Source organism: Pseudomonas sp. ok272 (assembly GCF_900109995.1).
Classification (GTDB): domain Bacteria; phylum Pseudomonadota; class Gammaproteobacteria; order Pseudomonadales; family Pseudomonadaceae; genus Aquipseudomonas.
The window spans coordinates 7,133-120,961 of the sequence record NZ_FOCB01000011.1; the positions used below are offsets into that span (position 1 = coordinate 7,133).

General features: G+C 61.3%; 109 protein-coding genes and 1 pseudogene (1 of these 110 running past the window's edge). 37 read left to right on the forward strand and 73 right to left on the reverse strand.

Features of this window, described 5'->3' with window-relative positions:
* Positions 1 to 87: 87 nt before the first annotated feature.
* From BMW74_RS16285 to BMW74_RS16295, 3 genes are all read right to left on the reverse strand, one after another.
* Complete coding sequence (locus BMW74_RS16285) at positions 88 to 267, reverse strand: hypothetical protein (RefSeq protein WP_093423275.1); 180 nt, start codon at positions 265 to 267, stop codon at positions 88 to 90.
* A gap of 156 nt (positions 268 to 423) precedes the next feature.
* Positions 424 to 1,599 carry a lactonase family protein gene (locus BMW74_RS16290; RefSeq protein WP_093423278.1) on the reverse strand — a complete coding sequence of 392 codons (1,176 nt, stop codon included), beginning with the start codon at positions 1,597 to 1,599 and terminating at the stop codon, positions 424 to 426.
* Positions 1,586 to 1,885: a DUF5629 family protein gene (locus BMW74_RS16295; RefSeq protein ID WP_093423281.1), complete on the reverse strand. Its 300-nt coding sequence runs from the start codon at positions 1,883 to 1,885 to the stop codon at positions 1,586 to 1,588. Before BMW74_RS16295 ends, BMW74_RS16290 begins: the two co-directional genes overlap by 14 nt.
* Positions 1,886 to 2,162: 277 nt before the next feature.
* Here BMW74_RS16295 and BMW74_RS16300 point away from each other — a divergent pair, with 277 nt between their 5' ends.
* Complete coding sequence (locus BMW74_RS16300) at positions 2,163 to 6,827, forward strand: dermonecrotic toxin domain-containing protein (protein WP_093423285.1); 4,665 nt, start codon at positions 2,163 to 2,165, stop codon at positions 6,825 to 6,827.
* Positions 6,828 to 6,946: 119 nt separating this feature from the next.
* On the opposite strand, the gene BMW74_RS16305 is transcribed toward BMW74_RS16300, so the two are convergent.
* The 8 genes from BMW74_RS16305 to BMW74_RS16340 all read right to left on the reverse strand — a co-directional run bounded on the left by BMW74_RS16305 (position 6,947) and on the right by BMW74_RS16340 (position 17,838).
* Positions 6,947 to 9,322 (reverse strand): efflux RND transporter permease subunit, encoded by a 2,376-nt coding sequence (locus tag BMW74_RS16305; RefSeq protein ID WP_093423289.1) that lies wholly within the window; start codon positions 9,320 to 9,322, stop codon positions 6,947 to 6,949.
* 37 nt (positions 9,323 to 9,359) lie between these two features.
* Complete coding sequence (locus BMW74_RS16310; protein WP_093423292.1) at positions 9,360 to 10,415, reverse strand: WD40/YVTN/BNR-like repeat-containing protein; 1,056 nt, start codon at positions 10,413 to 10,415, stop codon at positions 9,360 to 9,362.
* A gap of 887 nt (positions 10,416 to 11,302) precedes the next feature.
* Positions 11,303 to 13,960 (reverse strand): aminopeptidase N, encoded by a 2,658-nt coding sequence (gene pepN, locus BMW74_RS16315; protein ID WP_093423295.1) that lies wholly within the window; start codon positions 13,958 to 13,960, stop codon positions 11,303 to 11,305.
* 17 nt (positions 13,961 to 13,977) lie between these two features.
* Positions 13,978 to 14,808, reverse strand: coding sequence for a DUF2797 domain-containing protein (locus tag BMW74_RS16320; RefSeq protein ID WP_093423298.1), 831 nt, complete (start codon positions 14,806 to 14,808; stop codon positions 13,978 to 13,980).
* The gene (locus BMW74_RS16325) at positions 14,805 to 15,065 is read right to left on the reverse strand and encodes a YeaC family protein (protein WP_093423301.1); all 261 of its coding nucleotides are present in this window, start codon (positions 15,063 to 15,065) and stop codon (positions 14,805 to 14,807) included. Before BMW74_RS16325 ends, BMW74_RS16320 begins: the two co-directional genes overlap by 4 nt.
* A gap of 42 nt (positions 15,066 to 15,107) precedes the next feature.
* Positions 15,108 to 15,980, reverse strand: a complete 873-nt coding sequence (locus tag BMW74_RS16330; RefSeq protein WP_093423304.1) for a rhomboid family intramembrane serine protease — start codon at positions 15,978 to 15,980, stop codon at positions 15,108 to 15,110.
* Positions 15,977 to 16,948 (reverse strand): metallophosphoesterase, encoded by a 972-nt coding sequence (locus BMW74_RS16335; RefSeq protein ID WP_093423308.1) that lies wholly within the window; start codon positions 16,946 to 16,948, stop codon positions 15,977 to 15,979. The genes BMW74_RS16330 and BMW74_RS16335 overlap by 4 nt, the downstream gene beginning before the upstream one ends.
* Positions 16,948 to 17,838 (reverse strand): NAD(+) kinase, encoded by an 891-nt coding sequence (locus BMW74_RS16340; protein WP_019690613.1) that lies wholly within the window; start codon positions 17,836 to 17,838, stop codon positions 16,948 to 16,950. The genes BMW74_RS16335 and BMW74_RS16340 overlap by 1 nt, the downstream gene beginning before the upstream one ends.
* A 106-nt stretch (positions 17,839 to 17,944) precedes the next feature.
* On the opposite strand from BMW74_RS16340, the gene BMW74_RS16345 reads away from it, so the two are divergent.
* Positions 17,945 to 18,946 (forward strand): DUF1853 family protein, encoded by a 1,002-nt coding sequence (locus BMW74_RS16345; RefSeq protein ID WP_093423312.1) that lies wholly within the window; start codon positions 17,945 to 17,947, stop codon positions 18,944 to 18,946.
* Positions 18,947 to 19,418: 472 nt separating this feature from the next.
* Here the strand turns inward: BMW74_RS16345 and BMW74_RS16355 are convergent, their stop codons facing one another.
* Positions 19,419 to 19,976: an NADPH-dependent FMN reductase gene (locus BMW74_RS16355; RefSeq protein WP_093423316.1), complete on the reverse strand. Its 558-nt coding sequence runs from the start codon at positions 19,974 to 19,976 to the stop codon at positions 19,419 to 19,421.
* A gap of 183 nt (positions 19,977 to 20,159) precedes the next feature.
* Here BMW74_RS16355 and BMW74_RS16360 point away from each other — a divergent pair, with 183 nt between their 5' ends.
* Positions 20,160 to 20,396, forward strand: coding sequence for a hypothetical protein (locus tag BMW74_RS16360; RefSeq protein ID WP_093423321.1), 237 nt, complete (start codon positions 20,160 to 20,162; stop codon positions 20,394 to 20,396).
* A gap of 87 nt (positions 20,397 to 20,483) precedes the next feature.
* Positions 20,484 to 21,377 (forward strand): LysR substrate-binding domain-containing protein, encoded by an 894-nt coding sequence (locus BMW74_RS16365; RefSeq protein ID WP_093423325.1) that lies wholly within the window; start codon positions 20,484 to 20,486, stop codon positions 21,375 to 21,377.
* Here BMW74_RS16365 and BMW74_RS16370 read toward each other — a convergent pair.
* From BMW74_RS16370 to BMW74_RS16420, 11 genes are all read right to left on the reverse strand, one after another.
* Positions 21,370 to 21,933, reverse strand: coding sequence for a GNAT family N-acetyltransferase (locus tag BMW74_RS16370; RefSeq protein ID WP_093424001.1), 564 nt, complete (start codon positions 21,931 to 21,933; stop codon positions 21,370 to 21,372). The genes BMW74_RS16365 and BMW74_RS16370 overlap by 8 nt on opposite strands.
* Positions 21,934 to 21,947: 14 nt before the next feature.
* Positions 21,948 to 24,203, reverse strand: coding sequence for an Orn/Lys/Arg family decarboxylase (locus BMW74_RS16375; RefSeq protein WP_093423329.1), 2,256 nt, complete (start codon positions 24,201 to 24,203; stop codon positions 21,948 to 21,950).
* Positions 24,204 to 24,400: 197 nt separating this feature from the next.
* A complete protein-coding gene (dnaQ, locus tag BMW74_RS16380; protein WP_093423333.1) occupies positions 24,401 to 25,159 on the reverse strand; it encodes a DNA polymerase III subunit epsilon in 759 nt (252 codons plus the stop codon).
* Positions 25,160 to 25,519: 360 nt separating this feature from the next.
* The gene (locus BMW74_RS16385) at positions 25,520 to 26,293 is read right to left on the reverse strand and encodes a 1,6-dihydroxycyclohexa-2,4-diene-1-carboxylate dehydrogenase (protein ID WP_093423338.1); all 774 of its coding nucleotides are present in this window, start codon (positions 26,291 to 26,293) and stop codon (positions 25,520 to 25,522) included.
* Positions 26,294 to 26,459: 166 nt separating this feature from the next.
* Positions 26,460 to 27,473 (reverse strand): benzoate 1,2-dioxygenase electron transfer component BenC, encoded by a 1,014-nt coding sequence (gene benC, locus BMW74_RS16390; protein WP_093424005.1) that lies wholly within the window; start codon positions 27,471 to 27,473, stop codon positions 26,460 to 26,462.
* Positions 27,474 to 27,483: 10 nt separating this feature from the next.
* Positions 27,484 to 27,972: a benzoate 1,2-dioxygenase small subunit gene (gene benB / locus BMW74_RS16395; RefSeq protein WP_093423342.1), complete on the reverse strand. Its 489-nt coding sequence runs from the start codon at positions 27,970 to 27,972 to the stop codon at positions 27,484 to 27,486.
* Positions 27,969 to 29,333 (reverse strand): benzoate 1,2-dioxygenase large subunit, encoded by a 1,365-nt coding sequence (gene benA / locus BMW74_RS16400; RefSeq protein WP_093424009.1) that lies wholly within the window; start codon positions 29,331 to 29,333, stop codon positions 27,969 to 27,971. Before benA ends, benB begins: the two co-directional genes overlap by 4 nt.
* 242 nt (positions 29,334 to 29,575) lie before the next feature.
* Entirely contained in the window at positions 29,576 to 30,532 is a 957-nt protein-coding gene (locus BMW74_RS16405; protein ID WP_093423346.1) for an AraC family transcriptional regulator, read from the reverse strand.
* Positions 30,533 to 30,674: 142 nt separating this feature from the next.
* Positions 30,675 to 31,604: a catechol 1,2-dioxygenase gene (gene catA / locus BMW74_RS16410; protein ID WP_093423349.1), complete on the reverse strand. Its 930-nt coding sequence runs from the start codon at positions 31,602 to 31,604 to the stop codon at positions 30,675 to 30,677.
* Positions 31,605 to 31,655: 51 nt separating this feature from the next.
* A complete protein-coding gene (catC, locus tag BMW74_RS16415; protein ID WP_093423353.1) occupies positions 31,656 to 31,946 on the reverse strand; it encodes a muconolactone Delta-isomerase in 291 nt (96 codons plus the stop codon).
* A 10-nt stretch (positions 31,947 to 31,956) separates the two neighbouring features.
* Positions 31,957 to 33,105, reverse strand: coding sequence for a muconate cycloisomerase family protein (locus BMW74_RS16420; protein WP_175479242.1), 1,149 nt, complete (start codon positions 33,103 to 33,105; stop codon positions 31,957 to 31,959).
* Between the two features lie 127 nt (positions 33,106 to 33,232).
* Between BMW74_RS16420 and BMW74_RS16425 the strand changes: the two genes are divergently transcribed.
* A complete protein-coding gene (locus tag BMW74_RS16425) occupies positions 33,233 to 34,114 on the forward strand; it encodes a LysR family transcriptional regulator (protein ID WP_093423362.1) in 882 nt (293 codons plus the stop codon).
* Here BMW74_RS16425 and BMW74_RS16430 read toward each other — a convergent pair.
* From BMW74_RS16430 to BMW74_RS16440, 3 genes are all read right to left on the reverse strand, one after another.
* Positions 34,111 to 34,350: a hypothetical protein gene (locus tag BMW74_RS16430; protein ID WP_093423367.1), complete on the reverse strand. Its 240-nt coding sequence runs from the start codon at positions 34,348 to 34,350 to the stop codon at positions 34,111 to 34,113. The genes BMW74_RS16425 and BMW74_RS16430 overlap by 4 nt on opposite strands.
* Positions 34,347 to 34,799: a ribonuclease HI gene (rnhA, locus tag BMW74_RS16435; RefSeq protein ID WP_093423370.1), complete on the reverse strand. Its 453-nt coding sequence runs from the start codon at positions 34,797 to 34,799 to the stop codon at positions 34,347 to 34,349. The genes BMW74_RS16430 and rnhA overlap by 4 nt, the downstream gene beginning before the upstream one ends.
* 88 nt (positions 34,800 to 34,887) lie before the next feature.
* Positions 34,888 to 35,646 carry a class I SAM-dependent methyltransferase gene (locus BMW74_RS16440; protein WP_093423377.1) on the reverse strand — a complete coding sequence of 253 codons (759 nt, stop codon included), beginning with the start codon at positions 35,644 to 35,646 and terminating at the stop codon, positions 34,888 to 34,890.
* Between the two features lie 65 nt (positions 35,647 to 35,711).
* On the opposite strand from BMW74_RS16440, the gene gloB reads away from it, so the two are divergent.
* The 7 genes from gloB (at position 35,712) to BMW74_RS16475 (ending at position 45,624) form a co-directional block, all read left to right on the forward strand.
* On the forward strand, positions 35,712 to 36,479 hold the full coding sequence (gloB, locus tag BMW74_RS16445; RefSeq protein WP_093423383.1) for a hydroxyacylglutathione hydrolase: 768 nt from the start codon (positions 35,712 to 35,714) through the stop codon (positions 36,477 to 36,479).
* 99 nt (positions 36,480 to 36,578) lie between these two features.
* On the forward strand, positions 36,579 to 38,006 hold the full coding sequence (locus BMW74_RS16450; RefSeq protein WP_093423386.1) for a lytic transglycosylase domain-containing protein: 1,428 nt from the start codon (positions 36,579 to 36,581) through the stop codon (positions 38,004 to 38,006).
* A gap of 248 nt (positions 38,007 to 38,254) precedes the next feature.
* Positions 38,255 to 40,081 carry an extracellular solute-binding protein gene (locus BMW74_RS16455; protein WP_093423389.1) on the forward strand — a complete coding sequence of 609 codons (1,827 nt, stop codon included), beginning with the start codon at positions 38,255 to 38,257 and terminating at the stop codon, positions 40,079 to 40,081.
* On the forward strand, positions 40,078 to 41,916 hold the full coding sequence (locus BMW74_RS16460) for an extracellular solute-binding protein (protein WP_093423393.1): 1,839 nt from the start codon (positions 40,078 to 40,080) through the stop codon (positions 41,914 to 41,916). The genes BMW74_RS16455 and BMW74_RS16460 overlap by 4 nt, the downstream gene beginning before the upstream one ends.
* Before the next feature lies 1 nt (position 41,917).
* Entirely contained in the window at positions 41,918 to 42,991 is a 1,074-nt protein-coding gene (locus BMW74_RS16465) for a microcin C ABC transporter permease YejB (protein WP_093423397.1), read from the forward strand.
* Between the two features lies 1 nt (position 42,992).
* Complete coding sequence (locus BMW74_RS16470; protein WP_093423402.1) at positions 42,993 to 44,012, forward strand: ABC transporter permease; 1,020 nt, start codon at positions 42,993 to 42,995, stop codon at positions 44,010 to 44,012.
* A gap of 1 nt (position 44,013) precedes the next feature.
* Positions 44,014 to 45,624 (forward strand): ABC transporter ATP-binding protein, encoded by a 1,611-nt coding sequence (locus BMW74_RS16475; RefSeq protein WP_093423407.1) that lies wholly within the window; start codon positions 44,014 to 44,016, stop codon positions 45,622 to 45,624.
* A gap of 431 nt (positions 45,625 to 46,055) precedes the next feature.
* Here the strand turns inward: BMW74_RS16475 and BMW74_RS16480 are convergent, their stop codons facing one another.
* Together BMW74_RS16480 and BMW74_RS16485 are read right to left on the reverse strand one after the other, a co-directional pair.
* Positions 46,056 to 48,224, reverse strand: coding sequence for a xanthine dehydrogenase family protein molybdopterin-binding subunit (locus tag BMW74_RS16480; RefSeq protein ID WP_093423410.1), 2,169 nt, complete (start codon positions 48,222 to 48,224; stop codon positions 46,056 to 46,058).
* 2 nt (positions 48,225 to 48,226) lie between these two features.
* Positions 48,227 to 48,688, reverse strand: a complete 462-nt coding sequence (locus tag BMW74_RS16485; RefSeq protein WP_093423415.1) for a (2Fe-2S)-binding protein — start codon at positions 48,686 to 48,688, stop codon at positions 48,227 to 48,229.
* A 436-nt stretch (positions 48,689 to 49,124) separates the two neighbouring features.
* Between BMW74_RS16485 and BMW74_RS16490 the strand changes: the two genes are divergently transcribed.
* On the forward strand, positions 49,125 to 49,958 hold the full coding sequence (locus BMW74_RS16490) for an AraC family transcriptional regulator (protein WP_093423419.1): 834 nt from the start codon (positions 49,125 to 49,127) through the stop codon (positions 49,956 to 49,958).
* On the opposite strand, the gene BMW74_RS16495 is transcribed toward BMW74_RS16490, so the two are convergent.
* Entirely contained in the window at positions 49,959 to 50,546 is a 588-nt protein-coding gene (locus BMW74_RS16495; RefSeq protein WP_093423423.1) for a LysE family translocator, read from the reverse strand.
* 218 nt (positions 50,547 to 50,764) lie between these two features.
* On the opposite strand from BMW74_RS16495, the gene BMW74_RS16500 reads away from it, so the two are divergent.
* Both BMW74_RS16500 and yghX read left to right on the forward strand, forming a co-directional pair.
* On the forward strand, positions 50,765 to 51,049 hold the full coding sequence (locus BMW74_RS16500; RefSeq protein WP_093423428.1) for a hypothetical protein: 285 nt from the start codon (positions 50,765 to 50,767) through the stop codon (positions 51,047 to 51,049).
* 151 nt (positions 51,050 to 51,200) lie between these two features.
* The gene (gene yghX, locus BMW74_RS16505; protein WP_093423432.1) at positions 51,201 to 52,088 is read left to right on the forward strand and encodes a YghX family hydrolase; all 888 of its coding nucleotides are present in this window, start codon (positions 51,201 to 51,203) and stop codon (positions 52,086 to 52,088) included.
* 309 nt (positions 52,089 to 52,397) lie between these two features.
* Here the strand turns inward: yghX and BMW74_RS16510 are convergent, their stop codons facing one another.
* Together BMW74_RS16510 and BMW74_RS16515 are read right to left on the reverse strand one after the other, a co-directional pair.
* A complete protein-coding gene (locus BMW74_RS16510; RefSeq protein WP_093423436.1) occupies positions 52,398 to 53,486 on the reverse strand; it encodes a polyamine ABC transporter substrate-binding protein in 1,089 nt (362 codons plus the stop codon).
* Between the two features lie 46 nt (positions 53,487 to 53,532).
* Positions 53,533 to 54,837 carry an NAD(P)/FAD-dependent oxidoreductase gene (locus tag BMW74_RS16515; RefSeq protein WP_093423441.1) on the reverse strand — a complete coding sequence of 435 codons (1,305 nt, stop codon included), beginning with the start codon at positions 54,835 to 54,837 and terminating at the stop codon, positions 53,533 to 53,535.
* 146 nt (positions 54,838 to 54,983) lie between these two features.
* On the opposite strand from BMW74_RS16515, the gene BMW74_RS16520 reads away from it, so the two are divergent.
* On the forward strand, positions 54,984 to 55,898 hold the full coding sequence (locus BMW74_RS16520; RefSeq protein ID WP_093423445.1) for a LysR substrate-binding domain-containing protein: 915 nt from the start codon (positions 54,984 to 54,986) through the stop codon (positions 55,896 to 55,898).
* 45 nt (positions 55,899 to 55,943) lie between these two features.
* Here BMW74_RS16520 and ahpF read toward each other — a convergent pair whose 3' ends face one another.
* From ahpF to BMW74_RS16535, 3 genes are all read right to left on the reverse strand, one after another.
* On the reverse strand, positions 55,944 to 57,506 hold the full coding sequence (gene ahpF, locus BMW74_RS16525; RefSeq protein ID WP_093423449.1) for an alkyl hydroperoxide reductase subunit F: 1,563 nt from the start codon (positions 57,504 to 57,506) through the stop codon (positions 55,944 to 55,946).
* A 122-nt stretch (positions 57,507 to 57,628) separates the two neighbouring features.
* On the reverse strand, positions 57,629 to 58,192 hold the full coding sequence (gene ahpC, locus BMW74_RS16530) for an alkyl hydroperoxide reductase subunit C (protein WP_093423454.1): 564 nt from the start codon (positions 58,190 to 58,192) through the stop codon (positions 57,629 to 57,631).
* A 137-nt stretch (positions 58,193 to 58,329) separates the two neighbouring features.
* Entirely contained in the window at positions 58,330 to 59,268 is a 939-nt protein-coding gene (locus BMW74_RS16535; protein WP_093423459.1) for a site-specific integrase, read from the reverse strand.
* 178 nt (positions 59,269 to 59,446) lie between these two features.
* Between BMW74_RS16535 and BMW74_RS16540 the strand changes: the two genes are divergently transcribed.
* Positions 59,447 to 60,469, forward strand: coding sequence for a DNA-binding protein (locus tag BMW74_RS16540; RefSeq protein WP_093423464.1), 1,023 nt, complete (start codon positions 59,447 to 59,449; stop codon positions 60,467 to 60,469).
* On the opposite strand, the gene gorA is transcribed toward BMW74_RS16540, so the two are convergent.
* From gorA to galU, 4 genes are all read right to left on the reverse strand, one after another.
* Positions 60,466 to 61,824, reverse strand: coding sequence for a glutathione-disulfide reductase (gene gorA, locus BMW74_RS16545; protein WP_093423469.1), 1,359 nt, complete (start codon positions 61,822 to 61,824; stop codon positions 60,466 to 60,468). The two genes, BMW74_RS16540 and gorA, sit on opposite strands and share 4 nt — an antisense overlap.
* A gap of 106 nt (positions 61,825 to 61,930) precedes the next feature.
* Complete coding sequence (locus BMW74_RS16550; protein ID WP_093423472.1) at positions 61,931 to 63,460, reverse strand: MFS transporter; 1,530 nt, start codon at positions 63,458 to 63,460, stop codon at positions 61,931 to 61,933.
* 44 nt (positions 63,461 to 63,504) lie between these two features.
* Complete coding sequence (locus BMW74_RS16555) at positions 63,505 to 64,677, reverse strand: NAD(P)/FAD-dependent oxidoreductase (protein WP_256562583.1); 1,173 nt, start codon at positions 64,675 to 64,677, stop codon at positions 63,505 to 63,507.
* Positions 64,678 to 65,191: 514 nt separating this feature from the next.
* A complete protein-coding gene (gene galU / locus BMW74_RS16560) occupies positions 65,192 to 66,031 on the reverse strand; it encodes a UTP--glucose-1-phosphate uridylyltransferase GalU (RefSeq protein ID WP_093423477.1) in 840 nt (279 codons plus the stop codon).
* Between the two features lie 238 nt (positions 66,032 to 66,269).
* Between galU and BMW74_RS16565 the strand changes: the two genes are divergently transcribed.
* Positions 66,270 to 66,458, forward strand: a complete 189-nt coding sequence (locus BMW74_RS16565; RefSeq protein ID WP_093423481.1) for a hypothetical protein — start codon at positions 66,270 to 66,272, stop codon at positions 66,456 to 66,458.
* A gap of 71 nt (positions 66,459 to 66,529) precedes the next feature.
* On the opposite strand, the gene BMW74_RS16570 is transcribed toward BMW74_RS16565, so the two are convergent.
* The 4 genes from BMW74_RS16570 to BMW74_RS16585 form a co-directional block, all read right to left on the reverse strand.
* Complete coding sequence (locus BMW74_RS16570) at positions 66,530 to 66,760, reverse strand: hypothetical protein (RefSeq protein ID WP_093423485.1); 231 nt, start codon at positions 66,758 to 66,760, stop codon at positions 66,530 to 66,532.
* Between the two features lie 65 nt (positions 66,761 to 66,825).
* The gene (locus BMW74_RS16575; RefSeq protein ID WP_093423490.1) at positions 66,826 to 67,746 is read right to left on the reverse strand and encodes a c-type cytochrome; all 921 of its coding nucleotides are present in this window, start codon (positions 67,744 to 67,746) and stop codon (positions 66,826 to 66,828) included.
* Entirely contained in the window at positions 67,743 to 68,390 is a 648-nt protein-coding gene (locus BMW74_RS16580; protein WP_371911762.1) for a c-type cytochrome, read from the reverse strand. The genes BMW74_RS16575 and BMW74_RS16580 overlap by 4 nt, the downstream gene beginning before the upstream one ends.
* 193 nt (positions 68,391 to 68,583) lie before the next feature.
* Entirely contained in the window at positions 68,584 to 68,934 is a 351-nt protein-coding gene (locus BMW74_RS16585) for a hypothetical protein (RefSeq protein WP_093423493.1), read from the reverse strand.
* 194 nt (positions 68,935 to 69,128) lie between these two features.
* Between BMW74_RS16585 and BMW74_RS16590 the strand changes: the two genes are divergently transcribed.
* From BMW74_RS16590 to BMW74_RS16635, 10 genes are all read left to right on the forward strand, one after another.
* Positions 69,129 to 69,431: a DUF1883 domain-containing protein gene (locus tag BMW74_RS16590; RefSeq protein ID WP_093423496.1), complete on the forward strand. Its 303-nt coding sequence runs from the start codon at positions 69,129 to 69,131 to the stop codon at positions 69,429 to 69,431.
* Between the two features lie 30 nt (positions 69,432 to 69,461).
* Positions 69,462 to 69,632 (forward strand): hypothetical protein, encoded by a 171-nt coding sequence (locus tag BMW74_RS25250; protein WP_093423499.1) that lies wholly within the window; start codon positions 69,462 to 69,464, stop codon positions 69,630 to 69,632.
* A gap of 5 nt (positions 69,633 to 69,637) precedes the next feature.
* A complete protein-coding gene (gene alkB, locus BMW74_RS16600; RefSeq protein ID WP_093423503.1) occupies positions 69,638 to 70,315 on the forward strand; it encodes a DNA oxidative demethylase AlkB in 678 nt (225 codons plus the stop codon).
* An 84-nt stretch (positions 70,316 to 70,399) separates the two neighbouring features.
* Complete coding sequence (gene ada / locus BMW74_RS16605; protein ID WP_093423508.1) at positions 70,400 to 71,461, forward strand: bifunctional DNA-binding transcriptional regulator/O6-methylguanine-DNA methyltransferase Ada; 1,062 nt, start codon at positions 70,400 to 70,402, stop codon at positions 71,459 to 71,461.
* A gap of 232 nt (positions 71,462 to 71,693) precedes the next feature.
* Positions 71,694 to 74,159, forward strand: coding sequence for an autotransporter (locus BMW74_RS16610; protein WP_093423511.1), 2,466 nt, complete (start codon positions 71,694 to 71,696; stop codon positions 74,157 to 74,159).
* Positions 74,160 to 74,323: 164 nt separating this feature from the next.
* Positions 74,324 to 75,091 carry a molybdate ABC transporter substrate-binding protein gene (gene modA / locus BMW74_RS16615; protein WP_093423514.1) on the forward strand — a complete coding sequence of 256 codons (768 nt, stop codon included), beginning with the start codon at positions 74,324 to 74,326 and terminating at the stop codon, positions 75,089 to 75,091.
* Positions 75,092 to 75,772, forward strand: coding sequence for a molybdate ABC transporter permease subunit (gene modB, locus BMW74_RS16620; protein ID WP_093423517.1), 681 nt, complete (start codon positions 75,092 to 75,094; stop codon positions 75,770 to 75,772).
* A 3-nt stretch (positions 75,773 to 75,775) separates the two neighbouring features.
* Complete coding sequence (modC, locus tag BMW74_RS16625) at positions 75,776 to 76,864, forward strand: molybdenum ABC transporter ATP-binding protein (RefSeq protein ID WP_093423521.1); 1,089 nt, start codon at positions 75,776 to 75,778, stop codon at positions 76,862 to 76,864.
* Positions 76,865 to 76,973: 109 nt separating this feature from the next.
* Positions 76,974 to 77,198 (forward strand): hypothetical protein, encoded by a 225-nt coding sequence (locus tag BMW74_RS16630; protein ID WP_093424015.1) that lies wholly within the window; start codon positions 76,974 to 76,976, stop codon positions 77,196 to 77,198.
* A 150-nt stretch (positions 77,199 to 77,348) separates the two neighbouring features.
* On the forward strand, positions 77,349 to 77,579 hold the full coding sequence (locus tag BMW74_RS16635; protein WP_093423524.1) for a hypothetical protein: 231 nt from the start codon (positions 77,349 to 77,351) through the stop codon (positions 77,577 to 77,579).
* A gap of 24 nt (positions 77,580 to 77,603) precedes the next feature.
* Here BMW74_RS16635 and BMW74_RS16640 read toward each other — a convergent pair whose 3' ends face one another.
* The gene (locus BMW74_RS16640) at positions 77,604 to 78,905 is read right to left on the reverse strand and encodes an OprD family porin (RefSeq protein WP_093423527.1); all 1,302 of its coding nucleotides are present in this window, start codon (positions 78,903 to 78,905) and stop codon (positions 77,604 to 77,606) included.
* 301 nt (positions 78,906 to 79,206) lie between these two features.
* Here BMW74_RS16640 and BMW74_RS16645 point away from each other — a divergent pair, with 301 nt between their 5' ends.
* Together BMW74_RS16645 and eco are read left to right on the forward strand one after the other, a co-directional pair.
* Positions 79,207 to 79,473 (forward strand): DUF2790 domain-containing protein, encoded by a 267-nt coding sequence (locus BMW74_RS16645; protein WP_093423530.1) that lies wholly within the window; start codon positions 79,207 to 79,209, stop codon positions 79,471 to 79,473.
* 255 nt (positions 79,474 to 79,728) lie between these two features.
* On the forward strand, positions 79,729 to 80,211 hold the full coding sequence (gene eco, locus BMW74_RS16650; protein ID WP_093423533.1) for a serine protease inhibitor ecotin: 483 nt from the start codon (positions 79,729 to 79,731) through the stop codon (positions 80,209 to 80,211).
* Positions 80,212 to 80,271: 60 nt separating this feature from the next.
* Here the strand turns inward: eco and ilvA are convergent.
* The 4 genes and pseudogenes from ilvA to lpxO form a co-directional block, all read right to left on the reverse strand.
* A pseudogene (gene ilvA, locus BMW74_RS16655) lies at positions 80,272 to 81,270 on the reverse strand (threonine ammonia-lyase, biosynthetic); the annotation flags it as partial.
* A gap of 225 nt (positions 81,271 to 81,495) precedes the next feature.
* Positions 81,496 to 82,644: a PQQ-dependent sugar dehydrogenase gene (locus BMW74_RS16660; protein WP_093423540.1), complete on the reverse strand. Its 1,149-nt coding sequence runs from the start codon at positions 82,642 to 82,644 to the stop codon at positions 81,496 to 81,498.
* 51 nt (positions 82,645 to 82,695) lie between these two features.
* Positions 82,696 to 83,073 (reverse strand): hypothetical protein, encoded by a 378-nt coding sequence (locus tag BMW74_RS16665; RefSeq protein ID WP_093423543.1) that lies wholly within the window; start codon positions 83,071 to 83,073, stop codon positions 82,696 to 82,698.
* Positions 83,074 to 83,229: 156 nt separating this feature from the next.
* Entirely contained in the window at positions 83,230 to 84,129 is a 900-nt protein-coding gene (gene lpxO, locus BMW74_RS16670; RefSeq protein ID WP_093423546.1) for a lipid A hydroxylase LpxO, read from the reverse strand.
* 257 nt (positions 84,130 to 84,386) lie between these two features.
* On the opposite strand from lpxO, the gene BMW74_RS16675 reads away from it, so the two are divergent.
* Positions 84,387 to 85,694: a serine hydrolase domain-containing protein gene (locus BMW74_RS16675; RefSeq protein ID WP_093423549.1), complete on the forward strand. Its 1,308-nt coding sequence runs from the start codon at positions 84,387 to 84,389 to the stop codon at positions 85,692 to 85,694.
* A gap of 665 nt (positions 85,695 to 86,359) precedes the next feature.
* Here BMW74_RS16675 and BMW74_RS16680 read toward each other — a convergent pair.
* A complete protein-coding gene (locus BMW74_RS16680; RefSeq protein WP_305881715.1) occupies positions 86,360 to 87,055 on the reverse strand; it encodes a tRNA (adenine(22)-N(1))-methyltransferase in 696 nt (231 codons plus the stop codon).
* 665 nt (positions 87,056 to 87,720) lie between these two features.
* On the opposite strand from BMW74_RS16680, the gene BMW74_RS16690 reads away from it, so the two are divergent.
* The 3 genes from BMW74_RS16690 to BMW74_RS16700 all read left to right on the forward strand — a co-directional run bounded on the left by BMW74_RS16690 (position 87,721) and on the right by BMW74_RS16700 (position 91,118).
* Entirely contained in the window at positions 87,721 to 87,930 is a 210-nt protein-coding gene (locus BMW74_RS16690; protein ID WP_093423558.1) for a hypothetical protein, read from the forward strand.
* Between the two features lie 385 nt (positions 87,931 to 88,315).
* Positions 88,316 to 89,392 carry a hypothetical protein gene (locus BMW74_RS16695; RefSeq protein WP_139208419.1) on the forward strand — a complete coding sequence of 359 codons (1,077 nt, stop codon included), beginning with the start codon at positions 88,316 to 88,318 and terminating at the stop codon, positions 89,390 to 89,392.
* 292 nt (positions 89,393 to 89,684) lie between these two features.
* Positions 89,685 to 91,118 carry a hypothetical protein gene (locus tag BMW74_RS16700; RefSeq protein ID WP_139208420.1) on the forward strand — a complete coding sequence of 478 codons (1,434 nt, stop codon included), beginning with the start codon at positions 89,685 to 89,687 and terminating at the stop codon, positions 91,116 to 91,118.
* Between the two features lie 321 nt (positions 91,119 to 91,439).
* Here BMW74_RS16700 and BMW74_RS16705 read toward each other — a convergent pair whose 3' ends face one another.
* Positions 91,440 to 92,087, reverse strand: coding sequence for a YkgJ family cysteine cluster protein (locus tag BMW74_RS16705; protein WP_093423572.1), 648 nt, complete (start codon positions 92,085 to 92,087; stop codon positions 91,440 to 91,442).
* A gap of 388 nt (positions 92,088 to 92,475) precedes the next feature.
* On the opposite strand from BMW74_RS16705, the gene BMW74_RS16710 reads away from it, so the two are divergent.
* Both BMW74_RS16710 and BMW74_RS16715 read left to right on the forward strand, forming a co-directional pair.
* Entirely contained in the window at positions 92,476 to 93,138 is a 663-nt protein-coding gene (locus tag BMW74_RS16710) for a P-loop NTPase family protein (protein ID WP_093423577.1), read from the forward strand.
* 391 nt (positions 93,139 to 93,529) lie between these two features.
* The gene (locus BMW74_RS16715; protein ID WP_093423582.1) at positions 93,530 to 93,898 is read left to right on the forward strand and encodes a helix-turn-helix domain-containing protein; all 369 of its coding nucleotides are present in this window, start codon (positions 93,530 to 93,532) and stop codon (positions 93,896 to 93,898) included.
* Positions 93,899 to 94,281: 383 nt separating this feature from the next.
* On the opposite strand, the gene BMW74_RS16725 is transcribed toward BMW74_RS16715, so the two are convergent.
* Complete coding sequence (locus BMW74_RS16725; protein ID WP_093423592.1) at positions 94,282 to 95,076, reverse strand: DNA adenine methylase; 795 nt, start codon at positions 95,074 to 95,076, stop codon at positions 94,282 to 94,284.
* Positions 95,077 to 95,249: 173 nt separating this feature from the next.
* Between BMW74_RS16725 and BMW74_RS24905 the strand changes: the two genes are divergently transcribed.
* Complete coding sequence (locus BMW74_RS24905) at positions 95,250 to 95,684, forward strand: hypothetical protein (protein ID WP_139208421.1); 435 nt, start codon at positions 95,250 to 95,252, stop codon at positions 95,682 to 95,684.
* Positions 95,685 to 95,706: 22 nt separating this feature from the next.
* Here the strand turns inward: BMW74_RS24905 and BMW74_RS16730 are convergent, their stop codons facing one another.
* The 23 genes from BMW74_RS16730 to BMW74_RS16840 form a co-directional block, all read right to left on the reverse strand.
* A complete protein-coding gene (locus BMW74_RS16730; RefSeq protein ID WP_093423597.1) occupies positions 95,707 to 96,222 on the reverse strand; it encodes a lysis system spanin subunit in 516 nt (171 codons plus the stop codon).
* Positions 96,219 to 96,650: a lysozyme gene (locus tag BMW74_RS16735; RefSeq protein WP_093423603.1), complete on the reverse strand. Its 432-nt coding sequence runs from the start codon at positions 96,648 to 96,650 to the stop codon at positions 96,219 to 96,221. The genes BMW74_RS16730 and BMW74_RS16735 overlap by 4 nt, the downstream gene beginning before the upstream one ends.
* 75 nt (positions 96,651 to 96,725) lie before the next feature.
* Positions 96,726 to 97,769 (reverse strand): phage late control D family protein, encoded by a 1,044-nt coding sequence (locus tag BMW74_RS16740; RefSeq protein ID WP_093423608.1) that lies wholly within the window; start codon positions 97,767 to 97,769, stop codon positions 96,726 to 96,728.
* Between the two features lie 81 nt (positions 97,770 to 97,850).
* Positions 97,851 to 98,057, reverse strand: coding sequence for a tail protein X (locus BMW74_RS16745; protein ID WP_093423612.1), 207 nt, complete (start codon positions 98,055 to 98,057; stop codon positions 97,851 to 97,853).
* Positions 98,032 to 98,877: a phage tail protein gene (locus BMW74_RS16750; RefSeq protein ID WP_093423616.1), complete on the reverse strand. Its 846-nt coding sequence runs from the start codon at positions 98,875 to 98,877 to the stop codon at positions 98,032 to 98,034. The genes BMW74_RS16745 and BMW74_RS16750 overlap by 26 nt, the downstream gene beginning before the upstream one ends.
* A gap of 9 nt (positions 98,878 to 98,886) precedes the next feature.
* Positions 98,887 to 101,412: a phage tail tape measure protein gene (locus BMW74_RS16755; RefSeq protein ID WP_093423622.1), complete on the reverse strand. Its 2,526-nt coding sequence runs from the start codon at positions 101,410 to 101,412 to the stop codon at positions 98,887 to 98,889.
* Positions 101,413 to 101,552: 140 nt separating this feature from the next.
* A complete protein-coding gene (locus tag BMW74_RS16760; RefSeq protein WP_093423627.1) occupies positions 101,553 to 101,855 on the reverse strand; it encodes a phage tail assembly protein in 303 nt (100 codons plus the stop codon).
* A 12-nt stretch (positions 101,856 to 101,867) separates the two neighbouring features.
* Positions 101,868 to 102,371 (reverse strand): phage major tail tube protein, encoded by a 504-nt coding sequence (locus tag BMW74_RS16765; protein ID WP_093423631.1) that lies wholly within the window; start codon positions 102,369 to 102,371, stop codon positions 101,868 to 101,870.
* 12 nt (positions 102,372 to 102,383) lie between these two features.
* On the reverse strand, positions 102,384 to 103,559 hold the full coding sequence (locus tag BMW74_RS16770) for a phage tail sheath subtilisin-like domain-containing protein (protein ID WP_093423636.1): 1,176 nt from the start codon (positions 103,557 to 103,559) through the stop codon (positions 102,384 to 102,386).
* Between the two features lie 100 nt (positions 103,560 to 103,659).
* Positions 103,660 to 104,079, reverse strand: a complete 420-nt coding sequence (locus tag BMW74_RS16775; protein WP_093423641.1) for a tail fiber assembly protein — start codon at positions 104,077 to 104,079, stop codon at positions 103,660 to 103,662.
* Positions 104,080 to 104,088: 9 nt separating this feature from the next.
* A complete protein-coding gene (locus BMW74_RS25500) occupies positions 104,089 to 105,930 on the reverse strand; it encodes a phage tail-collar fiber domain-containing protein (protein WP_256562585.1) in 1,842 nt (613 codons plus the stop codon).
* Entirely contained in the window at positions 105,927 to 106,532 is a 606-nt protein-coding gene (locus tag BMW74_RS16785) for a phage tail protein I (RefSeq protein ID WP_093423646.1), read from the reverse strand. Before BMW74_RS16785 ends, BMW74_RS25500 begins: the two co-directional genes overlap by 4 nt.
* A 1-nt stretch (position 106,533) precedes the next feature.
* The gene (locus BMW74_RS16790; protein ID WP_093423651.1) at positions 106,534 to 107,415 is read right to left on the reverse strand and encodes a baseplate assembly protein; all 882 of its coding nucleotides are present in this window, start codon (positions 107,413 to 107,415) and stop codon (positions 106,534 to 106,536) included.
* Positions 107,412 to 107,738 carry a GPW/gp25 family protein gene (locus BMW74_RS16795; protein ID WP_093423656.1) on the reverse strand — a complete coding sequence of 109 codons (327 nt, stop codon included), beginning with the start codon at positions 107,736 to 107,738 and terminating at the stop codon, positions 107,412 to 107,414. Before BMW74_RS16795 ends, BMW74_RS16790 begins: the two co-directional genes overlap by 4 nt.
* A 7-nt stretch (positions 107,739 to 107,745) precedes the next feature.
* The gene (locus BMW74_RS16800; protein ID WP_093423661.1) at positions 107,746 to 107,958 is read right to left on the reverse strand and encodes a hypothetical protein; all 213 of its coding nucleotides are present in this window, start codon (positions 107,956 to 107,958) and stop codon (positions 107,746 to 107,748) included.
* 56 nt (positions 107,959 to 108,014) lie between these two features.
* Positions 108,015 to 108,572 carry a phage baseplate assembly protein V gene (locus BMW74_RS16805; protein WP_093423666.1) on the reverse strand — a complete coding sequence of 186 codons (558 nt, stop codon included), beginning with the start codon at positions 108,570 to 108,572 and terminating at the stop codon, positions 108,015 to 108,017.
* Positions 108,569 to 109,105, reverse strand: coding sequence for a hypothetical protein (locus BMW74_RS16810; RefSeq protein WP_093423670.1), 537 nt, complete (start codon positions 109,103 to 109,105; stop codon positions 108,569 to 108,571). Before BMW74_RS16810 ends, BMW74_RS16805 begins: the two co-directional genes overlap by 4 nt.
* Positions 109,098 to 109,754, reverse strand: coding sequence for a hypothetical protein (locus BMW74_RS16815; protein ID WP_093423674.1), 657 nt, complete (start codon positions 109,752 to 109,754; stop codon positions 109,098 to 109,100). Before BMW74_RS16815 ends, BMW74_RS16810 begins: the two co-directional genes overlap by 8 nt.
* Positions 109,751 to 110,071 (reverse strand): head-tail joining protein, encoded by a 321-nt coding sequence (locus tag BMW74_RS16820; protein WP_093423678.1) that lies wholly within the window; start codon positions 110,069 to 110,071, stop codon positions 109,751 to 109,753. Before BMW74_RS16820 ends, BMW74_RS16815 begins: the two co-directional genes overlap by 4 nt.
* Positions 110,072 to 110,073: 2 nt before the next feature.
* A complete protein-coding gene (locus tag BMW74_RS16825; RefSeq protein WP_093423682.1) occupies positions 110,074 to 111,069 on the reverse strand; it encodes a major capsid protein in 996 nt (331 codons plus the stop codon).
* Positions 111,070 to 111,135: 66 nt separating this feature from the next.
* Positions 111,136 to 111,480, reverse strand: a complete 345-nt coding sequence (locus BMW74_RS16830) for a head decoration protein (RefSeq protein ID WP_093423687.1) — start codon at positions 111,478 to 111,480, stop codon at positions 111,136 to 111,138.
* Positions 111,477 to 112,616 (reverse strand): head maturation protease, ClpP-related, encoded by a 1,140-nt coding sequence (locus tag BMW74_RS16835; RefSeq protein WP_093423692.1) that lies wholly within the window; start codon positions 112,614 to 112,616, stop codon positions 111,477 to 111,479. Before BMW74_RS16835 ends, BMW74_RS16830 begins: the two co-directional genes overlap by 4 nt.
* On the reverse strand, positions 112,613 to 113,829 hold the 3' portion of the coding sequence (locus BMW74_RS16840) for a phage portal protein (protein WP_093423697.1). Its footprint extends 268 nt past the window's final position; 1,217 of the gene's 1,485 nt are visible here — the last part of the coding sequence; its start codon lies off the right edge, out of view; the stop codon is at positions 112,613 to 112,615. The genes BMW74_RS16835 and BMW74_RS16840 overlap by 4 nt, the downstream gene beginning before the upstream one ends.

The following is a 113,829-nucleotide window of genomic DNA, read 5'->3' on the forward strand; positions in this document are numbered from 1 at the left end:
GAATGTGCTGGCCTCTTCGCGAGCAGGCTCGCCCCCACCGGTTGATTCAATCCCACTCAGGGATCTGGGGGGCTTGTCGATTGGTTTTCAGTGCGCGGTCTTGTGGTCCAGCGCCGCGTAGAAGTTGGCGCTTTGTTGCAGGTATTTGTGGGTGTAGCTCTGGGTGCTGGATGTCTTGGCGTTGATTTCGACGTTGGCGTGGGCGGGCAAGGCAACGCTGGCGGAGATCGCGGAAGCGGCAATGACCGAGAAAAGATTGAAGTTCATGGCGGTAACCCTCGTGTGCAGTTGACATGTTTGCCTGTGTAGGCCGTGAAGCCAACTTACGCCCGGGGGTGACGGTGCTTGAAATGTTTTGCAGCACTAACGGATATCACTGCGCTTGATACAGCGGCGCAGGCCCCGATAAACGGGGCCTGCGGCTTATTGAAGGAGGAGAAACTTGATATCGCTGGGCGCATCGAACGCCAGCTTTTGCACCGTGCGGCCTAACAGCCCGGTCTGCACATCGCGCTCGATGACAACGATCTGATTGCTCTTCTGGTTGGCCACCAGCACGAACTTGCCGCTCGGGTCGAGGGCGAATTCCCGCGGGTGATCGCCGTCGACCGAACGCCGTTGCAGCGCCTTGAGCTGACCATTGAACGGGTCGATGGCAAACACCAGCAGTTCGTTGGCCGCGCCGCGGTTGCTGACGTAGAGGTACTTGCCGTCCTTGGACGCATGCAGCGCCGCCCCGGCTTTGTTCGCCGGCGGTTGCCCAGCCGCCAGGTCGACCAACTGGCGCTGGGTCAGTTGGCCCGCGTGGTAATCGAACACCGCGACCTGCGCGCTCATTTCCAGGCTCAGGTACGCGTGCTTGCCGTCGGCGCCAAACAGCAGGTGCCGGGGCCCGCTTCCCGGTGGCAACGGCACCGAGGCCGGCGTGGCGGCGGTCAATGGGTGTTCGGGATTGGCCTGAGGGTCGTAGCGGTAGACAAACACCTGGTCCGCGCCCAGGTCGTTGGCAAACACGTACTGGCCGTCCGGCGAAGACACCGTGGAATGCACATGGGCCGAGGCCTGGCGCTCGGGGTTGACCCGACTCGCCGGGTGGCTGCTCAGTTGCACCGGGGGTGACAAGCGCCCATCGCGGTCAATCGGCAATACCGCCAGGCTGCCGCCCGGGTCCGCGGCCACCGAGTAATTGCTGACGAACAGGTACTGGCCGTCATGGCTCACGCTGGAATGGGTTGGCTCGTTGCCCAGGCTCTGCACCTGGTTGATCAGGCTCAGTTGATGGCTCTTGGGATCGAGCGCATAGCTGCTGACCCGGCCCACGGGGTCGGCTTGCCCGGGGCCGTTCTCATTGACCACGAACACCCGGCGCTGATCGGCGGACAGGGTCAGCCATGACGGGTTGGCACTCTTGACCACTTGCAGGGGCGTGGCATCGAGTTGTCCGCGGTGGCTGTCGAAGCTGAGCTGGTAGATCCCCTGGCTCTGGCCCTGGGTGTAGCTGCCGACCAGCAGTTCATGCCGCTCGGCAGGCGCGGCGTGCACCCCCATCGCGCCAATACTGCCAGCGATCAATAGAGGCCAGGCGTTAGGCATCCGCATGCTCGTCGCCCTCATCATTATCGCCACCAAATGCCCCAAGGCACTCCAGGCGATGCTCACCCGAGTCCCCGGTGAGGGTCCAGCAATGCAGGGTGGTATCGAAAGTCGCCGCCTCGACCTGAGCAGGGGTGAACACCCAATGCTTGAGCGTACGGCCGTCCATGCACTCGATGTGCAGGTCAGCCTCGTCCTCCTCCAGCCAGAAGTCGGAGGCATGCAGCCCGTCGATCAGCAGCATGTCGCAGGAATCCAGGGCAAGGAGCAGGGTGTCAGTCATGGCGGTCATCACAATCGGTCATCAGGGGAAAAGACGCTAATGATAGGTCAATCCCCCACACCTTTCCCCTGTTGCGTGGTAATGGGCTACCGCACCTCACGCGGTCGAGATTGCGATGCTTGCCGCAAGGCTTCCAACCATCACAGAACGGACGCTGACATGCCCACCCTGCCCGCCTGTTTCCCGACCTGGGCGCGTCCTGGCGGCCGACAGCGGGCGCAGCAACCGTGGATCGACCGGCAACCCGCGATCCACGCTCTTTCGGTTGACTCAAAAAGGACGTTTTATGTCGACACCTTCACCCACACCGCCACGGCTGGCCGCCGCCGTCAGCCAGCAGTTTGCCCAGCGCACCCGCCTGGACAGCGTGATCATCCAATTGCTCGGCGCTGCCATTGCCGAGCGCTACCCCAACCTGGTCATCGACCTGAACCGCACCCACCTGGCCAGGCCACAGCACCCCGGTCGAGGCTGGAAGCTGATCCCCTTGTTGCAGGTGGTACGCGACTACCTGTCCAGCGGCAGCCCCCTGGATTTCAGCGACGTCGACGATGTCGAGTATTACCTCTCCGATGCCCCGCCCAAACGCCTCAAGCTGCCGGGGCTGACCCGCGACAAGCTCGACATGAAGGTCATCGAAGGGTTGATCAAGGAATTGTCGCGGACCTTGGCTATCGGCCTGCAGGATGCCTTGGTCCGCGACTGGAACGCCGACGCCGGCAACGGCATCAGTCGCTGGCAGTGGCTGAGCAACCTGCTCGCCGACACCTTGAGGATCAGCGGTCTCAGGCAGCCTGGACTGGACACCAAAGCCCGCACTACCCTCGACCAACTCGTCACCACCCCCGACCGCGACCAGCGCCAGGCCAGGCATGGCCAGGACGCGGTGTTTGCCTATGGCCTGGAGACCACGCTCAACAACGCGACACAGACCGTCACCCTGCTGGGAACGGAACTGCTGCTGACCCGTTCGATCAACGGCAACGCGCCGGTCCTGCTGTGCCACCCCAATGGCCATGTCGAGGTGTTTGCCTCCATGGACGCCTTCACCCAGACCTGGGGCGAACGCCTGAGCGCCCAGTACACCGCGCAGTCCATCGTCACCCATCGCTGTGAACTGGACGGCAACGTATTCCATCAGCAAGCGGCGATGATCCTCAATCAACAGCTGGAGCACCTGCAGGCGCTGCAACTGCCGCTCAAGCTGGACGCGGCCACGCTTGACCGGTTGCACCTTGAGCTGACCGACCCCGGGCCGTTGTTGGTGGGCCCACAGCTCGCCCATCCCCGTGAGCTTGACCTGTTGCGCCCCCATCTGGCGCCGTGGCTGCTGCAGGCCAGCCCCGCCGACCGGGCCACCTACCGGCAATACAGCCTGGCGCTGGCCAGTGCGAAAGTCCGCGGCGCCGGCCGGACCTTCCTCAGTGACATCCCTGACATCCAGGCCTACAGCCTCGACGCCTTGCAGCGTGAGCTGAACCGCGACGCCGCGAGCCTCGGCACCCCGGCCCCACACCCGGACGACCTGCAACTGACCTTCACCGTCGCTGCCGGGTACCCCGGAACTGTCGGCATCATCAAGCATGTGTCCATGAGTTTGAGTGAGCTGGCCATCCACAGCCTGGTCGCCCGCCCCAGCGGCCAGTTGCGCGTGACCCATCGCCAGGGCGGCGTCCTGCCCGACTGGCTGACGCCCGACTACATCACGCGCTCGGGTGGCCTGATCGAGCGGGTGGACATCGGCCAGCACTACCCCGACATGCTCAGCGAACAGCTGCTGGGCGATACGCCCGAGGTGCGTGAGCGCGAGGTGCTGTTCGCCGACCAGCAGGCGGCGCAACTGCCGCTGCTGGCGCTGGAGCTGCACCTCAAGCAAGAAGCCGGGCTGAGCCGCGCGGGCGCGCAGCGTGTCGCCGACTTGATGCACACCGATGCGAGCCATCCCGACACGGTGATCCGGCGCCTGCTGGTGCTGCGCAGCCCCGATGCGACCCCGGACGTGGTGAGCGACATGTACATCATCGAGGCCATCGACCCGCGCAGCGGTCCGCATTTGCTGTACCGGCCGCTGTATCCCCAGCCGCTACTGGAATACCCCAGCCGCTGGGAGTTGCTCCAGGCCATCGCCCAACCCGGCGAACTGCAAGACAGCGTGTTGACTTGGATGAGCGACAGCGCCCGGCCGATTTATGCCAACGGCGGCTTTCAGCAACCCCATTATGTGCGCTTTGGCCTGGGCGACGAGTTCTCCGTGCCGAGGGTCCCGGAGCCCGCCCGGCTCGGGATCGACAGTGACGATGACGAGTTGCACCAATGGCTGATGACTGGGCGCCTGATGCAATACCTGTTCAGTAAGAACGCCCAGGCCCTGGTGGATCAAGCCAAGCATGAATCGGTGTCCACCCGCGAGAGCCGCTGGCGAGTGCTGCTGGAAGGTGGCGGACTGCTGTTCAACAACCTGCTGCCCTTGTTGCGCGGCCCCGCCATGCTCACCGGCTGGCTATTGAGTCTGATCGGCAGCCTGGCCAACGATATCCAGTCACTCGCGGGGCCGGACCCGGTGTCCCAGGAACAGGGCACCGTCGACTTGCTGCTCAACCTCGGTCTGTTGCTGTTGGATGTACCCGCCGTCACCTTGGACAAACCGCCGCTGGCGCCCGAACTCAAACATCAGGCCCTGCGTGCCCCCGTGCCCCGGCGCATTGCCCAACAGTGGCCCGAGCCGCCACCGCCGGTGATTCGCGAAGGTATGGTGACGTTGCCAGGGGAATGGCTGCCAACCGCCAAGCCGCTGCTGGACTTCAGCTTCGCCCAGGCCAACGACCGCCTCACCGTCCGCCAACGTATGCAATTGGCCCGCTTCAAGCTGGCATTGACCCACCCACTGCCACCCCCCGTGCTCAATGGCCCGCGCCAGGGCTTGTACATATTCGATAACCAATGGCACGCCCTGGTGGACGGCGATGTGTTCAAGGTGGTGCTGGAGCCCGATGCCCGTGTCGTCATCGTCGACCCCGCCGACGCCCGCCTGCGTGGCCCTTACCTGCGCCCCCACGGTAACGGACGCTGGTCCGTCGATACCCGCCTGCGCCTGCGCGGTGGCATGCCACCCGGGCGGATCGCCGCCGAACGCCAGCGCAAGGCGCAACGCATCCAGCAGCTGAATGCGCAGTACAAACAGTTCCTCGAGCAACAGGCCGGCGCGCTGAGCACCACGAACAAGCGCCTGATCGACCTGCAAGCCAGTGAGAGCGACCCCACGCTGAATGAGCGTCAGCGTGCCGAGTTGCGCCGACTCGCCGAACAGGCCTTGCGCGAACAGACCGACAGTTTCAAACAGCTGCTCGACTCGCTCAAGGAGCGCGAAGAACTGGGCATTGGCCTGTCCCAGTCCGTCGTCACCTCCCTGCTGACCAGCAGCATCACCAACGCGCGCACCCTGGTGGTGATCGCCGAAAATGACCGACAGGCCCTGTACGATGCCCAACCACGGTTCACCCCGCGCAACCCCAGGTTTACCCTGGATGTGCTGGCCGACCCAACGGGACACCGGCAATTCATCGATCAGTTGCTGGAGATCAATGAGCGCTCTATTGCCTGGCTCGAACTCAAGGATCGTTACCTCGACGAGCTGTATGGCCTGGGTTCCGCCGGCCGAGAACAGTACCTGAAGATGACCCGCGACCGCCCCGCCGAACTCAGTGCCCTGGGGGTCAAGGAGCTGCAGATTCACACCCTCAAGCTCAGGGCCTTCGACGAGCTGACGGGGCAATCGCTCGAAACCCAGGAAGCGCTCCACCACCTGTTCCTGCCCTTGCACGAGCACGTGCGCACCCATGCCGAACTCAATGCCCTGGAGCTGGCGGCCGACGAGCGCCTCAGTGTCCTGGAAAGCCTGGTCGAACACTACGGCCGCACCCTGGACGGGTTGAAAGGGCTGGGCATGGTCAACGCGGACGAGCTGCACACCGACTACTTCGGCAGGCTGCTGACACTGATCGAAGCGCTGTATCAGGACGTGACGACGCAACTGGCCAGCGAGATCAAGCCCCTTGCGCAGCCCCGCGTACACCCGCCCAGGCGCAGCCCGGTCGCCGTCGGCCGGCCGCAGAAAAGAGTCATCCGCACGGAACGCAAAGGCACCTTGATTGGCGAGCTCAGGCCGGCCAGCGCCGACCTGCCGATTGATGTCGTGGAGGTGCGATCCGAAGAGACCAATCAGGTGTTGGGCACCTACGCACAACGCGGCGGCGAGTGGAACGAGTTCCGGACCGTGCGCGCACCTGGCCCCGCGCCCGCCCCTCGTGCGGTGAGCCCGCTCAAGGGGCAAGCGCGCAAACTGCTGGCCAAGCTCGAACAGCACCTGCTGCGTGGCGATGAGTACAAGAAAGTCTGCCGCCACCCGCAAGAGGTGCAAGAGATCCTTGACCTGGAGTCCACCCGCTACGACAAATTGGCCACCGAACTGGATCGCGCGATCCAGGCCATGCCTGAAAGCGCCCGTGTCCAGGCCGATCAAACCCTGCTCGACAACCTGCGCAGCGGCGCGGTGCGCTTGACTGAGAAAGGCAAGGCATTGCGTATCCAACTGTGCCTGGAGCTAGCGCCCACCCATGGCAACCTGGCCTACTTGATCAGTGAAAGGCGCGCCAACATGGCCCTGTTGGGTGAGCGCATTCGCTTGAGTGGCGAGCGCAAGGACTTCGTCCAGGAGTACGCCATCAATGATGAGAAAGGCTATCCGTTGTGGTATGCGCACTTTCACTACCCCAGCGCCAACACGTCCAAGCTTGACTACACCGTTGCCCACCTGAAAACCCGTGAACAGCGCCGTGTCAGCTACTACACCTTGCTCAACGGAGCCCAGGGTTCGCAGGCCATCGTCAACGTGCATCGCGGGTTGATCGGCAGGCCGTTGGCTGAGCGCTGGTTCCTGCCGCTGGCGCCCTGAGGGCCACGCAAAAAAATGTGGGAGCGAGCCTGCTCGCGATGGCGGACAGTCACTGTTGAATGTGCTGTCCTCATCGCGAGCAGGCTCGCTCCCACACAGGGGTTGCGTTTAACTCACGGTCAGTGAGCGAACAGCGAGTTGCCCTTCTGCCCGGCGAGTTTCTCCGGCTTGATCAGGAACCGCGCCAGGGCCGGCAACAGCCACAACGCACCGAACATGTTCCACAGCAACATGAAGGTCAGCATCAGGCCCATGTCGGCCTGGAACTTGATGGCCGAGAAGATCCAGGTGCACACGCCGATGGCCAGGCACAAACCGGTGAACAGCACCGCCTTGCCGGTCGACTTCAGCGTCTGGTAATAGGCTTCTTGCAACGGCAGGCCGGCACGCAGGAAGCTTTCCAGGCGACTGTAGATGTAGATCCCGTAGTCCACGCCAATCCCCACCCCGAGCGCCACCACCGGCAAGGTCGCGACTTTCACGCCAATGCCCATGAAGGCCATCAGGGCGTTGCCCAGCACCGAGGTCAGCACCAGCGGCAAGACGATGCACAGCGTCGCCGCCCAGGAGCGGAAGGTGATCATGCACATGGTCGCCACGCAGATGTACACCAAGATCAGGATGGTCAGTTCCGATTCCTTGATCACCTCGTTGGTGGCCGCCTCGATCCCAGCGTTACCGGCCGCGAGGATGAACTCCAGGCCGTCCTTGTTGTTCTCCTTGGCAAACTCCTGCACCGCATGCACCGCCCGGTCGAGGGTCTCGGCCTTGTGGTCGTTGAGGAACACCAGCACCGGCGCCAGCGAGCAACTGTTGTTGTACAGGCCATCAGCGCGGGCGATGGAGTTGTTCAGGACATCCGGGTTACGCGACAGGGTTTCCCATTTCAGGTTGCCTTCGTTCATGCCCTTGATCATCTGCTTGGACACGGTCACCAGGGAAATCGCCGACTGCACGCCCTCGGTGTTCTGCATCTTCCACATCAGCTCATCGATCGGCGCCATGGCTTCGAAGCGCGAGCAGCCTTCGGCCTTGGTCTTGACCATCACCACCAGCACGTCGGAGCTGGTGGAGTAGTTGTTAATGATGAAGTTGTTGTCCTTGTTGTAGCGCGAGTCCGGACGCAACTCCGGTGCACCCTGGTCGAGGTCACCGATCTTCAGGTTCTTGCTGTACCACAGGCCACCACCGAAGGCGATCAACGCGATCAGGATCGACACCGGGGCCACCTTGGCGCTGGCGAAGTTGGACAGCAGGCGCCAGAACGGGTGCTCGCGGTTCGCGTCCTTCTTGCTCTTGGCGATGGCGCGCTTGCTGATGCCGACGTAGGAGATGGCCACCGGCAACAGGATCAGGTTGGTGAACACGATCACCGCCACGCCGATGGACGCGCCGATGGCCAGTTCACGAATCACCCCGATGTCGATGATCAGCAAGGTGATGAAGCCCACGGCGTCGGCGAGGATCGCGATCATCCCCGGCAGGAACAACTGGCGGAACGTGCGCCGCGCCGCGGTCAGGGCGTTATCGGCCTCGCTGGACTGCAAGGCGATGCCGTTGATCTTCTGCACGCCGTGGGAAATACCGATGGCGAAGATCAGGAACGGTACCAGCATCGAGTATGGGTCCAGCCCGAAGCCGAAGGCGTGCATCAGGCCCAGTTGCCAGACCACCGCCACCAGGGTGGTAATCAGTACGGCGATGGTGCTGCGCACGCAGTTGGTGAACCACAGCAGCAGGACCAGGGTGATGACGAACGCGATGCCGAAGAACAGCACCACCATGATCAAGCCATCGATCAGGTCACCGACCTTCTTGGCGAAGCCGACGATGTGGATCTTGATGTTGGGGTTTTGCTTCTCGAACTTGTCGCGGATCTTCTCTTCCAGCTCATGGGAGAACTTCTGGTAGTCCAGCGCGAGCAACTTGCCCTGGTCCTGCGGGTCCGGGTAGGACTCCAGCAGCGGGATGTCGACGATGCTCGACTTGAAGTCGTTGGACACCAGGCGCCCCACCTGCCCCGACTTGAGCACGTTGTTGCGCAACAGGTCCAGGCTGTCGGGCGAGCCGTCATAGCTCTGCGGGATCACCTCGCCACCGGCGAAGCCTTCCTCGGTCACTTCGGTCCAGCGAACACTCGGGCTCCACAGCGACTTGAGGCCCGAACGGTCGACGCCGGAGATGTAGAACACCTCATCGTGGATCTGGCGCAGGGTCTCCATGTATTCCTTGGAGAAGATGTCGCCATCGGTGGCCTCCACGGAAATCCGTACCGTGTTGCCCAGGTTCGCCAGGTCGTTGCGGTGCTCCATCATCTTCTCGATGAACGGATGCTTGAGCGGGATCATTTTTTCGAAGCTGGTGGACGGCCGGATCAGCGTCGCCTGCCAGAACAGGAAGATACTCACCAACAGGCAGATGACGATCACCGCCGGGCGGTTGTTGAAAATCAGGCGCTCGAGGAACGTCGCCTTGTCTTGATGATGGCTGCTCATGACTGTATTGACTCCGCCTTCTTATTATTTTCCCGGCTCATTGATTCAGCTCGGCGCCGGTTGGCATCGACACGTGAATACCGCCCTGCCCGACCAGAATCAGATCGCCATTGCCCGCCCCCGTGACGCCCGAGACCGAGATCCGATCCGAACGGTTGTACACGCTGAAGGTCTGGCCATCGTCCGTGCTGCGCACCACGCTGCCGCCGTTGCCGACGATCACGATGGAACCATCGTCTTGCAGGGTGGCGCCGGACAGCCCGAACTCCAGTTCGCCGCGTGCGGCCTTGAGTTCGATGGGGGTCCAGGTGGTGCCAAAGTCGGTGGATCGAAACAGGTTGCCGCGCAAGCCGTAGGCCAGCAGCGTCGAGGGTTGGCCGGTGCCGATCACGCCGAACAGCGAGCCTTCGTACGGCACTTCTGCCAGGCGTTCCCAGGTCTGGCCCCAATCGGCGGAGCGGAACATGCTGCCCTGCTCGCCGACAATGAACAGCCCGGCATCCTTGACCGCCGCGATGGCGTTGAGGTGGAGCTGGTCTTCGTTGTCGAGGCGGTCGCTGACGTCCTGCCAGTCCTTGCCGCCGTCGGCGGTCGTCAGCAGCGCACCGTAGGCGCCCACGGCGAAGCCGTTGCTGGCGTCCTTGAACCAGACGTCGAGCAACGGCGCTTCGCGCTTCAAATCTTCGAATTGCTTGGTCCAGGTCGCGCCACCGTCCTCACTGGCGAGGATCTGCGCGTCATGCCCGACGGCCCAGCCGTGCTTGTCATCGACAAAGTACACCGAGGTCAGCATCTGCCGCGACGGGACCTTGGCCTGGGTCCACGTGCCACCCTGGTCGTCGGAATACAGGATGTGCCCACGATCACCGACCGCGACCAGCCGTTTGCCGGCGTGCACCACATCGATCATCAGGCTCTTGGCCGCCTTGGCGGATTCGATGGCAAACACCGGGCTGGCGGGTGCCGCATCCGCCGCCATGGCAGGCGCCGACAGCAGTGCAGTGCCCAACAGCGAGAGCGCTGTAGCCAGCAACGCGAATTTGCGTATTGCCGGCGGGCGGCCAATACCCACACCCATGACAGGCTCACTCATAGACCTTTCCCCCATTATTATTGTTAGGTCATTCAACCTTTCAGGGCGCCGTCTAGGACACGCTTCTAACGACAAATTCCAGTCATTGTGCTGAAACCTGCAATCTAGAGCCCCTTCGGAAGCTGGCCTATCCTATCCAGCTTTGGAAACGTCTGACAATCGACGCCACGTTATCTTTTGTTAACCCACCTAATATGGGGGGTCGTCTGTGGATGCAACATCTGTGGACGACACAAGCAACTGTGGGAGCGAACCGGCTCGCGAAAGCAATAGCGCCGTCAACATCGCGGTTGAAGCGGCTACGGTCTTCGCGAGCAAGCCCGCTCCCACAGAGGGTCTGAGGTGGATGTGGCATATGTGGTCACTGCCGACCTGGGTGGGAGCGGGCTTGCTCGCGAAAGCGCCATATCAGGCAACATGGATGCCGACTGACATGTCCTCTTCGCGAGCAGGCTCGCTCCCACGGGGGGTCTGAGGTGGATGTGGCATATGTGGTCACTGCCGACCTGGGTGGGAGCGGGCTTGCTCGCGAAAGCGCCATATCAGGCAACATGGATGCCGACTGACATGTCCTCTTCGCGAGCAGGCTCGCTCCCACGGGGGGTCTGAGGTGGATGTGGCATATGTGGTCACTGCCGACCTGGGTGGGAGCGGGCTTGCTCGCGAAAGCGCCATATCAGGCAACATGGATGCCAACTGACACGCCCTCTTCGCGAGCAGGCTCGCTCCCACGGGGGATCTGAGGTGGACGTGGGATATGTGGTCACTGCCGAACTGGGTGGGAGCGGGCTTGCTCGCGAAAGCGCCATATCAGGCAACATGGATGCCGACTGACACGTCCTCTTCGCGAGCAGGCTCGCTCCCACGGGTTCGGCTGAGCCCGGCGATTACGCCAGGCTTTTGCTGACCACCTCAAACACATCGGCGGACAGCTCGCCCGAGGCGCGGATGCGTTCCAGCTCGGCCTTCATCAGTGCCTGGCGGGCGCTGTCGTACTTGCGCCAGCGGGTCAGCGGCGCCAGTTGGCGCGAGGCGATCTGCGGGTTGAAGCCGTTGAGTTCGATCACCAGATCCGCCAGGAAGCGATACCCCGAGCCATCGGCCGCGTGGAAGTTGATCAGGTTCTGCCCGGCAAACGCACCGACCAGGGCGCGGACCTTGTTCGGGTTCTTCAGGGTGAACGCCGGGTGCTGCATCAACGCCTTGACCCGCTGCAAGCCTCCGGGCAACGGGCAGCCGGCCTGCACGCTGAACCATTGGTCCATTACCAGCGGGTTGTCCTTGAAGTGCTCGGCGAAGCTGGCCAAGGCCTTGGCCTTCTCATCCTCGAACGGCGAGTTGACCAACACCGCCAGCGCGGTCAGGCGCTCGGTCATGTTGTCGCTGTTCTCGAACTGCTCCAGGGTCGCGGCCAGCACCTCGGGCTTGCCGCTCTGCATCAGGTACGACAGCGCGATGTTCTGCAACGCCCGGCGGGCAAAATGCGCGTTTTCGGCAAGGTAGGCGGTGTGCTTCGAGACTTCGCGATTGGCCTGGTAACGCGGCCACAGGCCATCGAACAGGTGCTCGGCCAATTGCTGGCGGGCAAACTCACGGGCGCCGTGGATGGCCTCGACGTCCGCCACCTCACTGATCTCGGTGAGATAGGCTTCGCTGGGCAACGACAGCATTTCGGCGACCATGGCCGGGTCCAGGGACTCGTCGGCCAACACGCTGCGCAGCGCCTCGATCAACCGTGGGTCCATCACCAACGCCTGCCCCGCCTGGTGCTGGGCGATCAGCTCTTGCAGCACCTGCACCGCCAATTGCTGGCCAGCGTCCCAACGGTTGAAACCGTCGCTGTCGTGTTGCATCAGGAACATCAGTTGGTCGCGGCTGTACGGGAAGCTCAGCTTCACTGGCGCCGAGAAGCCACGCAGCAAGGACGGCAGCGGGAACTGCGGGACGTCGACGAAGGTGAAGGTCTGCTCGGCCTCGGTCACCGAGATCACCCGTGAAGTGCCTTGTGCCGCGGGTTCGCCGCTCAGGCGCAGGGCAACTTCGGCGCCGCTGCGATCCAGCAGGCCCAACGCCACCGGGATCACGAACGGCAGCTTTTCGACGTTGTCCGGGGTGGCCGGGCAGCTTTGGCTGAAGGTCAGGCTGTAGGTCTGGGCCGCTTCGTCGTACGACTCGCTGACGACCAGGCGTGGAGTGCCGGCCTGGCTGTACCAGCGTTTGAACTGGGTCAGGTCGACACCGTTGGCATCTTCCATGGCCTTGATGAAGTCATCGCAGGTCACGGCCTGGCCGTCATGACGTTCAAAGTACAGGTCGCTGCCCTTGCGGAACCCGTCGGCGCCAAGCAAAGTGTGGATCATGCCAACCACTTCCGAACCTTTCTCGTAGACGGTCAGGGTGTAGAAGTTGGAGATCTCGATGAAGCTGTCCGGGCGCACGGCGTGGGCCATCGGACCGGCGTCTTCGGCGAACTGGTGGGTACGCAGGAACGCCACGTCCTGGATGCGCTTGACCGTGGCCGAGTTCATGTCCGCCGAGAACTGCGAGTCGCGGAACACGGTGAAGCCTTCCTTGAGCGACAACTGGAACCAGTCGCGGCAGGTCACGCGGTTGCCCGACCAGTTGTGGAAGTATTCGTGGGCGACAATCGCCTCGACCCGCTGGTGGGCGGCGTCGGTGGCGGTTTCGGCGCGGGCCAGCACGGCGCTGGAGTTGAAGATGTTGAGGCCCTTGTTCTCCATGGCGCCCATGTTGAAGTCATTGACCGCCACGATCATGAAGATGTCCAGGTCGTACTCGCGACCGTAGACTTCTTCGTCCCAGCGCATGGACTTCTTCAGGCTGTTCATGGCGTGCTGGCACTTGTCGATGTTTTCCGGCTCGACATAGATGCGCAACGCCACGCTGCGCTGGCTCAGGGTGGTGAAGCTGTCTTCGACGCACCACAGGTCACCGGCCACCAGCGCGAACAGGTACGCCGGCTTCATGAACGGGTCTTCCCAGGTCGCCCAGTGCCGGCCGTCTTCGCCGGGGCCCGAAGCCACCGGGTTGCCGTTGGACAGCAGCACCGGGTAGCGGTGTTGTTCGGCCACCACGGTGGTGGTGAACACGCTCATCACGTCCGGACGGTCGAGGTAATAGGTGATCTTGCGAAAGCCCTCGGCCTCGCATTGGGTGCAGAACATGCCGCTGGACTTGTACAGGCCTTCCAGGGCGGTGTTGGTCTCTGGGTGGATACGCACGCTGGTGTCGACCGTGAACTGCTCGCGGGTCGGGTGCAGGGTCAGCTCGCTGTCGCTCAACTGATAGTCAGTGGCGCCCAGCTCGACATCACCCAGGGCGACCGACAGCAGCTCCAGTTGCTGGCCGTCGAGTACCAGCGGCGGCAGGCCGGCGCCACGTGCCGGGTTACGGCGCATCACCAGTTGCGCATGGACCAGGCTGTGGTCCTCGAACAACTCGAAGGTCAGGTGCGTCTCGTCGATCAGGTACTCGGGCGCCTGATAGTCCTTCAGGTAAATCATCTTCGGCTGTTCGGTGCGCATGGCTCGACTCCTTCCTTCTACTGATGCACGGCGAGCTGGTAGGCCGTGTACTTGCGAATGTTGATGACCCCGGTGTCGAAGATCAGGTACTGGCCCTTGATCCCCATCAACGTGCCTTCGGCAATCGGGTTCTTGTCCAGGTTGAAACTGACGATCTTGGTCGGGTACTGCTCGATGGGGTAGCGGATTTCAATCGGCTCGACGTCGCTGATCGGCTGGATGGCCTGCAGGCCGAAACGCTCCTGCAACGCCAGCAGGCCTTCGGCGCAGCTGTCGAACAGTTGATCTCGGACCTGTTGCAGGTCGACCGGCGCGGCATCGCCCTTGAGCAGCGCACGCCAGTTGGTCTTGTCGGCCACCTGGCTGCGCAATACGTCTTCGACGAAGCCCGATTGCTGGCGGGTCGCGACGCGCATGATCGGCAGCGCCTGGCTGGCGCCCTGGTCGAGCCAACGGGTCGGCAACTGGGTGGCGCGGGTGATGCCGACCTTCACGCCCGACGAATTGGCCAGGTAGACCACGTGGTCGGTCATGCAGAACTGCTCGCCCCAGCTCGGTTCGCGGCAGGTGCCGGCGTCGAAGTGGCAGCGCTCCGGGCTCATGATGCACACGTCGCACTGGGCCAGCTTGGTCATGCACGGGTAGCAGTAGCCCTGGCTGAAGCTGGTCTTGGTCTTGCGTCCGCAATGGGTGCAATGGATCGCCCCCAGGTATTCCAGGCGCACCGTGCTGCCGATCATCGGGTTGACCGGCACCTCGGTATCGCCCAGGCGAAACGCGTATTGCACCGCCGACCCGTCCAGGCGCGCCGACATCTTGCTGATTGCACCACGGCCGATCTCAATCAATGGATGGCATCCGACTTGAACAGGATATTGGGCACCTGGATCGACTTCGAGCTGCACTCCTGCGGCCCCATGTAGCCGGTGCGCTGGTCTTCAGGCAGGTTCTGCACTTCCCAGGCGATCATCGCCTGCAACGACAGCTCACGCTGCTCGGCGGTCAGCTTGCCGCCGTCGGACCATTTGCCGATCTCCACAGCCAGCTTGAGGCTCTGGTAGATCTCGGGGGTGATGTTTTGGATCATTTCATTGAAAGAGGACATCAGGGTCTCCGTGCTCTTGTCATTCATACAGCGATTAAGGCGTTAGGCGGCAAGCTTACGGCGACTGTACAAGCCACCCAACAAACCGCTGAGGCATCCGACGAGCAACCCGCTGACGTGGGCGGCGTTGGCGATCTGGCCAAAGCCAATCAGCGAGATCAGCCCCGACATGCACAGCGCCAGCCACACCAGCATCATCACCAGCACACCACGGGGCAGGCGATAGATCGGGTTGGGCGATAACAGTTGGTAGATCCAGCAATGGCCGAGCAGGCCGTAGAGTACCCCGGACAGGCCGCCGAACAGGCTCGGGCCGCTGTAGTAGTACTGGGCGTAGTTCGACACCAGGCTGAACAACAGCGTCAGCCCCAGCAGGTTGATCCCGCCCTGGCGCGCTTCGATGCGCCGTCCCAGTTCCCAGTACCACATGCCGTTCATGGCCAGGTGCAGGAAGCCGAAGTGGATCAGCATCGGTGTGACCAGGCGCCACCACTGCCCCGCCGCCAGGCTGTCGGCCAGGGGCGTGAACTGGATGTAATCGCCCATCACCCGGAACTCAAGGAAGGTGAACCAGCGCAGCGTGTCGAGGTTCTCCCCCAACAGGGTGATCGCGCCAACGACGATGCTCAGCAGCAACACCAGGCCGGTGACGGGGCTGCTACGTACCTGTTCGGCAAATCCCGGGCGCTTGAAGGGGGCTTGGGGCGCAGGGATGTCCAGTTGCTGCTCGGGGTCGCCGGCCGGGAAGCGCTCGTACAGCGAGCGCACGTCCGCGCTGATCTCATTGGGCACCCAGAGCACCTGCTCGCCCGCTTCTTCGCTGACCCGGTGCGGGACCTGCATGCGTTGCAGCAACTTGACAAAACCACTCAGGTCCACCGCCAGCGGCAGACGTAAAACAGCAACAGCAGTCATTGCAGGGCCTCCGGCCGTTCGACATCGACCCAGACGAATTTTTGCGGATCGAGGCGTGTTTCCTGGTCCAGGCGATAGGCAACCAGTTTGCCGTAGAGCACGGCGCTGTAATCCAGGCAGGCCAGGTTCTGGCGGATCGGTGCCGGGGTGCCGCTGCGCCAGTAGTGGCCGACGAACAACAAGGGTTCGTCGACGCCATAGCGCAGCAGGGTGTTTTTTTCCGTGGAAGACAGCGGCGTCTGTGCCACCGGCTCGGGCAAGGCATCGGGCTGGAACACGATGTCGCCGTAGGTCTGCGGGTTGTCTTCCCAGAACTTGGTGCGAAAGAACGAACGGGTCAGGCCGTCGCCGCTGGTCATGGTCAAGCCATCGGGCAAGCGCATGTCGGTGCCGCGCAGCAAACGGTCGAAGGCCATGCAGGCAAAGCTGCCGGAAACCGCCGCGGCCTGGACAAAGTGCTCATCGACGCAGCCGTTGATGTGTTGGCTGCGCAGCAGGTCGATCAAGCCGCCATCCCAGCAGGCGTGGACCACACGAAAACGCCCGGCGTCGACAAACAGCGGCATCTCGTAGAACCACGCCAGGAAATCGTGCCAGTCGCCGGGGTGATGGGCGAACTGGTTGAGGGTTTCTTCGATCAGGCGACCGTGGCGCGGGTTGTGATCGCGCACATAGGCCTTGCCGCTGCCCGGTGGCGCCGGAGTGCTCCAGCCCAGCGCGTTGAACTCGTGGTTGCCCATGATGCACAGCGCCTGGCCGGCCTCGACCATGTCGTGCACGATGTGCAGCGCTTCGCGGATACGCGGGCCACGGTCGATGACGTCGCCGAGGAACACGGCCATGCGTGACGGATGGCGCCAGACGCCACCGAGCTTGCGGTACCCGAGTCGGTCCAGCAGATGCTCAAGGGTATGAGCGCAACCGTGCACGTCACCGATCAGGTCGTAGCTACGCGCGGGATCGAGCATCAGTCGCCTCCACCCCCCAAGCGGCTGCCCCAGCCCAGCTTGGTCCGGCAGACTTCGTAATAGTTGTGGTCCAGTGGGTGGATCAGGCGCAGCTTCTGTGCCTTCTTGCTCACGGTGATGGTGTCGCCGGGGGCGCAGGTGAAGTGGTTCTGCCCGTCACAGGAGACCTGCGGGTAGATCTGCATATCCTTGGACACGACGATTTTCAGCTCGCTGTTGCCATCGACCACAATCGGCCTTCCCGACAAGGTATGGGGGTACATCGGCACAATCACAATGGCATCGAGCTTGGGGTGCATGATCGGGCCGCCAGCCGACAGTGCGTAGGCGGTGGATCCGGTAGGCGTGGCGACGATCAAGCCGTCGGCCTTCTGGCTGCACACGAACTGGCCGTCGATGTACAACTCGAACTCGATCATCCGCGTGGACTTGCCAGGGTGCAGGACTACGTCGTTCAGCGCATCGCCCTGGCCAATGGCCTCGGCGTGCCGGCGCACCTCGGCCTGGAGCAGGAAGCGGTTTTCCACCAGGTAGTGGCCGTCGAGCACCTCGGCGACTTTCACTTCCAGCTCATCGGGGCGAATGTCGGTCAGGAACCCCAGGTTGCCCCGGTTGATCCCCAGCACCGGAATATTATGCCGCGCCAGGGCCCGGGCGGCGCCCAACAGGCTGCCGTCGCCGCCGACCACAATCACCATGTCACAGACTTCGCCGAGCATCTTGCGCGACGAGGTTTGCAGGCCGTGGCCGGGCAGGACTTCAGCGATGGTGTCTTCGAGAATCACGTGCAAGTGCCGGTCAAGCAGGAATCTTTTCAGTCGGCGGACGGTATCCAGCACCTGCGAACTGCCCAGGCGACCGATAATGCCGATATTGCGAAATTGCTCCATGGGGCTCCTGCGGGGGGTCTGCGACGACGAAAACCACGATTATGGGCGAAAGGGCCGACATAGACAAAATCCTTTCAGCCACGAGGTTAGAGACTATGCTCGCAATATGATCCTGTTCCCCGACTTACTCGCCCTGCCCCGCCAGTTGCGCCACCCTCAAGTGCGCGACCTGGCCTGGGTCATCCTCGCGCCGCCAATGCTCAAGCAAACCCCCTGGCCGCAGCGTCACCCCCTGGCCGGCAGCGACTGGGTGCGGGCGCCGGAGCAATTGCAACACTGGCTACACCAACTGGATCAGGACAGCACCGAACTGCAACGCTGGCTGGCACTCGGCGCCACGCGCCGCCTGGGCCTGTACTACGAACGCCTGTGGCAATTCGCCGTGCAGCACGCACCGGGCATCGAACTGATCGCCGCCAACCTGCCGATCCGCCGCGAAGGCCACACCCTGGGCGAGCTGGACATGCTGCTGCGCGACCGCGACGGCGTGCATCACCTGGAACTGGCCATCAAACTCTACCTCGGACCGCAAAACGGCGATGGCCTGGACACCGCCCAATGGCTGGGCCCCGGCTGCCATGACCGGCTGGACCGCAAACTGCAGCACCTGGTGCAGCACCAACTGCCCATTTCCGCCCGCCCCGAAAGCCGCCAAGTACTGGCCGACCTGGACATCGGCCCGTTCACGGCCCAATTGTGGCTGGGCGGTTACCTGCTGTACCCCTGGCCCGGCAAGAGCGCCTCACCCGACGGCGCCCACCCACAACACCTGCGCGGGCGCTGGCTGCATCAACGGGACTGGCCACGCTTCCTCGCCCAAAACGTCCCCGGCCGCTGGCAACCCCTGCCACGCCAAGCCTGGCTCGCACCCGCCCGCTACGCACCGGAACACACCTGGCCACCCACACAACTCACCACCTGGCTAACCACACTCGACCCGCAAGCTCCCGCACAGCTAATGGTACGCCTGGAAGAAAATCCCGAGGGTGATTGGGAAGAAGCCGAACGGCTGTTCCTGGTGGCAGACTTGTGGCCCAACGTCCCCGGGACACCCCAAACACTCACCACCACCACCACCACCACCACCACTCAACAGGCCGAGCGTTAGCTCGCCTGCCGCTCTTGATCTGGCTTTTGATCTTGATCTGGCTGTTGATCCACCCGCCCCATCGGCAGGCTGAGCGCAGGTGTCCCTCTGGGGACTGGCGCGCAGCGCCGTTCGACGCAGTCGAACACATCGCGTGGAGGTGCAGCGAAGCCAACCGGAGAGCGATGCCCCCAGAGGGATACCGTAGCGAAGGAACCCCGAGCCTTAGCGAGGGGCCGAACGCTCGGGGCGAGACCTTTGCTTCCTTTGGGCTGGGCCGGCACTCCGGCGTTTGCCAAAGGGAGTCGACCGTCAGGGCGAAACCACCAGTAGCCGCACCCGCAGCAATGGATATGTACACCAACAAGAGATAGGCCGGCCGGTGGGCCGCCTTCGCGACGGTGCGGCGATCCGACAAGCCCGCTCCCACAGTTTGAGTTGGTGTACATCCGCAATAGCCAGGCTGGCCGGCTGGCAAGCCAGCCCCACCACATCAAGCCTTCTTATGCTGCTCCACCCAATCCGCATAAGCATTAATAAAGCCCTGCAAGAACGGCCGCACCGACTCCGACAACTTCCCCGCCTCATCAAACGCCGCCCCAGCCCCACCCAGATAAGCCTCAGGCTGCTGCATACACGGCACATTCAAGAACACCAACGACTGACGCAAATGATGATTCGCGCCAAAACCACCAATCGCCCCCGGCGACACACTGATCACCGCCCCCGGCTTGCCACCCCAGGCACTCTTGCCATACGGCCTCGATCCCACGTCAATGGCATTCTTCATCGGAGCCGGTACTGAGCGGTTGTATTCGGGGGTGACGAACAGCACCGCGTCGGATGAGCTCACCTGCTGCCGGAAAGTGCTGTAGGCTGCGGGCGGTGTTACGTCGATGTCTTCGTTGTAGAGCGGCAGATCGCCAATTTCCACGATGTTCAACTTCAGGTTCGCCGGTGCCAGCTCAGCCAGTGCCAGCGCGACTTTGCGGTTGATCGACTGTTTTCTCAAGCTGCCAACCAGGACAGCAACCGTATGGACCTTGCTCATGGGAGATTCCGACTATCTGGCTAAAGGAGCCTGTAGTTATAGATGATTCAAGGGCAATCCACGCACTTGCGGCCAGGGAAACGTCGCTAAACACTATTTTTTTCCTGTAGGAAAACTTACCGATCTTATTGACGGTCTACAGAACCGCAAATTGAGTGTCTTATCTCCAGAGGTTCTAAGCAGATGGCAGCAGTACTCGTTGGACAATTCCATGCAAGAGATGCGGAAGGCCGCGTCTATTCCGTGCATGAGTTCCAGGATTCCACCGCTTCGGCAGACGGCATTACCCGCTCCACCCCCGTTCTCACCTACAAATTGGCGATCGGCGATCGTGTGAACAAAGTCGATGACAACGAATTTGTGCTGGTGCAATCAGGCATCACCATCATTCGTGACTCTGAAACCACCCGCGTTTCATAACCCGACTTTACAAGCTGACGTCACAAGCGCGGACTTGGGTTAGGATTCAGCCACTGAATCCTTCACTGGCGGACACGGACTTCACGCATGCGTTTACGACAGATCGAAGTGATCCAGGCGCTCCTGCAAACCGGCCACCTGGGTACCGCCGCCGAGATGCTGCAATTGCCGGCCCCCGAGGTCGAAGCCAGCCTGCGCGAAGTCGAAGGGCAACTGGGTTTCATGCTGTTCGCCAGCGTGCGCGGACGCTTGCAGGCCACCTTCGAGGCGCGGGCGCTGCAGGTGCAGATCGCCCACCTGTTCGATGCCCTGGAACCGGTGCAGCGCCTGGCCGACAGCCTCAAGCAATACCAGGCGCGCCCGCTGCGCATCATCTGCACCCCGCCCCTGGCCCAGCAACTTTTGCCCCAGGGCATCGCGGCCTTGCGCCGGCGTTTTGCCGATGTCCCTTGTTCCCTGCTCAGCCAACCCACCCGCGAGATCGTCAAGAGCCTGCTGCTGCGCGAAAGCGACCTGGGCCTGAGCCTGCACGACCCGGATCACGCCGACATCCAGTGCCAGGTGATCGCCCAGGGCAAGCTCCAACTGCTGGCGCCTCACGGCTGGCTGCAACCCAAGCAAAAGTACGTCAACGTGCAGGACCTGGCCGGCCAGTCGCTGGTCGGGCTGGAAGGCCACGATCCACTGAGTGTGGTGTTCGACAGTAAATTGCGCGCCCTGCGCCCTGCCCCGGTGATCCACACCCGCGTGCAGACCCATCAGATGATGCGCAGCATGGTCGAAGCCGGCGAAGGCCTGGCGGTGGTCGATCCGTTCACCGCCATCGGCGCCCGGGCCAGCGGGCTGGACGTGTGCCCGCTGTCACCGGCCGTGCCGATCAGCCTCTATGCCCTGCGGCTGCAGAACGACACCCGCACACCCGCGCTGGACGCCCTGCTGGAAATCATCACGGCCAACGCCCAGGCCCTGCTGGCTAGCTGAACAGCCGATACCAGAACAACGCCACCTCTTGGGTGTGCGGGTCGATCCCGCGATAACGCAGGTGGTCGATACCGCCCAGCACATAGCCGCACTGCTCGTACAGCCGACAGGCGCCGAGGTTGTTGTTCTGGGTTTCGAGCATGACGCCCGGCAAGCCTTTCTTCTGGCTCCAGAACTGCGCCACGCCCAACAGCGCCTTGGCCACCCCATGCCGGCGCGCCGGGGCGTGTACCGCCAGCTCATCGACATGGGCAAAACCGTTCCAATTGGTGCTGATCACCAGGTGGCCCACCGGCTGATCATCGAGAAACGCCATGAAGATCGCACTGTCCGGCGCATCCCTGAAACTGGCGAACTCCTCCGGGTCAATGCCATAGCACTTGCGGTATGACGTGACGGCCTGCAGCGGCCATTGCGCCACCGCCGTGTCGAGTTGGGCCTGGGCGTAGGCCTTGACGTCGAAACTGAAGTCACTGCCCCAGATATAGGTGGCAAAGCCCTGGTCGGCGACGCGCACCGCCAGGCCCGGGTGCTGCGGATTGATCACCGGGTGCAGGCTGGGGAACGTCCTCATGCTTTGATGCAATCGACGGTGTAACACCGCCCATCGCCCTCGCCTTCATGTTGCAGGCCGTGCACATCGGCGACGAACCCCGGAAAACTGCTGTCAAAGGTCCGGGCAAATACCAGGTAATCGATGATCGAACGAGTCGCCTCGGTGAAGCGTTCCCCCGGCATGATCAGCGGAATCCCCGGCGGGTACGGCACCAGCATCACCGCCGCGATGCGGCCCTGCAATTGATCGATGGCGACCGCCTCCACCTCGCCCCGCACCAAGTGGTCGTAGGCGTCGGCCGGTTTCATGGCGATCTCTGGCAGCACGGTGTACATGCGCTTGAGGTGCTTGGCCGTGGCGTTGCTGCGGTAACAGGCGTGCAACTGGTCACACAGGTCACGCAAGCCCAGGCCCTGATAACGCGCCATGTCGCGCTGCGCCACGCACGGCAGGCAGGTGGCCAGACTGACGTTGGCATCGTAACTGCGTTTGAATTCCAGCAACTCGGTGAGCAGGGTGCTCCACTTGCCCTTGGTAATGCCCATGGAAAACAGCACCAGGAACGAATAGAGCCCGGTCTTCTCCACCACCAGCCCACGCTCCCAGAGGAATTTGCTGACCACCGCCGCCGGGATGCCGCGCTCGCTCAGCGCACCGCTGGCCGTGAGGCCGGGCATCACCAGCGTCACTTTGATCGGGTCGAGCAGCACGTAGTCCTCGGCGATGTCGCCGAAACCATGCCAATCGGTGCCTGGCTGCAACAGCCAGTCCGCCGTGGCCACCCGGTCGATGCCTTCCACCAGCGCCGACTGCCAGATCGAGAACCACCAATCGTCGGCCGCGATGTGCTGGCGCAGGTTCGCCAGCGCCCGGCGAAAGCTCAGGGCCTCGTCAAACATCTCCTGCAACAGCGAGCGTCCGGCCGGACCTTCCATCATGGCCGAGGCCACATCCAGGGAAGCAATGATGCTGTACTGCGGCGAGGTCGAGATGTGCATCATGAATGCCTCGTTGAAGCGATCACGGTCCAGTTGCCGCGCCCCGCCGTCCTGCACGTGAATCATCGACGCCTGGCTGAACGCCGCGAGCAATTTATGGGTGGAATGGGTGGTGAACACCAGTGGGCTGCTCGCGCTGCGCGTGGTGCCCATGCCGTAGCGCCCGGCGAAGAACTCATGAAACGCCGCGTAGGCGTACCAGGCCTCGTCGAAGTGCAGGACTTCAACGCTGTCGCCCAGGGTTTGCTTGATCAGCTCGGCGTTGTAGCACAGGCCGTCGTAGGTCGAATTGGTCACCACCGCCAGCTTGACCTTCGGCTCGCGGCCACGGGTCAGCGGGCTGGCGTCGATCTTGGCGCGGATCGACGCGGGACTGAACTCACTCAAGGGGATGGGGCCGATGATCCCCAGCTCATTGCGCTCCGGGCACAAATACAGCGGGATCGCCCCGGTCATGATGATCGAGTGCAGCACCGACTTGTGACAATTGCGGTCCACCAGCACCAGGTCGTCACGCGCGACCATGGCCTGCCAGACGATCTTGTTGGCGGTCGAGGTGCCGTTGATCACGAAGAACGTATGGTCGGCACCAAAATTGCGCGCCGCCCTGGCCTCGGCTTCGGCCAGTGGCCCGGTGTGGTCCAGCAACGAGCCCAGTTCGGGCACCGACACCGACAAGTCCGAACGCAGGGTATTCTCGCCAAAGAACTGATGGAACGCCTGCCCCACTGGGCTTTTGTGGTAGGCCACGCCGCCGCCATGCCCTGGGGTGTGCCAGGAATAGTTGGAGTCGGCCGTGTGCTGCACCAGGGCCTTGAAAAACGGCGGCAACAGGCCATCAAGGTAGCTGCGGGCGGCGCGGGCCACTTGGCGGGCGAGGAACGCCACGGTGTCTTCGAACAGATAAAGAATGCCGCGCAACTGGTTCAACTCGCTCATGGCATCGGCCGGGGCGTTTTCCAGGGTGACCTGCTCGCCCAGGGCGAAGATCGGCAGGTTCGGCGCGCGCAGGCGGGCCAGGCGGATCAACTCGACCATGTTCTGCAGCAAATGGGTGTTTTCCCCGGCGCCTTCAGCGGCAATCAACATGCAGGCCAGGCCGTGGTGAGTGGACGCCACCAGCCGCCCTTCGGCGTAGTCGGTGGCCGAGAAGATACTGAAACCTTCCTGCTCCAACTCCCTGGCAATGGCGCGAACACGATCACCGGCGACCGTGTCGGCCTTGATATCGCGATGAACGATCAGGATCGGGAACTTCAGGTCTTTGTACATGGGGGCGGGGTGTCCTGAGACGGCGATACACTCAGGGTAGAGGGGTCAGGCCTATAGCGCGAGCGCGCAATCAACAACAGTGGAGGCATGCCCCTGTGGGAGCGAGCCTGCTCGCGAAAACCGGGGTGTCAGCCAGCCCATCAATCAGTTGGCGGACCGCTTTCGCGAGCGGGCTCGCGCCCACAAGAGGTAGACGTTTAACCCTGTTCTTGCGCCTCGGCCAGTTGGGTCCACAGTGCCGGGGCGCCGGCGGACTTGGCGATGATCGCCAGGCGCACCTGGTGCTCGGCCAGTTCCGCTTCGCTGGCGCGGATGATCCGTGCCGGGGTGCGGTCGGCCGGCAGGCGGCGGATTTCGCTACCCTGGCTGCCCGAACCATCGCCCGCGCCATTGCCGTCGGACGCATTGCCCGCCAGCGACAGGCTGGTCTGGCCACCGGTCATGGTCAGGTAGACGTCGGCGAGGATCTCGGAGTCGAGCAAGGCGCCGTGCAGTTCACGGCCGGAGTTGTCGACGCCGTAGCGCTTGCACAAGGCGTCGAGGCTGTTGCGCTGCCCGGGGTGACGCTCACGGGCCATCAGCAAGGTGTCGAGGATCGAGCAGTGCTGGGTGATGTCCGCCCGCTCGTGCTGGCCCATCAGCGCGAATTCGTTGTTGATGAAGCCAACGTCGAACGCCGCGTTGTGGATGATCAACTGCGCGCCCTTGATGAATTCGAAGAACTCATCGGCCACTTCGGCAAAGCGCGGCTTGCCCACCAGGAACTCGTTGGTGATGCCGTGGACGCCAATCGCGCCCTCGTCACTTTCCCGGTCAGGTTGCAGATAGACGTGGAAGTGCCGGCCCGTCAGGCGTCGACCGATCAACTCGACGCAACCGATCTCGATGATCCGGTGGCCGTCGGTCACCGGCATGCCGGTGGTTTCGGTGTCGAGCACCACCATCCTCTGAGCCATCTGTGTACACCCCTTGAACGTAACGTTTTGCGTAAGGCGGCGATGTTAACACAGAGCGCGAAGCGGCTCAGCCAATGCCTGGGGGCTAAGCAGGACCCTGTGGGAGCGGGCTTGCCCGCGAAGAGGCCGGCACAGCCAACAACATCATCGACAGACCCACCGCCTTCGCGGGCAAGCCCGCTCCCACCCTGGTCCACGGTGAACACCCATCCCGTGTCAGGCCCGGATTCCTTGAGCGAGGCTTGCCCGCGAAGGCGGTAAACCTGACGACATTGATGTTGGATGGACTGGCCGGTTCGCGGGCAAGCCTCGCTCCTTGGGCTCAACCCATTTTGTGTATGCGGGCTCAACGACCGGGGATCAGCCCTGGTCACCGCCGCCCACGGGCATCACCAGGCCGGTGATGTAGGCCGCATCGTCGGAGGCCAGGAACAGGATCGGCTCGACCTGTTCGTCGATGGTGCCGTAGCGTTTCATCAGCGTGCTGTCGACGGTCTGATCGACGATTTGTTGGTACCAGACCTTCTCCTCGGGGCTCTGCTCGGCGCTGTTGCGCGGAATACGCCGTGGCGGGGCTTCGGTGCCGCCTGGGGCAGTGGCGTTGACCCGCACTCCGCGCTCGGCGGTTTCGAAGGCCAGGCACGCGGTCAGGGCATTGACCCCGCCCTTCGCCGCGCCATAGGGCACTCGGTTGACACTGCGGGTGGCAATCGACGAGACGTTGACGATCGACCCACTGCCCTGCTCCAGCATGAACGGCAACGCCGCATGGCAGCACCACAGGGTCGGGAACAGCGAGCGGCGGACTTCGGCTTCGATCTCATGTTCCTGGTAGTGCTCGAACGGTTTGGCCCAGATGGTGCCACCGACGTTGTTGACCAGGATGTCGAGCCGGCCAAAGCGCTCGACAGCGGCCTGCATCACCCGGTTGCATTCGGCGTACTGCTCAAGATCAGCCGTCAGGGTCAGCACTTGGGCGTGCTCGCCCAGCAGCGCCTGCAACTCGAACACCAACTCGGAGCGGTCGACCAGCACCAGCCGTGCGCCTTCGGCAGCCATGCGCTCGGCCACGCGCCGGCCAATGCCCTGGGCCGCGCCAGTGATCAGCGCGACTTTGTTCTCGAATCTGTGCATTTCAATCCCTCAACCTGTGTAGCGCTAACACTTGCCATGGCACAAATCCCTGTGGGAGCGGGCTTGCCCGCGAAGAGGCCAGTACCTTCAACATTAATGCTGGCTGTGCTGACGCCTTCGCGGGCAAGCCCGCTCCCACAAGGGACTGTGTCGACATCGAAGTCCTTTACGCCGCACTGGCAGCAAATTTCTCGTAGTAGAAGTTCTTCGGCGCAATCCCCTGTTCGCGAATGTACTGGCTCACCGCCTCGACCATCGGCGGCGGGCCGCAGAGGTAGACGTCGACGTCGCCTTCGTTCAGGTGCTTGGGCTCGATGTGCTGGGTCACGTAGCCCTTGAGCGGGTGGACGCTGTCGGGGTTGGCCACACAGGCGCTGAAGCTGAAGTTGGGGATGCGGGCCGCCAGGTCTTGCAGGCGATCGAGTTCCACCAAGTCAAAATCATTGGTCACGCCGTAGATCAAGTGCAGCGGATGCGCGCTGCCCTGGTCGGCGATCTTTTCCAGCATCGCGGTGAACGGCGCCAACCCGGTGCCACCGGCCAGCAGCAACAGCGGACGCTGGATCTCACGCAGGTAGAAGCTGCCCAGGGGACCGGCCAGGTTCATGCTGTCGCCCGCCTTGGCCATGCCCGTGAGGAAGCTGCTCATCAAGCCGCCGGGCACATTGCGGATCAGGAAGCTGACCTCGCCATCGCGCTGCAACGAGCTGAAGGAATAGGCGCGGGTCTGTTCGCTGCCAGGCACGCTGAGGTTCACGTATTGCCCCGGCAGGAACGCCAGCTTGCTCAGGGCCTCGCCCTTGATCGACAGCGCGATGGTGCTGTCCGACAGCTGCCGGACCTGGCTGATCGCTGCGCTGTAGCTGGCCTGCTGGGTCTTGCACACGTCCGAAGACACCGGCACGCGCACCACGCAGTCGCTCAAGGCGCGCATCTGGCAGGTCAGCACGAAGCCCTGTTCGGCCTCGTCGCTGGTCAGTGCGTCTTCGATGTACTCGTCACCCAGCTCGTAGCGCCCGGCTTCGGCAAAGCACTTGCAGGTGCCGCAGGCGCCGTCGCGGCAGTCCAGTGGGATGTTGATGCCCTGGCGGTACGCGGCATCGGCCACGGTCTCGCCCGGATTGGCATCGACAAAGCGGGTAACGCCGTCTTCAAAGTTGAACGCAATGGAATGAGTCATGACCCCGACCTCACAGGTGGTAAACATCGATGACCTGGCGAACGTAGTCGTTCTTCAGGATCACTTTCTTGGCCTTGATCAGCGGGCTGTCGCCGCGCACATCGAGGGTGTAGAAGCTGGTGCCGAAGTAGCTGTCGACGGTCTTGTAGCGAAAGCTCAGGGTGTGCCAGTTGAAGCGCACCGTGCACTGGCCGTCGGCTTGTTCGATCAGCTCGATGTTGCTGATGTTGTGGGAAGTCCGGGTGTCCGGCACGCTGGCGCTGGAGCGCTCGGTCTTGATCCGGAAGATGCGGTCTTCCAGGCCGGTGCGGTTGCCGTACCAGATCAGCGAGATTTCCCGCTGCGGGTCTTCGGTCAGCTCATCGTTGTCGTCCCAGGACGGCATCCAGAAGCTGGCGTCGGCGGCGTACAGCTCCAGCCAGTTGTCCCAGTCCTTGTCGTCGAGGTAGCGCGCCTCGCGGTAGAGGAAGTCGCGCACGGCTTCATACGTAATGCTCATGCCAGTTCCTCCACCTTGATCAACGCCGACTGCTCAGCTTCGAGGGCCTTGAGCATGGTTTCCTGCCAATATTTGTGTTGCAGCACGAACAGACCTTCGTCTTCAGTGCGCACGCCGCTGAGCAGCGGGTGCAGGTCGATTTCCTTGGCCGCCTCGTCAGCGCCCTCGACCCAGTGCTCGGCACCGCGGGACATGTCGTTCCAGGCGCTGGTGCTGCCCATGTAGCCCATCTGGCAGGAGCGGAACTCTTCCAGGTCGTCGGGCGTGGCCATGCCGCTGACGTTGAAGAAGTCTTCGTACTGGCGGATCCGGCTCGAACGGGCCGAGTCGCTTTCACCCTTGGGGGCGATGCAGTAGATGGTGATTTCCGTGCGATTGACCGAGATCGGCCGGGCGATCCGGATCTGCGAGCTGAACTGGTCCATCAGGTACACGTTGGGGTACAGGCACAGGTTGCGCGAGTTTTCGATCATCCAGTTGGCGCGGGCCTGGCCGAAGTCGCGGGCCAGTTCATCACGGCGCTCGTAGAGCGGACGATCCTCGGGGTTGGACCAACGGGTCCAGAGCAGCATGTGGCCCTTGTCGAAGGAGTAGAAGCCCCCGCCCTGCTTGGCCCAGCCGCCGGCGCTCATGGTCGGCGTCTCGTCACCGGCTTCGCGCTGCTTGCGTTGGTTCTGGGTCGCGGCGTAGTTCCAGTGCACGGAGCTGACGTGGTAGCCGTCGGCGCCGTTCTCGGCGGTAAGCTTCCAGTTGCCTTCGTAGATGTAGCTGCTGGAGCCACGCAGGACTTCCAGGCCATCGACGGACTGGTCGACGATCATGTCGATGATCTTCGCCGACTCACCCAGGTGCTCGACCAACGGCACGACGTCCGCCTTGAGGCTGCCGAACAGGAAGCCACGGTAGGATTCGAAACGCGCGACCTTGGTCAGGTCGTGGGAGCCTTCACAGTTGAAGCTCGCCGGGTAGCCCGCTGCCGAGGGGTCTTTGACCTTGAGCAGCTTGCCGGAGTTGTTGAACGTCCAGCCATGGAACGGGCAGGTGTAGGACGACTTGTTACCGGTCTTGTGCCGGCACAGCATCGCGCCACGGTGGCTGCAGGCGTTGATGAAGGCGTTGAGCTCACCGTCCTTGTTGCGCGCAATGAAGATCGACTGGCGGCCCATGGTGGTGGTGTAGAAGTCGTTTTTGTTCGGGATCTGGCTCTCGTGGGCGAGGTACAGCCAGTTGCCTTCGAAGATGTGTTTCATCTCCAGGTCGAACAGGCGCGGATCGGTAAACATCTCGCGCTTGCAGCGGTACAGACCCTGTTCTTTGTCATCTTCGAGCAGGGAGTGAAGGTATTCGGGTCGCAGGGACATGGCCGCCGCCTCCATTGTTTTTATTCAGGCAAGGCCCATGCTAGGCCGGACAATGGAGGGGCAATATCCGCTTCGTGCAGATCACTATCCGTTTTGTGCAAAGCCTTCAGGCATAGCTTCTCACCCTGTGGGAGCGAGCCCGCTCGCGAAGGCGGCTATACGTTCAGCATCCTTGTTGACTGACACACCGCTTTCGCGAGCAGGCTCGCTCCCACAAAAAAGGGAGGGGCCTGCACAGCGTGTCAATGCCGGCGCTTGAGGGTGTCGGACGGCAACTCGCCAAACTGCTTGCGGTAGCTTTCGGAGAACCTTCCCAGGTGCAGGAAGCCATAATCCATGGCCAGTTCGGTGACGTTGCGCACCGTGCAGGTCGGATCGACCAGGCAGGCCTTGACCCGCTCCAGCTTCTTTTGGCGGATGTAGTTCTTCGGCGTGGTCGCGACATTGCGCTCGAACAGGCTGTAGAGCGAACGCAGGCTCATTTGCGCCTGGCGCGCCAGTTCTTCGCTGCAAATGTCCTGCTTGAGATTGTGTTCGATGTAGTCGGCGATCAGCTCGAAGTTCGCCGAACTGGAGCCCAGCTCGGTGCGCCGGACGTTGGTTTTCATCAGGCTGAGCATCTTGCTGACGATGATCTGCGCGTAATGCTCCTGGATGCGCGGCATGCTCTGGCTGGCCTCGGCCTCCTGGCAGATCATGCCCAGCAGGTTGACGAAACCTTCCAGCTCATTGAGCTGGTAGCGGTTCTCCAGAAAACGCACGCCCTGCCCTGGATGCAGCCAGCGCTGGTCCTGGCACACCGACTCCAGGAGGCTGGCGGGCATTTTCAGGATGAATTTTTCGCAGTCGTCGGAATAGGTCAGGTCCACCGGATCATCCGGGTTGATCAGCAACAACTCGCCGGGGGCGAAGTAGTGCTCCTGCTTGTGCCCGCGCCACAGGCAGTTGCCCTTGAGCAGCACCTGCAGGTGAAAAATGCTCTCCAGCGCCGGCGAGGTGACCCGCACGCTGCCACCATAGCTGATACGGCACAGGTCAAGACTGGCGAACTTGCTGTGGCTGAGACTGGCCTGCGGGCTGCCACTCTTGGGCAGGCGAATACAGTGGTTACCCACGTGCTGATTGACGTAACCCGACACCGCATAGGGGTCGGCCTGCGCAAATACACTGCTGCGCTCACTCAAGAGATGCGCTTGCATACCGGTCACTCTCATTATTTTTATAGGCTGCGCAGGGCTGCTCGTGGCGCCCTGCTCAGGCAAATCAGGCCTGGGCATTCTACACAGCGCAAAGCCACGAGATAACCAATTGGCTATCTCGTGGCTCGATTCTCGCCTGGAATCAGTCTTCCAGTGCGCGAACCCGCTCGATACGCTGCTGCTCTTGCGGCTGCGCCGAGGACTGCAGGGTGAAATCGAACTCGATCTCGGCAAAGCGCCCGGTCACGCCATGGGCCGCTGCGCGCTGCTGGTCGTCGCTGAAGGTGATCTTGGCGATCAACTCGTCGCGGGTCGCATAGGCGAAGTCATCGTGCAGGTACTCATCGCCATCCAGGTTGATCTGGGTGGTCAGGTGGCGATGGTCGTCTGCCGAGATGAAGAAGTGGATGTGCGCCGGACGCTGGCCGTGGCGGCCCAGTTGGTCGAGCAGTTGCTGGGTTGGACCGTCCGGTGGGCAGCCGTAGCCCGACGGCACGATGCTCTTGAAGCGATAGCGGCCTTCGGCATCGGTGACGATACGGCGGCGCAGGTTGAATTCCGACTGGCTGCCATCGAAGTACGAGTAGGTGCCGCCGGTGTTGGCATGCCACACATCGACGATCGCGCCAGCCAGTGGCGCACCATCGGTGTTCTTGACCTGGCCCTGCATGAACAGCACCACGCCCGGGTCAACGCCGTCATCCAGGCGTGCGAAGCCGTCGGACAGCGGCGCGCCGGCCACATACAGCGGGCCTTCGATGGTGCGCGGCGTGCCGCCGGACTTGCCGACCTGCTCGTCTTCGGCGTCCATCAGCAAGTCCAGGTAGTGTTCCAGGCCAAGGCCGGCCACCAGCAGACCGGCTTCCTGGCGCGTGCCCAGCACGTTGAGGTAGTTGACGGCCTTCCAGAACTCTTCCGGGGTCACAGCCATCTCTTCGATGATGTTCACCGAGTCACGCAGGATGCGGTGGATCAGCGCCTTGGCGCGCGGGTTGCCGGCATCGTTGTGCAGGCCGCTGGCTTCTTCGAGAAACTTCTGGGCGTCGGCAGTATGGGAAATCTTGACGGTCATGATTGGATCCTCATCTTGTAGTTATTGGAGTACGTAACAAGCAACAACGGCTCAGCGATCGTCCTCATGAATCGAGGAAGGATGCCTGCACATCGCGCTCACTTCGATAGCCATGTACGGATAAAGCGGCAATTGCATCAGCAGGTCATGCAGTTCCTGCACACTGTCGACGTCGAACACGCTGTAGTTGGCGTACAACCCGGCGATGCGCCACAGGTGCCGCCACTTGCCCTGCTCTTGCAGGCGCTGGGCGAGGGCCTTTTCATCAGCCTTGAGCTTGGCGGACTGCTCGGGATTCATGTCGACCGGCAGGTTCACGGTCATTTTTACGTGGAACAACATGCGTTTCTCCTCAGGCGAAATGAGTGGCGGTAGCGGTTTTATCACGACGGAAGAACGCCAGGCGCTCCTCGTCCAGACTCAGGCCAAGGCCCGGCTCGCGGGAAACATGCAGGTGGAAGTCGCGGTACACCGGCGCTTCAACAAGGATGTCCTCGGTCAACAGCAGCGGGCCGAACAGCTCGGTGTCCCAGCTCAGTTTGTTCAGGGTCAGGAACGCGTGGGCCGACGCCAGCGTGCCAACCCCGCCTTCGAGCATGGTACCGCCATAGAGCGCGATCCCCGCTGCCTCGGCAATCGCCGCCGTCCGCAGCACCGCACGCGGGCCACCGTTCTTGGCGATCTTCAGGGCAAACACCGAGGCCGCACCTTCGCGGGCCAGGTTGAAGGCATCCTCGACACACTCGATGGACTCATCGGCCATGATTGGCGCCGGGCTGATGGCATTCAAGCGCACCATACCGGAGCGGTTGTTGCGCGACATCGGCTGCTCGATCAGGTCGATGCCGTTCGTCCCCAGAATGCGGCAGGCACGCACGGCCACGGCCTCATCCCAGGCCTGGTTGACGTCGACCCGCACGCTGGCACGGTCGCCCAGGGCTTTCTTGATCGCAATCACGTGGGCCAGGTCACGGTCGACTTCACCGGCGCCGATCTTCAGCTTGAAGATGCGGTGACGGCGCAGGTCGAGCATTTTCTCGGCTTCGGCGATGTCCTTGGCGGTGTCGCCACTGGCCAGGGTCCAGGCCACCGGCAACGAATCACGTACCCGTCCACCCAGCAGTTCGCTGACCGGCAGGCCAAGGCGCTTGCCCTGGGCGTCGAGCAACGCGGTCTCGACACCGGACTTGGCAAAGGTGTTGCCACGAATGCTGCGATCCAGGCGCTGCATGGCCGCGTTGATGTTGCACGCGTCCTGGCCCAGCAGCAGCGGGGTGAAATGTTGGTCAATGTTGGTCTTGATGCTGTCCGGGCTTTCATTGCCGTAGGCCAGGCCACCGATGGTGGTCGACTCACCGATGCCTTCGATACCATCGGCGCAGCGCACACGGATGATCACCAGGGTCTGGTTCTGCATGGTGTGCATGGCCAGCTTGTGCGGGCGGATGGTCGGCAGATCGACGATGATCGTCTCGATCGATTCAATGGCAGAAGAAAGCATTTCCATACCCGTCAGGTTCTTGAAGTTCTAGGACGGATTCTCATACGGCTTTTTTTAAGGTTCCAATATAGAATTGGTCTGGATCGATACCTTTAAGGTATTTATGACCGTCGACGGTGGAGGGCTCATGGAGCTGCGTCATCTGCGTTACTTCCAAGTACTGGGGCAAACCCTCAATTTCACCCGTGCCGCCGAGCGCCTGCACATCGCCCAGCCACCGCTGAGCCGGCAGATCCAGCAGTTGGAAGACGAGCTTGGCGTGATCTTGCTGGAACGCGGTCGGCCGTTGCGCCTGACCGATGCCGGGCGATTCTTTCTGGAGCACTCCACGGCACTGCTGGAGCAACTGAACAAGGTCTGCGACAACACCCGGCGCATCGGCCTCGGCGAGAAGACCTGGCTGGGCATCGGCTTTGCCCCGTCGACCCTGTATGGGGTGCTGCCGGAGCTGATTCGTCGGCTGCGCAGCAACGAAACACTGGAGTTGGAGCTGGGCCTGTCGGAGCTGACCACCCTGCAACAGGTGCAGGCGCTCAAGGCGGGACGGATCGACGTGGGGTTTGGACGGATTCGTATCGATGACCCGGCCATCATCCAGACCGTACTCAACGAGGACCGGTTGGTGGCGGCGTTGCCCAGTGGTCACCCATTGCTGGGGCGCCCTATCAGCCTCACCGAACTGGCCAACGAACCCTTTGTACTCTACCCCGGCAATCCGCGCCCCAGCTACGCCGACCACGTGATCGCGCTGTTCGAGTCCTACGGGGTGAGCATCAAGGTGGCGCAATGGACCAACGAATTGCAGACCGCCATCGGCCTGGTGGGTGCCGGCATCGGCGTGACCCTGGTCCCGGCCTCGGTGCAACTGCTGCACCGCGATGACATCGGCTTCACCCCGGTACTGGAAAGCAACGCCACCTCGCCGATCATCCTCAGCCAACGAGTGGGCGACGTCTCGCCGGGACTCAAACACTGCCTGCAGATGATCGAGGCACTGCGCAGCTTTTAACAATCGTTGGTAAAGCTGATAAAGATGCCGGGCGGGTCGATTGATAAGGTGCGCTCCAGCATTCCCGCCCCGGAACCCAACACCTCATGACCACCACCTCGCCCTTTGTTGCCCTGCCGGTTGCATTGCTGCTGGTCGGTAGCCTGCACAGCACCCGCGTCCGCGGCGTGCTGAAGGATCAGGTTCACTCGGATCGAATACAACACCTGAGGGGCCAGGCCGCGCAGCGCCTTCAATCCTGCTTGTAACCCCGCACATCATCCACACCACGGTTAGCCAGTTGGTCAGCCCGCTCGTTGCCCGGGTGACCAATGTGCCCACGCACCCACTTCCAGGTCACGTTGTGGCGATTGACCTGCTCATCCAACAACTTCCACAAATCAGCGTTCTTCACCGGCTCTTTCGCGGCGGTTTTCCAGCCGCGCTTCTTCCAGTTGACCATCCACTCGTTGATGCCCTTCATCACGTACTGTGAGTCGGTCACCAGCAGCACGTCGCACCTGCGCTTGAGCTCCTCCAGGCCACGAATCGCGCCCATCAGCTCCATGCGGTTGTTCGTGGTATTGGCCTCGCCGCCCCACAACTCTTTTTCAACGCCCTTGCACACCAGCAGTGCACCCCAGCCGCCGGGGCCCGGGTTGCCCTTGCAGGCGCCGTCGGTGAAGAGTTCTACGCTATCGCTCATGCCAATCTATCCAGAAAAGTCTGTGGCTTGCCGGTGCGGGACCGACAACGCCCGAGGCCGGGAGAGCCCGGCCGGGGAAATTAAAATGTTATTGCTTGCTGTCGCGGCGATTGACCTTGGCCATCGGCAACGGAATCAGCTTGCCCATCGGCGCGCGGGCCGTTTGGCGGACCGGGCGCAAACCCACGACAATCTTGCGCGCCACCAATAGATAGAAGCCACCGCCGGACAGTTGCCAGTCACCGGCCTTGCGTTCCCAGCCGCTCAAGCGTGCTTGCCAGGCCGGGGACGCGAGCGGCGGACGATAGCATCCGAAGCGGCGTTTCTCCAGCGCAAAGCCCAGCAGGTTGAGCCAGTCAGCGACCCGCGAGGGGGAAATGCACCGTGCCTGGCGCAAGGCATCCTGGGCGAACACATGGCGCAGGCCCCAGGTGCTCCAGGGGTTGATGCCAATGATCAGCAAATGCCCGCCGGGACGCACGGCGCTGGCTGCTTCGCGCAGCAGGCCATGGGGCGACAGGCAGAAATCCAGCCCATGTTGCATCACCACCACATCGGCGGCGTGCTCGCTCAGGGGCCAGGCCTGCTCCTCGCAGACGATCTCGACCCCCGGCAACGGTGCCCCGAGCCGCACATTGCGCTGCACTTGCGGCGCGGCAGGCGGGGTTTCGGCGGACGGGCCGTAATGCACCAGGTAACCGCCGAAGAACCGCCCCAACTCGTCTTCGAGCATGCGCCGTTCTTCATTGAGTAAACATTGGCCGACCGGACCTGATAGCCACTCACGGGCTGCGCCAATCAGTGCGAGCCAGTCCGGATCTGCCTGAGCGAACGCTTTATCGGTCATTGCATTCTCCAACTCGCCAAGAAGCTCTAAGATGCGCCATTGTTTTCTTCTTGGCGAATCCCGCGATGATACAGATCAGTGCCCTTCCCGCCTTCACCGACAACTACATCTGGTTGTTACAGGATCATCACAGCCAGTGCTGCGCCGTGGTCGATCCGGGTGACGCCGCCCCGGTGCAGGCCTGGCTGGCGCAACATCCACAGTGGCGACTGAGCGACATTCTGATTACTCACCATCACGCTGATCACGTCGGTGGCGTCGAACAGCTTAAACAAGCGACGGGCGCCAAGGTCTACGGCCCCGCCAATGAACACATCCCGGGGCGCGACATCGCCCTGAACGATAACGACCGCGCCAGCATACTCGGCTGCGAGTTCGAGGTCATTGCGGTGCCCGGTCACACCCTGGGGCACATCGCGTATTACCACCATGGCCTGCTGTTCTGTGGCGACACCCTGTTTGCCGCCGGCTGCGGGCGCCTGTTCGAGGGTACGCCAGCACAAATGCATCACTCCTTGAGCCGTCTGGCTGCGCTGCCCGAAGACACGCTGGTGTACTGCACCCACGAATACACCTTGAGTAACTTGCGCTTCGCCGTTGCCGTGGAGCCGGACAACGCCGATATTGCCGAACGGTTCAAGAAGGTTTCCCAGTTACGCGAAGACGGGCACATCTCATTGCCCTCGACCGTGGCCCTGGAGAAGCTGACCAACCCCTTCCTGCGTACCGGTGAAACATCTGTTAAACAAAAAATAGACGAACGGGAAGGCACCGATAACCGGGCTCCGGGTGAGGTCTTTGCGGCTCTGCGGGCTTGGAAGGATAGGTTCTAAGCAGGGCCACCCTTGGCCCAAAAATTCTGAGTGGTTGACCGCAGGGGGTGCGCTTTCTAGAATCGCCCGACATTTTTGCCCGGAACTTACTTCCAGCCAATGTCGTCATCTATTCGTAAATCTATCCATTCAGACGCATTGACCCGCCTGGCTCAAGCCATCGCGGTGGCTGTGTCCGCGATCCTGGCGGGCTGCAGCACGACTGGCCAGGCGCCGCAAACCGACGCGACCCACACCCTCGCCACCCGCGCCAAGCAAAAGCCGATCTGGCTCAGCGAAAAACCCAGCCCGGAAGTCCCGCAGGACGTCTGGGAGCGCATGCGCCAAGGCTATCAATTGCAGGACGGGCTGGGCGTGAACCCACGCATCGAGCAACAGCGCCTGTGGTTCGTCAGCAACCCGCGCGTGCTTGAAAGCGCCAGCGAACGCGGCAGCCTGTACATTCATTACATCGTCGAACGTCTCGAAGAACGCAACATGCCGCAGGAACTGGCCCTGCTGCCCGTGATTGAAAGCTCCTACAATCCAATGGCCTACTCACCGGCCAACGCCTCGGGCCTGTGGCAGTTCATCCCGTCCACCGGGCGCTACTTCAACCTGCGGCAAACCCGTTTCTATGATGGTCGCCGCGACATTACGGCGTCCACGACCGCGGCGCTGGACTACCTGACTCGCCTGCATGACATGTTCAACGGCGATTGGTTGCTGGCCCTGGCCGCCTACAACGCCGGCGAAGGCACCGTCAGCCGGGCCATCGAGCGTAACGAGAAGCTCGGCCTGCCCACCGACTACTGGAACCTGCCGCTGCCCGCCGAGACCCAGGCCTACGTGCCCAAGCTGCTGGCCCTGTCGCAAGTGGTGCTGTCGCCAGAAGCCTACGGGGTGAACCTCAACCCGATCGCCAACGAACCGTACTTCCAAGTCGTCGAAATCAACCAGCGCATGGACCTGTCCAAGGTCGCCGCGGTGGCCAACATCGACGAAGACGAACTGTTCCAGCTCAACCCGGCCTTCAAGCAACGCACCACCATCGATGGCCCCCAGCATTTGCTGGTGCCGACGTCCAAGGCGCAGCTGTTGACCGCCAGCCTGTCGACCATGAAGCCGGAAGACCTGATCAGCAAGCGCGCGTTCAAGCCGGTGTTCGAAGGTTCCAACACCCCTCAACTGACCTCGGCCAAGCGCAGCTACCGGGTCAAGCGCGGTGACAACCTGACGTCCATCGCCAAGGCCAACAAGGTCAACGTCAAGGACCTGCAACACTGGAACCAACTGACCGGCAAGGACCTCAAGGTTGGCCAGACCCTGGTGATGCAAGACACCCGCAAGCGCACCAGCGGACGCGTCAACACCGTGGTGGCGGCCAACAGCAAGAAGCAGACCCAGTACAAGGTCAAGCAAGGCGACTCGCTGTACATGGTGGCCAAGCGGTTCAACGTCGAGATGCAACACCTCAAGCGCTGGAATCCTCGCGTTGGCCAGGCCCTCAAGCCAGGGCAGATGCTGACGGTCTACTCGCCGCATTAATACCGCCTGCGAGACCACCAACCACCTGTGAGAGCGAGCCTGCTCGCGATAGCGCCCGTTCAGTCGATGCGGTTAGTGGCTGATACACCGCCTTCGCGAGCAGGTTCGCTCCCACAAAGAGCAAAGCCGCGCCTAGCAGCCTGAGGCAAGGCGCAACAAGCTTTCAGGCGCCACCTTTTTCCTGCCCAGACAAGCTGTTACTGTACGATCCACTAAGCCCAAGCCGCCTGGATCGGATCCCTGACGTCATGCGTCTCCTCCTGCTCCTAATCAGTCTGGCCTTGAGCTTCCCCGCAAGCGCGACGATCAGCGAAAGCCATGGTTATGCGCAGTTCGGCACCCTCAAGTACCCAGCCAAATTCACCCACTTCGACTGGGTAAACCCGCAAGCGCCCAAGGGCGGCACCTTGCGGGTCATGGCATTTGGCACCTTCGATACGCTCAACCCCTACACCTTCAAGGGCACCAGCCCGGTGTCCACCGCCAACTTCGCGCAATACGGCATCAATGAACTGAACGAGCCCTTGATGGTCGGCACCGGCCAATATGCGCCCTCGGGCGACGAGCCGGCCGCCAGCTATGGCCTGATCGCCCAATCGGTGGAGTACAGCGAAGACCGCAGTTGGGTGGTGTTCAACCTGCGCCCCGAAGCACGCTTTCACGATGGCACGCCGATTACCGCCGCCGATGTCGCCTTTTCCTACCGCCTGTTGCTCAAGCAAGGCCACCCGCAATACCGCACCAGCCTGCAGGAAGTGCAGCGGGTCGACATTCTCAACCCGCTGCGCATCCGCTTTGTGTTCAAGCGCGCCGGCAACCCGCTGCTGATCCTGCGCCTGGGCGAGTTGTCGGTATTGCCACAGCACTACTGGAAAGACCGCGACTTCAAGGCCACGACCTTCACCCCGCCCCTGGGCAGCGGACCGTATCGCATTACCCAGGTGCAGCCGGGCCGCAGCCTGGTGCTGGAGCGGGTCAAGGATTACTGGGGCAAGGACCTGCCGGTCAATCGTGGCAAATACAACTATGATCGCGTCGAAGTCGAGTTCTACCGCGACAGCGACGTGGCGTTCGAAGCCTTCAAGGCCGGCGAATTCGACATTTACATTGAGCACCAGGCCAAGAACTGGGCCAATGGCTACAACTTCCCGGCGGTGCGCCGTGGCGAGGTGATCAAGGCGCAGATCGAGCACCAGATCCCCACCCAGACCCAGGGCCTGTTCATGAACAGCCGACGCGCGATCTTCAACGACGACAAGGTGCGCCAGGCCCTGGGCCTGATGTTCGACTTCGAGTGGACCAATCGCGCGCTGTTCAATGGCGCCTACAAGCGGGCCTTGAGTTACTTCCCCAACAGCGAATTCTCGGCCAGCGGCCTACCCATCGGCCACGAATGGCTGATGCTCTCGCCCTACCGCAATCAATTGCCGGCCAAGCTGTTTACCGCCCCCTTCAGCCTGCCGCAGACCAACGGCCGGGGCATCCCCCGCGCCACCCTGCGCGAGGCACTCGGCCTGCTGGCCGAAGCCGGCTGGAAGCTCAACGGCCAGCGCCTGCAAAACGCTGCGGGGCAGCCGCTGCGCTTCGAACTGCTGCTGGTCAATCCGAACCTGGAGCGCATCCTCCAGCCGTACACCGAAAACCTCGCCAGCATCGGCATCGACGCCCACCTGCGCACCGTGGACCGGGCCCAATACAAACAACGCCTGGATCAGTTCGACTTCGACATGATCCTGATGACCCTCGACCAGACCTTGAGCCCGGGCCTTGAGCAGTGGCAGTACTTCCACTCCAGCCAGGCCCAGGTCAAGGGCAGCAAGAACTACGCGGGTGTCGCCAACCCCGTGGTCGACCACCTGCTGGAGCAACTGCTCGCGGCCCGTTCACGGGATGAACAGTTGGCGGCTGGCAGGGCACTGGACCGAGTGCTGCTGTGGCAGCACTACATCATCCCCAATTGGTATATCAATTATCATCGCCTGGCGTACCGCAACCGGTTCGCCTTCGTCACCACGCCGCCCTACACGTTGGGGTTGAACGCCTGGTGGCTGAAGACTTCGGAGAAAGCCCAATGATGTCCTTGCGTACCCTGCTGGGTCTGGTGTTGACCGGCATCGCCTGCGTGGCCCACGCCGCCCCGCAACATGCCCTGACCCTGTACGACGAGCCGCCCAAGTACCCGGCCGACTTCAAACACTTCGACTACGTCAACCCGCAGGCCCCCAAGGGCGGCACCTTCCGCCAGGCCGGGTTCGGTGGCTTCGACAGCCTCAACCCGTTCATCAGCAAAGGCGTGCCGGCCAACGACATCGACCTGGTCTACGACACCCTGGCCCGCCAGAGCCTGGACGAACCCTTCACTGAATACGGCCTGCTGGCCGGCAAGATCGAACGGGCCCCGGACAACACCTGGGTGCGTTTCTACCTGCGCCCCGAAGCCCGCTTCCACGATGGCCAGCCGGTGCGTGCCGAAGACGTCGAGTTCAGCTTCCAGGCCCTGATCAAAGACGGCTCGCCGCTGTACCGCATTTACTACGCCGACGTGACCGACGTGATTGTCGAGGACCCGCTGCGCGTGCTGTTCAAGTTCAAGCACAGTAACCGCGAGCTGCCGCTGATCCTCGGCCAACTGCCCGTCCTGCCCAAGCACTGGTGGCAAACCCGCGACTTCAGCAAGGGCAACCTGGAGATCCCGCTGGGCAGCGGGCCGTACCAGGTCACCCAGGTCAAGGCCGGGCGCTCGGTACGCTACGAGCGGGTCAAGGACTACTGGGGCAAGGACCTGCCGATCAACCGCGGCTCCTTCAATTTCGATGTCATGACCACCGACTACTACCGCGACAACACCGTGGCCCTGGAAGCCCTCAAGGCGGGGCAGTTCGACTACTGGCTGGAAATCAGCGCGAAGAACTGGGCCAACGCCTACAACACCCCGGCCATCACCGAAGGCCGGCTGATCAAGGAACAGATCGCCAACGGCAACCCCACCGGCATGCAGGGCTTTGTGTTCAACCTGCGTCGCCCGCTCTTCCAGGACATACGCGTGCGCGAGGCCCTGAGCCTGCTGCTGGACTTCGAGTGGACCAACAAGCAGCTGTTCAACGGCGCCTACACCCGCACCCGCAGCTATTTCGAAAACTCGGAAATGGCCGCCACCGGCCTGCCCGACCCGGAACAACGGGCGATCCTCGACCCACTGCGCCAACAGCTCCCGGCCCAGGTGTTCAGCGAGGCATTCGAGAACTCGGTGTCCGACGGCAGCGGCATGATCCGCGCCCAGCAGCGCCGCGCCTATCAACTGCTGCAGGAGGCCGGCTGGCGGATCGTCGACGACAAGATGGTCGACACCACTGGCAAGCCGGTGAGCATCGAGTTCCTGCTGGCCCAGACCGAGTTCGAGCGCGTGCTGCTGCCGTTCAAGCGCAACCTGGCGGACCTTGGGATCGACCTGGTGATCCGCCGGGTCGACGTCTCGCAGTACATCAACCGCGTGCGCTCGCGGGACTTCGACATGATCGTGGGCAGCTTCCCGCAGTCCAGCTCGCCGGGCAATGAACAGCGCGAGTTCTGGAAGTCCGAGAGCGCCGACAAACCCGGCAGCCGCAACACCATCGGCCTCAAGGACCCGGTCATCGATCAACTGGTCGAGGGCCTGATCAACGCCGATTCACGCAAAAGCCTGGTGGCCCATGCCCGGGCGCTCGACCGAGTGCTGCAATGGGGCTACTACGTGATCCCCAACTGGCACATCAAGACCTGGCGCGTGGCCTACTGGAACCACATCGGCCACCCGAAGGTTTCGCCCACTTATGACCTGGGCATCAACACCTGGTGGATCAAGCCCGACGCCACGCCTGCCATTGAAATCCTGACTGAACAGCAAGCCGAGCCTGAAGGCGTGGAGCAATAAGATGCTGGCGTACCTATTACGGCGACTGTTACTGATCATCCCGACCCTGTTCGGCATCCTGCTGATTAACTTTGTGATCATCCAGGCCGCGCCCGGGGGCCCGGTGGAGCAGATGATCGCCAAGCTCGAAGGCTTCGAAGGCGCCACCAGCCGCATTGCCGGTGGCGGTGCCGAGGTCTCGGTGGCCGGTTCCAGCTATCGCGGCGCCCAGGGCCTGGACCCGGCGCTGGTCAAGGAAATCGAGACGATGTACGGCTTCGACAAATCGGCGCCGGAACGCTTGTGGATCATGGTCAAGAACTACGCCCGCCTGGACTTCGGCGACAGCTTTTTTCGCGACGCCAAGGTCATCGACCTGATCAAGGAAAAGATGCCGGTGTCGATCTCCCTGGGGCTGTGGAGCACCCTGATCATGTACCTGGTGTCGATCCCCCTCGGGATCGCCAAGGCCACCCGCCACGGCAGCCACTTCGACGTCTGGACCAGTTCGGCGATTATCGTCGGCTACGCGATCCCGGCGTTCCTCTTCGCCATCCTGTTGATCGTGGTGTTTGCCGGGGGCAGTTACCTGAACTGGTTCCCGCTCCGGGGCCTGACCTCCAACAACTTCGACCAACTGAGTCTGGGCGCCAAGATCCTCGACTACTTCTGGCACCTGGCGCTGCCCGTGACCGCCCTGGTGATCGGCAACTTCGCCACCATGACCCTGCTGACCAAGAACAGCTTCCTCGATGAAATCAACAAGCAGTACGTGGTCACCGCCCGCGCCAAGGGCCTGACCAAACACCGCGTGCTGTACGGCCATGTGTTCCGCAACGCGATGCTGCTGGTGATTGCCGGCTTCCCGTCGGCCTTCATCGGCATCTTCTTCACCGGATCCTTGCTGGTGGAAGTGATCTTCTCCCTCGACGGCCTGGGCCTGATGAGCTTTGAAGCGGCGATCAACCGTGACTACCCGGTGGTCTTCGGCACCCTCTTCATCTTCACCCTGATGGGCCTGATCGTGAAACTGATCGGCGACCTGACCTACACCCTGGTCGATCCGCGCATCGACTTCGAACACCGGGAGCATTGAGATGAACCTGTCCCCGCTCAATCGCCGGCGTTTCGAGCTGTTCAAGTCCAATAAGCGCGGCTGGTGGTCGCTGTGGCTGTTCCTGATCCTGTTTGGCGCCAGCCTGGGCGCCGAGTTGATCGCCAACGACAAGCCACTGGCGGTGCACTACGACGGCCAGTGGTACTTCCCGGCCCTCAAGCGCTACCCGGAAACCACCTTCGGCGGCGAGTTCCCCCTGGAGGCCAACTACAAGAGCCCGTATATCCAGGAACTGCTCAAGGCCAAGGATGCCTGGACCTTGTGGGCACCGATCCCGTTCAGCTACCAGAGCATCAACTACGACCTCAAGGTCCCGGCCCCCGCCCCACCTTCGGCGGACAACCTGCTGGGCACCGACGATCAGGGCCGTGACGTGCTGGCGCGGGTGATCTATGGCTTCCGGGTCTCAGTGCTGTTTGCCCTGACCCTGACCATCCTCAGTTCGATCATTGGCGTGATTGCCGGCGCCCTCCAGGGTTTCTATGGCGGCTGGGTGGACCTGGCCGGGCAACGCTTCCTGGAGATCTGGTCCGGCCTGCCGGTGCTGTACCTGCTGATCATCCTGGCCAGCTTCGTCCAGCCGAACTTCTGGTGGTTGCTGGGGATCATGCTGCTGTTCTCCTGGATGAGCCTGGTGGACGTGGTGCGCGCCGAGTTCCTGCGCGGGCGCAACCTGGAATACGTGCGCGCCGCCCGGGCCCTGGGCATGCAGAACGGTGCGATCATGTTCCGCCACATCCTGCCCAACGCCATGGTCTCGACCATGACCTTCATGCCGTTCATCCTCACGGGGGCGATCGGCACCCTGACCGCGCTGGACTTCCTGGGCTTCGGCCTGCCACCCGGCGCACCGTCCCTGGGCGAACTGGTGGCCCAGGGCAAGTCCAACCTGCAAGCGCCGTGGCTGGGCATCAGCGCCTTCGCGGTGCTGGCGGTGATGTTGAGTTTGCTGGTGTTTATCGGCGAGTCCGCTCGCGATGCCTTCGACCCGAGGAAGTGAAATGAGTCAGGACAATCTGATCGAAGTGCGCGACCTGTCTGTCGAGTTTGTGCTCGGTGAACGGGTACAGCGGGTGGTCGAAGGTGTCAGCTTTGACATCAAGCGCGGCGAAACCCTGGCCCTGGTGGGCGAAAGCGGTTCGGGCAAATCGGTGACCGCGCACTCGATCCTGCGCCTGCTGCCCTACCCCCTGGCCCGCCACCCCAGTGGCACCATCAATTACTCGGGCCACGACTTGCTGGGCCTGAAGGAGAAGACCCTGCGCCACATCCGTGGCAACCGCATTGCGATGATCTTCCAGGAGCCCATGACTTCGCTGAACCCGCTGCACTCGATCGAGAAGCAGATCAACGAAGTGCTGGGCATCCACAAGGGCCTGACCGGCAAAGTGGCGACCCTGCGCACCCTGGAACTGCTGGAACTGGTGGGCATCCCCGAGCCGCACAAGCGCCTCAAGGCCCTGCCCCACGAACTGTCCGGCGGCCAGCGCCAGCGGGTAATGATCGCCATGGCCCTGGCCAACGAGCCGGAGTTGTTGATCGCCGACGAACCCACCACCGCGCTGGACGTCACCGTGCAGTTGAAGATCCTCGAACTGCTCAAGGAACTCCAGGCGCGCCTGGGCATGGCCCTGCTGCTGATCAGCCATGACTTGAACCTGGTGCAGCGAATTGCCCATCGGGTGTGCGTCATGCAGCGCGGGCGCATCGTCGAACAGGCGACCTGCGAGGAACTGTTTCGCGCCCCGCAGCATCCGTACACCCGGGAACTGCTGGCCGCCGAACCGCGCGGCAACCCGGCGACCAATGACGTCGGCCCGCCGTTGCTGGAGGTCGAGGACTTGAAGGTGTGGTTCCCGATCAAGAAAGGCTTCTTGCGCAACACCGTCGACTACGTCAAGGCGGTGGATGGCATCAACTTCAGCCTGCCCCAGGGCCAGACCCTGGGCATCGTCGGCGAGAGCGGCTCAGGCAAATCCACCCTGGGCTTGGCGATCCTGCGCTTGATCGCCAGCCGGGGCACGATCCGTTTTGAAGGCCAGGCGCTGGACCGCCTGTCGCAGCAACAGGTGCGGCCACTGCGCCGGGAAATGCAGGTGGTGTTCCAGGACCCCTTCGGCAGCCTGAGCCCACGCATGTGCGTCAGCCAGATCGTCGGCGAAGGCCTGCGCATCCACCACATCGGCACGCCGGCCGAGCAGGAGCTGGCGATTATCGCCGCCCTCGAAGAAGTCGGCCTGGACCCCGAAACCCGCAACCGTTACCCCCACGAGTTCTCCGGCGGCCAACGCCAGCGCATCGCCATTGCCCGGGCCTTGGTCCTCAAACCGGCGCTGATCCTGCTGGACGAGCCCACCTCCGCCCTCGACCGCACCGTACAGCGTCAGGTGGTTGAACTGCTGCGCAGGCTGCAAAGCAAGTACAACCTGACATACCTGTTCATCAGCCATGACCTGGCCGTGGTGAAAGCGCTCAGCCACCAGTTGATGGTGGTCAAGCATGGTCAGGTGGTCGAACAGGGTGATGCACAAAGCATCTTCGCCGCCCCGCAGCATCCGTACACCCAGCAGTTGCTGGAGGCGGCATTCCTGGTCCCGGAAACCGCCGGGTAAACGCCACCGCAGCCCTCCCCTGTAGGAGCGAGGCTTGCCCGCGAAGACATCGACACATCCAACATCAACGCCGCCTGACACACCGCCTTCGCGGGCAGGCCCGCTCCCACAAGGGAGCTGAGCCAGACACCGGATTTGTGTCCACCGCAGCCCCACTGTGGGAGCGAGCCCGCTCGCGAAGAGGCCGGCACATTCAGCATCAACACCGCCTGACACACCGCCTTCGCGGGCAAGCCCGCTCCCACAAGGGATCTGCGCCAGACACCGGATTTGTGTCCACCGCAGCCCCACTGTGGGAGCGAGCTTGCTCGCGAAGAGGCCGGCACATTCAGCATCAACACCGCCTGACACACCGCTTTCGCGGGCAAGCCTCGTTCCTACGAGGGAGCTGCGCCAGACATCGGGTTTGTGTTCGCCGCAGCCCCCCTTTCTTAGGTCGCGGCCAGTTGCAACGGCAGCTCGCGCAAGCGTTGTCCGGTCAGGGCGAAGACGGCGTTGGCCACCGCTGGCGCAACCGGTGGCACGCCGGTTTCGCCGATGCCTCCCGGCTTGTCGGTGCTGGGCACGATGTGCACCTGTACCACTGGCATTTCGTTCAGGCGCAGCACTTGATAGTCGTGGTAGTTGGACTGCTCGACCATGCCGTTCTTCAAGGTCAGCTTGCTGTGCAGGGTGAATCCCAGGCCAAAGGTGATGCATGACTCCATCTGCGCGGCGATGCTGGTCGGGTTGACCGCGATCCCGCAATCCACCGCGCACACCACCCGGTGCACGCGAATGGTCTGACCCTCCCTCGACACTTCGGCCACCTGCGCCACGAAGCTGCCAAAGGACTCATGCACCGCCACGCCCAGCGCGTGCCCGTCCGGCAGGGGTGCCTTCCAGTTGGCCTTCTCCACTGCCAGGTTCAGCACCCCCAGGTGGCGCGGATGGTCCTTGAGCAAGGCACGGCGGTACTCCACCGGATCCTTGCCGGCCGCGGCGGCCAGTTCGTCGACCAGCGACTCCATGACAAACCCTGTGTGGGTGTGCCCCACCGAACGCAGCCACAGCACGCTGATGCCAGTCTGCGGCGAATGCAGTTGCACCTGGTGATTGGCCAGGCCGGTGAGGTAGGGGCTGTCGGCCACGCCCTCGACCGAGGTCTTGTCGACGCCATCCTTGACCATGGTCGCTGCAAACGAGGTGCCGGTCATGATCGATTGGCCGACCAACACATGCTGCCAACCCACCGGCAGGCCGGCGCTGTCCAGGCCGATGCGCGCGTGATGGAGGAACGCCGAGCGGTAGTAGCCGCCACGGATATCATCTTCGCGCGACCACACGGTTTTCACCGGACTGCCGGCGGCCTTGGCCACCTGCACGGCTTCGGCCACGAAGTCCGAGGTCGGGTTGGCCCGCCGCCCGAAACCACCGCCGAGAAACTCGGTGTGGATCACCACCTGCTCGGGCTTGAGCCCGGTGATCTTGCCAGCGATGAGCTGGTCCAGGGTCTGGAACTGGGTGCCGGTCCAGATCTCGCACTGATCGGCGGTGATTTTCACCGTGCAGTTGAGCGGTTCCATCGGCGCGTGGGCCAGGTACGGCACGTGATACTCGGCCTCGACGGTCTTGGCCGCCTTGCCCAGCGCCGCCGTCACATCCCCGGCCTGGCTCGCCGAGGCGCCGGGGGTGGTCGCCAACTGGCGGAAGCGCTCCAGCAAGGTGGCACTGTCGAGGTTGGCATTGGGGCCAAGGTCCCAGTCGACTTTCAGCGCATCGCGGCCCTGCTTCGCCGCCCAATAGTGATCGGCCACCACCGCAATGCCCGTCGGCACCTGCAGCACTTTGTGCACCCCGGGCAGCGCCAGGGCTGCCGTGCCGTCGAAGGACTTGACGCTCGCGCCGAACACCGGCGCCCGGGCGACCAGCGCGGTCAGCAAGCCATCGAACTGCACGTCCATGCCGAACTTCGCCTGGCCGGTGATTTTTTCCGGGGTGTCGAGGCGCTGGGTCGGCTTGCCGATGAGGGTCCAGTCCTTAGCCTCCTTGAGTTTGATCGTCGAGGGGTCCGGCACCGGCAACTGGCCGGCGTCATTGGCCAACTCGCCATAGGTGGCACGGTGCGTCCCGGCAATCACCACTCCAGGTTCGGTACGGATTTGCGAAGCGGCGACGTTGAAGCGCTTGGCCGCCGCCTCGATCAACATCAGTCGAGCCGCCGCGCCCGCCAGGCGGTAACGGTCGAACTCCATCCAGGTCGAGGTCGACCCACCGGTGATCTGCATGCCGCCGAACGCCGGCAAGCCGTACTTGGCCGCCGAGGCTGGCGCGTGCTCGACGCGGATCTTGCTCCAGTCGGCGTCCAGTTCCTCGGCAATCAGCATGCTCAGGCCGGTCCAGATGCCCTGGCCCATTTCCGAGTGGCCGATCAACAGGGTGACGGTGCTGTCGGGGGCGATACGCAGGAAGGCGTTGGGGGCAAAGTCCGCCTCCCCCGCCATGGCGGCGCGCGCGAACCGATTGCCCGCAGGGATGACAAGCGCCACCACCAGGCCCGCACCGAGCATGGCGCTGCCCTTGAGGAATGAACGGCGGGAGGTATCGAGGCGTACATTCATGATCACGCCTCCTTGAACTGGGCGGCACGCTTGATCGCTGCCCGGATCCGCGGGTAGGTGCCGCAGCGGCACAGGTTTCCCGACAGCGCCTGGTCGATGTCGCTGTCGGTCGGCGATGGGGTCTTGGCCAGCAACGCCGCCGCCGACATGATCTGCCCCGACTGGCAGTAACCGCACTGGACCACATCGATCTCGGCCCAGGCCCGCTGCACCGGGTGCGAGCCATCACTGGACAAGCCTTCGATGGTGACAATTTTCTGCCCGCCACTCACCGCCGCGGCCGGGGTGATGCACGAACGCAGCGGCGTGCCATCGACGTGCACGGTGCATGCACCGCACTGCGCCATGCCGCAACCGAACTTGGTGCCCGTCAGGTGCGCGACATCGCGCAGGACCCACAGCAGCGGCATGTCCGGGGGCACATCCAGGGGGCGATCCTGGCCATTGATGTTGAACGTCAGCACGATTATCTCCTCGGGCGATCAGGATTCACGGTGTCCTGGGTGACGCATCGCGCAGGTCACAATGGCCGGCGCGTGCGTTGGCTTATTCGTTGAGCTAAGCGCAATTTGCTCCTCAGCGGGCTCGACACGACCATCGGTCAGCCGCTACAGCGTTGCGCCCTCCTATCGATGATAGCAACCCACATAAAAGCAAACCAATATCATTTGCAGAGCCTCGAGCCATTTGACTTAATCGCGATCGATTCCGATTAAGATCTTTTCGTCGCTTCCCCACCCAATGGACCTGTGCTCTTGATGATGGCCGTCGACACTTCCCCCTCTGCATTCCCTCTACGCCAGCCACCATCGCTGGTTGTACGAGTTGTTGCGCAGGCGCCTCTGCAATGCATTGTCTTTGACGTACACTCACGCGCAGACCGTCAAAGGAGCTTCGTCGATGCCATCCACGCCGCCCAAGAACCCCGACCAGGCCCCGCGCTTCTGGCGCGACGACGCCCTGCCCTTCATCGAGGCGCGCGCCATCGCCGACGGCCGCAAGGTCTGCTACACCCGCCACGCCCACGAACAATTTTCCATCGGTGCGATCACCGCTGGCAGCAGCACCTACCTGCACGAGCAATCGGCGTTCGAGGTGCAGGCCGGCACCGTCGTGCTGATGAACCCCGGCGATGTGCATGCCTGCAACCCCATCGACGATCAACCGTGGTCGTACCGCATGCTGTTCATCGATGCGCCCTGGTTGACCGACCTCCAGCATCAACTGGGGTTCAGTGCGCAGTTGGACTTTCGCCGCTTCGCCACCACCCACACCACCGATGGCGAACTGTTCGAGGGTCTCAACCAGTTGTATGCGGTGCTGATCGACGACCAGGCCTCGACCCTGCATAAACACAGCGCCGTGGTGGCCTACTTCACCGACGTGCAGATCAAGCTCAACCCGGCGCAGGTCAGCGTGCGTGAGCCGAACTTCAAGCTCGAACGCGCCGCCGACTATATCCGCGACCACTGCACCCAGGCCGTTAAGTTGGAAGAGATCTGCGCGGCGGCGGACCTTTCGCCCTCCTACCTGATCCGCGCGTTCAAGCAACACTACGGCATGACGCCCCATGCCTACCTGGTCAACCGGCGTATCCAGTTCGCCCGCGAGCAACTGCGCCAGGGTCGACTGATCGCCGATGTGGCGCTGGAGGCCGGGTTTGCCGACCAGGCGCACTTCCAGCGCGCGTTCAAACAGCACCTGGCCGCGACACCCGGTCAGTATCGCGGCTGATCAAGACAGCAGCAGGTAGCCGGCACTCAGCGCCAGCAACGCGGCCATCACGCGGTTGAACAAACGCATGCCGCCGGGGTTGCTCAGGTACTGGCGCAAAAACGTGCCGGCATAGGACCAGCACGCCACCGACGCGTAGCACACCACCATGTACACCCCGGCAAACTGCCAGATCAGCGTGGCGTCACCGTCAGCGACAAACGCCCCCATACCCGCCACACACGCCAGCCACGCCTTGGGGTTGAGCCACTGCATCAACGCGCCATAGAGCATTGTCGGCGCCTGCCTGGAATCCTTGGCGCTGAGCCGCCCGTCATCGATGGCCAGCTTCCAGGCCATGAACAACAGGAACGCCACACCGGCCATCTGCACTCCCCGCGTCAACCCCGGCCAGCGCGTGAGCAGTTCATGCAAGCCCACGCCCATCAGCACCAGCAACAGCACAAAGCCCAGGGTGGCCCCGAGCACATGGCGCTGGCTGGCGACAAAGCCGTACTGCGCGCCGCTGCTCAAGGCGACGATGTTCACTGGGCCCGGGGTAATCGAGGCCGCCAGCGCAAAGGCGGCCATGGAGAGGATCAGACTCATTGCACGTGTGCTCCACACAAGTTGGGGGATTCCCCGGCTCCCAAGGTAGAAGCACGCCACCGGCGTGTATTGAAGAAAACGACCCTCCGGCGGTTCAACCGAACGCCTGCGTCACAGCAGTGTCATTAACCCTAATGGGCTCGTGGCGAACCTGCCGCCCCCAGACAGCGCGGCCCACGGCCTGCGCTCTGCCGAATCCATGCATAGGAGATCCACCGATGGTGACTCACTACAAGACCGCCGGGCACCTGGCCTGCGGTCATCACGGCAAGCACCTGATTTCGACCACCGAGTTTGCCCGCGTCAAATGCCGCAGCTGCCGCAACACGGACGCCTTCAAGGACGCCCGCCGCGATGCCCGCAACGCCGCACGCCGGGCAGCCCGCCGAGCCAAGGTCGCCCATGCCTCGGTCGATTGGCGCACGTCATGGATCCAGCGCCTGACCGACATGCCCGGCCAACAGCGCCTGCCACGGGGGTTTAGCGGGCAGCCGTTTGTTTGAGGGCGGGCTCCCAAACTGGTCCGCGGTGAATGCTAATCCCGGGGCCACCCACACCCCACCGGAGAAGGGGTTTACAGGCAGGCATCGGGATAAAACCTGCTTTACTTTGGCAAACCCCGGCCATGCCTGCTGATTGAATGGGAGTGCACCCATGACTCGCCTCACCGCCAAGGACTTTGCCCCTGAACTGCTGGAGCTGTACGACTACTACGCCCACGGCCGGATCAACCGGCGCGAGTTCCTCGACCGCGCCGCGCTGTTCACCTTCGGCGGGCTGACAGCCTCGGCGTTGCTGGCGGCGCTGAGCCCCGACTACGCCCTGGCGGAGCAGGTGGAATTCACCGACCCCGACATCGTCGCCGAGTACATCACCTACCCCTCGCCCAAGGGCAACGGCCAGGTACGGGCTTATCGGGTGCGCCCGGCCAAGGCTGTCGGCAAGGTGCCGTCGGTGGTGGTGGTGCATGAGAATCGCGGGCTCAACCCGTACATCGAGGACGTGGCCCGGCGCCTGGCCAAGGCCGGGTTTGTTGCGCTGGCCCCCGATGGCCTGAGCTCGGTGGGCGGCTACCCCGGCAACGATGACAAGGGCCGCGAACTGCAACAGACGGTCGAGCCGACCACGTTGATGAACGACTTCTTCGCCGCCATTGAGTGGCTGATCGCCCATGACGCCACCACCGGGAAAGTCGGCATCACCGGCTTCTGCTACGGCGGTGGCGTGGCCAATGCCGCCGCCGTGGCCTACCCGGAACTGGCCGCGGCCGTGCCCTTCTACGGTCGTCAACCAGAGGCCAAGGACGTACCCCGCATCCAGGCTCCGCTGCTGTTGCACTACGGCGAACTGGACACGGCCATCAACGAAGGCTGGCCGGCCTACGAGCAAGCCCTCAAGGCCAATGGCAAAACCTACGAGGCCTACGTCTACCCCGGCGCCAACCACGGTTTCCACAACGACTCCACCCCGCGCTACGACAAGGCCGCCGCCGAGTTGGCCTGGAGCCGGACACTGGCGTGGTTCAGGCGCTACCTGGCTTAGGAGAGCGGGCCCGCTCGCGAAGACGCCAGCACATTGCCCCTTGATCGCGCGTAGCTCATGTCCTTGCATGGGCACTTGACCACGAGGTTGGAGTACCCCGGCTTTTTTCGGCAGTTGCCCGGCCTGCGCCACCCCGAACAGGGCCTACAACGATAGAAGTGAACCTAGCTTGATCAACGGCATGACGGGCCTGCTGTGAGCGTGGACGGGAGGTCAAACCGCCACCCTCTAACGAGCAAATGCCGGGGAACGATATAAGGCGTATCCGAAAGGACGCACTGGCGCAGGCCGTGCGTCCCACAGCTGGCATCAGAGTCCGCTGATGACCTTGGTCCACAACCGGGTGGCCTGGCGCATGGCCTTGGGTTGCAGGGCCTTCAACGGGAACAGGGTGCTCATCACCTCGGGCGCCGGGTACATCGCCGGGTCGTCACGTACGGCCGGATCCAGGAACGCGGTGGCCGCCGCGTTGCCGTTGGGGTAGTGGATCGAGTTGCTGATGTTGGCGATGACCTTGGGCTCCATCAGGTAGTTCATGTAGGCGTAGCCATTGTTCTGATTGGGCGCATTGCGCGGCATGACCACCATGTCCACCGCCAGGGTCGAGCCCTCCTTGGGAATCGAATAACCCAGCTCCACGCCATTCTTCGCTTCGTGCGCCGTGGTCGTCGCCTGGGCAATGTCACCGCTGAACCCGACGGCCACGCAGATGTTGCCGTTGGCCAGGTCGCTGACGTACTTGGACTGGTGGAAGTACTGGATGTAGGGCTTGACCTTCAACAGCGCCGCCTCGGCCTTGGCGTAGTCGGCCGGGTCTTCGCTGTCATGCTTGAGACCCAGGTAGTTGAGCGTGATGGGCAGCATCTGCGTCGAATTGTCGATCACCGCGACACCGCACTGCTTGAGTTTCTCCATGTTCTTGGGATCGAACAGCAGGCTCCAGCTCTGGGTGACATCGGTGTTGCCGAAGATCTCCTTGATCTTCTGCACGTTGTAGCCGATGCCCACGGTGACCCACATGTAGGGGAGGCCGTACGCGTTGCCCGGGTCGTTGACTTCGATCATCTTCATCAACTGCGGGTCGAGGTTTTTCCAGTTGGGCAGCTTGGACTTGTCCAGCTTCTGCAGCGCGCCGGCCTTGATCAGTTGCGCGAGGAAGTGGTTCGACGGGCTGACCACGTCGTAGCCGCTGCTGCCTGTGATCAACTTGGCTTCGAGCATCTCGTTGCTGTCGATCAGGTCATAGGTGGTCTGGATACCCGTCTGCTGGGTGAAGTTGCTCAGGGTATCGGGGGCGATGTAGCTGCTCCAGTTGGAGATGCGCACGGTTTCGGCGGCAGCGGCCATGCCACTGGCGGTGGCGCAGAGGGCGAAGACGATGGGTTTGAGCGTGATCATTATTATTCTTCCAGGCAAGGGAGTGACGTTTGCGGTGGGGTGTGGATCAGGACTCTGATTTCGCGCGACAAGCCTCGTAGCGCATGCGCACAGAGGCGCCGATATCGAAGAACGGTGATGGTGGCAACCAGCCGGGCGAGGCCTGGCTGAGGACTTTGTCCAGCAGCGGCGACTGACTGCCCGACGCCATCTCAGCCAGCAACCGTCCCCACAAGGTGCCCCGGGCGACACCGGAGCCATTGCAGCCGGCCACGGTGTGGATGCCCCGCTCCAGGCGGGCAAAGCGCGGTTCACCGGAACGCGTGGCACTCAAGTGGCCGGTCCAGGTGTACTGGATATGCTGGTCGGTGACCCACGGGAAGCGGCGTTGCAGGCCACGCAAATGGGTTTGCCGACGCACGCTCAAGGACCCGCTATCGAGGTCGTGGCGGCGCAGTTCCACGGTGTTACGGATCAGCAGCCGACGGTCGTTGGTCAGGCGCAGTGTCGCCCCACCCGGGCGAGTCGACAGCACGCCCCACGGATCGGGACGGCCCATCTGGTCGAATTCGTCATCGGTCAACGGGCGGGTCAACGAGGCGCTGAGCTCCAGGGGGAACACCGCCCGTTCACGCACGCCGACGCGGGGCAGGAACGGCCCGACGCAGACCAGCACCTGCGGTGCCTCGACACTGCCTTGCGCCGACGAGGCACGCAGATTGCTGTTGGCCTGGCGCTCCAGGCGGGTGATGTCGGTGAACTCGAACAACTCGACCGACGCCGGTAAGGTGTCGCGCAGCCCCTTGGCGTACTTGGCCGGCTGCAACAGCGCGTTGCCGCCTCGACACAGGATCCCGGCCTGGTAGAAATCCGTGCCCAGGTGCTGGCGCAAGGCGTGGCCTTCCAGCAGTTGCGCATCGGCTCCGGTCTCACCCAGGGTCTGCACCCGCAGCGCGGCATCTTCGAGCTTGGCCGGATCGTGCACGGCGAAGAAGTAACCCTGCTCGCGCAGGTCGCAGTCAATCTTCAGGCGACTGACCCGGCTCTGCACTTCCCTGCTCGCGGCGCGACTGATCTCGGTGCTGGTCTGGTAGTAGGCGTTGCCGACACGGCCAATCAAGTCATCGCCGGACGGGTTTTCATGGGCCACCACAAAACCCGAGTTGCGCGCCGACGCCCCTTGCGCCGCGCGCTGGCGGTCGACCATCACAATCCGTGCCTGGGGGTGCAGTTCTGCCAGGGAATGGGCGGCCGACAACCCGGTAAAACCGCCGCCGATGATCAGCCAGTCCGCCTTCTGCACCCCGAGCAAGGGTGGTTGCGCTACCGACGCTTGGGTCTGCGCAATCCAGCCGCAGTTGTTTTCAGTCATCTATTTACCTCATACCCTGTTGAATGCCGCCACCATGAACAATTAGCATGCAGGCACGCTGTTCACTTGGCCGCCATCACCAGAATCTATGGAGATATCGATGCGCACTCCAACGTTATTAATGCATCCAACCATTCGTTTTTCGCATGGATAAGGTGTTTCGCGTGCCGTCCTTGCAGGCGCTGCAGGCGCTTGTCGAAGTCGCCACGGCGAGCAACTTCACCCAGGCAGCACAACGGCTGTGCCTGACCCAGAGCGCGGTCAGCCGCAAGATCCAGCAACTGGAGCACCACTACGGCGTACCGCTGCTGGTTCGCAGCAGTCGCAGCGTGTCGCTGACGACCGAGGGCCAGCACGTGCTGGCGGTGGCACAGCGGATGATTGGCGAGCTGGAAGCGCTGGAAAAACGCCTGGAACCCAGGGATTCGGCGTTTCGCATCCGCATCCATGTATCGCTGGCGGTGCGCTGGCTGCTGCCGCGCCTGACCGATTTTTATGCCCGCCACCCAGACCTGGCGCTGTCGATAGAAACCGTGGCCACCCAACGGGTCGATCCTTCGGGCGAGTGCGACGCCTGCATTCTCTATCTGCCGGCGCCAGCGGATGATCAGGCGCACCAGGTGCTGTTCGAAGAGTTCCTGGTGCCGGTATGCGCGCCGCACTCGGTCAACGGCAAAGTACCGCCACAGTCCCTCGATGAGTTGAGCCAGTACCCGCTGATCCACGGTTCGACCGGGCAACTGGAATGGGCCAGTTGGCTGCAAGCCCAGCACCTGACGCTGGCGCGAGACAGCAAGCACATCACGTTCAACCTCGACGAACTGGCCCTGGAAGCGGCCGCGCGTGGCATGGGGATCGCCATGACCGACCAGGCCCTGGCCCAGGACCTGATCAATCGCGGCGAGTTGATCGTGCCCTTCGGTCCACCGCTGAAAACCGGTGGTGCCTATACGTTGTGGCTGCAACCCTCAAGCGCCCTGCACCCGGCGCGACCGGCGATCCTGGAGTGGTTTGCCCGGCACTCCGCGTCGCTGATTCAAGGCGATAAAAAAACCCCATGAACATCGCTGTTCATGGGGTTTTTTGTGGCTGACGCTAGGGCTTGATCACGCCGGCGCCGACGTCCGGATCAAGTGATCGAAGGCACTCAACGACGCCTTGGCGCCCTCGCCCACCGCAATCACGATCTGCTTGTACGGCACAGTGGTCACGTCACCGGCGGCGAACACACCGGGGATCGAGGTTTCGCCACGGTTGTCGACGATGATCTCGCCACGGGGCGACAGTTCGACCGTGCCCTTGAGCCAGTCGGTGTTCGGCAACAAGCCGATCTGCACGAAGATCCCTTCCAGCTCGACGCTCAGGATTTCGCCGGACTGGCGATCCTTGTAGCGCAGGCCATTGACCTTTTGCCCATCGCCGGTGACCTCAGTGGTCTGCGCGTTGGTGATCACGGTGACGTTGGGCAGGCTATGCAGCTTGCGCTGCAGCACCGCGTCGGCACGCAACTGCGTATCGAACTCCAGCAGGGTGACATGCGACACGATACCGGCCAGGTCGATGGCTGCTTCCACGCCCGAGTTACCACCACCAATCACCGCCACGCGCTTGCCCTTGAACAGCGGACCGTCGCAGTGCGGGCAGTACGCCACGCCCTTGTTGCGGTATTGCTGCTCGCCCGGCACGTTCATTTCACGCCAGCGGGCGCCGGTCGCGAGGATCACGGTCTTGGCCTTCAAGGTCGCACCGCTGGCGAACTTGATCTGGTGCGGCTCGCCGTTCCTGCCTGGCACCAGGGTGTCGGCGCGCTGCAGGTTCATGATGTCGACGTCGTACTGCTTGACGTGCTCTTCCAACGCCATGGCGAGCTTCGGCCCTTCGGTCTCCTGCACGGAGATGAAGTTCTCGATGGCCATGGTGTCCAGCACCTGGCCGCCAAAGCGTTCAGCGGCCACCCCGGTACGAATGCCTTTACGGGCCGCATAGATCGCCGCCGAAGCACCGGCCGGGCCACCGCCGACCACCAGCACATCAAAGGCAGCCTTGGCGCTGATTTTCTCGGCCTGGCGTTCGATGCCACTGGTGTCGAGCTTGGCGAGGATTTCCTCCAGGCCCATGCGGCCCTGGCCGAAGTTGACGCCGTTGAGGTACACGCTGGGCACGGCCATGATCTGGCGCTCGTCGACTTCAGCCTGGAACAGCGCGCCGTCGATGGCGACGTGACGAATGTTCGGGTTCAGCACCGCCATCAGGTTCAGCGCCTGGACCACGTCCGGGCAGTTCTGGCACGACAGCGAGAAATAGGTCTCGAAGTTGAACTCACCCTTGAGCGAGCGGATCTGTTCGATCACTTCGACACTGGCCTTCGACGGGTGGCCACCGACTTGCAGCAGGGCCAGCACCAGCGAGGTGAATTCGTGCCCCATGGGGATACCGGCAAAACGCAGGCTGATATCGGCGCCAGGGCGGTTCAGCGAGAACGATGGCTTGCGTGCATCAGTGCCATCGTCGCGCAAGGTAATCAGGCTGCAAAGACTGGCAACGTCTTTGAGCAACGCGAGCATTTCCTGGGATTTCGCACCGTCGTCGAGGGAAGCGACAATCTCGATCGGCTGGGTGACCCGTTCCAGGTAAGACTTCAACTGGGCTTTCAGATTAGCGTCCAACATACGGGCGATCTCCTTCAATTCTTTGGTTCATAAAAAACGCCCGAGCGAATCTCGCCCGGGCGTTTTTTGGGGCGATGCAGCTTACTTAAGTGCGGATGTCCGCTCGTAAGTGACTCACAGACTTAGATCTTGCCGACCAGGTCCAGGGACGGAGCCAAGGTAGCCTCGCCTTCTTTCCACTTGGCTGGGCACACTTCGCCTGGGTGGGCAGCGACGTACTGGGCAGCCTTGATCTTGCGCAGCAGCTCTTGAGCGTCACGCCCTACGCCGCCATCGTTGAGTTCAACGATTTTGATCTGGCCTTCTGGGTTGATCACGAAGGTGCCACGGTCCGCCAGGCCAGCTTCTTCGATCAGCACGTCGAAGTTGCGCGAGATGGTCAGGGTCGGGTCGCCGATCATGGTGTACTGGATTTTGCCGATGGCTGGCGAGGTGTTGTGCCAGGCCGCATGGGCAAAATGGGTGTCGGTCGACACGCTGTAGATCTCGACGCCCAGCTTCTGGAACTCGGCGTAGTTGTCGGCCAGGTCTTCCAGCTCGGTTGGGCAAACGAAGGTGAAGTCAGCCGGGTAGAAGAACACGACAGACCACTTGCCTTTCAGGTCGGCGTCCGACACTTCGACGAATGCGCCGTTTTTGAATGCGGTCGCTTTGAATGGTTTAACTTGGCTGTTGATGATAGGCATCGTTGACTCTCCTCAGTGGGTTGAAACTTGATGGGGAGAATCCTAGCCAAACATTGGGCCGATGGCTCATTGGATAACCTTATGCCATCGATTGAGTTTCTCTATTAGCTGACACTATAAAGAGAAGAAAACGATATCTACTCGCCCAGCGACTTCTCCGTCAGGCGGGCCATGCCCAGGAACGGGCTGGCCTCGACATAGCGCAGGGCGGACTTCATGTCCTTCCAGCCGACGTAACTCATCAACGACTTCAGGTCCCAACCACTTTGATGCGCCCATGTCGCGAAGCCCCGTCGCAGCGAGTGACTGGTGTAGTGTTCGGCCGCAATCCCGGCGCGCTCCAAGGCCTGGCGCAGCAACGGGATCACACTGTTGGCATGCAGCCCCGCTTCGCTCAAGTTGCCCCAGCGGTCGATACCGCGGAACACCGGCCCGCGCACCAAGGCGGCGACCTTGAGCCATTCGATATAGGCCTGCACCGGACACAGGCGCTGGAGCGCGGGGGTTTGATAGGTCTTGCCGAAGTTATCGCGGTCACTTTTGCTCCGCGGCAGGTACAGGCTGATGCCCGTCCCGGCAATCGCTTGCACATGCTCGACCTGCAAGCGGCACAGTTCATCGCTGCGAAAACCGCGCCAGAAGCCCAGCAGGATCAGCGCGCTATCACGGCGAGCGCGCAACAACCCTGGCGAGTCCTGATCTGCCAGCGCTTGCTGCGCCTCGCGCTCAAGGTGGGCGACTGCCTGCTCCAGATGGCGCAGTTGCAAGGGCTCGGCTTGTTTCTCTTGCGCCGGATGCAAGGCACGAATGCCCTTGAATACCTGGCGCACCACCGGCGCCTTGGTGGGGTCGGCAAACCCTTGGCTGTTGTGCCATTGCGCCAACGCCGACAAACGCAGCTTCAGGGTATTGATCGATAGCTCGCCCGCCTGGGCCACCAGGTAGCGCGCCACGCTGTCGCTGGTGGCCGGCAGAAACCCGCCCCAACTCACTTCGAAATGCTCGATGGCCGCCCGGTAGCTGCGCCGCGTGTTATCGCGAGTCGCGGCGTGCAGGTAACGATCCATATCAGTCATGGGCTCAACTCAAGTAGATGTACGGCGAATTCAGGTGAACGGCGTGGCTTGCGCTTATCACACGGGGTAATACCAGTATATCCCATGTGTATTAACGCCAATCTCAACATTCTAGATTGGCATGGTACAGTGGCGATATACGTTGTACGTACCACATTACGAAATCGTAGGAGAGAACATGGCCCGGGGCGGTATAAATAAGGCGGTGGTGCAAGCCGCACGCTTGGCAATCATTGCGCGCGGCGAACACCCCAGCATTGATGCGGTACGGATCGAGATGGGCAATACCGGCTCGAAAACCACCATCCACCGCTACCTCAAGGAGCTGGATGACGGCCGGGGCAACCCTTCAGATGAACCCGCCGAGCCGATCGACGGTGAGTTGCTGGAGCTGGTGACGCGCCTGGCACAACGCCTCAAGGCACAGGCGCAAGAACCTATTGATCAGGCCCAGGCGGCGTTCGATCAGGCGCGCACGGCGCTGGAGGCACAACTGAGCGAGGCCCAGCAGGTTCAAGCCCAGCTCGGGCAACAGTTGGACGCGCAAGGTCAGGCCCTGGCCAACGAATCCGCGGCCCTGCACAGCACTCGCGCCGCCCTGCAAGGCGAACAGACTCGCAATGCCGGGCTGAGTGAGGCGCTGAGTGGTTTCGAGTTGCGTTTGAATGACAAGGATGAGCAGATCCGCTCACTGGAAGAAAAACACCTGCACGCCCGCGACGCGCTGGAGCACTACCGCAACGCGATCAAGGAACAGCGCGAGCAGGAGCAACGCCGCCATGAAGGCCAGGTGCAGCAGATTCAGATGGAGTTGCGCCAGGCCCAGCAAAGCGCGCTGGTGCGCCAGGACGAGATCACCCAGCTCAACCGCGACAACGAACGCCTGCTGACCGAGAACCGCGGTACGCTGCGTGAGCTAAACCTGTTGCAGGATCAGCTCAAGCAAAGCGAGAAGCGCGAGGAGCAGGCTAACCAACGCATGCGCCAGGCGGACGCCGAGTTTACCCTGCTCCAGGAGCGCTTGCGCGTTGCCGTGCTGGAGGGCTCGACGCTCAAGCAAGACGTCGCCCAACAGCAGCAACTCAACAAAGAATTGGAGCTGAAGGCGACGACTGCCCAGGCCAGCCTGCACGCGCTGCTGCTGGCGACCGCCAGCAAGGCACCGCCAGAAGCAGGGTCAGAGGAGACGGCGGACGATTAACCCGCCACCGGCGTGCGCATGGTGACGAACTCTTCGGCGGCGGTAGGATGCACGCCGATGGTTTCGTCGAAGTCGCGCTTGGTGGCGCCGGCCTTGAGGGCGATTGCCAACCCCTGGACGATCTCCCCCGCCTCCGGGCCAACCATGTGGCAACCCAGGACCTTGTCGGTCTTGGCGTCGACCACCAGCTTCATCAGCGTGCGCTCCTGACACTCGGTCAGGGTCAGCTTCATCGGCCGGAAGCGGCTTTCGAAGACCTGCACCTCATACCCTTCCTCACGGGCCTGCTCTTCTGTCAGGCCCACGGTGCCGATGTTCGGCAGGCTGAACACCGCCGTCGGGATCATCCGGTAGTCCACCTGGCGGTACTGCTCGGGCTTGAACAACCGGCGCGCAACCGCCATGCCTTCGGCCAATGCCACGGGCGTCAACTGCACACGGCCAATGACATCGCCAATCGCCAGGATGGAGGGCTCGGTGGTCTGATACAGCTCGTCGACCTCGACGAAGCCTTTCTTGTCGAGCTTGACCCGGGTGTTCTCCAGGCCCAGGTTGTCCAGCATCGGACGACGCCCAGTGGCGTAGAACACGCAATCGGCCTGCAACTGACGACCATCCTTGAGGGTCACGTTCAAGCTGCCATCGGCCTGCTTCTCGATGCGCTCGATATCGGCATTGAATTGCAGGTGCATCCCACGCTTAGTCAGCTCCTCCTGCAAATGCTTGCGCACCGCACCGTCGAAGCCACGCAGGAACAGATCGCCACGATACAGCAAGGTGGTTTCAGCCCCCAGACCGTGGAAGATCCCGGCGAATTCGACGGCGATGTAGCCACCCCCCACCACCAACACGCGCTTGGGCAGCTCCTTGAGGAAAAACGCTTCGTTAGAGCTGATGGCGTGCTCGTGTCCCGGGATCTGCGGGATCAGTGGCCAGCCGCCAACCGCCACCAGAATGCGCTCGGCGCTATAGCGCTGGCCGTTCACTTCCACCGCGTGCGGATCGACCAGCTTCGCGTGCCCTTCATGCAAGGTCACGCCACTGTTGACCAGCAGATTGCGGTAGATGCCATTGAGGCGGTTGATCTCGCGATCCTTGTTGGCGATCAGCGTCGCCCAATCGAATTTCGCCTCACCCAGCGACCAACCAAAGCCCGCGGACTGCTCGAAGTCTTCGGCAAAGTGCGCGCCATAGACCAGCAATTTTTTCGGCACGCAGCCGACGTTCACACAGGTCCCGCCCAGGTAGCGGCTTTCCGCTACCGCCACTTTCGCACCATAACCGGCCGCGAAGCGTGCCGCTCGTACACCGCCGGAACCGGCGCCAATCACATACAGGTCAAAATCGTAGGCCATTTCAATCTCCTCGGCAGGTCAACAGCATACCTGCGGACGGCCGCTGAGCAAGCATTGTGCTGAAATGCTCGGACCGTGCGATGCGCGGCCCAATCTTCGTTTTCGATCAATACCCCTCTGCAGATTGCGTTTTCGATGTCCGCAGAGTGCGCCAAGCAATCAAAATCGCCATGAGTGCCAAGCCGAACGTCACCCACGAAACCAAACCGATTCCACCTTCGAATGCCCTTCCCGCCTGCGCCATCAACTCCCTTGCTTGATCACCCGACAAGTCTGCCGCCACATGATAGGCGCCAGACAGCGTCTCACTCGCCAGCATCATCTGCACTTCGCTCAGGAACCCCGGAAGCTGCAATGCACCGCGATAGTAGGCGGTAACGACACCACCGAGCACTGTCGTCCCCAAAACTACACCCACTTCATAGGCCGTTTCGCTAATGGCCGACGCGGCGCCCGCCTTTGCCGGTGGTGCGGCTGACAAAATCACATCATTGGACACCGTCGCGATCGCGCCCACGCCAATGTTTAGCAAGGCAAAAGCCACCACTAGAACGGTCAGGCTACTGCCCATGCTGCCGACCAGCAAAAACGCCGCTCCAGCAAACGCAATCAAAATCGGTATCAGCACATGCACCTGTAATCGCCGTGCGACAGGCACGACCGCCATCCCCACTACAATTGCCATGACCTGACCAGGAATCAACGCGAGGCTAGCACTCAAGGGCGACATCTGAAGAACGATCTGCAGGAACTGAGTGGTAAAGAATACGAAGCCGACGAGAAACGCGAGACTCATCAAATTGATCGCGACAGAGCCGCTAAAGGTGCCACTGCGGAACAGACTCAGGTCCATCAGCGGCACTGGCAGACGTAACTGTCGACACACAAACATCCAGCCCGCAACTGCGCCTACTGCAAATACTGTCAGTACCATCCAGTCGAAACCATTACTGGCACTGTGTTTAATGCCATAAACAATGGCACCAAGAGCTACCATCGATTGCAGGATGCTTATCGGATCCAACGGTCCTGAAGCATCTCGCTCGGATTCGGGCAACAACAGTGGCCCCAATACCAGCAGTGGCACCAACACGGGCACCGCCAACAGGAAAATCGACCCCCAACTGAAGAATTCCAGCAACACCCCGCCCACCAAAGGACCGAGTGCCGAGCCGACCGTCAACGTCGTTGCCCATATCGCGACTGCTAGTCTTCGCTCTTCTCGGTCCTCGAACACCGAACGTATCAACGCCAGCGTTGAGGGCATCAGCATTGCACCGAAAACGCCCATACAAGCTCGCCCGGCAATCAGTTGCGTGGCGGTATCGGAATACGCGGTTAGCACCGACACAATCGCAAAACCCAAGGACCCGATCAGCAATAACTTACGATGACCGACCCGATCTCCCAGACTGCCCATCGACACCAGCAACCCCGCCAATACCAGCGAATAAGCATCGATCATCCACAGTTGCTGGCTAGCACTCGGACGCAGGGCCTCGGCAATTTTTGGTAACGCGAATCCAAGCACCGTATTGTCAACTGTCACCAGCAATACAGGCAGCACCAGCACGCTTAGGCGTAACCAACGCTTTGATCTCGCTCCGCGGTGTGTCGCCTCACTTGTTAATGCCATCGGCAAAACTCCTACTGCACACAAAAAAATTCACGGAACATTTTTCATTGCACCCGTGAAACCTTTCCTACGCGCTTCCTTGACGAGGATTTAATCAGTTCAGCTATATACCGCGCCAACAATGGTGATTGGTGCAGACCATCTCGGTAGGTACCTGTTGCGAGCCAAAGACCTTCGATGCAGCACTCGCCAATCAATGGGAAACCACCTGCTGGAATTGGTCTGTTGCCAACTTGTATGGAAATTATTTCAGCGCCATGAAGGTCTAGGTTCAATTGATCAACAGCACAATCAAGCAAAAACTGAACATCTGATATGAGAGCCTGTTGCTTTGGCCGCTCCGAAATAATGTTAGTTGCCCCCAGATACAACACCCCATCCCCACGAGGGACACAGTGTAAGCCACATGCAAAGGCACGATTTGGCGTCCGTATGACCGAACTCGGCAAATCAACACCTTCTGGCATCTTTATGAGAATGGAGACGCCATAACCACTGAACAGCGGTGGAATTCTCTTTACGAGTTCATCGAAATCACTGAGCAAATCCAGAGATTGGACGCCTGCGGCAACCACAACCTTCCTTGCCCAGAGAATCTCCCCACTGCACAACTCGACACCCGTTGCTACCCCACCCTCAGCCAACACTCGTTTAGCATTCTCATTTTTCAGAGTGCCGCCTTCGGTGACAAATGCAGCATCCAGTTTCTCCAGTAAAAGATGCGAGTTCACTGAATGTTCGTTTGGTATGTACAACCCCCGCAGAGGGCGAACCAGATGGTTGGGCTTAAGCCACTCCATCTTGCGTGGATCAACAACTTCGAACGGCTCACCATACTCACGAAGGGTACTCTCGATGGTGTCGTAGTTTACGCTGTCCACCTCATCCATGCCGGCGGTATTGAGCAGCACATGGGTCCCAATAGCGGTAAATAACGAACTAGAATCACCTGAAGAAATTGCCAAACGCTCCGCCCAACTTGACCACAGGTGTTGGGCTTGTCGGTCCATATCTAGTTTTAATCGACCATAATCACTCGAAAGTAGACCGCTTGTTACTTCCCCGAAACATCCATTCATCGCCCCCGCAGCTTTTGACGCTGCATTTGTGCGATCAGTCTCACCTATGCGGCATACGTTTAAACCTCGCGTTGATAGCTCATATGCAATTGAGCCACCAACTGCTCCTGCACCCACGACAATAACGTCGAATTCCATGTACACCTCGAACCGTCACCAGCAACGGAGAAATAAATTACTAACCAGGAAACAATTTATTTCTAAGACTTCGTCACATCGCAATTCAATACGCAAATTATTTCATACTATGTCCACGTTACAAAAAGACATACATACGCGCAAAATGTAGGAATAAGCCTTCAGACAATAGGAGACAAGAATTAAAAAACACCATGAATGAGATTAAAATATTACTAGCACTAACCCTTAGTTCATGCAGACGCACTCACTCAGCAAAACAAATAACCTACTGGGCGCCCTCCTTACAAAAGAAATCCAGCCATGAATAACGGACAACACTAATTTTTGGCCTGGATAACTTCAAACTAGTGAGGTATTCGCCTCGCGCGATGGGCGACATCAATATTTGAAAGGCTTTTTCTTTCGACGCGCAAAAGCAAACGCCCCGAACAAGTCGGGGCGCTTTATTAGTTCTCACCTATGTTTTACACAGTGTGAGTTTATCTTTTCAGTACAAGCAACTAAGGTGCTATCAGTACGCCTTACCCGTCTTGTAGAAGTGCTCGAAGCAGAAGTTGGTCGCCTCGATGTAGCCTTCGGCACCACCGCAGTCGAAACGTGTGCCCTTGAACTTGTAGGCGATGACACAACCATCCTGCGCCTGCTTCATCAGGGCGTCAGTGATCTGAATCTCGCCACCTTTACCCGGCTCGGTTTGCTCGATCAGGCTGAAAATGTCCGGGGTCATGATGTAGCGACCGATGATCGCCAGGTTCGACGGTGCATCTTCCGGCTTTGGCTTCTCGACCATGTTACGCACGCGGTACAGGTCGTCGCCGATCAGGTCACCAGCGATCACGCCGTACTTGCTGGTTTCCTGCGGGTCGACTTCCATGATTGCAACGATGGTGCAACGGTACTGCTTGTACAGCTTGACCATCTGCTTGAGCACGCCGTCACCTTCGAGGTTGACGCACAAGTCATCCGCCAGGACCACGGCGAACGGTTCGTCACCGATCAACGGACGGCCCGTCAGGATGGCGTGACCCAGGCCTTTCATCTCGGTCTGACGCGTGTAGGAGAACGAGCACTCGTCGAGCAGGCGACGGATACCGACCAGGTACTTCTCTTTGTCGGTGCCCTTGATTTGGTTTTCCAGCTCGTAGCTGATATCGAAGTGATCTTCCAAGGCGCGCTTGCCGCGACCGGTAACGATCGAGATTTCATTCAAGCCAGCGTCCAGTGCCTCTTCAACGCCGTACTGAATCAGTGGCTTGTTCACCACTGGCAGCATTTCTTTAGGCATGGCCTTAGTCGCTGGCAGGAAGCGAGTACCGTAACCGGCTGCTGGGAACAAGCATTTCTTGATCATAAAAGTCCTTGAAAAGGCTGTGTGTACGAGTTTCGGCGCAGTCTAATCAGGCCGCGAGCACCTTACAATGCCCTGCACTGGCTAACCGATGCCATCATAGAGAAATAATCACTCGGATAGTTCCACGCGGGCGTGGATATCATCTGCGACATAAAGGTCATTAATGTAGACCACCGAGCACAACAAGGCACTTTTGCGGCTATCATTGCGCAATTGAACCAGCCAACGAGGCAGATAGATGTCGGCAGCAAAGAGCGTGAACGGGTACCTGATCACTAAGGCCAAAGACGGTCAATGGTGGGTCGACAGCAACGGCGGTGAACACATTGCCGGGCCTTTCCCTACCGAAGCGTTGGCCATCGAGGTCGCGTCGGTCTTGCAAGACACCCCACCGGCGCCCAAGCGTCGCGGTGCCAAGCCCGAGTAACAGAGCCTGCATCAAGAACGCCCTGCCCGCGCGCGGGGCTTTTTTGTGCCTGTCGATCGCCAAGCGTCGCCTTACATATGAATTTCGGCGAACTTGATCCCCAGGCCACGCACGGTCTCGATCAAGTCATCCAGCCGGCTGAAGGATTCAACCTCATCGTTTTCATCCACCAGGAAAAAGCTGCGTCCCGCGCTTTTCTTGAAGAATACAATCCACTCCCCGCTGTTCGCCGGATTTTGAATCACATGGGTCGCAGAGATATGTCCCTCTGCATGCCGCTCTCTGACTGTTTCGCGTTTCATTGACCACCCCAGAAATAACAATGCCGCTCAAACAAGCGGCATTGTGTCTATCGATGGACGGTAGTTTAGCGGATACCTTGCCCAATCAGCACGCCATTGACCTTTTGCCCATACAGGTTGACGCCGTCGTTGGCATGGAACTTCACCCGGGTTTTCTCGATGGAACCATCGACCAGGCGCGGATCCTGCGGGCGTTCATGACTGTTGACGAACGCCGCCACGTCCCAGGCTTGCTGGTCGCTCAGGGTCTGTGGCTTGCCCAGGGGCATGTTGTGCTGGATGAAGGACGCCGCCGTATTGATACGGTGCATGCCCGCCCCCCAGTTGTAAGAGTCCTTGCCCCACAGCGGTGGCATTACGTAGTCCTGCCCCACCTTCTGGCCCTGTCCGGTGTCGCCGTGGCATACCGCACATTGTTCCTTGTAGACCTGGGCGCCCTGGGCGATGTCATAACCCTTGGCCGGCTTCGCCACCTCGGGATAGCCACGCCCTGGAATCTCGACACCCACCGGTGCCTTGGTCGCCAGCCAATACGAATAGGCCGACAACGCACTGATCACCGGGCCATCGGCCGGCGGCGGCTTGCCGTTCATGCTGAACTCGAAGCAACCCTGCAAGCGTTCGGCAAAGGTGTTGACCTTGTCGTTTTTCTTGCGGTACGCCGGGTACATCGGATAGGCGCCCCACAACGGCGCAGAGTTGGGCAAACGCCCCTGATCCAGGTGGCAGTTGCTGCATTTGAGGCCGTTACCGACAAACTCCGGTGCCTGGCGCGGGGTGTCGACAAACACGTTGTAGCCTTGGCGGACCAACTTGCCAAAGGCGTTGTCCGGCAACTCACTTTCGGCCGGCGGCTGGAAATACGTGACAGCCCCAGCAACGGCCGGGACTTTCAGCTCGGACTGATCGTCCATGACGACCTGGGCGGCGAACACGTCAAGGCTCAGCAAGGCAAGCGCCAGTGGCGCAACAGAAAAGGACTTCATGGCTTGGCCTCCTGGCTACCCAGCGTTGCAAAATAGTCGGCGACAGCTTTGATCTCATCGGGGGTCAGGGATTTGGCAATGTGTCCCATCAGGTCGTTGGGATCGTTATGCCGAGTACCATCGCGCCAGGCGTTCAGCTGCGCAACCAGGTAACTGGCCGGCTGCGCCGCCAGTGGTGGAAAAGCTGTTCCAACTCCCACGCCACCTGGACCATGGCACATCACGCACTCAGGAATATGACGATCCCAGGCGCCACGCACCGCCAGGGTCTCTCCCACATTCTTGGGCACATCCGTGCGACCGACGGCAGGTGTCTTGGGGGCAGGCATGGCCGCCAACATATCGGTAACCGCTTTTATCTCATCATCGGTCAAGGCCTTGGCCAGCGGTTGCATCACCGGGCTAACCCGAGAACCACTTCTGAAGTCCGCCAGTTGCTTGCTCAGATACCCTGCCGGCAACCCGGCCAGCCGAGGAAAACCTGCGGCAGGCATCCCCATGCCGTCCGCGCCATGGCAGGCAAAACATGCAGTGGCGCCAGGCTCAGCGCCACCTTGGGTGAATATTTTTTGGCCATCAGCGGCATAGGCACCGCTGACTGCCGCGAGCATCAAACTGCTCAGCACAATCGAATTGAACACCATCACGGTCTCCTGCTTTCTAGTTATAAGCTTAGAGCTACAGCGCATAAGCCCATAAAGATTAGGTTATTGCTCCGTCTATCACAATGGCTCCACGCCACCAGAGGAATAAACCTTGGAACAAAAAAGCCCGGCCATACCCTGAAACAGCATTGGAACCGGGCTTTCCCGTGAGCATCGATGAGTGCCAATCAGTCTAGCCGGAGATGCACGCATTCGCCGCGTCACCGATATCGCTAGGCCGGATGGGTACATTGGACATGGATTCATGCAGCTTGATGCTGCTCCCGCTGGAACGCTCTTCGATGTCAAACACCGCAGCCGGCGCTGAGGACAACTTTCCGGGAACAATCACTTGCACGCCGTCCTTGTGCGGCAGCATTTGCAACACCCCACGGCTCTTGGCCAGTTTTTCGGCCACACAATTGGCGTATGCCAAGGGTTTTTTCCCTGAAATCACATTCATGGTGGGCAAGGTCTGGTTGATGTCAGAGACCGTTGCACAACCACTCATCACCAATGCCAGCAACAAAACGCCCCGCTTCATACAATTCCTCCAGTAAAGACCCTCCGACAGCGCCAATGCTGATTTTCTCCGAAGTGAAACGTTTTATCGCGCAAATAATCACCGATAACTGTTTTTAATTGTCAAAGCACAACTCACTGGCCCGCCACTCTCGCGTTGGGGCTGATAAACTGCGCGTCGATTTGATTGTAGAAAAGCCCTTCTGGAGGCGCCCCTTGAAATTTATCCACCAGCGCGAGCACCTCAACGAAGATGACATCGTCGTCATTCAATGCTCCCAAACCTGCAACATCCGCCTGATGAGCGACGCCAACTTCCGCAGCTTCAAAAATGGTGGCCGCCACTCCTACCACGGCGGCGCGTTCGACACCTTCCCGGCCAGAATCACCGCGCCAAGCACCGGATTCTGGAACATCACGATCGACACGGTCACTAGCCGCGCGATCAGCGTGACCCGCAAACCCACGCTCACCCACTCGATCAAGATCATCCGTCGTTCCAGCTCGAAACTTAGCTGACACCGGCCCGAACCATAGACAGGTACGCCCGTGACTCAAACCACCAAGTACGTCATCAAGTATAAGCTCAACGGCGAACGCCGCTTCGAGTTCGCCCAACTGACCAAGGGTACCGAGGATGAAGCCAGCGCCGCGCTCGCCGCCATCCATGGCGACAGCAGCGATGTCATCAGTGACATCAGCGTGAGCAAGGCGCTCTGACACCATTGGTCCAGCCTGAAACACCCCCAGTCACCCTCGACCTGTTTGCCGATGACCACCCGCAACCGCCCAGCCGCGAGCGAATCGGCGAACAGTCCTACCTCCTGCGCGGCTTTGCCCTGCCTTGGGTGGAGCGCCTGCTCCCGGCCCTGAAACACACCCTGCTGGCCGCGCCGTTTCGTCACATGATCACGCCCGGGGGGTTCACCCTGTCCGCGGGCCTGAGCAGCTGCGGCACGTTGGGCTGGACCAGCGACCGCGCTGGCTACCGCTACACCCGGCTCGACCCGCTCACCGGCCAGCCCTGGCCGGGGATGCCCGAGGTGTTCCGCGAACTGGCCGAGGCGGCAGCGGGTGAAGCTGGCTTCAGCGGCTTTGCACCAGACGCCTGCCTGATCAACTGCTATGTGCCCGGAGCAAAGATGTCTCTGCATCAGGACAAGAACGAGCGGTCCTACGAGCACCCCATCGTGTCAGTGTCCCTGGGGCTACCGGCGATGTTCCTGTTCGGCGGCCATGAACGCGGCGATAAGCGCCAGCGCGTGCCGTTGCTTCACGGTGACATCGTGGTGTGGGGCGGCGTAGACCGCCTGCGCTACCACGGGGTTCTGCCCCTCAAGCACGGGCAGCATCGGCAACTGGGTGCCCAGCGGATCAACCTCACATTCCGTACCGCCGGCTGACGCTCGAATTTGACCGCAAGCGCCGGAGTGCCGTCCCTCGTTACACTGTCTAGGCTGACCTGAACCCTCAACCGGTGACCCGCGATGCCCTTGAACAAACACCCCACTGAACTGGATCCGCGCTGGTCCGCCGTGCTCAGCCGCGACCCGAGTGCCGATGGCCAGTTTGTCTACGGGGTAAAAACCACCGGGATCTACTGCCGCCCCAGCAGCCTGGCACGCCTGCCCAAGCCACAGAACGTGGTGTTTTTCGACACGGAAGAGCAGGCCCGGGCCGCGGGCTTTCGCGCCAGCAAGCGGGCGGCGGCGGACCAGACCCAGATGGCCGGTCAACACGCGGCCATGGTCGCCGCTGCCTGCCGACAGATCGAGACCACCGAGCCCCCGCCCAGCCTGAAGGCGCTGGCACACAGCGCAGGCCTGAGCCCGTTTCACTTTCATCGGGTGTTCAAGGCGGTGACGGGCCTGACGCCCAAGGGCTACGCCACGGCCCAGCGCTCGCGCCGGGTGCGCGAGCGACTGGAAGTCGCGCACTCGGTGACCGACGCCCTGTATGACGCCGGTTTCAACTCCAACAGTCGATTCTACGAGTCCGCCGACCAGTTACTGGGGATGAAACCCAGTGACTACCGAGCCGCCGGCCAGAACACCGACATCCGCTTCGCCGTCGGCCAATGCTCGCTGGGGGCGATTGTGGTGGCGCAAAGCCAACGCGGCGTGTGCGCGATTCTGCTGGGTGACGACCCGCAGGTGCTGGTCCGCGAACTCCAGGACAAATTTCGCCAGGCCAACCTGATTGGCGCCGACCATGCCTTTGAACAACTGATCGCCAAAGTGGTGGGGTTCATCGAGGCCCCGGCGCTTGGCCTGGACTTGCCACTGGATGTGCGCGGCACCGCCTTCCAGGAGCGCGTGTGGATGGCGCTGCGCGACATTGCGCCAGGCAGCACTGCCAGTTACGCCGAGATTGCCCAGCGTATCGGCGCACCCAAGGCGTTCCGGGCCGTGGCCCAGGCGTGCGGTGCGAACTGCCTGGCGGTGGCGATCCCCTGCCATCGCGTGGTGCGCAGCGACGGCGACGTGTCGGGCTATCGCTGGGGCGTGGAGCGCAAGCGCGAGCTGCTGGCGCGGGAAGCCCAACCTTAGTTAAGCGACTGCAACTCACCCGGTGTGTGACGCCTTTGTAACGACCGCGTGAAAAAGCATTCACATCGAGGCTACGCCCGTGCAGTAGATTGATCCCTTTGTGCAGGTGAGCCCCCCGCCGGGGAAAAAGCCCTCAACCACGCGGATAGCAGGTCTATGCTTTTCGTTCTGTGCATGTGTTGCGTGGGCCCGCCTCTCACAGCCAAAGATCACTTTTCCGACGGAGCTGACAATGGGTCACCATCGCTCAATTTTTTCCCTGCTCGCAGTGTCTGTCCTGATTTGCGCCGCCCTTCCCATTGCCCAGGCACAAACGCCTGTACAAACCGCCGCCCAGGCCCCCGCGGCGGCGGCGCCCGCCGAGCCGAGCTGGCCCCTGATCGTCACGAGCGACACCACGACCCTGACCATCTACCAACCACAAATCGACAGCTGGGACGGCTACACGCTCAACGCGCGGGCCGCCGTGGGTGCCACTGACAAGGATGGCAAGACCACCTACGGCATCTTGCACCTGAACGCCCACACCCTGGTCGACAAAGCCACCCGCTGGGTGGTGTTGGATCAGTACCAGGTCACCAAGGCCGACTTTCCGGACGACGAGAAACGCGCCGGCACCTGGCTCGCCGCCCTGCAACAGGACGCGGCCAAGCGCAAGAAGACCATCTCCCTCGATCAGTTGGAAGCAGCCCTGGGGGTGATCGCCGCCGAGAAAAAGGCTGACAGCCAGCCCATCGACAATACCCCGCCGGCCATCATCAGTTCCGAGTCGCCGGCGCTGCTGGTGTACATCGACGGCGAACCCACGTACCGCGCCGTCGAAGGCACTACGCTGCAACGGGTGATCAACACCCGCCCGCTGTTGCTCAAGGACGCCCAGGGCAAACACTACCTGCATGTGTTCGATGGCTGGATGGTTGCCGACCGCCTGGGCGGCACCTATGCACCGCTCAAAGCCCCGGGAGCGGAGCTGGAGAAGGCCAAGAAGGTGGCGATTGACAGTCGCCAGGTCGACCTGCTGACCGGCCAGACCGATCCCAAGAGCAAGGCGCCGAGCCTGGCCAAGGGCCCGGTTCCCGCGATCTACATCGCCACCACCCCGACCGAGTTGATCGTCACCGATGGGCCCGCACAATGGCAGCCGATCCAAGGCACACAGCTGCTGTACGCGGCCAACACCACCGGGCATATCTTCAAGGAAATCGGCGACCAGGACAGCTATGTGCTGATCTCCGGGCGCTGGTTCCGGGCCGCAGACATGAAAGGCCCATGGCGTTTTGTCGAAGCCGACAAGTTGCCGGCCGACTTTGCCAACATCCCCGATGACAGCCCCAAGGAGAACGTCAAGGCCTCGGTGGCCGGGACGCCACAGGCCCGTGAAGCGGTGATCGCGGCGAGCATTCCGCAGACCTCCGCGATCAAAAGAAGCGTGGTGAAGATGAGCCCACCGCAGTTCGACGGCGCGCCGCAGTTCAAGCCCATCACCGGCACCTCCCTGCAGTACGTGGTGAACACTGCGACACCGATCATCATGGTCGATCCGCAGCACTGGTACGCCGTGGAGAACGGTGTGTGGTTCGAAGCCCAGAGCGTGCAAGGGCCGTGGGTGGTCGCCATCGCGGTCCCAGCGGTGATCTATTCGATCCCGCCCAGTTCACCGATGCACTACCTCACCTACGTCAAGGTCTACAACGCCATGGGCGATACGGTGATCGTCGGCTACACCCCGGGCTATCAAGGCTCGACCATTGACCCTGTCAGCGGCGTGGTGGTGTACGGCACCGGTTACCCCTACACCCCCTGGGTCGGCAGTGTCTGGTACGGCCCGCCGGTGACCTACGGGCTGGGCGTAGCCATCCGCTACACCCCATGGACTGGCTGGACGTTCGGCTTCGGCTTCGGCTGGAGTTGGGGCGCCAGCACGGTCGCCATGGGCTGGGGCTGGGGCGCCTACCCATGGTGGGGGCCGTACAGCTGGGGCTACGCCTGGGGCCCACGGATTTATCCGGCGCCCATGCCATGGGGTGGCGTGGCCTACGGTTACCACGGCGGTGCCGCAGCCTGGGGACCGGGCGGCTGGGCGGGCACCACCGGCAACATCTACCGCCAATGGGGTGACCGGGCATCGGTCAGTCGCTACGGCTCGGGCTACAACGCCTGGACCGGCAATCGCTGGGCCGGCCAGGTCGGTTCGTCCTATAACTCGCGCACCGGCATCTCCGCTGCGGGCCAACGTGGCGCGGTGCACAACGTCTACAACGGCAATTACGCCGCAGGCAGCCGGGGCGTGGCAACCGGGCCCAATGGCGCCGTGGTCGCCGGCGCCCACGGCACGGCTGGCAACACGCGCACCGGCGCTCACGTTACAGGCAATCGCGGCGCGGTCTACAACCCCAACACCGGCGACACCACGCATTACGCCGCCGCCCATGGCCGCAACGGCGGTGTCGCCAATGTCGGCGGCAACGTATACGCCGGCCACGACGGCCATGTGTACCAAAAAACCGACAATGGCTGGCAATCGATGGTCAAGGGCAGCACCCGCCAGACACTGCCCAGCACTGCCAGCCAGGTACGCGATCTGGACGGTGAATCCTCTGCGCGCCTGCAGGGCAACCAGCGGCTGAACAACTATCACAACTCATCCCAGACCATGAATCATTCGTTTGGCGGGGGCGGCGGTCTGCATCGGCGCTAACCCGGCATCGAAGTTGTATACAATTTTTCGCCTCCGAGGCGTCAGTGAGTTCCGTTCGCCGGCAATACGCTATATATTCCTGTACATAGCGCATTGCCCTGCCCTGGCGCAGGTGACTGACCACAACACACTGCCCACCCTCACGTGCACCTCGGAGCCGCTTCATGACCATTCGTGCCTCGCGCTTTGCCCCTACTTGCCTCGCCTCGCTACTCGCCGTGTTCGCCTGCGGTTCGGCCCAGGCCGATCAAGTGCAAGTGGCGGTCGCTGCCAACTTCACAGCCCCTATCCAGGCCATTGCCGCCGACTTCGAAAAAGACACCGGGCACAAAGTGGTTGCGGCGTACGGCGCCACTGGCCAGTTCTATGCCCAGATCAAAAACGGAGCGCCGTTCGAAGTATTCCTCTCGGCCGACGACACCACGCCGCAAAAGCTTGAGCAAGAAGGCGACATCGTCAAGGGCTCGCGCTTCACCTACGCCATCGGCACCCTGGCGCTGTGGTCGGCCAAGGACGGTTACGTCGATGCCAAGGGCAAGGTACTGACCGATAACCAGTACCAACACGTGTCCATCGCCAACCCGAAAGCCGCGCCCTACGGGCTGGCCGCCACCCAGGTGCTGGCCAAGCTGGGCCTGACCGACAAGGTCAAGGACAAGATCGTCGAAGGCCAGAACATCACCCAGGCCTACCAGTTCGTGTCCACCGGCAATGCCGAACTGGGTTTCGTCGCCCTGTCGCAGATCTACAAGGACGGCAAGGTCACCAGCGGCTCGGCGTGGATCGTTCCGGCGCAGATGCATGACCCGATCAAGCAGGACGCGGTGATTCTCAACAAAGGCAAGGACAACCCGGCTGCCCAGGCCCTGGTCGACTACCTCAAGGGCCCTAAAGCCGCCGCGATCATCACGTCCTACGGTTACCAGCTCTAAATGTCCCTGACGAGTGCCGACTTCGCCGCGATTTGGTTGACCCTCAAGCTGGCGTCACTGACCACGGTCATTCTGCTGATCATCGGCACGCCGATTGCGTTGTGGCTGTCGCGTACCCGATCCTGGCTACGCGGCCCCGTCGGCGCCATCGTCGCCCTGCCCCTGGTGCTGCCACCCACCGTGATTGGCTTCTACCTGTTGCTGACCCTGGGGCCCAACGGGTTCCTTGGGCAGTTCACCCAATGGCTGGGCCTGGGCACGCTGACCTTCAGCTTTACCGGCCTGGTCATTGGCTCGGTGATTTACTCGATGCCCTTTGTCGTACAGCCCCTGCAAAACGCCTTCTCGGCCATCGGCACCCGTCCGCTGGAGGTGGCCGCGACCCTGCGCGCCAATCCCTGGGACACGTTTTTCACGGTGATCCTGCCGCTCGCTCGGCCTGGGTTCATTACCGCTGCGATCCTCGGCTTCGCCCACACCGTCGGCGAATTTGGCGTGGTGCTGATGATTGGCGGCAACATTCCCGACAAGACCCGCGTGGTCTCGGTGCAGATCTACGACCACGTCGAAGCCATGGAATACGCCCAGGCCCACTGGCTGGCCGGGGCGATGCTGGTGTTCTCGTTCCTGGTGCTGCTGGCGCTGTACTCCAGCCGTAACACCAAAGTCGGCTGGAGCTGATCGATGACCGAAGGCATTCGCGCACGCTTGCACCTGAACTATCCGGACTTTTCCCTGGACGTCGACCTCGACCTACCGGGTCGCGGTGTCACCGCGTTGTACGGGCATTCCGGCTCCGGCAAGACCACTTGCCTGCGCTGCATCGCCGGCCTGGAGCGGGCCGAACAGGGCTTTATCCAGATCAACGATGAAGTCTGGCAGGACAGCCACAAGAAGCTGTTCGTGCCCCCCCACAAACGGGCCCTGGGCTATGTGTTCCAGGAGGCCAGCTTGTTTCCCCACCTGTCGGTGCTGGGCAACCTGGCGTTTGGCCTGCGGCGCATCCCGCGCCCGCAACGTCGGGTCGACATGGAGCACGCCACCCAATTGCTGGGCATCGGCCATCTGCTGGATCGCCACCCGCAGCATCTCTCCGGCGGCGAACGGCAACGGGTCGGCATCGCCCGCGCCTTGCTCACCAGCCCCCGTCTGTTGCTGATGGACGAGCCGCTGGCGGCCCTGGACTCGCAGCGCAAGAGTGAGATCCTGCCCTACCTGGAAAGGCTGCACGACGAGCTGGACATTCCGGTGTTGTACGTCAGCCACTCCCAGGATGAAGTGGCCCGGCTGGCCGATCACATCGTCTTGCTCAGTGATGGCAAGGCCCTGGCCAGCGGCCCCATCGGCGAAACCCTGGCGCGCCTCGACCTGCCGCTGGCCCTGGGCGATGACGCCGGTGTCGTCATCGAAGGCCGCGTGACTGCCTACGATGCCGACTACCAGTTGCTCACCCTGCAACTACCCGGCAGCGTGCTCAACGTGCGGGTCGCCCACGCGCCCCTGGCCACGGGCACGCTGCTGCGGTTCAAGGTCCAGGCCCGTGACGTCAGCCTGAGCCTGCAAGGCGACGAGTTCAGCAGCATTCTCAACCGCCTGCCGGTCACCGTGACCGGTGAAGTGGCCGCCGACAACAGCGCCCACGTCCTGGTACGCCTGGACATCGCGGGCACCCCCTTGCTGGCACGCATCACCCGTTACTCGCGCGACCACCTGCAACTGCACCCCGGCCAGCAACTGTGGGCGCAGATCAAGGCCGTGGCGGTATTGGCGTGACGCGCCGGCGCCTGCAAGGGGTCAACCCGACGTTGGCGCGGTGACACAATTGCACCTTCGCCACTTGGATCTATAGTTGATGCCAACACAGAGCCACGTCGGTGACGCCATGGAAGACATTTTCGTTGTAAAGCGCTGCAACAAAATCATCATTCAGGGCCGCCGAGCCGGGGAAGTCACGCACCAGCCTCCGGTTGACGAGGTCTGGTTCCGCATCGCCGACAGCCGCACCCACGGCGGGTTTATCGGTGACGGTTATGATCGCGAGGAAGATGCCCGACGAGAGTGCCTGCGACTGAACAAGGCCAGCTCAAAGGTCTCCCGCCAGGGTTGAACCGCATGTCAATGGGTGCGCTGGCGGCTTAGACGCCTTGGCTATACTCAATTGAGCTGAAGGATTGGCGCATTCACTGACAAAAACGCTCGCACCTTGCGGGCGTTTTGTCGGCCCATGGCAACCGATTTGACTATGGAGGTGCTTTTCATGTCAGAGAAAGAGTCCATCACCACCCTGCTGACCCTGCTCGACTCCCGCCAAACGCGTCTGGCCGCAGCCTGCAAGGAAATTGCCGACTGGGTCGACAGCCATGACGGCCATCCGACGGCGATGAAAATTCGCGACCGCTTGCAGGACATCGAGAAAGACCAGCCGTTGATCCAGAACGCCCTGACCTCGCTCAGACCCCTTGATCGGCCGCTACCCCGGTTTCGCTGAGCGCCGAGCGGGCTGGCACGCTTGTCAGAACACCGAAAAGTTGTAGCTGACGATCAACCGTGTCTCATCCATGTCCCGGGCAAACTGTGCGTAGTTGCTGCGGTAGGTGGCGCTGCGCAGCCTCAGGCTGACATCCTTGAACGTGCCCCCTTGCACCACGTATTTGAGCTCACTGTCGCGCTCCCACTCCTTGCCCTCCAGTTCGCTGCCCGGCACCTTGATCTGATCGCCGCTGACATAGCGGGTCAGGAAGCTCAGGCCGTTGAGGCCGATTGCCTTGAAGTCGTAGTCGTAGCGCAGTTGCCAGGAACGCTCCTGGGCGGCGGCGAAGTCGTTGACCTGTAGGTAGTTGACCAGATACGGGTTGCTGCCATCCAGGTAAGGCATGGCGTTGTCACCGAGCATGCGCTGCCAGCCGGCACTGAGCGTGTGACCGCCGATGGCGTAGCCGAGCATCCCGCTCAGGGCCCGATTGTCGATGGAGCCGGCGCGGGCAGCACCGCTGTCAGCACTGCTGAGCAGCCGCAGGTCGGCCTTCAACACCCCCGTGCCCAAAGGCTGACGGGCGAGTACACCGAAAAAGTGCTGGCGGTAGATATCCTCCAACTGCGCGTACTGATACTGGGCACTCAGGCGCTCATTGATCGTGTAGTCCAGGCCGTACAGGTCGAAGTGATCCGATGTCACGTTGCAGGCATAGCGCTTGTTCTTACAGTGCACGCGGATGTCCTGGGGGTCGGTAGAATCCCGTGCGGTGTACTTGTCCAGGCGCGCGGCGGTAACGGTAAGGTCCTTGAACTCATTGGAGGTCAGCTGCGCACCGTTGAACATCGTCGGCAACAAGCGACCGTCGTTGTACTTGAGCAACGGCTGGTCGGGCAGCAAGGCGCCGTACTTGAGCACGCTCTCGGAAGCCCGGACCTTGGCGGTCAGACCCAGTTTGGCGTACTGATCCGCCGAGCCGCGCGGATGATCACCCGAAGAGGGCAGCAACCCGCTGTTGCTGCGCCCGGCGCTGGAATCAAGCTTGATCCCCAGCATCCCCAATGCATCGACGCCAAACCCTACGGCACCTTCGGTGTAACCCGATTTGAGGTTGAATATGAAGCCCTGGGCCGACTCTTCCCGCTTGGACGCGCCCTGCGGATTGGAGGTATGGCCGTCACGAAAGTCACGGTTGAAATACACCGTGCGCGCTTCGATCTGCGCATGGCTGTCCTCAATAAAACCGGCAGCCTGCAAGGGTGCGCCAAAAACTGCGCACAGGGCTAGAGCGCCGAAGCCTGGAACCAGGCGCGGAGTGAGGAGGAAAAACGGGGGACGCATGAATAAAGCTCCAGCAGTGCATCTTTGCGGCGGGACAATCACCAACACAAATAGCGTTGATCCAACGTAGGCAACACGCGGGAATCAGGTGAGAAGTAACAGGGAAGACTACAATGGTGGCACAGGGCTTTTAGCCACCAAAGGCTACTTTAGTCGCAAAGCCTGGGCCTTAACCCCCGGTTAACCCTGCCATCCAACAGTACATGTACCGCGTTCGTGCCGAACTTTCTGACACCCGACGCGGCTGGGCCGACATCCACCGGATGACGCGCCGACCTCACGCCTGCATCGGAGATTGCTCATGAACCTGCGTACGCTTCTGACTGCCACCGCACTGGTCTGCACCGGGTTTTCCGGATGGGCCCTGGCCGACACCCCGCAACCCGTGCCCTACCACTACAGCATGGGCCTGTTGCAGGTAGGAAAAGTCATATCCATGACCGAACAACCCAGCAACCCCATGGAGTGCAAAGAGATTACAGCAGAGATGAAATACATCGATACCCAAGGTAAACCGCAAGACATCTCCTACACAAAAATGTCGGATGGCTGTGATCTCCAAAATTGAGTCACGGCCGGTCGTGCCAGGCACTGGCCATGGGCGTAATGCGGCTCACTTAAGGGCGTCCCTATATCGAAGAAACACCGGTGACGAGCGAGATTGCTCGCCACCGGCTGTTTGAATGTCTAGATGACCTTAAGTGAACAGCATTCGGCCATGGGCGGGGCCTAAGGCAACGGCAGAGCCCGCTCGGTTTGCATAACCCGAGCCACGCAGTAAGAATGTCCCGCTTATCGACTTCACCACAAGCAAGGAGGCGTCATGCGCTCATCTCCCCTCATTACCCTGACGACGCTACTGCTGGCCGGCCTATCGACCCAGGCGGGCGCGGCGAAACTGGAAGACATCGCCCCCTTCCCCAAGGCCGAAAGCGGCTTCACACGCCAAGTCATCCATCTCCCCCCCAAAGACCCCGAGTACAACTATCAGGTCGAGATTCTCGCCGGCAAAACCCTCGACGTGGACTGCAACCGCCCACGCCTGGGCGGCATACTGGAAGAAAAAAACCTGGAAGGCTGGGGTTATCCGTTTTACCGACTGGACAAGGTCATCGGCCCAATGAGCACCCTGATGGCCTGTCCTGACAGCAAGCTCAAGCCGGACTTCGTGCCGGTCGTCGGCGATGGCTTCATGTTGCGCTACAACAGCAAGCTGCCGATTGTGCTCTACGTGCCCAAGGACATCGAGGTGCACTATCGCATCTGGTCGGCGGCCGAAGAGGTCGGCAAAGCCGTTCAAGAGTAGGTTCCCCGCTCGCCACCGCGGCCTTGCTGAATGCCCTCATCCGAGTCACGCCAGCGCGCCCCCCAAGGCGGCGCGTTCGGCGACGTAGCGCAAGCTGTCGAAGTTGATGTTGGCACCGGAATCAATCGCCACCAACGTCTGCCCACACACCCCGGTCTGCGCCACGTACTGCTTGATCCCGGCGACCGCCAGCGCCCCGGACGGCTCGGTGATCGATCGGGTGTCGTCGTAGATGTTCTTGATCGCCGCGCACAGTTCGTCATCGCTCACGGTCAGCACTTCATCGACATAATCACGGCAGACCTGGAAGCCATAGGCGCCGATCTGCGCCACGGCGACCCCGTCGGCGAAGGTCCCCACGCTCGGCAACACCACCCGCTCCCCGGCGCGCAGCGCGGCTTGCAGGCAGGCCGAGTGCTCGGATTCGACACCGACAATGCGAATCTGCGGCCGCAGGTATTTGACGTAGGCGGCGATACCGGCAATCAGCCCGCCGCCGCCCACCGGAACGAAGATCGCGTCCAGCGGCCCCTGGTGCTGGCGCAGGATTTCCATGGCGACCGTGCCCTGGCCGGCAATCACGTCCGGGTCATCAAAGGGCGAAACAAAGGTGCGGCCGGTTTGCGCGGCCAGGTTTAGCGCGTATGCCAGCGCGAAAGGAAAACTCGCGCCGTGCAACACGGCGTCCGCACCACGGCTGCGAACACCGATCACTTTCAACTCTGGTGTCGACTCGGGCATGACGATAGTCGCCGCAATCCCCAATTCGCGCGCCGCCAGCGCCACACCCTGGGCGTGATTGCCGGCCGACGCCGTGACCACACCTCGAGCCTGTTGCTCAAGCGTGAGGTGGGCGAGCTTGTTGTAGGCGCCGCGGATCTTGAAGGAAAAGGTCGGTTGCAGGTCTTCACGCTTGAGCAGGACCTGATTGCCCAGCCTCTCGGACAACGCCGGTGCAGGCTGCAACGGCGTGCGCACCGCCAGTTCATACACAGGCGCGGCAAGGATCTTTTTCACGTAGTGCGCAAGCAGGGGCTGCCCGGCGGTGGGGGTATCCATAATCGTCTCCTGGCGGTGTTCAGGGCCCAAGAGACAGAGAAACAAAACCCGCCTCTAGGGCGGGTTCGGTGCAGCCGTCAGCTAGCCCGCCAATAAGGAATGGCGGTAATAATGCTTGGCTGGCGGCGCGATACGGTGAACGTCATGGCTGGACGTTAGCCGCACGCTGATGGCAAGTCAATGGCCAGTTCATCACCGCGCCCACCCTCGCCGCTTGAAGCAACGTCACTTCAGGCCAACCCTGTACACGCCGCCATCGTCTGCATCGGTGAGCACGTACACGTAACCATCCGGGCCCTGCCGCACATCGCGAATACGCGCCTTGAGTTCACCCAGCAAGCGTTCTTCATGGACGACCTGATCGCCGTCAAGTTGCAGGCGGATCAACTCCTGGCTGGCCAAGGCGCCAATGAACAGGTTGTGCTGCCAGGCCTTGAAACGATCGCCGTCGTAGAATGCCATGCCGCTGATGCCCGGCGACCGCTCCCAGACATGGTGCGGCTCAGCCATACCGGCGACGCGCTGGCCCAAGGCTTCCGGGATCGCCAGCCCCGAATAGTTGACGCCGTGGGTCGCCAGCGGCCAGCCGTAGTTTTGCCCGCGCTCGATGATATTGATTTCATCGCCGCCCTTGGGGCCGTGCTCGCTCTCCCACAGCGTCCCCGTCCACGGATTGAGCGCCGCGCCCTGGGGGTTGCGCTGGCCGTAGGACCAGATTTCCGGGCGCACGCCGGCTTGGGCGACAAACGGGTTGTCATCCGGCACCTTGCCATCCGGGTAGATCCGTACAATCTTGCCTTGTAGCTTGTCCAGGTCCTGGGCGGTCTCGCGTACGTTGTTTTCACCCAGGGTGATAAACAGATAGCCGTCGCGATCGAACACCAACCGCGAGCCAAAGTGATTACTCGTCGAGAGCTTGGGTTCCTGGCGGAAGATCACCTTGAAATCCACCAACGCGCTCAGATCGTCGGCCAGTCGACCACGGCCCACTGCCGTGCCCGCCTTGCCATCCTCACCACCGCCTTCGGCATACGACAGGTAAACCATGCGGTCGGCCTTGAAGTCCGGTGACAACGCGACATCGAGCAGACCACCCTGGCCCTTGGCCCAGACCTTCGGCACGCCACCCAGCGCAGCGGACAATCGGCCATCGGCGCTGACCCACCGCAGATTGCCCGGCCGCTCGGTGACCAGCATGCCCTGCCGATCCGGAAGAAACGCCAGGGCCCAGGGATGATCCAGGCCGCTGACGATGCGGGTCACCTCAAGCGTGCCCTGTTCACTTTGCAGGTGTTGAGTTTGCGCCGCCCACACGGGTAACGCAGCGCTCAGAACAGTGGCGCAGAAGGTGGCCAACAGTGTTTTACGCCGCATGCAGCATTCCTTTTGTTCGTCCCGTTGCAAGCCAACCTGAATCAACGCCGTTCACCGGGTGTTGGTGCCCGAGTCCCTGCTCGGTGGCGTGGGTAAGGTATCCGACTGGATCGTGCCGGCTGGAGTTCCGGGGCGCGGATAACCGTTGCCGATGCCGCCGTTCTCCACGGTCGGCGTCCGGGGAACAGGCAGGGTGCTGGGTCCGCGAATGACCGGCGTGCTGGGCTGGGTGCCCTGCATGCTGTTGGGATTGATCCGCCGAATGGGGCTGTTGTAGGGATTGGCCGTGTTGCCCGGCAGGTTCTGCGCCAACAGCATCGACGGCTCGCCCACGGCTGCTAGCATGCCGAGATCGGCGCTGGCCTGGGTCAAGGTGCCCAGCACGCCGCTCAAGGCCAGCGCGGAGCAGCCAAGCATCAACCGGTTCATGATGGAGTTCCTCCAACGCATGCAGATAGGGAGTCTTGGCACACACGCTACGCCCATGGCTGGCCGCTGTGAAGGAAATACTCCCTGTTTACACAACCCTTACCCCGCGCAGGAAAAACGCTCTGCCGGCCCGCTACCTGACGAGTCCAGCCACCCTCACAGCAGCACGATCACCGCCAACACAGCGCTGACGATCGTCCACTTTTCCAGGTAGTAACGCGTGCGATTGCGCTTTTTCAGCGCCTTGCCACGCAGGCGAATCCTGTACAGCCTGGCGAAAGCCCGGTTCAAGCCGCCGGTCCTGTCGCCCCCATCGTTCGGCGCGCCGGCAGCCGCCATGACGTTGCGGCTGAACCAACCATTGAACGCACTCGCCCAGCGGTACTTCAGCGGTCGTTCGACATCGCAGAACAGGATGATGCGATTCTGCGCGGTGGTGTTTTCGGCGTAGTGAATGTAGGTCTCGTCGAACATCACCGCCTCGCCGTCCCGCCAATGGTAGCGCTCGCCATCGACCTCGATGTAGCAGCCCTCATCGTTGGGCGTCTCCAGGCCCAAGTGGTAGCGGTAGGAGCCGGCATAGGGGTCGCGGTGGCGCACCAGCCTGGCGCCCGGCGGCAGCTCGGCGAACATCGCCGCCTTGATCGAACCAATGCCCTGCAGCAGTTCGGTGGTACGGGGGCACAACCTGGTCGCCGAGGGGTGACTCTCGCCGTACCACTTCAGGTAGAAGCGCTTCCAGCCCGTCTTGAAAAACGAGTTGAAGCCCACGTCGTCGTACTGCTCCGAGCGCTTGATCTCCCCTGCCCGCAGCAGGTTCTGGCCTTCGGCGCGAATGTCCTGCCAATGGGCCTGCAAGGGGCTCAAGTCAGGGAAGTCGGCAGGATCGAGGTAAGGTTTGTTGGGGATCTTCGAGAACAGATAGAGAAAGCAGTTGATCGGTGCGAGAAACGTCGAGTGGTCGCCCAACTGGCGCCCCACCTTGTGCCGTACGCGGCCGCGCAGGTGCACATAGGTGATGGATAGCAGGTAAAGGGCAACAATGATCAGCTTCAAGGTAGTCGTCACACGTCAGAAAAAGTACATGCTGCGCGCCGAGGGGCTGATATGAGCGCAACGTCTGAAATTCAACGGATGGCCCCAAGCACGAAAGTAGCTCATGGCCATTGCGCGACATTCTAGTCACATTTTGTAATCAATGGTGAACCTGCAATTGTGAAAAGCGTCTGCGTGGTTCTTCAGTGCACGGGTCTGTTCTCGGCGCTCAACTCCGGGCACCATGGCACATCTCCTGTTCATGGAAGACCGCGCCAATGACGCCCGCCGCCCGTTTCACCCTCGCCCTGCTCGCCACCCTGACCGCGGCCACCGCCGGCGCTACGACTTACCCCGATGCTGCCGCCAGCGACCCGGCGACGCTGGGCTGGATGGTTGGCTCGCCCCCCCCGGCCGATCGCATCATTCGATTCGCCGATGGCAGCTACTTCAAGTTCCCGCAGATGCGCTGGAGCGTCTCGCACTTTCGCCAACTGATGCCCACCCTGAACGTCTCCCGAGGGCTCGGGGCGCCTGGCGTATTGGTTCAGTCACCGGACACGCAGATCAATGGGCTGGCCTTCACGCCCCTGGGCACAAAGCAGTCGATGACCTGGGAACAGTCGCTGCCCGCCACCTACACCGATGGGATTATCGTGCTGCATCGCGGCAACGTGGTCTATGAACGCTATTTCGGGGTGCTGAAGGATGATGGCCAGCACGCCGCGATGTCCGTCACCAAGTCGCTGGTGGGGACCCTGGGCGCGACGCTGGTGGCCGAAGGCAAGATCGACCCCAACAAGCGTGTTGCCGACTACGTGCCGGAACTGGCCCAGTCAGCCTTTGGCAATGCCACCGTGCGCCAGGTGCTGGACATGACCACCGGCCTTAAATACAGCGAAGACTATGCCGACCCGAACGCCGAGGTTTGGGCCCACGCCAACGCCGGCAGCCCACTGCCAAAACCCAAGGACTACACCGGCCCGCGCAGCTACTACGAGTTCCTACAGACGGTGCAACCCTTGGGGCACCATGGCGAGTCCTTTGGCTACAAGACCATCAACACCGACGTACTGGGCTGGGTGATTGCGCGCGTCACTGGGCAGAACGTCGCCGAACTGCTCTCACAGCGGATCTGGAGTCGCCTGGGTGCCGAGCAGGATGCCTATTTCACCGTCGATTCAATCGGTACGCCATTTGCCGGCGGCGGCCTGAACGCCGGCCTGCGGGACATGGCGCGTTTCGGCGAGATGCTACGCAACGACGGCACGTTCAACGGCCAGCAGATCGTGCCCAAGGCGGTGGTCGACGACATTCGGAGGGGTGGTGACAAGGCCGCCTTCGCCAAGGCCGGTTACGGACTGCTGCAAGGCTTCAGCTATCGCAACATGTGGTGGGTCAGCCATAACCCGGACGACGCGTTCATGGCCCGCGGTGTCCATGGCCAAAGCATCTATATCGATCCCAAGGCCGAGATGGTGATCGTGCGTTTCGCCTCGAACCCGGTGGCCGCCAACGCGGCCAACGACCCGATCACCCTGCCGGCGTTCGCTGCCCTGGCCCAGCACCTGAAAAAGCAACCCTAAGGCGCCGCAGCGACCGCGCCCTGGCCCCAAAATGAAAAAACCCTGCGCAGTTACTGGCAGGGTTTCTCGCTGATTCGGAACACCACGATAATCCTCGAATGAATAAAGAGGGTTACCGCTGCATCAGGTTTAGCGAATTAATTGCTAAACAGCCCACGAATAGTGCTGCGCACAGCGCTGCCAGCTTCCGATTTCACCGAGTCGCTGGCAGTTTTAACCATATCACCTACGAATGACGGCTCTGCTGGCGCAGCAGTCGTGGCGACTTGATTGGTGGCAGGTGCTTGCGTTGCGTCTTGAGTCGCGACGACTTGAGGCTGTGCCTGAGTCGGTGCGGCTGGCGCCATGCCAGTTGCGTGCTGGAGTTCCGCACAGCCTGTCAACGCCAAAGCCATAGTGACTGCTGCAAGGCAAGTTGTCTTTTTCATAGTCCGTTTCTCGCGAGTGAGGTCCATAGTTGTATCGCCCGACGAACGGCGATTGCGCCATCATACGAAACCAAAATGATATTGCAATGCCACCTATCGATAATTTCAACTCATCCGCGTACAAAAAACATCACGGGCACACCGCCAACTCAACCGGATTGCGACAGCACAACGCGCAACTTCGAGGCCTGAAACACCCGGCGTAACGAGCGTCTGCGGCCTCATCGTGGCCTGGCTTCAAGCCAGCAATTGCGTGATCCACCGGGCCTGTCGGGCGACGTCCTGCACTTTGTCTTCGGGCACCGCTTGCCGTGCCTGGGCGAAGTTGGCCAGGGTCTTGTGCTTCTCGCGCAGGATGCGCTGCCACTTGCCCAGGAACGCTGGGCTGCGTGCCTGCATCTGCAGCGGGCCGAAGTACAACTGCTCGGCGGTGTACTGCACCGGTCCGATACGCTCGGCGACGATGATTTCGTAGTAAAACCGGTTTTCCCGCAGTATTTCCTCGCAGAGGATGCCGTAGCCATTGTCCATCAGCCATTGGCGCAGTGGCTGCTCGCCGCCGTTGGGCTGCAGGATCAAGCGCTCGCGGCCGCTCAAGCGCGCCTTGTCGCTGTCGAGGATGTCGCGGATCGTCTCGCCGCCCATGCCACAGATGCTGATCGCCGTGATCCCGTCTTGCGGTTCGATCGCCGCCAGGCCGTTGGCCAGGCGCACGGTGATCCGCGCAGACAGTTCATTGTCGCGCACGGTGCGTTCAGCCGCGTGGAACGGCGTCATCGCCACCTCACCGGCCACCGCCGCCGTGATCGCACCACGGCGCATCAACGCCACCGGCAAATAGCCGTGGTCCGAGCCGATATCGGCCAGGCGCGCACCCGCTGGCACATGCGCCGCCACGCGCTCCAGGCGCATGGACAATGTCTGTTCGTTCAACTGCAGTTCCTTTTCACCACGGATAGCGCGTACCACCGGTATGTGTTCGCGCGGCGCATGATGCGGGGTGAAGGAGGCAGGGTAAAGACGCCGGCGACGATTGCGGGGTTGACGCCTCCGGCCACTGCGTCACCGGGAACACAGGACAATTTGAGCGTGGACGGCCTGAGGACGCTGGCGACTCGTTATCGTCCACCGTACAACTGCCGCCGTACTTATGCGACAATGCGCGCAATTGTCTGGCATGAATCCCGCATTTAATCGCACAACAGCTTGGACACAGCGTCCAGATGCTGCTCTGGACTTATGCGCGCTGGTTGAACTCAAGTGGTGACCGGGGGGAAATGGACACGCTCCAAAATGCCCCAGGAATGGCCAAAGCCCAAAAAGCGCAGCTCGCAACCCATTGATAGGTAAAGTAATTGATCTCCACAGCTAACATCACGATGCGCTATAAAACGCATTCAAATGATTGCTGGTGATCAGTATTTACTGGGCGAAATCATCGTGAGTAATCACCGATAACGCACGAAAATACACCCGTTGGTCCCAGGGTTGGTCCCAGCGGGAAGTTTTTGACCCATACCGAAACTGCATACCCTCCCCCGACGTCCTGCTGACGAAAAAACTGACTGCTACGCTGAAATCTCCACGGAGAATTCACAATGCCCAACTCTGACCTGCTCCCTTCCCTACTGTTCAAGATCAATGAAAACCAGCTTGCCCTGGAGGCCGCCATCATGGAGCTTTCAAATTGGGTCGAGCAGCGCGGCTCGGCAGACGTAGCCGACAATGTCCGTGGTGCCCTGGATACTATCGACAAGAACGAAGAATTCATCAAACTGACGCTGGCCGTGTTGATGGCACCTGAGTGAGGACCAACAGACAGCTATCGACCCGATAGCTGTCCTCCGCACAGGCAAGAGTCGGCCATAAGTGGACGTTGGCAAGCGATCACTATTGGCCAGGAGGTGATGGTCAGCCCAGGCGGCTACAGGTTACTAGTAGCGGTGGACAGCGTGATGGCAAATCAGTAGCGTGCCCTAGGCTGCTGCCGAATTCATCGATAGACATCACGGCTTTTACGAAACTTCGCTAAACGTATAAGTGAAGTACGAGTAGCTGACGTCGGGCCTAGCGTTAGTCAGTAAAGCGTTTTTTCAAAAGAAACTATAAGCTAAATATACGAAGGCTGGGCGCATAGCGAAATAGAACCTATAGGTATACCAATAACTAAATTCAATGATTTCGAGGTGAAAATTGAATACTGACACTACCGTACTATTACCTCAAGCTGCGAGAGGCATCATTGGGGATACCGCATCGTACTGGGCATCTTTTTACTGCGCGATATTGAAAACTGTGCGCTATCAGAAAAACCTTCCTTTTAATTGGGGCTATAGTTCAAGCTTGCAAGACTATAAGGGCGCACTTAGAGAAAGTGGCTTCTTCGGAAAAATGGAAAATACGGTCTTAAACCATGCATTCGAATATGTCATGGTTGACTTCCTTAAAACAAAAACTGGAATCTCATACTTCAAAGAGTTATGTGCGAGCGTATTGAGCGAGTATGAAATTAAAGACTTTAACATAAGCAAAATGAACATATTTAAGGTGGGCACTGATTCTGAGTTTCATTTTGCCCAAAGAAACTATAACAAAACAAGAGTTTTGATGCTTCTACCTCGGGGGGTGAAGGCTTATCCAAGAACTAAAACCCCCGGATTGAGTCTGGATGAAACTTTAAAGAATTCTGATTTGTTTATATTGATTTCAAATGATGAAGAGACGATCGGATTTGTTGGAGAAGTTGAAGGGAATCACGGCGAATCCTTATTCCTACCCTCGTACTACAAAGATAAACCAATGAAAGACAAGTATTGCACATTTGGCATTGGTGTATCTGATAAGAACAAGCATGGAGATGATTCGATCAAAGGTGAAATAAGTCTAAATCGAAGCGAGGCTGTAGAGCGTTGGATCCTGCACTTTTCAAAATCTAATTGCTTTACGAAAGATTATCGGCGCGCAGTTCGTAGTCTCAAGGGTTTAGTCGATGGACATTTCGGCCACCTTGAGGATATCGAGGATTCTGGTCACCAAAAAATACTCGACATGATCAAGTCGGGGTGGCACAAAGATATACTTGAATTAATTTCGACTCTCGAATTATTTGTAGACTATATATCTCCAGCTAACAATTACTACTACCAAGAAGTTGTAGGCGAAAAAATTCTGTATAGACCGTCGCCTCTGGTGATGCCCGATCAGTTCCCCCTTTATTCTATTGATGAAGAGGCTGAGTCTCCTCAGTCAAGTTCCATTATCGTAATCTAAACTCTATTGAATGCTTAATATGGCAGAATCTCGTTCTTTAAAATATCGGCAACCATCGCCATGACAATACGATTAGCAGTAGTAAGAACGCGACCACCCTGCGCAACAGTCTGCTTTTGGCCGATTTCGGCCAGTGGCGACCGGCTGAAATCGACCCAAAGTGGTCTCTCGCGATTGACTGCAACCGACCAGAAGGAGGCGCTCGAAAGCGTCTACGGGATCGGGCCTATTCAATGTGTTGATTGCTTGTATATTACCATTCCGTAAATGAATATCGTGGGAAGGGCTTCAAGTGACAAACGATTCAATACCCAAGGCTCGTACCTTCTGGAAAGAGAAAGATTATCTGAGCTCGGTGAGGGTAGGTCTAACGACAGAGCTTCCATCCAAATATAAGAGTTCAGGGCATTTTACCGAAGTATTTCTCAATCTCGCTTATGCGCTGTACAGCGCATCCGAAGCTAATCTCTACAATGAATTCACGCGCATTTTTCCTAAGTATATGTCGCTTGTCGTACCCAATATTCATTCCGAACCCCCAGTTGGATATCACAACCACGCGTGCTTGATGCAGCGCAATCTGAGCGCCGTGATATTTCAATATTATGAGAATACATGCTCGATTGATGAAGTCAGGGCGGCCGAAGAGCTTCTAGTAAGATGTACTACTTTTACACCCAACCCTTCGGCGTTAGACGAATACAATACAAAACTCTTGGGGTTGGTCGGTCTCATCCAGGCGGGGAAAGACCCTTACTTCACTGTAGCTTTCAAGCTTCCGTTTGCTCTGCCTTTACCCGATGGTAAGTACGAAGTAACGCATCCGGGCGGGAAAATGACTATTTCCGTCGAGGGCTTCGTCGCTGACGATGTGTCTTCTCGTGTGGACGACCGGCACTTCTCACGAGTGGAAGTCACAGCAAAAGGGTTCACTTGCACCGACAACTACTGGAGCGGCCCCAATATCGAAAGCGACCAAACGGAACCATGGAATAGACGTCTTGCGCTCTCGGTCGTGAACCGGGTTGTGCTGGAATCGAAATTGGTAGACGAGTCGCTTCGAATTGTCATGGCTTCATCGCGCGACATCGGAAATATAGTTACTACACAGTACGACGGAGATGGTGCCACATTCCATCTATCGATTGCGTTGACCTTTGGGGGATTCTCTCTGGTAGATACCCTGTCTCGGCAGCAGGTTACCCCAGAAAAATGTCAGCTCTTGACCGAACGACTGTCGGTCGGAGAGATGGCGATGCATGAAAATCTGTATGCCCAGGCGCTTATCCAACGAGGTACCGAAAACTTGGTTGGGGCCTACTATCTTTTGAACTCCGCTGCAGAGGCAATGATTGACTGCTTCTTAGTCTCTTTATGTGAGAAGTTCGAAGTATCCGACAAACTTAGTCGTTTTTTGTTGGGCGAATCGATTTGCATTTCCTGCGAGCTGTTCAAGGCGGCGCCGGTTGCGATCGATACACCTCGCTCAGCCAATCCACCGTCGGCGTTTCAGCGATTTAATTTTTTGAAGGAAGTAGGAGTCGCAAAACCCGCTGATGTGCGTAGCCTCAAAAGATCGCTTGTGACCGTTCGGAGCGACAGTCTGCGCAACGACTTGAGTCACGGAAGGAAAGACTGCATCCCTTCAGTTGCGGTCGACAAGGCAATAGTAGCGTTCCGTGAACTCCGATCCACTTTTCAAGCACTAAGTATCCGCGATGAATAAGTGATGGCAGTAAATGAATCTTGAGCCCCACGACAGTAACCGTGTCGATGACAAGAACGCTTTGCATTGGGTGCATACAGAAGCCGTCAATAGCATGTTGACGGTTACCAAACGACCAGTATTTTTTTCGAAAAATGAATGCCAATTGCGAGTGTATCGGACATTTTAGCGAGCAAGTGCCGGCCTAGGTGAACGACTGCTCCTGGCCGTTCTCTGCCCATCGCGAGAGGCAGAAAGCGACCCATAGCGGACCCTCACGCCTGGTTAACGCTGAGGCTTTAGCTGGCCAAAAAAAGCGTAATTAGCAATTTTAAACAGTTGTTAGAGCATTATCCTTTCCGGTAACAACTCGTAAACCTGCGCGCCATTTGCCCATTTTTCAGGAAGTTCCTCATTGTCTAAGGCGGCCAAAACGCCTTGCGTTAATTCGGTTGGGTGCATGACACATCCTTTTGACTTGTATTTATTAACTGTCTCAGCAGTAATTACGTCGTGGAGGTATTTTATTTCTTGGACTTCCTCGGCGTTGCGCGTTGAAATGCACGCCTTTACGCTAGTCGATATGTTTGAGCGGCATTTATGTGGGCGTACAGAATAAATCTGGCACTCTCCACTTTCTGATAGAAAAGCACATGTCTTGTTGTATGCATGAAAGGTTTTATCTTTAGCATATATGGCGTGTTCGCGTAGTTTACTTACCAATAGCTCTCTTCGTTCGACGGGTAGTGATTTGACGTGATTTGCGATTAGAAAAGCCTCAGGAGGTAGAATTTCAACTCTCAGGTTGCAGCAATGGTGGCATCCTCTTCTGCACTCAATTCTAGTTTTTGTCGTTGAAAGGATATTTTTTGTAATCGAGTCAGTTTCCAACTCAAATTCCGAAATTGCTGCTACTAAAATCCTGGGGTCTTTTCCGATGAGAATTCTTTTCTTCAGTTTTGAAGAGTATTTTTTAATGTTGTACTTCATTTTTGCGTACTCGAATGATTAGGCTGTAGCGCCGTTCGACGGAGCACCCGAAACAGGGAAGGCAGCCGAGCGTTTCGCCCGAAGGTAGCATTTCGCCAGCAAGTCGTCGAGCGACTGCTTTTGGCCGCTTTCTGCCGGTCACGACAGGCAGAAAGCGGCTGAAGCGGACGTTAGAGCAGGTACCCCCCCTTTCAGACCCATCCAAGAGCTGGCGCAACGTAAGTACAGGGATGTACTATTGCAGGCACGCGCACATCGGCGCGTGCTGCCCACCTTCGGCTCACCTGGTTCGCCGGGACGATGAAGTTTTCACTTTTGCGCAGATTCCATAGTTGGCGGAATTCGGCAGTGGGCACTGGATAGATCCGCTTCAACTTTTGGAGCACGCATGGACCACCCTCATATCACCGCGACCGCTGTCGAGAAACTCAAACGCGCAGCAAAGTCTCATCGCAACACCTCTGGCTGTCCTTTAGCTACCGCGCTCGACCTCGTTGCAGCGCAGGCAGGCTATTCGAACTGGAAGCGCGTCACCGAACTCGCCGCTAATTCCCCTCTTCTAGATAGCCACTTGTTGCCGGCCAGGCACCGTCACCTGCTCACTTGGGTCGTGGCCAAGGGCAGTATGCGGCACAAACAAGTGGATACAGTTTCTGAGCTCTGCGAGGCGTTAGGTGGCGCGACCCCAGTACTCATTCGTCAGGCCTGCGAAAGCGCTACCCCGGAAAACCCTTGCTTTTGCCAGCTGGACCCGTTCGCCACCGCAATGCTGGCTGGAGTTGCAGTAGACATTGGGGATAAGTACGACTCGTGGAATTACTTGTTCGATGCCAGCGAGCCAGCGCGCGAATACCCTGCTTGGCAAAAGCGCGTGGTCGTCGGCCTGGGGACTTCGGACCATTACCCCAACGAGCATCTAACAACGCGAGACACAGATGATCGGAGCAATACGCTGAACCCCAACAATTCTGCGCACAAAGCAACGACCAGCAACCGGTCCTCCCAGATGAACCCCAACAACACGAGGTATCTGGGCCATAAGAGTGACTGATCGAGCTCCAAACATGGGGAAGCTTTGGAGGTCACTTCTTGGCCGACGGTATTCGATATAGACATGTGGGGCAGCTTGATTTAACGATCGAATTTGGCCCATAGCTGCCCTGTGCGAAGGGCAGCTAAGGGTTGTGGATTCAACAGGTCGTTGCGGCGCGACCCTGTGTGGGGCGTGGATAGGGATTCGAACCCCTTCTAATGTCTCTGTAGACCGCTAGAGACCAGCAAAACAGGAATTTCAGTTCGTTTCTCATGGCTCATTGCGGCCTGTGGCGGCCCTGAATCTGCCCTAATTCTGCCCTAACCGTTCATCCTCTAGCCAACACAGCAGAACTGGTTTACGCTCTCCATATAACTGTATATAAATACAGTAATATGGAAAATTTGCCATGACTGGAAAACTTGTCGATTTGGACCAGGTCCGAAATCTGAAACAAGCCGAAATTAATAAAAGGATGTGGCTACTCGCCGAAGATCTCCCTCTTGGTTTCTCAGAATCCCACTGTGTGAAGGCTAGGGAAATGCTTGGTTGGTCCGTCGAGGCACTCGCATTTCGGTCCGGAGTTTCGACTCAAGCGATTAGACAGCTTGAACTTGGCACTCGAAAACTACGCCGCGTAACGATGCAAGCCTTGTCATTTAGCTTTGAATCCGAAGGCCTGATCTTTTTTCCAAACCTGGAACCAATGCGTGGTAACAACTGCCGGGGCGGAACAACTGATCCTAGAGGGAGGGATGATTTCTATTTGATTGAATGACTAGGTGTAATAAATCCCTAAGGCTCAAATGGGCCACTCCTGTCCCATTAAGACCTCTTACCCTGCCCCGGCGCCCCTCCTTGCAGCGGCCGGGTTGAGCCATGGACTTTCTCTTTGAGCCTAGTGAACGGCGTCGATTGAACCTGGCGTTTGACCAACACTTTCGCTCCATTGCCGGAACGCTTCAGTGCCTTCATGGTTTCGGCTCTTCGCTCCTTCACGATGGACAGCGCATCTTCGAAGGAAACATCCTGCTCATCGGCAAGTAATTGAGCCCGCTCCCGTAATTTTGACTCTCTATACGCTGAGTTTTTCCCCACCGCGAAGCACTCCTGCTCAGATGAAATAAGGCACTCTGCGGCAGGTTAGCTAGTTTATATCTACTAGAACAACCCTCCCAACGCCGCCGGCTCCCAGTTCATGATCACCAACTCGTCGCTGACCTCTGCCTTTCCCTGGCGCTGGTTGGTGTTGCTGTAGCGGATATCTAGTGTCTCGAAATGGAAGCCTTCGAATACCCGTCGGATGTCCGGATGGTCGTTGATGCTGACCATCACCCTGCCCTTGCAGTGCCGCATAAAGTCGGCCATGCGTTCGTAGTTCTCGAACGGAAAATCCACCCCATAGCCTGCAGTCTGCCAATAAGGCGGGTCCATGTAATGGAAGGTGTGCGGCCGATCGTACCGTTCGGCGCAGTCGAGCCAGGGTAGGTTTTCGACGTAGGTGCCGGACAGGCGTTGCCAGGCGGCCGAGAGGTTTTCTTCAATGCGCAGCAGGTTGATAGCCGGTCCGGTGGTGGCGGTGCCGAAGGTTTGGCCGGTGACTTTGCCGGCGAAGGCGTGGTGTTGCAGGTAGAAGAATCGAGCGGCGCGCTGGATGTCGGTGAGGGTTTCCGGGCGGGTCATCTTTTGCCATTCAAACACTTGGCGTGAGCTGAGTGCCCATTTGAACTGGCGCACGAATTCTTCGAGATGGTTTTGGACGACGCGGTACAGGGTGACCAGGTCGCCATTGATGTCGTTAAGGACTTCAACGGGCGCGGCCTGGGGGCGCATGAAGTAGAGCGCGGCGCCACCAGCAAAGACTTCGACGTAGCATTCGTGGGGCGGGAAGAGTGGGATGAGACGGTCGGCCAGGCGGCGTTTGCCGCCCATCCAGGGAATGATGGGGGTGGACATAGAAAGCAAGACCTTTACTGTATGGATAAACAGGTGCTAGGCTCGCTCCGCTTTGTGCACGAAGCAGGAGCCTTGGCTGGACTTGCAGGGACGTTCTGCGGGGACGGCGGCCGAGTTGGATGTTGACGCATTCAACCTGGCCGCTTCTTTTTCTGACTAAGGAAGTTGCCTTCATGATTAAAAAACTGCTGGTTCTACTGACCATATCGCAACTGGTCGCATGCACTAATCAACCATCCAGCGCTTACGAAAGTGGTTGGACGAGCAATACCAACGAAGACGCATATGCGACTTGCGGCAGCTATCGCGTCACGAAAGGTTTTCAAAATCCAGATGTGATGAATCAGCTAGTTTCAACGCATCAGCTTACAAATGAACAAGGACAACGAGTGGAACAACATCGGGTGCAAATAGGTGACCCTGAATGCCTAGCCTATGCGGCTTACGGCATGGATAGATACAAAACTGTTATTCGTAAAAACAACGCGGGTGAAACGACAACAAAGTCTGTCACCTACCTGTGCAATAAAAGTGACGTGCCCTGCCCAGGTCTCACCGTGACATTCTCCGATGGCAAAGTCACAAGTACCGAGATCACAAACAACTAACGCGTTGAGAAGCTGATTCCGTTCACTTAGGCATAGACACTGCTCTAAGGTAATTCTGACAAGCCCGCAAGGCGATCAGTCCTTGATCGCCCTCTCCGGTGATTCCGATAATTCGTTGAGCATGCGCTGGGTCAAGTTGGGCTCTCTGGCTTCCATGAACCACGCTGCGGGTGGTGGCGGTGGTTGGCAGTGCACAGCCACGGGCTGTATCCGTGGCGTCGAGGAGGACTGACAGCCGCAGATCAGCAGTGGCAAGGCGATCACGCAGGCGAGTTTGGTCTTTTTGAGCATGGGTTAACTTCTCGTAGTGGGCTTGGTCGCTGGCTGACAGACGTTGTTCGAGTGCTTGGCGCTTTTCCTGGTCGACCCGTACCTGAGCTGCAGCGACATTGCTTATGGCTGCCAAATCGTCCTGATGTAGGCCGGCTTGAGCGGCGAGTTGTTTGCCGTAGCGCCAGTCCTGGACCTTCCAGGTGGCGCCGGATGCCAGCAGGATCAGCAGCAAGATGGCGGCGACCTTCGCGTGCAGCCCGGTCATGGCGCCTCCAGGAACATCTGCTGTTCCGCCGCCCGGCGTTTGTTCAGCCCTGCAAGCACCTGACCACCAGCCTTGTTCCAGCGCGGGAACTGGGCAGCGGCGCCGGTGTAGTCGCCCGCGTTGAGCAGCCTCAGCAGCGTCGACGATCCCAGGTTGGCCGCGCCCAGGTTGTAGGTGAAGCTGATCAGGGCGTCCCACTGGTTCTGGTTGAGCAGGACGTTGACCAGTCTGTCGAGCTCCGGCTCGAAGCGAGCGATGTCGTTGGAAAACATCCGCTCGGCCTGCGCATTGGTGATGGTCATGTTCGGGCCAATGCCACGGGTGGTGCCGTAGCCGATGGTCCAGACGCCGACCGAGTCTTGGTAGGACTTCAACCGGAGTCCCTCGAAGGACTTGATCAGGCTCACGCCCTTTTGCGATGCGCGCATTGCGTTTCTCCAGGCAAAAAAATACCGCTCGAAGGCGGCGCGGGGTTTAGGTCGAGACGATGCTGAGCACCGCCTTTAAAGCTCCAGGACTTTGACCTCCTTGGACTTCTTCGGCTTCTTGCCGGCGGCCTTGGACTTGCCCTGTTTGCCGGCGTTGCACTCGACTGACGTGCTCCAGCCCGACTGGGTAAATACCTGCTCTACGGAATCCACCAGGTAGTCGCCATCGAGACCGGGCTTGAAGTCTTGGGCGATGATCTGCCGCTCGGCGAACAGGTCGGTGCGGCCGACCATATCCAGCCGCACCTCAGCCGTGGAACGGTTGAACGCCGCCAATCGGGCCTTGGCGGCTTGTTCGGCGGCGGATTTGTTGGGGTGGATGTGGCGGTCGGTGTGAACCGGGGGCAGTCCGGCCGGGGCGTCTTCGTTGTCCAGGGTCAGGTTGACCAGCTCGCCGGTTTTCTTGTCCTGGTATTTGGTTTTTACCGCCTTCTGGGTGGAGCGGTCGGTGAAGCGGAATTGCCAGCGGCTGACGTCGCTGCGGCGGATGGTGATCGCCGGCAGGCTTTTGCCGCTGGCGGTCTGGCCGCTTTGGCGAGGCAGGACCAGCAGCTTGCCGTCGCCGACCTTGGCAGTGCAGTCGTGGGCCTTGGCCAGCCGGGTGATGAAGTTGAAGTCAGACTCATTCAACTGATCGGCGCGAGGGACGGCTGTTGCGACGGGGCATTCTGGTTTCCAGCCGTTGCGGGCGGCGATGTCACTGACGATCCGCGAGAGCGGGACGTTTTCCCAACTGCCGCTGCGGGTGGTTTTGCCGCTGCCACGCATGTCGCTGGCCTTGCCACGGATGACCAGGGTGTCGGGCGGGCCGGAAACTTCGACGTCGTCGACGGTGTAGCGGCCCATGCGTGCCAAGGCCTGGCCGGCGTAACCGAGGTAGATCTCGATCCCGGCGCCGCGCTTGGGTAAGGCGACCGCACCATCGCGGTCATCGATCCGCAGTTCGAATTCGTCCGACTCCATGCCAGGTTTGTCCAGGGTGCGCAGCAACAGGAGGCGGTCGTTGATCAGGGCGGTGATGTCGGCGCCGTCGGCGGCGATCCGGAAGGTGGGTTTCAAAAGTGAACCTCCATAAACGTCAAAGCCCTGCTCGATGGCAGGGCTTTCAGTTGTATTTCTGACTTGAAAGGGTCGTTGCGCTCAATCCCACAACTGCACCTGCTCCACCATCGGCTCCGCGATATCCGGGAAGGTGATCAACAACCCCGCCCGCAACGGCTGCGGCTCATCTGCCAGCAGCCGGTTGGCGGCCAGCACTGCCTCGACCGTGCCATTGAGGTGGCCGTAATGCTGGTAACACAGGGTGTCGAGCAGGTCGCCGTCAGACGTTCTGCAGATCGTCGCCATAGCGGGTGAACTCCAGGCTGAAGGTTTGTTTGCGTGGGATGCCGCCGGCGAGTAAGGCGCCCTGCTCTTCTTCCAGGCTGCGCAGGCACCAGGTGCCGAGGACGAAGCCGTAGCCGGTGGTGAGGTTCAGGGGCAGCAGTTGGGCGCCGATGCGGCGCAGGGTGTCGAGTTGTTTCAGTCCGCCTTTGAAGCTTGGGAAGATCGCGCCTTTGAGGCTGAGTTTTTCGTCCCCCAGGCCCACGGCTTGTTGCGCTGGACGCCGGCTGAGGCGTTCTTGCGAGGCCCACCGAAACTCGGTCTGGCGGCGCAGTTCGTCGAAGGCGGCGGTGTCCAGGTTGAAGTAGAACGGTTGGGCATTGGGTTGCAGTGGTTGCAGGATCAGCAGGTGCGGGAACGGTTTGACCGCTTCGGCCAAGGGCGTGGCGTTCGGCGCCAGGGCGCTGGTGGGCAGGATGTTGGCCAGGCTGGGGCTGACTTTACCGGCGATTTGGTTGATGGCGGTGCTGGCTCGGGCGGCCTGGTCCTTGAGGGTGCCCAGGCGTTCGTCGATGCCGGATATGGCCCGGGTGGCCTGGCTGTAGACGGCGAGGACGCTGCCGACCTTGGACTGCGCGGCGCCGATGCCACGCATGACCCGCTGTAGTTTTTCGCCGACGCCCGCTGGTACGCCGGGCAGACTGGACAGCTCGTCGGCAGCGCCGGTGATTTCGCCGATGGCGCCGTTCACCGGGCCGAGCATGCCGTCGATGCTGTGGCGGCCCGCCTCCCCGGCCTGGACCAGGGAGGTGAAGCCCGATTGCAGTTGTTCCATGTAGGCCATGGCACCTCCTTAAACGTGTGGGGCATCGAACAGGTTGCGCCGTGCTTGCTCGCGGCTGAAGTCTTCGAACAACTGACGCATGTACGGCATCATCGATTGGGCCAGTTGCCGAGGGTCCTTGACGTCACCTTGCACCGTGACGGGCATGGTGGGGGCGAAGGTCCATTGTTGGTCGACCTGTGTTGATGCTGGTTTTGTTGCGGGTGCAGCGGCGAGCAGTGCGGGGACCGGGACGCTCGTGGGTGCAACAGCCAACGAACGCGAGACATCGCCCATGGCCGGGGCATTGGCAACGGGTGCCTTGAGCATCAAGGGACCCGTTGCCAATGCTGGCGCCATTTGCCCCAGACGTGGCATTGGTACTGCACCCGGTGGTGGCAAGCGTAAAGGCGAAGGCTGTGCCGGCAACATCAAACGCTCGGGTGGTGTATCCGTCCCGCCGAACGCTGCCTTGCCCACTGCCCCGCCCAGTTCGCCACCGCCCCAACTGCCGAGGTAGCCGCCGATCAGGCCACCGACCACGGTGCCAATCACCGGCACCACCGAACCAATCGCAGCCCCTGCAGCTGCACCCGCCAGCGTACCGGCCAAGGTGCCCGCCGCATTGCCGTAGCCCTCGGCCTTTTCGTCGCGGGTCTCGGCGTTCTGGTAGGTGTCGGCGGCGATCATCATGGCTTCAATCGCGGCAAACGGGGCGGCACCTTTTACGAAGCCTGCTCCTTTCCCCATCATGGCCTTGGGGGCAAAACGACTGGCTGCCGCACCGACTGGCGATGCCGTTGCAGGACTGGTAATCGATCCGCGACCACCCTTCCCTCGCTTACCCTTGCCACGACCACGCTTGCCCTCCCGGCCTTCGATACCAGCACCACCGCCAGTGGAGGGGTTGGTAACAAATACCTTCTGGGCAATGTTGGGGTTGCCCATCAGCGTGCCACGGCCGACGTTGAGCAAGCCCTTGCCGATCTTGATCGCGTTGACTGCTGCCCCCAACGCAACCATCCCGGTGGCCAACATTGCAGCCCCGGCCACCACGGGTTTGTACTTGTCGCTCAAGTTGGCCAGCGCATACCCGACCTTGCCGAGACCATCAGCGGCCATATCGGTCAGTGGCCGGATGGCGTCGCCGAGGCTGATCATGGAGGCTTCCATGCTACTGGTCGCCGCCGACCATTTACGGTTGGACGTCTCCCGCGCCTTGGCCGCGTCCGCCTCGATCTTGGCCTTGCCATCGGTGTCCTTGATGGTCGCCATGTCGGCCTTGATCTTGTCGCCGTATTTGATCTGCGCGAGCAAACCAGCACTGGCACTTTGGTCGCTGACGATGTTGGCCAGGCCTGCCGCTTCGGTGAGGGCGACCATGGCCTGTTCTTCTTCGGCACTGCCATCGGCCGAGGCGCGGATCCTAGCCTTGAGGGCTTCGATCTTTTTCGCTTTGGCCGGGTCCTGGCGCTTGATCATCTCCTCGCTGAGCAGGATGAACGCCTCGACCGGGTTGGCTGCCTTGCCGCTTTTGGTGGCGGCGAGGATCGAGCCGGCCAGGTCGTAGCCTTCCTTGGCGAAGCGTTCCTGGCTGGTGCTGCTGATGACAGCGTTGAGCAGGTTGTTCATGTTGGTGGCCGCAGCCGCCGAGTCCTGGGTTTGCGAGAACTGCGACTGCAGGCTTGCGCCAAGGAAGCGCACGGCCTCAGGGCCTTCCATGCCCAGGCGTTTGATGTTGCCGAGCATGCTCGGCAGGTACTTGGCCATGTCCTTGGGACCGAAGGCGCCGATGTCACCGGCGGCCGCCACCTGGCCGAGCATGGCGCCCATGTCGGCTTGTTTGACCCCGGCCTCCTTGAAGGAGTTGATCAGGGTGGCGATGGTTTCGGGCTCCATGCCCTGGCCATCGATCAGGTCGGCGATCTGCCCGGCGTAGTCGGTGGCTTCCTGCCACTCGACGCCCTTCTCGATCAGCGCCCCCACCGACTTCGCCAGCAGTTGCTGACTCATGCCCTTGTCGGCCGCGACCTTGCTGATGCTGGCCGCCAGCTCGGCTTCGTCGCCGGTACCGGCGGTGTGTGCCCACAACGACATTTGGCGGATCTGCGCCTGGTAGTCGCCGGAGATCTTGGTCGGGATCGCCAGCGAGGCGGTCAGTGCGGCGGCCTGGCCCAGGGAGCTTTTCATACCCTCCTTGCCCTGCTGGATCTGAGTGTGGCCCAGGGCCTTGAGTTCGGCACCCCGCGCTACCTGGCCGAGGGCCTGGTATTCCTTGCGCAGTTTGCCGACTTCGATGCCCTGCTCCTTGAGGGTCTTGAGATTGGACTCCAGTTGTTTGAGCAGGCCACCGGCCGAGGCGGCGCCGGTGTCGTGGGCCTTTTTCCATTCGTCACGCAGGCGCATGGTGTCGCCGATGGTGCTCTGCAGGATGCGGGCCTTGGTGCCTTGCTCCCCGAGTTTTTTGATACGGCCTTCAACATCCTTAAAGGCGGCGCCGACGCTGGAGCTGACAGCGCCGCCGATGACTAGGCCGAGTGCCAGGTTGTTCGCCATGGGGTGTCTCCGGGCAGGGTTCTGGGGCTCAGTCCGTGAGCCACCAGATCATGGAGGAAAAAGGCATGGTCTCGATTTCGCTGGCGGCAAAGTGGAAGCGCAGTACCAGGTGTTTCGCGACTTGCTTTTGCAGCTCGGGGCTAAACCCCGTCGTCCTGGACCAGGCGAAAATAGGCGGCCTGTAGCCGCTGGTAGTCCGTCAGCTTAAGCCCCTCCAGGTCCTTGAGGCCGGACTCGGACAGCGAGGCGAACAGGTTCATCTCGCGTTGTTCTTCGTCACCGCCGCCCATGGCGTTGGCGGCGCGCACGTCGCGCACCGTGGGGGCACGCAGGGTCAGGCGGTCGACCTGGACGCCGTTGATCTCGTAGGGCTTGGACAGCACGACCAGTGCGCTGTCGGGGCTGACGATCAGCCAGGTGGGAAGCTTTTTAAGATTGCTCATGCGCAGATTTCCTTACAGACCCAAGTCGCGACGGACGCTGGCCAGTTGATCAACACCGTTGATGACCCGGACGCAGGCGACCGGATCGATTTCGTACATCAGGCGGCCGCCGACTTCGAGCTTGTAGTAGCTGCAGGCGACGGCGTACTTGAACTCGCCAGCATCCCCCGCCTTCCAGTCGCCCGGATCAATTTCTTTGAGCAGGCCACGAATGGTGGCAACCACCGACACTGTCGCGCCCTTCTGGCCCTTGTAGGAGCCACGGAACACAGCGTTGAACGCGGTCTGATCGGCCAGGCCATAGAACTTCATGGCTTCAGGGCGCACGCCCCGGCCGGCAAAGCTGGCCTCCATTTTTTCCATGCCCTGGTCCATCTCAATCGGGGCATCCATGCCACCTGCGCGATGTTCTTCGGTTTTCAGGGCCAGCTTGGGCAAGGTCACGCTGGTGATATCGCCGGCAAAATTGATGCCGTCGATGAAGGCGTTCATGTTGTAGAGCGTTTGCGGAACCATTGGGCGGTCTCCTTAGACGTTGGTAGCGAGCACTTCGGTGAGCCACTGGTTGGTGACTTCGACGAGGAAGTTGGGGTTTTCGGCCGGGGGTACGTCGGTGAAGCGGATGTTCCAGTACACCTTGCCCTGCTCCAGTTGGCTGGCGGTGTTGAGCTCCGGGTCGGCGAACACTTCGAAGTTGATGATTGCGCCCTGGTTTTTCAGGTCGCGCATGAACGCTTGCAGGCCGTTGGTAACGTCGCTGACGTAGGTCTTGGTGATCGAGCGGTCAACTGCCCATTTGTGCCCATAGAGGATGGCGTCCATGACGATGTCCATGGTGCGCACGCGGGTGACGAAGGCCCACTTCGGGTCGCTGGAGCAGGTGCGGTTACCCCACAGGCGGTAGCCGTCGTCGCGGATGATGGTGGTGATCTTGGCGTTGTTGAGCAGGTTGGCCCGACAGGTTTCATCACCATCGAGAAACTCGACCGGCCGCGAGGTGCCGGTGATACCGACGAATTCCTTGTTCGACGGCGAAGCCCAGAAGCCGTACTCGGCATCGGTCCAGGCGAACAGGCCGGCGGTCCAGGCCGAGGCCGGCGCGTCGATGGTGGCGTCGGTGAGCGTGTCCCAGTACTGCACGCCGGGATCGACCACAAACACACGCTTGCTGCCGAAGTTCTCCACGAACTCGATGGCGGCTTCGTCGGTGGTGTTGGGGCCGTCGACGATGGCCACCGCACGCAGCTTGCCGGCCAGGGCATCCATGGCCGTAGCGACGGCCTGGGTGCTGGAGTGGCCCGGCGCGATGATCAATCGGGGCTGGGCGTTGAAGCGACTCTTGCCATCGAGCAGGGCTAGCAGGCCGGTACGAATGCCATCGGCCAACACCCCGCCGATGATGGCCGAGGTTTGCTGCTCCGGGGTTTCGACCTTGGCCACACCGCAGGCGACGATGACGGCCTTGGCACGGGTAAAGATCGCCTTGGCGGCCTGGGTGATGGCCGCGTCTGCGCCCCAGGCGGCGACGGCTTCGCTTTCGCGGGTGATCAGCCGCAGTTCATTGGGCTTGGCCTCGGCGGCCGGTCCGACGGTGAAGGTGTCGCACAGGCCGATGATCGAGGACGATGGGAGCGCGATGATCCGCGCCCCGGTGTCGACGTTGGTAACGGTGACGCCGTGAAAAAATCCAGTTGCACTGCTCATGGGGGTGTCTCCAGAAACGACAAGACCCCGCAGGCACGAGGTCGGTTGGGATGTGGGGTTACGTGGACGCCATAGAAAACGCCCCGTCAGTGCGGGGCGTTTAGGTGCTTGGCTCGGTCAACCAGGGCGGTGCTACTGGCCGGTGTTCAAACAAAGGGAACGCACCCGACTCCGGCCAATTGCGCAAGGCGCGGCGGAATGCCTGAAGCTCGGCATACTGCGCAACCGTGAGAGTGGTTTCCAGGCCCTCTTCCAACTCATCACGGTGGCGCGTCACCACACCATCGGTTTCAGACAAGTTCCAATCTCGCCAAACCCGTTCGATAGCGGCCAACTCGTCAGCGCTGGGCGGTGGTGGATCAACCAGCACTGGAAAGCCGTCATCACCCCAGGTAATGACTTTGCCCGTTGACTGGCCAGCCAGCAGCTCAGCGTGCCGCTCACGGCTAATTTCAACCACATCGCTGGGCATGGTAGAGATGGCGTCGTAAAAGCCGCGCATGGATTTTGAAGTAAACATAGATCCCCTCTAGTCGCCGATAGCGAGCCAGCCAACCGTGGTTGCGGTTCTTGGAAGTGGGGCGATTGTTCCACCCCATGCTGACACTGAAATTTGAGTTTTCGATAAAGCTCTGGCGCCCGACACATTAGGGTTGGCCGTATCTTCCGTAGTGGAGTAGACACGTAAAGCTGCTGTATCGAATGCAATTGGAAGGGTCACCGTTACTGGGCCAGATGCCAAGGACGAAACTGAACCCCATTGTAAAATCAGTCCGCTCGATAACCTCTGGTATCCCGAAGGAAGCAAACCGCTGCCAAACTGATCTTGCAGGTTACTTAGAGCGCGCTGCACAAAAGCCGCCGTAGCCACAGAAAGATCATTGGCACCGACGGCCGGAGTTGGCGCGGTCGGGTTGCCGCTCAGTACAGGGCTAATGAAGTCGGTCTGTTGAAGCAGCACGTTGGCGCCGTCACAGACCATCAAAGACGACTGACCTTGGGTGATGAGTTGCCCAGCTCCGGCCGCTGTTTTCACCGTCACCGTGAACTTACCGGTGCTGCTGTTGATGAACAGGTAACGGCCAGCGGCACTAGGGACGGTCACGGTTTTGTTGCCAGTCAACACGCCCGTCAGGTTGATCGTCGAAGCACCGGCTTGCGCGGCGGTCAAGCTAACGTTACCGGTGCCGGCGATGCTGACGTTGATCGCGCCATTGATTGCGTTCTGCACGTAGGCAGTGGTGGCAATCGAGGTGTCACTGTCGCCTGCGGCCGGGGTCGGCGCCTTTGGGTCGCCGGTGAGCGTTGGGCTGGCCAGCGTCGCCTTCAACGCCAGGGCGTTGGTCACGGTGGTGGCAAAATTGGGGTCGTCACCCAGAGCGGCAGCCAGTTCGCTCAGCGTATCCAACGCTGCCGGTGACGACGCTACCAAGGCAGCAATGGCAGCCTGGACGAACGCGGTGTTGGCAATCGAGGTGTCATTGTCACCCACCGCAGCCGTGGGGGCAGTTGGATTGCCGGTGAAGGCCGGCGAGTTGATCGTCGCAAAGCCCTGAGTGATGTTCTGGAACGTCAGTGCCGTGGTACCGAGGACAATCGCCCCATCGGTGATCAGTTGCCAGCGGGTGTCTGCTTGAGTGGTGCCTTGCTCGACTGATACCAACAAGGCCGGCGTGACCTTGGCACTGGTGTCGGCATCAGTTGCCCGCGCCCAGGCACCGGCTGCGGCAACGTACAGGCCGTTGTCCTTGGCAGCGGCCTGGTTTTTCACCAGCACCCGGTCACCCGCGACCAGGACGATGGTGTCGAGGGTCAACAGGCCGCTCAGCACGATATTGGCGGTGGTGGCCACGCGCACCGATTGCTTGCTGTCGAGCTTGTAGATCTCCTCCAGCACCTTGGCGTCGACGTAGGACCGGGTGGCGAGCACCACGCTAGGATCGATCTTGAGTTCGACGTTGGCCGTGCTGCTGACGATCAGGTTCATGCGCACCACTTGGGTACGCCCCGAGCCCTGGCTCAGCAAGGGCTTGAAGCTGGGTGCGCAATTGGCGATGGCCACCAGGTCGCCGGCCGCGTCGTACAGACCGATCTCACGGATCCACCAGCCGCCGACGTTTTCCGGGATCACCTGCTCGGCAATGATGATGCTCGGGTTGTTGGGGTCGGTCTTGAGTTGGTTCAGCGGTGCACGTCGACGCTCGTTGATCAGGGTTTTCTGCAGGCGGTCGGGCATCGGGTCGGTGCCGTTGGCATCGCCGACGCCCATTTGGGCGAAGGTCCAGGGCACGCCGAGGGCATCGGCATTGGCCTGTTTGGCTTCGCCCACGGCGGTGAGGATGGCAAAGAACTGGCTGTTCTGATCGATCATGAGTAGATGTCCATCGTATCAATGTGGTGTTCGCGCCCACCCTGTAACAGGTAGCCGCTGACGTTGATGTCGCGCTGCACCGGCGGGTAGATGTCGATTTCGTCGCCTTCGTAAACGCAGGCTCCCAGGTAAAAGTGGCCATTGGTTTCCAGGCTGATGGCCAGGCCGGTCATGTGCCGGCTGACCGGTTTGGCGTCGTCGATCAGCCGCTCCAGTTCCTGGTACATGGCTTCAGTGATGCCTTCGTCCAGCACGCCGACCTTCAGCGCGAAGGTGCCTGGCACGCCCATGGGCGTGGTCTGCCACCACTCCAACACTTCGATCAGGTAGCCCAGCGGCTCGACCACCCGGCGCAGGGCGCCGATGGTGCCTTTGCGCAGATGGATGTAGAACGCCGAGCGAATCGCCGAGCGCTTGACCGCCTCGGGCCATTGGCTGTCCCAGCGGTCCACCGACCAAGTCCAGGCCAGCCATGGCAGCAGCGCCACCGGGCAGGTGTCGGGGTTGTACAGGGTGCGTAGCGGGATCTCGGTGTCTTCGTCGATGGCGGCCTCAATGGCACGCTCAAGCTCGGTGCTGTTGAGCGGTAGCAAGCTGCGCATCTCAAGCCCCCTGGATCACGGTGAAGCCGGTGCAATAGGCTGATTGGTATTTGCTCGGCACGATATCGACCCAGCCCGGCAGGTCGACGCGACGTACCCCGGCGAGGTGCACTTGCGCGTCTATCGCAGAGCGGGCGACCTCGATGCCGAGGCGGCGCCGGGGGTTGATCCAGGCGGCCAGCCGGCGATTGGCCTCGGCCAGGATGGCTTCGTTTTCCGAACCCACGCCTTCCATGTGCAGTACGGCGTCGATGCGGTACTCCAGCACCTCGGTGCTTTGCACGGTGAGCCGATCGGCGACCGGGCGCACGTCGTCATCGCTGAGGTAGTTCATGACGGTATCCAGCAGGGCTTGGTCGGCCTGGCCATTGCCGTGCAGGTCCTGGACGGTGACCACCACTTCGGCCGGCTTGGGGCTTTCGGCGGTGGCGTCACCGACCAACGCCGAGGCACTGCGCGCGTGCAGGATGTAGCTGCTACGCGGGCCGGCGGTGGTCAGGCCTTCGTAGGCCCACTGGACGCGCTCGCGCAGGGCGTCGTCGGACTCTTTGACTTCTGCGGTCGGCGGCACGCTCAGGCCATTGGCCGCCTGGATGATGAGGCGCTTGAGTTTGACGTTGGCCGCCAGTTGATCGAGGTCGGAGTCTTCGGCGTAGGCCAGCAGCAAGGCCTTGGCCGCGTCGTTGACCCGGGCGCGGTTTTGCAGGCGGCGATAAGCGCCCAGTTCCAGCAGCTTGACCACCGGGTCGCTCTCCAGCGGCGCGGTCCAGTTGTCGCCCATGTACTGGCGGAACGTGCTCAGTTCCTCTTCGTAGAGCGCTTCAAAGTCCAGCGCCTCCAGCACCTGGGGTGCCGGCAGGGCCGATAGATCGACGGTGCTCATGCGGAGACCTCCAGCAAGCGGGACTCGCCCAGGTAAAGCCCCTTGAGTTCCAGGTCGATGCGCCCGCCGATCACTGCCACCACGCGCACCTGTTCAAGTTCAAGCCGTGGCTCCCAACGGCCCAAGGCGCGGGCGACTTCGGCCTGCACCGCGCTCTTCCAGCCTTCGCTCACCGGCAGGTCAACAAAGCGCCGCAGTTTGCTGCCGTACTCCGGGCGCATGCGCCGGCTGCCCAGGGGCGTGCCGAGGATGTCTTCGATGGACTGCCGCAGGTGGTCGAGGCCCGACAGCGGCAGGCCGGTGCGGCGGTCCATTCCGATCATGGGGGGATTACTCCGGGATGAGTTCTAGGTCGGGGTGTGAGTTGAGATAGGCGAACTGATCATCACCTACGGCCGTTACTTGCCCCTTGAGTACGGGCACGGTGCGGCCATCGGGCAAGACCAGGGTGCGCGAGGTGTAGCGGGTGTCGCGGAATACCCGAGGTGGGCCGATCAACTTGGGCGGTTCGATGGGATCAGCATCAGGTTTCGACTTGCTCATGGGCATGCTCCAGAAACGAGAACGCCCGCACGCAGCGGGCTGTATTCAGAGGTCAATCAGTGTTTGTGGTTCGGGGTGTTGCCACCGGCATCAATGACCTTGCCGGCGCTGTTGATGTCGCCAGTGGTGCTCAGGGTGCCGTCGACGGTGACAGTGCCCACGAGGACGATCTGGCCAGCCGCCACCCGCACCTGCTCCGGTGTGACTTCAAACAACGAGGCACCGACCTTGATGGTGACCGTGCCGGCAGGCAGATCGATGGTGTAGGTGTTGGCCTGCCAGTCGTAGACCAGCGAGCCACCGTCATCGAAGCGCCAGACTTCCACATGGTCGCGGTTGTCTGGTTGGGCACCGGCGTTCCCGTACAGGCCCGGGATGAAGGTGCCCATGCCGGCGACGCCGCTGGGGCTGAGTAACACGCCCTGCTCGCCCAGGCTCGGTGCCCGCCAGTGCCGCGCCTTGCCCGCCGCCTGGCTGTGCCAACGGACCCAGGCGCTGGTCCATTCGCCAGCCTGCACCCGAACCATGCCGCCCGGCAGGTCGACGCCGACCACCCGGCACGGCATGAGCATGGCGGCGATCATGCGGTCGTGCTCGGCAACGGGGTAGCTCATTGCAGTTCCTCGGGTTTGATGTAGTCGGCCTCATGACCCGGCCCGGTGTCATGGTTGAAACCGAACACCAGGGTGCCGGGCGGCTGGTCGGGCCACGGCCATTGCTCGGTACCGAGGTAGACGGTTTGCGTCCACTCGACCAGCCAGACGGTGTAGCCGTCGAGTTCCGGGCGGGTCCAGTCCTGGGTGGCTTGGACGAACTCGGCGGGGTCGACAGCCAGGCCCCAGGATTGGGCGCGTAGCAGTACGGCGAGTTGGCTGGCCAGTTGCATCGCCTGTTGGTGATGCGCACTGCGGATAGGGTCGACGATGATTCGCGCTTCAATCGTGCACTTAAGCGCGGTTTCGCCGGTGCCGATGTCTTGCGCCGGCTCCATTTGTGTCAGCTCGAGGAACACCGAGGGCAATGGGATGCCTTGGTTTTCCTCGATCTGTGGCCAGAACGCTACCGCCTCAACACCTGGCAGATGCGCCTGCAGGTGCTGTTCGATGGCGTCGTAGAGTTGATCCAGGCTAAAGGTTTCATCAGACACGGGCGGTCCCCTTGAGGTATTTCTGGAACTCAAAGTTGAGCTCCTGGGTGAGGATCTCCAGCAGTCGCTCGTCGGCACGTTTGACCCAGCTGTCGAAGTGCGGTCGCACCTGTTCCAGCGAGACCTTGGCCTTGGCCAGCGGGAAGCGGTTGTCGTTTTCCTCGACAAAGCCGGTGCGTCGCCGGCCCTGGTCGGCGTCGGGATAGTCCTCGGGGTTGAAGTGTTTGCTCGATGTGCGGATCCACACATCAGCGCTGCTGCCGTACACCTGTTTGTAGAACGCGCCCTGGTACCGCCGCCCGGCCACCGACACGCCCCGACGATTCTGCCGGGGCCGGCCGATGCGGCTGGCCTCGATGGCGTTGAGACCAAGCCACAACTTGCCGCGCATCGCCCCACCGCTGACCGGGTACGCTCGCAAGCGCTGCCGGACGGCACTGATGGCGATACGTTCCTGCTTGCCGATCTCGCGGGCAATGTGGGTGCGCAGCCAGCCCAGGGTTTTGTTGATCGCCCGACGCTGGGCCGCGGCGCAGGCCTTGGGCACCAACCGGGCAAAGTCCTGCAACGCCTTGAGGTGCACTGCCGAGGGCTGCAGCGTGAGCATGCCGCCGTCGCGCTTGGAGTGGATGTAACTGCCGACGCTCATGGGCGCTTCCTCAGAATCAGTGCAACCAGGCCGTCACCGCTGGGCTCCAGTTGCACCAGGTCGTAGTCCCCGCCACCGTCCAGCACCGGCACGTCGACGCTGACCACCAGGCCCTTGCTCAATCCGCCGGCATCGCTGACGCGGATCTCGAAGCGTGGCTCCCGTGGTGCGTTGGTGGCCTTGCCGAACTTCACCTGTCTCCAAGGTGCGGAGAACATGCCCAGCACCGGCTCGGCGTAGCCCTCAATCCGGGCGCTGTCGCCGAGGGTTTCGAAGACCACGTCGTCGATGTCGTCGATCAGCTCGCGGAAGGCCATGGTTAGAGTTCCAGGAGGATCTGCGACAGTGGCCGCGTGCACAGGTGCAACGGGTTGGACTGGGCCTCACCGGCCATGCCCTTGTTGAACGGCAGCGGCTCGATCTTGCTGTAGTACGGGATGCCCTGGGTGTTGACGGTCTCCATGTAGTCGGCCGGGGCGAAGGTGGAGATGTACAGGTCCGGGACGCCTTCGGCGATCAGCAGCGCCTTATCGTCGTGGATGAAGGACACACCGGCGACCTTGCCGCGATAACGCTCCCAGACGATGCCACCGAACTCGAAGCTTTCACGGGCATCACCGCGCAGGGCGGCGGCCTGCATCGTGTTGAGGTAGGTGTCCTTGACCGATTTGTGGACGACCAGCTTGTTCCAGAAATTCTTACCGCAGAAAGCCCGCGAGCCGGTGCTGGTGATGCTGCCCAGCGCTTCCTCTTGCAGGTCCAGGGCATCGCCGGCCCGCACGCGCAGTTCGGTCGCTGGATCATTCAAGCCCATGGACAGCTTCTTGCGAGAGACACCAAAGGTCTTGTAGATGTCCAGCAGAACGGTCTTGCCGTCAGCGTCCAGCACCTGGCCGTTCAAGGCGCCCATGCGCTGGAATTCGTGGGTGGCATCCAACTGGCGACGGGCCTTGGCCAGACGTTTGTTGACCACGTCCTGCACCGACTGCAATTCGCTACGGGTGCCGAAGGCACGAATGCCCTGGATCTCGTCGGCCTTGATGGTGAAACGTTCTGGCAGGTGCACAGTGTTGAACGGGATCATCTGACGCTTGGTCCCGGACACCACCAGACCGGAGGTGCCACGCTCACCGGCTGGCACCAGGGCCAGGGTGTCGCCGTCCTTCTCGATCTGCACGGTGAGGGTGGTGATGCCCTCTTCACGGAACAGGCCGAGGCTGCTGATGCGGCCCGGCAGATATTCCTGGTCGTTGATTGCGGCAGTCAGCGAGGAGACGCTAAACGCTTCGTCGTCAAAAATGGCGATATCGGCCATGGGGGTACTCTCCAGATACGAAAAATCCCGCACGCGGCGGGATGGATAAAAGGGGGGATGACGGGTTTAGCGCACGATCAGAAAGCGCGTGGCCAGGGCCTTTTCGGCATCGAGGTCGAGGCCGGTCAGATGGGCTTCGCTGATCTCGGCCAGGCGCACCACGGCACGAGCACGGCGGACCACGTCGGACTCGCCCAGCGGGCCAAAGAGGATGGCGGTGGCGGTTTCGCTGCCGTCCTCGGCAGTCGGGCTGTACGGCGCAAACTCGCCGGTAGCGGTGACCAGGCCGAGTACTTGCCCGGGCTCCAGCGCGGGGCCGGCAGCGACGTTGATGGCTTCGCGGGAGATGTTGCCGGCACCCTCGGACAGGAGGAATTCACCGGCGTGCATCGGTTCCATTTTGACGGTCATGGTCTTGCTCCTTTCGAAGGTTGGGACTGCGCAGCTTTGCGCGCGGCGTAGATCCCATTGGGGTCGGGTTGTTTGGCCTGGGTTTGCGCGAGGGGCGCTGGATCGTCGGCTTGGGGCAGGCTGTTGTCGATTTCAAAGCCGCCGGTGCCGCTGACCAGTTTGTCGAAGAGCTTGGCGCGCACCGCAGCCGTGTCGAGTCCGGCCTTGACGAAGCCCTCGGTTAACTGCGGCAAGCGCGCCGCAATGCACAGATCGCGGGTGGCCTTGGCCTGGGTCAAGGCAGCCTGGACCGTGGCCTGGTCGGCGAGCCGGGTCGCGGCGATCAAGGGTTCGATCAGGTTACTGATGCCGGCCTGGGTGCAGGACTGCGTGATCAGCAGCGCCAAGGCCGTTTGGTCGACGACCGGGTCTGGCTCAGGCTCGGGCAGCATTGCGGGTGGTTCGGGTTCCGCCAGTTGATCGAGCAGGGTCTTGGGCGTGTGCTGGTACTTCTGCATCAGCGAGCCCTGACCCAGGCAGGCCTTGATCTGTACGCCCTCGCCCACTTCGTCAGCTAAGCCCAGGGCCACGGCTTCGCTGGCGGTCAGCCAGGTTTCGGCATTGACCAGGCGCCGCAGCTCGACTTCGTCGATGTCCGGCGCCTTGGCCTTGTAGGCTGAGATGATGACTTCCAGGGCCTGGTCGAGGGCAACCGCGACCTTGCGCAGCTCCTCGGCATCGCCGGAGGCGTAGGTCCAAGGGTTGTGGATCATCATCAAGGCGTTGCTCGCAATGACCACTCGCTTGGCGCCACACACCGCGACGCTGGCCGCACTGGCGGCCAACGCATCGATGCGCCCGGTGCAGCGCTCGCCCAGCCGGGCCAGGGCGTTGTGGATGGCCAGGCCGTCGAACAACTCACCGCCGATACTGTTGAAGGCCACGACAATCGGCGACACGCCGTCGTCCAGCGCTGCCAGGTCACGCACGAACTGATTGGCGGTGATGCCCCAGGTGCCAATCTCGCCGTAGACGTAGACCTCGATGGTGCGCTGTTCAGCTTCACCGCTGGCCTTGAGGCTGTACCAGTGTTTGTCCTGGATCGGCAGTTGGCCGGCCAGGGTATTGAAGATGCGTTGGGTGGGGAACGGGGTCATGGTTTCTCCTGGTCGTCGTGTGGCACGTCGACCTCGACGAGGGTGCGGTAGTTGAGGCCCAGGTCTCGGGCACGTTGGGCATCGGCGGCGTTTTCCGCATCGACCGTTTCGGCGTCGTAGCCGGTGCGCAGGCACATCTCGCTGCGCGAGCCGAAGCCGGCGTTGACTTCAAGCATGCGCGCCTGCACGTCCTGGACTGGTTGGATGTAGGCCCAGCCTTGCGGCACCCAGCGCGTGCGTAGGAATTCGCGGCGGCGACTGGCGTAGTCCGGCAGGTCGATCACCCCCGCGAGCACGGCCATGTCCAGCCAGGCAGCCCGCACCGGGCGGCACAGCTGGTGGACGTAGACGTTGAATTGCAGTTGCTCCAGACGGCGGCGGAACTCGTTGAGCACCACCCGCAGCGCCCGGTCGTTGATCCCGCGCATGTCGCCGGTGAGGATCTCGTAGGGTGTGTCGGTACCGGCTGCAGCGGCCATCAGTTGCTGCCGCATGAAGTCTGGATAGTTGTTGCCGGCGTCTGGTGGCTTGGAGAATTCGACTTCCTCCCCTGCCCCCAGCTCCTGCATGGTCCCGGGCTCCAGGGCGACCATGGGGGTGAAGCCGTCGCGGTCGGCGTTCAACGGCATCCCGGTGACCGGATCACGTGGTTGTTGTACAGAGTCCGGCGCCGGGCGCTTGATGAAACCGGCGAACAGGTTGGAAACCTCCTGACGGAACAGCACCGCGTCATCGTAGTTGTCCAGACTGCGCAGGCGCTTGAGCACGGGCGACAGACGCGGCACCCCGCGCAACTGGCCCGGTTCCAACGGTTCGAAGATGTGCAGCACCTGACTGGCCGGCACCCGCACCAGTTGGTTGTAGCCGGCGTTGAGCGACGACGCATCGCGCGGGTGCGAGCGATACATCCAGTACGCCACCCGTTTGCCGGCCGGGGTGAATTCGATCCCGGCACGGATGATGTTGCCGTTTTTCGCCGGTTCGAACTTGTCGTGGGGCACGAACTCCGGCGCCAGGGTTTGCAGTTGCAGCGGTACCGCCAGGCCTTCGTCCAGCCCGCGAGGCCGCAAGCGCACGAAGCACTCGCCCGCTGTTTCGACGGTGCGCGCCACCAGCGCCTGCTGGCCGTAGAAGTCGCACAGGCCATCGGCGTCTGACTCGTCGACCCAGTCTTCCCAGAACTCCTGGAGCAGTCCGCGTAGGGTTTCATCCT

Bases quoted from the DNA above. Each gene is read 5' to 3' on its own strand.
- BMW74_RS16285 (WP_093423275.1), bottom strand. From the start codon at position 267: ATGAACTTCAATCTTTTCTCGGTCATTGCCGCTTCCGCGATCTCCGCC.
- BMW74_RS16290 (WP_093423278.1), bottom strand. From the start codon at position 1,599: ATGCGGATGCCTAACGCCTGGCCTCTATTGATCGCTGGCAGTATTGGC.
- BMW74_RS16295 (WP_093423281.1), bottom strand. From the start codon at position 1,885: ATGACCGCCATGACTGACACCCTGCTCCTTGCCCTGGATTCCTGCGAC.
- BMW74_RS16300 (WP_093423285.1), top strand. From the start codon at position 2,163: ATGTCGACACCTTCACCCACACCGCCACGGCTGGCCGCCGCCGTCAGC.
- BMW74_RS16305 (WP_093423289.1), bottom strand. From the start codon at position 9,322: ATGAGCAGCCATCATCAAGACAAGGCGACGTTCCTCGAGCGCCTGATT.
- BMW74_RS16310 (WP_093423292.1), bottom strand. From the start codon at position 10,415: ATGAGTGAGCCTGTCATGGGTGTGGGTATTGGCCGCCCGCCGGCAATA.
- pepN (WP_093423295.1), bottom strand. From the start codon at position 13,960: ATGCGCACCGAACAGCCGAAGATGATTTACCTGAAGGACTATCAGGCG.
- BMW74_RS16325 (WP_093423301.1), bottom strand. From the start codon at position 15,065: ATGTCCTCTTTCAATGAAATGATCCAAAACATCACCCCCGAGATCTAC.
- BMW74_RS16330 (WP_093423304.1), bottom strand. From the start codon at position 15,980: ATGACTGCTGTTGCTGTTTTACGTCTGCCGCTGGCGGTGGACCTGAGT.
- BMW74_RS16335 (WP_093423308.1), bottom strand. From the start codon at position 16,948: ATGCTCGATCCCGCGCGTAGCTACGACCTGATCGGTGACGTGCACGGT.
- BMW74_RS16340 (WP_019690613.1), bottom strand. From the start codon at position 17,838: ATGGAGCAATTTCGCAATATCGGCATTATCGGTCGCCTGGGCAGTTCG.
- BMW74_RS16345 (WP_093423312.1), top strand. From the start codon at position 17,945: ATGATCCTGTTCCCCGACTTACTCGCCCTGCCCCGCCAGTTGCGCCAC.
- BMW74_RS16355 (WP_093423316.1), bottom strand. From the start codon at position 19,976: ATGAGCAAGGTCCATACGGTTGCTGTCCTGGTTGGCAGCTTGAGAAAA.
- BMW74_RS16360 (WP_093423321.1), top strand. From the start codon at position 20,160: ATGGCAGCAGTACTCGTTGGACAATTCCATGCAAGAGATGCGGAAGGC.
- BMW74_RS16365 (WP_093423325.1), top strand. From the start codon at position 20,484: ATGCGTTTACGACAGATCGAAGTGATCCAGGCGCTCCTGCAAACCGGC.
- BMW74_RS16375 (WP_093423329.1), bottom strand. From the start codon at position 24,203: ATGTACAAAGACCTGAAGTTCCCGATCCTGATCGTTCATCGCGATATC.
- dnaQ (WP_093423333.1), bottom strand. From the start codon at position 25,159: ATGGCTCAGAGGATGGTGGTGCTCGACACCGAAACCACCGGCATGCCG.
- BMW74_RS16385 (WP_093423338.1), bottom strand. From the start codon at position 26,293: ATGCACAGATTCGAGAACAAAGTCGCGCTGATCACTGGCGCGGCCCAG.
- benC (WP_093424005.1), bottom strand. From the start codon at position 27,473: ATGACTCATTCCATTGCGTTCAACTTTGAAGACGGCGTTACCCGCTTT.
- benB (WP_093423342.1), bottom strand. From the start codon at position 27,972: ATGAGCATTACGTATGAAGCCGTGCGCGACTTCCTCTACCGCGAGGCG.
- benA (WP_093424009.1), bottom strand. From the start codon at position 29,333: ATGTCCCTGCGACCCGAATACCTTCACTCCCTGCTCGAAGATGACAAA.
- BMW74_RS16405 (WP_093423346.1), bottom strand. From the start codon at position 30,532: ATGCAAGCGCATCTCTTGAGTGAGCGCAGCAGTGTATTTGCGCAGGCC.
- catA (WP_093423349.1), bottom strand. From the start codon at position 31,604: ATGACCGTCAAGATTTCCCATACTGCCGACGCCCAGAAGTTTCTCGAA.
- catC (WP_093423353.1), bottom strand. From the start codon at position 31,946: ATGTTGTTCCACGTAAAAATGACCGTGAACCTGCCGGTCGACATGAAT.
- BMW74_RS16420 (WP_175479242.1), bottom strand. From the start codon at position 33,105: ATGCTTTCTTCTGCCATTGAATCGATCGAGACGATCATCGTCGATCTG.
- BMW74_RS16425 (WP_093423362.1), top strand. From the start codon at position 33,233: ATGGAGCTGCGTCATCTGCGTTACTTCCAAGTACTGGGGCAAACCCTC.
- rnhA (WP_093423370.1), bottom strand. From the start codon at position 34,799: ATGAGCGATAGCGTAGAACTCTTCACCGACGGCGCCTGCAAGGGCAAC.
- BMW74_RS16440 (WP_093423377.1), bottom strand. From the start codon at position 35,646: ATGACCGATAAAGCGTTCGCTCAGGCAGATCCGGACTGGCTCGCACTG.
- gloB (WP_093423383.1), top strand. From the start codon at position 35,712: ATGATACAGATCAGTGCCCTTCCCGCCTTCACCGACAACTACATCTGG.
- BMW74_RS16450 (WP_093423386.1), top strand. From the start codon at position 36,579: ATGTCGTCATCTATTCGTAAATCTATCCATTCAGACGCATTGACCCGC.
- BMW74_RS16455 (WP_093423389.1), top strand. From the start codon at position 38,255: ATGCGTCTCCTCCTGCTCCTAATCAGTCTGGCCTTGAGCTTCCCCGCA.
- BMW74_RS16460 (WP_093423393.1), top strand. From the start codon at position 40,078: ATGATGTCCTTGCGTACCCTGCTGGGTCTGGTGTTGACCGGCATCGCC.
- BMW74_RS16465 (WP_093423397.1), top strand. From the start codon at position 41,918: ATGCTGGCGTACCTATTACGGCGACTGTTACTGATCATCCCGACCCTG.
- BMW74_RS16470 (WP_093423402.1), top strand. From the start codon at position 42,993: ATGAACCTGTCCCCGCTCAATCGCCGGCGTTTCGAGCTGTTCAAGTCC.
- BMW74_RS16475 (WP_093423407.1), top strand. From the start codon at position 44,014: ATGAGTCAGGACAATCTGATCGAAGTGCGCGACCTGTCTGTCGAGTTT.
- BMW74_RS16480 (WP_093423410.1), bottom strand. From the start codon at position 48,224: ATGAATGTACGCCTCGATACCTCCCGCCGTTCATTCCTCAAGGGCAGC.
- BMW74_RS16490 (WP_093423419.1), top strand. From the start codon at position 49,125: ATGCCATCCACGCCGCCCAAGAACCCCGACCAGGCCCCGCGCTTCTGG.
- BMW74_RS16495 (WP_093423423.1), bottom strand. From the start codon at position 50,546: ATGAGTCTGATCCTCTCCATGGCCGCCTTTGCGCTGGCGGCCTCGATT.
- BMW74_RS16500 (WP_093423428.1), top strand. From the start codon at position 50,765: ATGGTGACTCACTACAAGACCGCCGGGCACCTGGCCTGCGGTCATCAC.
- yghX (WP_093423432.1), top strand. From the start codon at position 51,201: ATGACTCGCCTCACCGCCAAGGACTTTGCCCCTGAACTGCTGGAGCTG.
- BMW74_RS16510 (WP_093423436.1), bottom strand. From the start codon at position 53,486: ATGATCACGCTCAAACCCATCGTCTTCGCCCTCTGCGCCACCGCCAGT.
- BMW74_RS16515 (WP_093423441.1), bottom strand. From the start codon at position 54,837: ATGACTGAAAACAACTGCGGCTGGATTGCGCAGACCCAAGCGTCGGTA.
- BMW74_RS16520 (WP_093423445.1), top strand. From the start codon at position 54,984: ATGGATAAGGTGTTTCGCGTGCCGTCCTTGCAGGCGCTGCAGGCGCTT.
- ahpF (WP_093423449.1), bottom strand. From the start codon at position 57,506: ATGTTGGACGCTAATCTGAAAGCCCAGTTGAAGTCTTACCTGGAACGG.
- ahpC (WP_093423454.1), bottom strand. From the start codon at position 58,192: ATGCCTATCATCAACAGCCAAGTTAAACCATTCAAAGCGACCGCATTC.
- BMW74_RS16535 (WP_093423459.1), bottom strand. From the start codon at position 59,268: ATGACTGATATGGATCGTTACCTGCACGCCGCGACTCGCGATAACACG.
- BMW74_RS16540 (WP_093423464.1), top strand. From the start codon at position 59,447: ATGGCCCGGGGCGGTATAAATAAGGCGGTGGTGCAAGCCGCACGCTTG.
- gorA (WP_093423469.1), bottom strand. From the start codon at position 61,824: ATGGCCTACGATTTTGACCTGTATGTGATTGGCGCCGGTTCCGGCGGT.
- BMW74_RS16550 (WP_093423472.1), bottom strand. From the start codon at position 63,460: ATGGCATTAACAAGTGAGGCGACACACCGCGGAGCGAGATCAAAGCGT.
- BMW74_RS16555 (WP_256562583.1), bottom strand. From the start codon at position 64,677: ATGGAATTCGACGTTATTGTCGTGGGTGCAGGAGCAGTTGGTGGCTCA.
- galU (WP_093423477.1), bottom strand. From the start codon at position 66,031: ATGATCAAGAAATGCTTGTTCCCAGCAGCCGGTTACGGTACTCGCTTC.
- BMW74_RS16565 (WP_093423481.1), top strand. From the start codon at position 66,270: ATGTCGGCAGCAAAGAGCGTGAACGGGTACCTGATCACTAAGGCCAAA.
- BMW74_RS16570 (WP_093423485.1), bottom strand. From the start codon at position 66,760: ATGAAACGCGAAACAGTCAGAGAGCGGCATGCAGAGGGACATATCTCT.
- BMW74_RS16575 (WP_093423490.1), bottom strand. From the start codon at position 67,746: ATGAAGTCCTTTTCTGTTGCGCCACTGGCGCTTGCCTTGCTGAGCCTT.
- BMW74_RS16580 (WP_371911762.1), bottom strand. From the start codon at position 68,390: ATGGTGTTCAATTCGATTGTGCTGAGCAGTTTGATGCTCGCGGCAGTC.
- BMW74_RS16585 (WP_093423493.1), bottom strand. From the start codon at position 68,934: ATGAAGCGGGGCGTTTTGTTGCTGGCATTGGTGATGAGTGGTTGTGCA.
- ada (WP_093423508.1), top strand. From the start codon at position 70,400: ATGCCCTTGAACAAACACCCCACTGAACTGGATCCGCGCTGGTCCGCC.
- BMW74_RS16610 (WP_093423511.1), top strand. From the start codon at position 71,694: ATGGGTCACCATCGCTCAATTTTTTCCCTGCTCGCAGTGTCTGTCCTG.
- modA (WP_093423514.1), top strand. From the start codon at position 74,324: ATGACCATTCGTGCCTCGCGCTTTGCCCCTACTTGCCTCGCCTCGCTA.
- modB (WP_093423517.1), top strand. From the start codon at position 75,092: ATGTCCCTGACGAGTGCCGACTTCGCCGCGATTTGGTTGACCCTCAAG.
- modC (WP_093423521.1), top strand. From the start codon at position 75,776: ATGACCGAAGGCATTCGCGCACGCTTGCACCTGAACTATCCGGACTTT.
- BMW74_RS16630 (WP_093424015.1), top strand. From the start codon at position 76,974: ATGGAAGACATTTTCGTTGTAAAGCGCTGCAACAAAATCATCATTCAG.
- BMW74_RS16635 (WP_093423524.1), top strand. From the start codon at position 77,349: ATGTCAGAGAAAGAGTCCATCACCACCCTGCTGACCCTGCTCGACTCC.
- BMW74_RS16640 (WP_093423527.1), bottom strand. From the start codon at position 78,905: ATGCGTCCCCCGTTTTTCCTCCTCACTCCGCGCCTGGTTCCAGGCTTC.
- BMW74_RS16645 (WP_093423530.1), top strand. From the start codon at position 79,207: ATGAACCTGCGTACGCTTCTGACTGCCACCGCACTGGTCTGCACCGGG.
- eco (WP_093423533.1), top strand. From the start codon at position 79,729: ATGCGCTCATCTCCCCTCATTACCCTGACGACGCTACTGCTGGCCGGC.
- BMW74_RS16660 (WP_093423540.1), bottom strand. From the start codon at position 82,644: ATGCGGCGTAAAACACTGTTGGCCACCTTCTGCGCCACTGTTCTGAGC.
- BMW74_RS16665 (WP_093423543.1), bottom strand. From the start codon at position 83,073: ATGAACCGGTTGATGCTTGGCTGCTCCGCGCTGGCCTTGAGCGGCGTG.
- BMW74_RS16675 (WP_093423549.1), top strand. From the start codon at position 84,387: ATGACGCCCGCCGCCCGTTTCACCCTCGCCCTGCTCGCCACCCTGACC.
- BMW74_RS16690 (WP_093423558.1), top strand. From the start codon at position 87,721: ATGCCCAACTCTGACCTGCTCCCTTCCCTACTGTTCAAGATCAATGAA.
- BMW74_RS16705 (WP_093423572.1), bottom strand. From the start codon at position 92,087: ATGAAGTACAACATTAAAAAATACTCTTCAAAACTGAAGAAAAGAATT.
- BMW74_RS16710 (WP_093423577.1), top strand. From the start codon at position 92,476: ATGGACCACCCTCATATCACCGCGACCGCTGTCGAGAAACTCAAACGC.
- BMW74_RS16715 (WP_093423582.1), top strand. From the start codon at position 93,530: ATGACTGGAAAACTTGTCGATTTGGACCAGGTCCGAAATCTGAAACAA.
- BMW74_RS16725 (WP_093423592.1), bottom strand. From the start codon at position 95,076: ATGTCCACCCCCATCATTCCCTGGATGGGCGGCAAACGCCGCCTGGCC.
- BMW74_RS24905 (WP_139208421.1), top strand. From the start codon at position 95,250: ATGATTAAAAAACTGCTGGTTCTACTGACCATATCGCAACTGGTCGCA.
- BMW74_RS16730 (WP_093423597.1), bottom strand. From the start codon at position 96,222: ATGACCGGGCTGCACGCGAAGGTCGCCGCCATCTTGCTGCTGATCCTG.
- BMW74_RS16735 (WP_093423603.1), bottom strand. From the start codon at position 96,650: ATGCGCGCATCGCAAAAGGGCGTGAGCCTGATCAAGTCCTTCGAGGGA.
- BMW74_RS16745 (WP_093423612.1), bottom strand. From the start codon at position 98,057: ATGGCGACGATCTGCAGAACGTCTGACGGCGACCTGCTCGACACCCTG.
- BMW74_RS16750 (WP_093423616.1), bottom strand. From the start codon at position 98,877: ATGGCCTACATGGAACAACTGCAATCGGGCTTCACCTCCCTGGTCCAG.
- BMW74_RS16755 (WP_093423622.1), bottom strand. From the start codon at position 101,412: ATGGCGAACAACCTGGCACTCGGCCTAGTCATCGGCGGCGCTGTCAGC.
- BMW74_RS16760 (WP_093423627.1), bottom strand. From the start codon at position 101,855: ATGAGCAATCTTAAAAAGCTTCCCACCTGGCTGATCGTCAGCCCCGAC.
- BMW74_RS16765 (WP_093423631.1), bottom strand. From the start codon at position 102,371: ATGGTTCCGCAAACGCTCTACAACATGAACGCCTTCATCGACGGCATC.
- BMW74_RS16770 (WP_093423636.1), bottom strand. From the start codon at position 103,559: ATGAGCAGTGCAACTGGATTTTTTCACGGCGTCACCGTTACCAACGTC.
- BMW74_RS16775 (WP_093423641.1), bottom strand. From the start codon at position 104,079: ATGTTTACTTCAAAATCCATGCGCGGCTTTTACGACGCCATCTCTACC.
- BMW74_RS25500 (WP_256562585.1), bottom strand. From the start codon at position 105,930: ATGATCGATCAGAACAGCCAGTTCTTTGCCATCCTCACCGCCGTGGGC.
- BMW74_RS16785 (WP_093423646.1), bottom strand. From the start codon at position 106,532: ATGCGCAGCTTGCTACCGCTCAACAGCACCGAGCTTGAGCGTGCCATT.
- BMW74_RS16790 (WP_093423651.1), bottom strand. From the start codon at position 107,415: ATGAGCACCGTCGATCTATCGGCCCTGCCGGCACCCCAGGTGCTGGAG.
- BMW74_RS16795 (WP_093423656.1), bottom strand. From the start codon at position 107,738: ATGATCGGAATGGACCGCCGCACCGGCCTGCCGCTGTCGGGCCTCGAC.
- BMW74_RS16800 (WP_093423661.1), bottom strand. From the start codon at position 107,958: ATGAGCAAGTCGAAACCTGATGCTGATCCCATCGAACCGCCCAAGTTG.
- BMW74_RS16805 (WP_093423666.1), bottom strand. From the start codon at position 108,572: ATGAGCTACCCCGTTGCCGAGCACGACCGCATGATCGCCGCCATGCTC.
- BMW74_RS16815 (WP_093423674.1), bottom strand. From the start codon at position 109,754: ATGAGCGTCGGCAGTTACATCCACTCCAAGCGCGACGGCGGCATGCTC.
- BMW74_RS16820 (WP_093423678.1), bottom strand. From the start codon at position 110,071: ATGGCCTTCCGCGAGCTGATCGACGACATCGACGACGTGGTCTTCGAA.
- BMW74_RS16825 (WP_093423682.1), bottom strand. From the start codon at position 111,069: ATGGCCGATATCGCCATTTTTGACGACGAAGCGTTTAGCGTCTCCTCG.
- BMW74_RS16830 (WP_093423687.1), bottom strand. From the start codon at position 111,480: ATGACCGTCAAAATGGAACCGATGCACGCCGGTGAATTCCTCCTGTCC.
- BMW74_RS16835 (WP_093423692.1), bottom strand. From the start codon at position 112,616: ATGACCCCGTTCCCCACCCAACGCATCTTCAATACCCTGGCCGGCCAA.